This is a genomic window from Stutzerimonas tianxiuensis (genome assembly GCF_053470365.1).
Genome location: NZ_JBPVWS010000002.1, coordinates 1 through 113,070, shown reverse-complemented (window position 1 = coordinate 113,070; position 113,070 = coordinate 1). Strand labels below are relative to the sequence as shown.

Here is a 113,070-nt window from a genome sequence, read left to right as displayed (position 1 = left end):
CGTGCTGTGCCTCACCTTCAACGGACTTTCGAAGTCCTACCGGGTCGCTGGCTTCCGCTCCGGCTGGGTCGCAATCTCTGGCCCCAAGCACAAAGCGCAGAGCTACATCGAGGGCATCGACATTCTGGCCAATATGCGCCTGTGCGCCAACGTGCCGTCCCAGCACGCCATTCAGACGGCTCTGGGCGGCTACCAGAGCATCAACGACCTGGTGCTGCCACCGGGCCGACTGCTGGAGCAACGCAACCGGACCTGGGAACTGCTCAACGACATTCCCGGCGTCAGCTGCGTCAAGCCAATGGGGGCGCTGTATGCGTTCCCGCGAATCGATCCGAAAATCTGCCCGATCCACAACGATGAGAAGTTCGTCCTCGATCTGCTGCTGTCAGAAAAACTGCTGATCGTTCAGGGAACGGCGTTCAACTGGCCATGGCCGGATCACTTCCGGGTGGTCACCCTGCCCCGCGTCGATGACCTCGAGCAAGCAATCGGCCGCATCGGCAACTTCCTCAAGACCTACAGCCAGTAGGATTCGATGGATCTCCAGATCGACGACTTCTACCGGGACGCCGCGGCCGGACTGCTGATTCTGTATCAGGCCTTTCCGCGGAAGGTTGCGCTGTACGTCGAAGACCTCATCGGTCATGAAGAACCCGATGAGTTCGGCCTGCCCAGCAAGCGTCATCAAGGCTGTCTAGGCGCTCTGATATGGCTCGCCGAGGAAGGCTATCTGCGCTTCGAGAGCACCATTCATTTCCAGGCACTGGACCAGGCGGCGCTCACCGAGAAGGCATTCATGCGACTGACACGCAGTGTTCCCAGCGCCGGCACATGGGATGAATCACTGCTGGCGAGTGTTCGTCGGGTCCAGTCCACCCTGGCGCATAAACTACGCGAGGCGTTGCGTGAGGGCGACAGCGAGCGGCTGGCACAGCTTACCCGGCAGCTGTTCGATAGCTCCCTGATTGAGCACCGCTGAGCGCGACCGCCCCGAGGGCGACATAGCTTGAAATAGTCGCTCGGTTGAATCGCATCGGCCCGCCCCTTATATAGCCTATCGTTCTTTACTGTTCCCCTTGGAGTCTGCCGCAACATGATGCGCATTTTCTTGTTCCTGGCCACCAACCTGGCTGTACTGGTGGTTGCCAGCGTCACCCTCAAGCTGCTCGGGGTCGACCGCTACACCGGTCAGAACTATGGCAGCCTGCTGGCTTTCTGCGCCGTGTTTGGTTTCGCTGGCGCGCTGATTTCGCTGTTCATCTCCAAATGGATGGCGAAAATGAGCACCCGTACCGAGATCATCAGCCAACCGCGCACGCGCCATGAGCAGTGGTTGTTGCAAACCGTCGAGCAGCTTGCCCGTGAAGCCGGAATCAAGATGCCTGAAGTGGGTATCTTCCCCGCCTACGAAGCAAACGCCTTTGCAACCGGCTGGAACAAGAACGATGCGCTGGTAGCGGTCAGCCAAGGCCTGCTCGAGCGTTTTTCCCCGGACGAAGTCAGGGCTGTACTGGCTCACGAGATCGGCCATGTCTCCAACGGCGACATGGTCACGCTGGCCCTGATCCAGGGCGTGGTGAACACCTTCGTCATGTTCTTCGCACGCATCTTCGGCAGCTTCGTTGACCGGGTAATCCTCAAGAACGAAGACGGTCATGGTATCGGCTATTTCGTGGCGACTATCTTCGCCGAGCTGGTCCTTGGCATTCTTGCCAGCATCGTCGTCATGTGGTTCTCGCGCAAACGTGAGTTCCGTGCCGACGAGGCTGGCGCACAGCTGGCCGGCACCAGCGCCATGATCGGTGCCCTGCAGCGTCTGCGCGCGGAACAGGGCGTCCCAGTCGACATGCCTGACAGCCTCAAGGCATTCAGCATCAACGGCGCCCTGCGCAACGGCTTCGCCGGCCTGCTGATGACCCACCCGTCGCTGGAAGACCGCATCGAAGCCCTGCGCCAGCGCGGCTAAGCGAGCGATCCAGAACAAGGGCGGCAAAAGCCGCCCTTTTTTTCGTCCAGAATTTGCACGTAGTGGCTGTATGCCTGTCGAAGCAAGCGCCTTCTTTGAATAGGGATATGCCTATATGCGACGCTTCCTTTTACTCGGCTTCGCCCTGCTCACCTTGGCCGGCTGCCAGAGCGCCTACTACTCGGCCATGGAAAAAGTCGGATTGCATAAGCGAGACATTCTGGTTGACCGCGTCGAGGATGCGCGCGACTCCCAGCAGGACGCCAAGGAGCAATTCAAGGACGCCTTGGAGCGCTACCGCAGCGTAGTGCAGGTCGACGGCGGCGAACTCGAGGAGCGCTACGAAGCTCTGAACAGTGAATTCGAGGCCAGCGAGAACAGCGCTCGCGAAGTACGGGACCGGATCGATGCCGTCGAAGATGTCGCCGAGGCGCTCTTCAAGGAATGGAAACAGGAGCTCGACGAGTACAGCAACGCCAGCCTGAGGGCGACCAGTCAGCGAAACCTGGAGCGCACCCAGAAAGACTATCGTGTCCTGTTGCAACGGATGAAAGCAGCGGAAAAACGCATCGACCCGGTGCTTGATGTGTTACGCGACCAGGTGTTATTTCTTAAGCACAACCTCAATGCCCGCGCCATTGGCGCCCTCAAGGGCGAATACCGCATGCTCGAGGGGAATGTGGATCAGCTCCTGACGGAGATGCAGCGGGCCATAGACGAAGCCGACGTCTTTATTCGTCAACTCCAGCGCAATCAATGACCACGCTACCCAGCAGGGCCGCCGGCATGCGCATCGCGTAGGTCCGCAACGGGCGCGCTGCTGAGCGCCCGCTGGGTGCCTGGCTAGACGACACGGCTTCGAGGGGTGCTAGGAGAGGTCATCGAGTCGATAGCAGCGTTCATCAAGGCGCGTGAGTCCACGCTGGAGGAATTTCCAGTTGCTTTCGTTCAATACATCTGCAAGCTCGAGCAATTTGATTTTCCAACGCGTGTTCAAAAGATCTCGAACCTCAGCATCGCCTACCGCGAACGGCGGGCCGGACATCTGCTCCTGCTGATAATCCAACGTAATCAGCAACCCCTGGCAGCCTGGAGCGAGGATGCTGGCGAGATGGTTGACGTAACGCTGACGCATATCGGAAGGCAATGCGATAAGGGCAGCCCGGTCGTAAAGCGCTCGGCAGTCAGCCACATCATCTGGCGTCATGGCAAAAAAATCGCCGCAGCGGATTTCTACGTTACCCGCTCGGTAAACCTTGAACTCCCCCTGAACGCTGACATCTGGAACTAGCCCGTGCTCGGCAAAGAAATCCTCGGCCGCGCGCTCGCTCAGCTCCACTCCTAAGACGGCTAAACCCTGATCAGCGAGCCAGGCCATGTCCAGGCTTTTGCCACACAATGGCACGAGGACGCGCCCCCCCGGGGCCAAGTCCAGGCTGGGCCAATGGCGGCGTAAATAAGGGTTAACCTCGTTTAGATGAAAGCCGATTTCGTTACGTGCCCAGCGACGCTGCCAGAACGCTTCATCCATGTTGAGACCCTCTTGAACGATGTTGGTCTAGGAGCTTATCAGAGCCGCCTTCGCCCGAAACACCGCTTCAGCCAGAGCGCAGCGCCGCCTCCGGGTCCATACCGGCGTCGCGCATCTGAGCGAGCTTGTAACGCAAGGTACGTGCACTGATGCCTAGACTGTCAGCCGTCTCCTTACGGCGCCCGCGCTCGGCACGCAGGGTATCGAGGATGAGCTCGAATTCGCGACGCCGCAGGTCTTCGCCCAACGCCCCGGTGATTTCGGCCGGCACAGGCGCAACGGACGGAGTTAGAACGGTTTCACTCGTGTGGGTTCGCGCCAGTGAAGCAAAACCGGCAGCAGCGGTCAGACAAAGATCGTCCGGCCGGATCATTCCGCCCTGCTGCAGGATCAACGCGCGCTGGATCGCGTTGTCCAGTTCGCGCACATTACCCGGCCAGGTATGCCCGAGCAGACACAGGCGCGCCTCGGATGTCAGTCTTGCCACCGGCTGGCGCATTTTCGCCGCATGATTGGCCAGCAACCGCTCGGCAAGCGGCACGATATCCGCAGGCCGGTGACGCAATGCAGGCCAGGCGAGCGGAAAGACTGAGAGGCGATAGAACAGGTCCTCACGGAAACGCCCGCTGCGAACCTCTTCAGCCAGATCACGATTGGTCGTGGCGACGATACGAATGTCGAGCGGTATCGGCTTCCGCCCACCAACTCTCTCGACCTCACGCTCCTGCAGCACTCGCAGCAACTTGGCTTGTAATGCCAGCGGCATCTCGGATATCTCGTCGAGCAACAGCGTGCCTCGATCGGCCAGCTCGAACTTGCCTGGCTGCATTGCGATCGCGCCGGTGAAGGCGCCTTTCTCATGACCAAAAAGCGTCGCCTCCAGCATATTGTCTGGAATCGCAGCGCAGTTGATCGCTACAAACGGCTTGTCCGCTCGCGTTGAGTGCTGATGAATAAAACGAGCCAACACTTCCTTGCCGGTGCCCGACTCCCCTGAGACGAGCACTGTAGAGTCGCTCTGAGCCACCCGAGCCGCCAATGCCAGCAGTTGCTGACTCGCTGGTTCGACCGCCACAGGACCCTGCATGTCGCTAACCCCAAGCTGGCCGCACGCATGGCGGCCAACCAGGTCGAGCAACACTTTCGGCTCGAACGGCTTGACCAGGTAGTCCACAGCCCCTTGGCGCATGGCCTCCACGGCGCGCTCGACCGCACCATAAGCTGTCATGAGCAGGATCGGAGTCTGCGGATACCGTTCGCGCACAAGCGCCTGCAAGGCGTGACCGTCCATGCCAGGCATGTTCACATCGCTGACAAGCAGGCTGAAGCTTTCCTGACTCAGCGCGCGCAAAGCGGCCTCAGCGCAATCAACAGCGCAATAGGAATAGCCACCCAGTTCAAGGGTATCGCCTAGCGCTTCGCGCAATGCGCGGTCGTCTTCAACGAGTAAAACCTTTACGCCCATGGTGCTTACTCCGTAAAAGCCCGCGAAGACGCCGGGAGGAGCGGCAACTGCAAGGTGGCGCAGGTTCCTCTGCCCGGACGGGAGCGCAACGCAAGCGCGCCTGAATGGGCTCGCGCGACCGAGTTGACGACGGCCAGTCCGAGGCCGGTTCCGGTCGCCCGTGTAGTGAAAAACGGCTCGGCGACCCGGGCCAGGGTCGCGGCATCAATTCCGGCGCCGTTGTCGCTGATGCTGAGGCGCAGCACAGCACCGCGTGAAAAGAGGTGAATCTTCAGTCTGGTATCGCCGGTCGCTGCCTGGAGCGCATTTTCGATAAGGTTGAGGAGTGCACCAACCAAGGTGTCGCGATTGCACAACAGAGCGCCGGCGTGGGCGTCGCATTGCCAGCGAACAGCAATGCCTTCCAACTGGGTCTCGGCCGCTACACGAAGTGCCGCAAGCAATTCGGCGGGTGTCAGCCGGTCCTCAAGCGGCAGATCACCGCGGGCGAAAACCAGCATGTCACGAACCTGATGTTCCAACTCGTTCAGCCGGTCCTTCAGACGACCGGCAAACCGCTGCTGGTGCTCGGCCGACAGACCGCCCTGCTCCAGATGGCTTGCATACAGCAGGGCTGAGGATAACGGTGTACGGATTTGATGAGCCAACGAGGCGACCATCCGGCCAATCGCAGACAAACGTTCATGACGCGCCAGCTGCTCCTGTAGCCGTCGCGTCTCCGTCAGATCGGTCAACAGCACCAGCTGCCCAGGCTCAATGTTCAAGGAACGTGTAGCGATGGAAACACGACGCCCGTCCTTCAAGGAAATTTCGTGGCCGTCATCGCTGCGCGGCGAGAAACTTCGTGCAATCACCTCACGCCAGAGCGCTCCTTCGAGCGGTGCGCCTAGCAGGTCAAGCGCTACGGGATTGGCTTCGCGGACCCTGCCCTGGCCATCGATGACGATCACACCGCCGGGCAACAGGTCGAGCAGGCTTTGCAGGCGATTCGCCAAGCGCTCCTTCTCATCGAGCCCCTGCAGGCGCTGCGCAGCGCTCTCTGCCAGCTGATCCTGCAACTCGGCTACTCGCGCCTGCAACATACCCTCGGACTCGCCCAACTGGCCGGATATGTCACGGACCAACGCAAGCGACTGTTCGAGCTCATCGCTTGCGTCAGCGGTAACCAGACATTGCCCTGGGAAGGGAGAGTAGATCGCTGAAGTCACGGGCACACGTATCCGTCAAAAGATGGTCGGTAACCTGTGGTTCAGCAAGGATCATGCCCGTGACAGCAGATCGAGGAAGGCCACGCCGCAAGCAAGGGCGGCGCGGCCAATGAGTCACTCGTCAAGCTCGTCTTCTCGACGGTTCATTCCGTATTTACGCATTTTTTCCACAAGCGTGGTACGCCGCACCCGCAAGCGCTCCGCAGCGCGCGCCACAACGCCGCCCGCATCTTCGAGCGCCTGCTGAATAAGCCCTTGCTCGAGATTGCCCAGGTAATCTTTCAGATCGAGGCCTTCCACGGGAAGCATGGCGTGCGCATCCGCCGCAATGATTGGGGCGTTTATCGCAGCACGTTCTTCCATTTCGTCGTGCATGCTGGTCGCGTACTGCTCATCGTCGTCATCGACATGACGGAATTTCTTCGGCAACTCCATCACACCGATCACGCCGTACGGGTGCATGATGGCCATACGCTCGACGAGATTGGCCAGCTCCCTTACGTTACCCGGCCAATCGTGCCGACACAGGGACATGATCGCGGCCGAGTTGAAGCGGATTGAGCCACGCTTCTCGTGCTCCATGCGCGAGATAAGCTCGTTCATCAGCAGCGGAATATCTTCGATACGCTCGCGCAGCGGGGCCATTTCGATCGGGAACACGTTTAACCGGTAATAGAGATCCTCGCGGAAACTGCCATCCACGATCATCTTTTCCAGGTCTTTATGCGTCGCTGCGATGATGCGTACGTCGGCGTTCTGCGTTCGATTGCTACCCACTCGCTCGAAAGTGCGCTCCTGCAGGACGCGCAGCAACTTGACCTGCATAGGAAGCGGCATGTCGCCGATCTCGTCGAGGAACAGCGTCCCGCCTTCGGCCAGCTCAAAACGCCCGGCACGCGAGGTGATTGCGCCGGTAAACGCGCCCTTTTCATGACCGAACAGTTCGCTTTCCAGCAGCTCCGCTGGAATCGCTCCGCAGTTGACCGGAACGAACGGTCCATTACGGCGCTTGGAATGGTAGTGCAGGTTGCGTGCAACAACTTCTTTGCCGGTTCCGGACTCACCAAGAATCAACACGCTCGCTTCGGTGTCGGCAACCTGTTGCATCATCTGACGCACATGCTGGACTGCACGACTGGTGCCCACCAGGCTGCGAAACAGGTTGGGCTCGCGCTGCCGGCCACGTGCCTTCGCCTTATCGTTCATGTCCCGATAGATCTGGGCGCGGTGAAGCGAGTCGAGCAGCTTGTTGTAGCTCGGAGGCATTTCCAGGCTGGTCAGCACGCGCTGACGCAATTCATCTGGCCATTCAGCCGGCGTCGGCTCGCCAATCAATAGCAACGGCAGGTTCTCGTCCCACTTGCTGATTTGCTTGAGCAACTCTACGGCGCCGCCCCTGGCTGCAACGTCACCAAGCATTACGCCGAGTATGCTGCGGCTTGATTCCAGTGAATCGACTGCAGCCTGCCATTCGCTGCTGGCGCATGACAAATGATCTTCGCTGAGAAAGTTCAGAATGACCGTCAGATCCCGGCGACGATCCTGATCGTCGTCTATCAACAAAATTTTGGTTTCACGCCACATCTTGTTTATAGCTCTAGAGGCTGAAAGAAAGCCCGCGCTCGTCCCCGGCAGAACGGCAACGTCATCGGCAGATAGCCGGTAGTTAATTAAAAAAATCGGCCTGAGTCAAATTTATGACGTGATTCAACGACAAAATAGCAAGGAATGCATTTTGGTATTGACTTAGAGCAACTCGTAAGCAACGAGTCGGGAGATATCTAGCGGGACTTGGCTCGTCTGCGCAAGCCTGGGAGATCGGGGCAAAATCGTCAGATTTCGGGCGAATAAGCTCACTGTAGGCGAAAAACGATGGTACTGAGGCAAGGACTCTTTATAGCTTCTGACGGGTTCGTCCTCTCGTAAACACCGCCTGAGCATGTCCACTACAAGCGCGACCAATGGTCGCGCCTGTATAACGGAACCCTCAACCAAATAACTTGTAGACGTTAGCGCCTTGCTGAGATTGGTTAAGCTGAATCAGCTCCCCTGCCACTCGCTGTTTCTCGCTCTGGCAGGAGGTAACCAGCTCACGGTAAAGACTTACCAGTTCCTGTAAGCGCTGGCGGATGGCTGACTCGTCCTCACGCGGCTCCACCATTGCAGCCTCAACGACCTGACGGCATTGCAGATCCAGCACGCTGATCGCTGTCCAATCCTGCTGCGCCATGGCGTCACGCAAGGCGTTGCCGGTTTCCTCAAGACGTTTGGCTGCTGCACTCATGGATCTGCTCCGAATGAACTGGTGGCAAAGGTCGAACTGGCACCGCTTGAGCCAATGGTTCGCGGCACCTGACAGGTTATCGGCCGCTTTCGCCTCGCCTTTAGTCGCACCTGCGGGAAATTGCAGTGAGTCAGTGCAGACTGCGCAGCCCCGTCGGAACGCTGGGTGGCGCAACCGGCTCCCAGGGACCGCCAGGCCGACCGGCGCAATACCAGTCGCCGTCCCAGCGGTAATACAGACGTTCGCGATAGAACAAGTCCTGCCCTTCCACAACATAGACGCCCAGACGATTGTCCCAGTGCGCCGCCGCATGAGGCGGTGGCGCATAGCGTGGATGGCTCTTCTGGGTCGCAGGAGGACGCGGTGCCGGCGGAGTACGCACCGGAGGAGGCGTCGCAACCGGTTCGCGGGGCGGTGCCGATACGGGCGGCGCCGGGCCGCGAGTCGGCTCTGAAGCTTGATAAGGATTACCCGCACAAGCCCCCAGCAGCAGCGCCAGTGTCACCACGGCGCCGCCTCTGGTCAGCCGTTGAACGCTTGTTGAAACCCGCTCTTCCAACGTCATCAGTCGTCTCTTGAGCCCCTGCGATCAGGGTGCAACCGGTTGATCAATGGTCAGCTTGATCGCGTCCGCATTCCCTGGAGACAAAGGCTCGCTACTGCCTTGCCATTCGCCGCGAGTAGCGTTGCCATCTTTGGATACGCGGGCGAACAATCTGACCTGCTCGAAGTTGGACAATCGAAGCTGTGGAGTCATTGCATCAGCATCACTCAAATTCACCTTTGCAGGCAGATCGGCAACAGTCAGGCGCTTCACTGCCAACGGCATGGGCGGGCCGGACAGCGCGCGTGCGAAGACGAATACGGCGTCGGTAGGGCTAACCTTGTCGGCCATCTCGACAGCCAGTTGTACTTCAACCGTTAGTTCTGCTCCGTTTCTGGTAATCATCTCGCCAGCTGGCTTTGTCACTTCCGCCGAAGCCGGTTCGCCGAGCTGTTCACGCGCACGAGCGATGCCGCCCTGAATGGCTTCACGCGATGGATCCTCAGCAGGCAGCGTTGAAACCAACCGCTCCCAGAAGCCGATCGCCTCCGCAAACCGCTCCTCCTCATAAGCCGCGATGCCCAACAGGCCGAGGCTAGTAACTTCATGGGGATCCCCACGTAACGCCTCATCGGTCAGCTGTTGCAATTGCTCCGACCATTGGCGGTCGCCTGCAAAATAGAGCGCTTGCGCCCATTGCCCCAGCAGTTCCGGTTGGCGCCCTGCCAGCTTGACCACCTGCTCGTAAGCGGCGGCAGCATCCACGGGGCGTTCCCGATTCATATAGGTCTTCGCGAGGAAGTACCACGCCTCGGCAGACTCGGGTTGAGCCTTTACTGCGCGCTCCAGCCGTTCGACCATCTCTTCCATCGTGGCGGGCTGCTCGGTGAACTCCCGCGCCAGCTGCAGCTTGTCACTGGCCCCCCAGTGCAGGTAGAGACCAGCGCCCAGAAACGGAACAAGGATCGCCGCGATCAGCGGTACAGCACGCCCCAAATGGTTGCTACGGCGCGTGGTACCTCCCTCGGTGTCGTCCAGCAACTCCCGCGCCGCATCGGCGCGTCCGGCCTCGAACTGCTCCGGGTCAAGGGTACCAGCCGCCTGTTGCGCAGCCAGCTCGCCGAGCCGCTCCTGGTAAAGCGCTACATTCAGCGCCGTCCGATCCTCTTCCGCCTGTACACCACGCCCCCGCAACAACGGCAGCAATAGGAACGCCAGGGCGGCCAGCAATAAGAGGCCCGCACCTATCCAAAAATCGATCATGGTTCTCTTCTATCCAGCAACGTGGCAAGGCGCGCGCGCTCCGCCTCGGAAAGTGTGTTCGATGCCGGTCCAGTGGCTGAACGGCGACGGCGCACCAGGATGAACGCCAACACGCCGAATCCAATCACCAGCAAGGCGGCTGGCCCATACCAGAGGACCAGTGTTTTGGTGTTGACCGGGGGCTTATAGAGCACGAAGTCGCCGTAGCGGGCGACCAGATAATCGATAATCTGCTCATTGCTCTGCCCCTCTTCCAGCATGCGGTAGATTTCCCGCCGCAGGTCCATGGCGATTGGCGCATTGGAGTCGGCAATGTTCTGGTTCTGGCACTTTGGGCAGCGCAACTCTTCGACCAAGGTGCGATAACGCGCGCGCTCGGCCTCGTCCTTGAACTCGTAGGCATCAATCGCTGCAGACGCGGTGCCCAGCAGACACAGCGTCAGCACAAGTCCGTGAATCAGCTGTCTCATTCGTCCACCAATTGCTGATAAAGCGCCGCAAGCTGTTCACGCCACACGCGCTCATCTATGACGCCGACATACTTGTGGCGGATGATGCCCTGCTTGTCGACAAGAAAGGTTTCGGGCGCACCATATACTCCGAGGTCCAGCCCCAGCGTGCCCTGCTCGTCGCGAACATTGAGCTGGTAGGGATCGTGGAAGTCGCGCAGCCATTTCTGAGCTGCGGCATTGTCATCCTTGTAATTGACGCCATGGATGACCACGCCTTGTTCTGCAAGCTTGTTCAGTACGGGATGCTCAACTTTGCAGGCAACGCACCAGGTCGCCCAGACGTTAACCAACGCTGGTTTTCCCTTGATGTCCTCGGCGGTTACTGCTCGCTGCGGGTCCTCGACCGAGGGCAGAGAGAACGAAGGCAGCGGCTTGCCGATCAACGCCGAGGGTAATTCGGTGGGGTCCAGAAACAGACCTCTATAAAGAAACACGGCGACCAGCAGGAAGATTGCCAGCGGCAGCAACATCAATAATCTTTTCATATCAGGCTCCTTGCTGGGCCAAACCGAGGGCCTCGCGAACACGGGTCCTGACTTTCACCCGATACCGTTTGTCACTCACCGAAAGCACGCCGCCCAGGGACATCATCAGAGCACCCAGCCAAATCCAGCGAACGAACGGTTTGATATGCACGCGGACGGCCCAGGCGCCGTTTTCCAGCGGCTCGCCCAACGCCACGTAGAGATCACGGGTGAAACCTGCGTCGATCCCCGCCTCGGTCATTGGCATTTGCTGCACGGTGTACAGACGCTTCTCCGGGTGCAGCGTCGCGACCTGCTTGTCGCCCTCAAAGACGCGAATGGTGCCTTTGTCAGAGGTGAAGTTTGGTCCTTCGAAATGTTTGGCACCGTCGAATACGAAGCTGTAACCGCCCAACTGCAGCGACTCCCCCGGAGCCAGGCGCAGGTCACGCTCGTCGCTTTGCTGACTCGTCAACACCACACCCAGCGCGCAAACCACCAGACCGAAGTGCGCCAGCTGCATGCCCCAATAACTCGGCGCCAGGCTCCGCAATCCTTTCAGCAGGCCTTTGTGGCGAGTCTTGTCGAGGATGTCACGCACCCCAGCGCTCACGACCCAACCAGCGAGCAGACAGACCGCCAGAACCGCCCAGTGGAAATCACCAAACAGCATCGAGCCCAGTCCGCCCAGAACGGCACTGGTAATCAGCACGGGCGTCAGCATGCCGATCAGCCATTTAACCGGTGTGTTCTTCCAGCGCACCAGCACGCCCACGCCGAGCGCGAGCATCAATGCGCCAATCAGCGGCAGGAACATCGCGTTGAAATACGGCGGGCCGACCGAAAGTTTGGTGTCGGACAGCGCATCGAGCAGCAAGGGGTACAACGTGCCCAGCAGGATCATGGAGGTCGCAACGACCAACAGCAGGTTGTTGACCAGCAGCAGCGTTTCACGTGACCACAGACCAAAGCCGATCTGACTCTTCACCACCGGCGCACGCAGGGCGAACAGCGTGAGCGAACCACCAATCACCACGAGCAAGAAGGCGAGGATAAAGACACCGCGCTCAGGATCGGTGGCAAAAGCGTGTACCGAGGTGAGTACCCCGGAACGAACCAGGAAAGTCCCCAGCAAGCTGAGCGAGAAGGCAGCAATCGCCAGCAGTACGGTCCAGCTCTTGAATACACCACGCTTTTCCGTCACGGCCAGTGAGTGGATCAAAGCGGTGCCCACCAGCCATGGCATGAACGAAGCGTTTTCCACCGGATCCCAGAACCACCAGCCGCCCCAACCCAGCTCGTAATACGCCCACCAGGAACCGAGCGCGATACCTGTACCCAGAAAGGCCCAGGCAATCAGCGTCCAGGGACGTGACCAGCGTGCCCAGGCCGCGTCCAGACGGCCGCCCAGCAAGGCGGCAATCGCGAATGCAAAGGCAACTGAAAAACCGACATAACCCATATAAAGCATGGGTGGATGCACTACCAGACCGAAGTCCTGAAGCAACGGATTGAGATCGCGCCCATCCATCGGTGCTTGTGGCAGCAGCCGCTCGAAGGGATTGGACGTGACAATCAGGAACAGCAGGAAACCAATGCTGATCAGCCCCATCACGCCCAGCACCCGCGCCAGCATGTCCTCGGGCAACTGCCGCGAGAATATCGACACGGCGAAGGTCCAGCCTGCCAGGATGAACGCCCACAGCAGCAGCGAGCCTTCGTGTGCACCCCATACGGCGCTGAACTTGTAGTACCAGGGCAAAGCGCTGTTGGAATTCTGCGCGACATAGGCCACGGAGAAATCATCCACCATGAAGGCATAGGTGAGGCAGGCAAAGGAAAACGCCAAGAAGGAGAACTGACCCCAGGCGGCAGGTTGCGCCAGCCCCATCCATTGACTGTCGCCGCGCCAGGCCCCGATCAGCGGGAGCGTGCCCTGCACCACGGCCAGACACAGCGCCAGAATCATTGCGAGATGACCAAGCTCAGGAATCATTTGGCACCCTCCTGCGTGCTGCTGTAGGGCTTGCTTTTGCCGCTTTTCTCCAGCGCTGCGGTGACCTCTGGCGGCATGTAATTTTCGTCATGCTTGGCCAGCACTTCATCAGCAACCAGGACGCCATCAGCGTTTACGCGCCCCAAGGCAACGATGCCCTGCCCTTCACGAAACAGATCGGGCAGGATTCCTTGATACTGGATAGTGACCGCTTCGGCATAGTCAGTGACCTGAAAGCTTACCGTCAGGGAATCGGTACTGCGCTGTACCGAACCCTCTTCGACCATGCCGCCAGCACGAATCCGCGTGCCTTCAGGCGCTTCGCCTGCCGCGATCTGCGTCGGTGTGTAGAAGAGGTTGATGTTCTCTTGCAGGGCGGATAATGCCAGCGTAACCGCAACACCAACGCCGGCCAGAATGGCCAGAATGATGAACAGACGCTTCTTGCGCACAGGATTCACTTCATTTCCTCCCGGCGCAAACGACGCGCCTCGTCTTGCAGATAACGCCTGCGCGCCATCATTGGCAGCGCCACGTTGAGAACCAGGACCGCCAGGCTAATGCCGTAGGACGTCCAGACGTACAGACCATGGTTTCCCATGGCGATGAATTCCGAAAATGACGAGAAGTTCATGATGCTTTACCCACCAGTTCTTTCACTTCCGCTTTAACCCAACTGCTTCTCGACTCGCGGCGTAGCACCTCGAGACGCATGCGCATGAGCAGCACCACCGCAAAGAAACAGTAGAAGCCCAGCACCATGACCAAGAGGGGCAGCCACATTTCCACGGGCATGGCCGGCTTTTCCGTCACGGTGAAGGTGGCCGGCTGGTGAAGGGTGTTCCACCACTCGACCGAATATTTGATGATCGGGATGTTCACCACCCCGACGATTGAAAGCACGGCGCAAGCCTTGGCCGCGCTGTCCCGATTACTGATGGCCTGCCCCAAGGCAATGATGCCGAAATACAGAAACAGCAGAATCAGCATCGAAGTCAGGCGCGCATCCCAAACCCACCAAGCGCCCCACGTAGGCTTGCCCCACACTGCTCCCGTAACCAGCGCAATGAAGGTCATCCAGGCACCAATGGGCGCAGCCTGCTGCAGGGCGACATCGGCCAGCTTCATTTTCCATACCAACCCGACCAGCCCCGCCACCGCCAGCATTACATAGATGGACTGCGCCAGAAACGCGGCCGGAACGTGGATATAGATGATTCGGAAACTGTTGCCCTGTTGGTAATCTTGAGGAGCAAATGCCAAACCCCAGACCAACCCGATGCCAACCAGCAGCAAAGCGGCCCAGGCCAACCAAGGCAGCCAGCGACCGCTGATGCCATAAAACCATTTAGGCGAACCCAGCTTGTGGAACCATGTCCAGTTCATAGAGCCTGCCTCACGCCTGCTTCGTATGCCGTTACTGCGCCATAACCGGTCAACCGCCGCTTGTTTGCGATCATCAAATCCATCGTGGCGATAACCGCTCGTCTCGCATCGGCCAACTGCGTTCCGCTATTGGATAGAAACATTCTGCCAATCCGTCATTCGCCGACGCTGATTCTCAGGCCGGCCGCTATTGCAAAGGGTGTCAGAGTAACTGCCAGGGCAGTCAGGCTGGAAAGCCATAATAGGTAACCGAGTGCAGGCAGCCCCTGCAGCGCTGCCTGCAGTGCGCCACTGCCCAGAATCAGCACCGGGATGTACAGCGGGAGAATAAGCAGTGCCAACAACAGCCCGCCTCGCTTGAGCCCGACTGTCAAGGCGGCACCGACCGCGCCCAACAGGCTCAGAACTGGCGTACCCAGTAGCAGCGACATCAGCAGTACCGGCAATGCGCTTACCGGCATACCCAGCATGAGCCCCAGCAGCGGTGCCAGCAGCACCAACGCCAGGCCGGAAAACATCCAGTGTGCCAGCACCTTGGCGAGAACCAGAAGCGCCAACGGGTGCGGCGAAACGACCCACTGCTCCAGTGAGCCATCCTCAAAATCACTGCGGAACAATCCGTCCAGAGAAAGCAACACAGCCAATAACGCAGCGACCCAGATCAGGCCGGGCGAAATGGTCTGCAGCAGCTGCGTCTCGGGGCCGACCGCCAGGGGAAACAGTGCGATGACAATGGCAAAGAACACCAATGGATTGGCCAGCTCTGCCGGCCGGCGGAACAACAGCCGGCTTTCGCGAGCCAGCAACAGCGTAAAGACGTTGCTCATGCGGCTCGCTGTCCCAGATCGATTTCGCGAAAGCCCGCCGGCATTTCAACAAGCGAATGATGGGTGGTCAGCACGACCATGCCGCCTTGCTCGCAGTGAGTCGCCAGGTGACGCTCTAGCTGCGCCACGCCGGTTTTATCGAGCGCCGTGAAAGGTTCATCGAGAATCCACAAGGGCGGCGGCGACAGATACAGCCGGGCCAGCCCAACCCGGCGCTGCTGACCGGCGGAGAGCGTATGGCAGGGCACATCCTCGAAACCGCGCAGCCCTACGGCATCAAGCGCCCGCCAGATCGCATCACGCGACGCGGGCTGATGCAAGGCGCACAGCCAGGTGAGATTTTCCTCGGCGCTCAGCAATCCTTTGATTCCGGCAGCATGACCGATCCACAACAGATTGCGGGCCAGTTCGCCGCGCTGGCTTTCCAGCGTTTCTCCCTTCAGCAGTACCTCTCCGGAGGTTGGTTGCATCAAGCCGGACAGCAACCGCAGCAGGCTTGTCTTGCCACTGCCGTTGGGGCCGGCGATCTGCAACATTTCCCCTTTGACGATCTGCAGGTCTAACCTCTCGAAAAGCAGGCGCCAGTCTCGCTCACAGGAAAGCGCCACAGTTTCTAGAAAGGGGCTGGACACGCTAGGGCTACCTCAAGATGAAAGGAGCCCGGCCGCTACAAGATCGGGCGGGCGGCGGAATTATACATGCCGAACCCGGACGCCAAAGACCACAACGTAGAAAGGTTGTAAGAGCATTTAAGTAAGATGACCGAGATCAAAAGCACTCAGGCAATTCCCGCCGCCGGTCCTTCTCGCCCAACAGTGGCGCCGGCCGACCTTGCGTTGAAATTGCTGCAGCCAATGCAGGGATTGCTGGCGGCAGGCGAGAGTGCCGAGGCGGAAGTCATCAGCATCAAGGAGGCACTGCAAAATTTCCAGATGACGTTGCGCCTGACTCTGAGCAGCGGGCGACAGGCAACGGTCGAAACCACGAGCCCAAAAGCAGCCTCGCCTGGGGCTGCCCTGCTCATCACCGCCGTCTCCGATTCGCGTCTGATGGCTACGCTGCAGCCCAACACTCGCCAGCCGCAGAGCAGCATCGATCTTGCGCAGTTGCCAACGGGCAGCGTAGTGCAGGGCAAGGTGACGGCCAGCCAGCAAACTCAGCAGGACGGCAAGCTTCTGTTCAAGGTCGTAATCTCCCTGCTCAATTCGCCGCTCGCTGGGCAGAAGCTCAACGTCGAATCCGCCATGCCGCTCGCGCCAGGCAGTCTGATAACTGCGCGCGTCCAGGGCGACCAGTCGTTGGTCTTCATGCCATTGAGCGGTCGCTTAGACCAATTGATGCTGGGCCAACAACTGACCGCACAACACAGTCGCCAAGGCTCGATAGAAGGGCTGCTCACCGCGCTCGCACCCAGCGCGGCACTGCCCGAGCAATTGCGTGGGGCAGCCGAACGCCTGCTAGGCCTGGTGCCGGACATGCAACAGCTTGGCGATGCCAAGGCCTTGGCACAGGCGCTGGCGCGCAGTGGGGTTTTTCTAGAAGGCAACCTCCTGCGCGGCGAAGCAAGCGATCTGCCGTCCGACATGAAGGCGACCCTGCTCCGCCTGATCGCGCAACTGCCGGGCCTGCCAGGTGGGGGCGCGCTAGCAGCCGCGCAGGCAGGTGCCAGCCTCGGCCAGGCTCTGCCAGCCTTCGCCCGCAACGCGCTCGGTGCGCTTGGCCAGCCAAACCCACGCCAGCTGGCGCAAAATTTCCCCTTGTCGAGCCGTTTACTGCCGAATGCCGACGAAGAGCCCGACCTTGAGCTGATGCTGAAACTAGCGGCGGCGGCAGTGTCGCGCCTACAGACGCATCAACTGTCCAGCCTTGCCCAGACCCAGACCAGTCCGGACGGCACCCAGGTCACGACCTGGCAGCTCGAGGTGCCAATGCGCGACCAGCGCGATATCGTCCCGCTGCAAGTAAAGTTTCAACGTGAAGACGAACCCCAACAAAACCGCAAGGAAAAACCTGAAACGCTGTGGAAGGTCGAACTCGCGTTCGATGTCGCGCCACTCGGTCCGTTGCAAGTCCAGGCACAACTGCTGCAGGGCAGTCTTTCGAGTCAGATCTGGGCCGAACGCAGCGGTACTGCCGAGCTGATCTCGGCAGAGCTTGAGCACTTGCGTCAGCGACTGGTCACAGCAGGATTAAATGTTGGTGAGCTGGCCTGTCGACAGGGAACGCCGCCGCAGGGACCTCGCACTTCACTGGATCAACGCTTCGTGGATGAAACCGCATGACCCACCAGACACCGCGCCAGGCCATCGCACTGACCTATGACGGCGCCACCGCACCGACCCTGTCAGCAAAGGGCGACGATGAACTGGCCGAAGCGATTCTGGCAATCGCTCGCGAACACGACGTGCCAATTTACGAAAATGCCGAATTGGTAAAGTTGTTGGCGCGCCTGGAGTTGGGCGATGCGATCCCCGAAGCGCTTTACCGCACCATCGCGGAGATCATCGCTTTTGCCTGGTATCTAAAAGGCAAATGCCCGCCAGGCTTTAGCACCCATAAAGACCCATCGACGCTTCCGCTGCTCAATGGGCCTGAGCGTTGAGCGTCGTGACGTCATCTATGTGGCCCTTCTCCTGCGGCAGATCAGCCAGCATCCAGGCGAAGTAGCCTTCACGGAAATAAAAAACCTGCTGATAGCCCCACGCGACCGCCAGGCGCACCGCCTCGGCACTCGCCGGGCAAACGTCGCTGTTGCAATAGATCACCAGAGGCACGCTTCTTGGCCACTCGGTCCGCGACAGCCCAAAGAACTCATGTGCCAGACTCATGTGCACCGCGCCTTCGACATGCCCCCAGACCCACTCGCGCCTGGGTCGCACATCGATGAACACCGCGCCAAGCGCATGAAGTTGCCGAGCCTGATACACGTTGACGGTCATCGCACCGTTCACATGTGATGGCGCTTCCGCTGCGCTGAGCCAAGCGGGGCTCGCCAGCAGGCACAGCATCAGAATGCGCAGCATCACATCCTCCTTGCCCTCGGGCACAGGCCTTCACCAGACATGGTGAAACCTTGTCCAGATTGGAGGAAGCAACAGTCATATCGTTCAATGCCACGGTCGGCGGCCGACGTTTTAACGCCCGACGCAGCGGGGGAATCTGCGCGCTAATCGGACTCGCGCCGCGCCTGATGCAATTTGCGCATCAATTCGGCTTCAGATTGGGACAAGCCGCAAGACTGCGTCAGATCATCGACACTGGCGCCCATACCAACCAGTTTGGCCGCCTGAGAAAAAGAGAAATTGTTTGGATCGCGCTGCTCGAGCTGGCCCAGCTTTTCCGGCAACGGGGCAACGATACGCGACAGATCATGCAGGTCCTTGCCCATTCGCACGTTGCTTTCCAGATAGTTGTCCAGACGGGCGCTGAGCGCTTTGATGCGTTTGTCGCGGATAGCGTCTTCGCGTGCTTGCGTCTCAACCTGCTGGCGCTGGCGGCGAAACAGCCAGATGCAGCAGCCGAGCAATGCGAGGCAGCACAAGGCAAGCGCAACGACCGCCGCTACCAGCGACGCAATCATGTTTCAGATGCTCTCAAGTTCCGCCCATTCTTCTTCACTCATCATCTTGTCCAGTTCGACCAGAATCAGCAGCTCATTGTTCTTGTTGCACACGCCCTGGATGAACTTCGCAGATTCATCGTTACCGACGTTAGGCGCAGTCTCGATTTCCGATTGGCGCAGGTAGACCACCTCAGCCACGCTGTCGACGAGGATGCCGACGACCTGGCGGTCAGCCTCGATGATGACGATACGGGTGTTGTCCGATACCGGCGCCGTGTCGAGACCAAAGCGCTGGCGCGTATCGATCACCGTAACGACGTTGCCACGCAGGTTGATGATGCCCAGCACATAGCTGGGAGCACCCGGCACCGGGGCAATTTCGGTGTAACGCAGCACTTCCTGGACCTGCATCACGTTGATGCCATAGGTCTCGTTATCCAGTCGGAAGGTTACCCATTGCAGGACCGGATCATCGGAACCCTGTGCGGAAGTCATCTTCATAGCCCCACCTCTTCATGTACCGCACTGGCGGTTGATTCTATCGGTTACTCGGGGCGCTTGTGTGCCCCTGTGTTTGTTCAATTCGTTTACGACGGGACGCCCTTAAGATGTCGGGTCGCACCGCTGGCGATCAGCTCGGCGAGCGCGGTCACGTCCACCAGCGCACACATGTGGTCGATCACCGTACCGGCCAGCCAGGGCCGCTGAGTGCGCTGAGTGCGCCACTTCACTTCTTTCGGGTCCAGACGAATCGAGCGACTGACCTGATGCACTGCCAGCCCCCACTCATATCCCTGCACAGAAATCACGTACTGAAGTCCGTCGCGGAAATCGTCGCGATACCGTTCAGCCATGACCCAGCGTGCTGTGTCCAGAACCTTCAGATTGCCGGCCTGGCTCGGCAAGATACCGAGGAACCAGGCGGGCTGACCGAAAAGAGGCGTGAGCTCCTGTCCGGCAAGCGGATAGATCGAGCCGAGACTCACCAGCGGCACCGCCAGCGTCAGCCCGGCCACATCAAACAACAAGCACTCGAACGGCTCTTCACCCCACTCCGGCTGACCACTGGGGATCGCGGGAGGACCAACCGGAGCCTGCCCCTGCGACTCGAAAATGGCAATCGGCTCGACCGGTGCAAGCGGTGCTTCCACGGGTAATTCGGGCGGCAATTCCAGTAACGCCTGAGCCTCGACTATCACCGGAGCGGCCACAGTTTCAGGTTGAGGCAGAGTAACCGGACGCAGCGCAACCACTCGCTGTGTGTCGCGTTGCTGCTCCTCGAGCACGGCAGCCTGGAACTCGTCTGGACTGACCGATTCGGTCAATCCAATGATGGCGTCCTGCAACAGGGCGTCGAGATACGACTGTAGCGTCTGTTGTGATCGGCTTTCTTTAAGAACAGTACGACTCATGGAACCAACTCGTGCGAACCCACTGAATAGGCTATCGGCCGCACCCAGGGCGAACTTGAACTGCGAACGCGGCCGTACGTCGTCATTCAGGCCACCTCTGGCGACGCTTGCGCCGCCAGCAGTGTTTTGAGCAGTGCGCGATAGGCAAGCACGCCTCGGCTACTGGGGTCATGCTGCGATGGCGTAAGGCCGGCGCGACTGGCATCACGCAACCGTGTGTCAATCGGAATGAAGGCTTGCCAGAGGTGCTCCTGGTAGCCGTTACGCAAGACCTTAAGTGTGTTCATCGAGGCCTGGGTGCGACGATCGAACATGGTCGGCACGATGGTGTAAGGCAAGGCCTGCCGGCGTGAGCGGTTGATCATACTCAGCGTGCTGACCATGCGCTCCAGTCCTTTCATGGCCAGGAATTCGGTCTGCACCGGGATGATCAGCTGCTGGCTGGCGGCCAGCGCGTTCACCATCAGCACGCCAAGCAGCGGCGGGCTGTCGATTATGGCGTAATCGAAATCCTGCCAGAGCTGCGAAAGACTCTTGGCGATGACCAGGCCGAGACCGTTCTGGCCCGGCGACTGGCGCTCCAGCGTCGCCAGCACTGTACTGGACGGCAGCAAGGAGAGACGCTCATGGCTGGTTGGCAGCAGCAGCTGCCAGGGCAGCCCCTCGGGAACGGTTCCCTGATGCTGGAACAGGTCGAAAACACTGTGGTCGAGGTTATCCGGATCGTGGCCGAAATAGCTCGTCATCGAGCCGTGGGGATCGAGATCCAGCGCTACGACCCGCTTGCCGGAATCGGCCAGCAAACCGGCAAGTGCAATGGAGGTAGTGGTTTTACCCACTCCGCCTTTTTGGTTGGCTACTGCCCAGACTCTCATAACTCTTTTTCCATCCGGATCGAACCAGACCGGGACCGGCCGTCTCGGCTTTGGCCAACGACGGAGAATTGACGACGCCGCGAGCGGCACCTAACGATCAGAGGGAGCAGCACGTTGTGTGCCAGTTTGGGCGCTGCCCACGACCGGTCGGGCATTTGCGCTTCCTACCCCACTGACGCTGCGACGCACATCGAGATTTCGGGAGATGACCAGAATCACGCGACGATTACGCGCCCTGCCCTCGGCGGTGGCGTTGTCTGCGATAGGCTGGAACTCGCCGTACCCTACCGCCGCCATGCGCGCCGGGTCGACACCGTCAGCAGCCAGCATCCGCACCACACTGCCAGCCCGCGCTGCGGACAGCTCCCAGTTAGTCGGGTACTTCGCCGTGTTGATGGGCAGGTTATCGGTGAAGCCTTCGACGTGAATCGGATTATCGAACGGTGCCAGAATCCCGGCGACCTTTTCCAGGAGATCGAACGCGTGGTCGTTGGGCAGCGCATCGCCACTGGGGAACAGCAAGCTCGAATTCAGCTCGATTTCCACCCACAGCTCATTACCGCGAATGGTCAGCTGATTGGAACCGATAAGATCGGCGAAAGCCGCCTGCATGCTCTTCATGATGCTCTGCAGCGGATCGATTGGCTGCTGCGATGATTGCGGCTCATCGATCTGGGATACATCTGGCTGCGTAGTCCGCGGCCGCTCTTCACCAATCGGAATCGGTTTGACGGCGCGGTCGACCTGATTGAAAACGCCTACCAACGAGTCGGACAAGATTTTGTATTTGCCCTCGTTGAGCGAGGAGATCGAATACATCACCACGAAAAAGGCAAACAGCAGTGTGATGAAGTCCGCGTAGGAGACCAACCAACGCTCGTGATTCTCGGGCTCTTCGTGACTGCGGCGACGAGCCATGATCAGATCACCACACGCCAGGCGCAACAAATGAACAGGCTCACCTTAGCGGCACTTGGGTAGAACGTCTTGGTTGCAGTCTTTGCCATGTTCAGTCCCAGATCCGCAGCGCCGAGCTTACGCAGCGTTGCCCTTGTGTCATTAATCGATGAAACCCTGGAGTTTCATTTCGATGGAGCGAGGGTTTTCTCCTTCGGCGATCGATAGAACGCCTTCGAGCAACATTTCGCGGTAAGCGGTCTGCTTCTGCACCACACTCTTGAGCTTGTTGCCCATCGGCAACACCAGCAAGTTGGCAAAGGCCACGCCATAGATGGTGGCAACGAATGCAACCGCGATACCGCTGCCCAGCTGGCTGGGATCGGCGAGGTTGCCCATGACATGTATCAGCCCCATCACCGCACCGATAATGCCTACCGTGGGCGAGTAGCCGCCCATGCTCTCGAATACTTTCGCCGCCCTGAGATCGCGGGTTTCCTGGGTGTACAGATCAACTTCGAGAATGCTGCGAATCACTTCCGGCTCAGCACCATCGACCAGCAGCTGCAGGCCTTTGCGAGCGTAAGGATCCGGCTCGGTTTCGGCGATCGGCTCGAGGCCAAGCAGCCCCTCCTTGCGCGCCGTGGCACTCCATCCCGTGACCAGACTGATTCCACGAACCATGTCGATGCGCGGCGGGAAAAAAATCCAGCCCATCACCGACATCGCACGCATGAACACCGGCATGGGCGTCTGCAACAACACTGCCCCGAGCGTACCGCCGAGAACGATAAGCGCAGCCGGCCCGTTGAGCAGCGCCGAAACATGCCCACCCTCTAGGAAATTACCCCCAACAATGGCGACGAATGCGAGCACCAGCCCAATCAGGCTGAGTACATCCATTAGATGCACGCCTCGCTCAAGTGGCGACCAATGTCATCGAGCCCGTAAACGGCGTCGCTGAGGTTGGCCTTGACCACCGCCATCGGCATGCCATAGATCACACAGCTGGCCTCGTCCTGAGCCCACACCTGGCTACCGCTCTGCTTGAGCATCCTCGCCCCTTCGCGGCCGTCAGCACCCATCCCGGTCAGCACTACGGCCAGCACTTTGTCTCCGTAGGCCTTGGCGGCTGAACCAAAGGTAACGTCAACGCAAGGCCTGTAATTGAGGCGCTCATCGCCCGGCAGAATGCGTACCGTGCCGCGCCCGTCGACCATCATCTGTTTACCGCCCGGCGCCAGAAGTGCCAAGCCAGGGCGAAGTACATCGCCATCTTCTGCTTCTTTGACGCTGATCTTGCAGAGCTTGTCCAGACGTTCAGCGAAGGCTTTGGTAAACGCAGCCGGCATGTGCTGGATCAGCACGATAGGCGCCGGAAAATTGCCGGGCAGTTGCGTCAGTACGCGCTGAAGCGCAACCGGCCCACCGGTCGAGGTGCCAATGGCAACCAGTCGGTACGACTTGCGACGAGGCGCCGAAGCTGGAGCTTGAGCTGTATGGACCGGCGCCGAAGACCTCGCATGAGAGGTGATACCCGAAGGGCTGCCGCCGACCGGGCGCGCTGCGTGGGTCGTGGCTGCCGGAGCGGTGACAGTACTGCTAAAACGGCGATTGCTGCGCGAGATGCTATGAACCTTCTCGCAGAGCAGCTGCTTTACCTTGTCCGGATTTCGCGAGATGTCCTCGAAATTCTTGGGCAGAAAATCAACGGCCCCCGCATCCAGCGCATCGAGCGTGACCCGCGCGCCTTCATGGGTAAGCGAGGAGAACATCAACACTGGCGTTGGGCAGCGTTGCATGATCTGCCGGACGGCGGTGATACCGTCCATCATTGGCATCTCGTAATCCATGGTGATGACGTCCGGTTTCAGCGCCAGCGCCTGGTCGATAGCCTCGCGCCCGTTGGTCGCGGTTCCGATCACCTGGATATTCGAGTCTGAAGAAAGGATCTCCGATACACGGCGGCGGAAGAAACCGGAATCGTCCACCACCAGGACCTTGACTGCCATAAAACAACTCCTAGCGACAGCGGTCCGAGAAGAAACCGCTGCCTACTGATCAGATCCGGCGCGCGTAACGCTTGAGCATGCTCGGGACGTCCAGGATCAAGGCGATACGACCATCGCCGGTGATAGTCGCGCCGGACATCCCCGGAGTGCCCTGCAGCATCTTGCCCAACGGCTTGATCACCACCTCCTCCTGCCCCACCAGCTGATCGACGACGAAGCCGATACTTTGATTGCCGACGTTGAGGATCACTACGTGCCCTTCACGCTGCTCTTCGAGCTCGGCTCCGTGCACCAGCCAGCGCTTGAGATAGAACAACGGCAGCGCCTTGTCCCGGACTATCACGACCTCCTGACCGTCAACCACATTGGTACGGGATAGGTCGAGGTGGAAAATTTCATTGACGCTGACCAGCGGGAAGGCGAACGCCTGGTTGGCGAGCATCACCATCAGGGTCGGCATGATCGCCAGCGTCAGCGGCACCTTGATCACAACGCGCGAGCCCTGGCCCTTGTTGGAAAAGACGTTGACCGTGCCGTTGAGCTGCGAAATCTTGGTCTTGACAACATCCATACCGACGCCGCGGCCGGACACGTCGGAGATTTCGGTCTTGGTCGAGAAGCCCGGCGCAAAAATCAGGTTGTAAGATTCCAGATCGCTCAGTCGGTCGGCGGCGTCTTTATCGAGCAAACCTTTCTCAACTGCCTTCGCACGCAAGACGTCCGCATCCATGCCTTTACCGTCATCGGTGATCAGCAACAGGATATGGTCGCCTTCCTGTTCAGCGGAAAGCACGACCTTGCCGGTGCGCGGCTTGCCTGCGGCTTCGCGCTCTTCCGGAGTTTCGATGCCGTGGTCCACCGCGTTGCGCACCAAGTGCACCAGTGGATCGGCCAGCGCCTCGACAAGGTTCTTGTCCAGATCGGTTTCTTCACCGACCAGCTCTAGATTGATCTCTTTCTTGAGGCTGCGAGCCAGATCGCGAACCAGACGCGGGAAGCGGCCAAAAACCTTCTTAATCGGCTGCATGCGCGTTTTCATCACGGCACTTTGCAGATCAGCGGTCACCACATCGAGGTTGGACACGGCCTTGGCCATGGCTTCATCGGCACTGTTGGAGCCCAGGCGCACCAGGCGATTACGCACCAGCACCAGCTCACCAACCATGTTCATGATTTCATCAAGTCGGGCGGTATCGACTCGAACGGTTGTCTCCGCCTCGCTCGCGGGCTTCTCCGGTGCGGCGGCAGGCTTGGATGCAGGCTCTGCTTTAGCCGGAACAGCGGCTTTGCTCGCAACGGTGCTTACAGCTGGCTTCGCAGGCGCAGCCTTCTTTTCCGCAGGCGCGGTAACCGCTGCGGGCTTAGCAACAGGCACAACTGCAGCCGCAACTGGTGCAGCCGCGTCGGGCTCAAACTTTCCTTTTCCATGCAGCTGGTCCAGCAGCGCTTCGAACTCGTCGTCGCTAATGTCGTCACCACCAGCAGCTACAGGCTTGGCCGCCGCTTCAGCGGGTGCGGCTGCCACCGGCTCGGCGAACTGGCCTTTGCCATGCAGCTGGTCGAGCAGCGCCTCGAACTCATCATCAGTGATCTCGTCGCTGGCAGACGGTTGCACAACAGCCGCCGCCGATGCTGCCGGCTTTGCGTCCTGCTCAGCCGCGAACTGGCCTTTTCCGTGGAGTTGATCAAGCAACGATTCGAACTCCTCGTCGGTGATCTCGTCAGCGGCACTGGAGGCTGGGGTCTCGACAGACTCTTCCAGCGCGCCAAGAAACTGCTCGAACTCGCTATCGGCAGTAACCGCAGGCTCGGGTTCAGCCTCGACAGGGGCTTCGACCACAGGTTCCTGCGCACCGGCCGGCTCAGCCAAGCGGGCCAGCGCTGCCAGTAGCTCAGGGGTCGCCGGGGTTACCTCGGTACGCTCGCGCACCTGGCTAAACATTTCATTGACGGAGTCCAGAGCCTGGAGAACGACATCCATCAATTCCGAGTCGACGCGACGTTCACCCTTGCGCAGGATGTCGAAGACGTTTTCGGCGATGTGGCAGCATTCCACCAGCTCATGTAGCTGGAGAAACCCGGCACCGCCTTTTACCGTATGGAAACCGCGAAAAATCGCATTGAGCAAGGCTGTGTCATCGGGGCTGCTTTCCAGCTCCACCAGCTGCTCTGACAATAGTTCGAGAATCTCGCCGGCCTCTACCAGGAAATCCTGGAGGATTTCTTCATCGGCGTCGAAGCTCATATTTAACTTCCCCTAAAAGCCCAGGCTCGAAAGCAGATCATCGACATCGTCCTGCCCGGAAACGACGTCTTCACGTATATCGGCATGCATCTGCGGACCTTCACCATTGGAAGGCTGTTTTTCTTGTTTTTTTAGTTCCTGCTCGGCGCGCATCGCTTCGCGGTCATGCTGGATGCCCGCCACGCGGTCAACCTGGCCTGCCATCAGCACCAGATTAAGCAGGTTACTTTCGAGTTCGGTAATGAGCCGGGTCACCCTTTTGATCACCTGACCGGTAAGGTCCTGGAAATCCTGGGCCAGCATGATTTCGCTAAGGTTCTGCGACAGCTGACTGCCATCGTTCATGCTGCGCTGGAGAAACTGATCGATGCGTTTGACCAGGTCGCGGAACTGTTCAGCGTTCATATCGCGACGCATGAAGCGCTGCCAATCGGCAGTCAGGCTCTGGGCTTCGTAGCTGACGTAGTTCACCAGCGGCGCCGATTCCTCAACCAGGTCCATGGTGCGGTTGGCCGCTTTTTCGGTCATCTCCACCACGTAGGACAATCGGTCCGTGGCGTCGGTGATTGGCGACGGATCACCCCCCGTCGCACAGGTGTCCATTTCGAGCTTGACGATGGCGTTGTGCAGCTCACGCGTGAGCTTGCCGACTTCCTGGTACAGCCCCAGGTTGCGCGCCTGATTGAGCTCGTTAAACATCTGCGTCGCTTCTTCGAAGCGGCCTTGCTGCAGACTTTCAATCAATTGGGGTGCATGAGCCCTCAGAGTCGCTTCGAACTCTGCCAGGCCTTGGTCTGCTTGCGTCATAGTGCCCTCGCGGCGTTACTGCTTCAGCCGTTGACGCGCTCGAAGATCTTTTCGATCTTTTCTTTGAGCACTTGAGCCGTGAATGGCTTGACCACGTATCCGTTAACGCCAGCCTGCGCGGCCTCGATGATCTGATCGCGCTTCGCCTCGGCGGTCACCATCAACACCGGCAGGTGCTTGAGGCGCTCGTCGGCGCGCACAGCGCGCAGCAGGTCGATGCCGCTCATGCCGGGCATGTTCCAGTCGGTGACGAGAAAATCGAAACTTCCGCTCTTCAGCATTGGCAAAGCAGTAGTGCCGTCGTCCGCTTCGGCGGTATTGGTAAAGCCCAGATCGCGCAAGAGGTTCTTGATGATCCGTCTCATGGTCGAAAAATCGTCGACGATGAGGATTTTCATGTTCTTGTCCAAGTACACCTCCGTAAACCCGAATCCGAGACCTGCTCACGGTCTGTTTGCGGGCCTCATGAATGAAGCTCGTAAGCGGTCTCTAATGCTTTGTTGCAAACCGGTCGTTAACGCGCGCGCCACTCGCCAAGACGAGCCCGCAGACGTGCCGCGCACTGACTGTGCAATTGGCTCACCCGCGATTCACTGACGCCCAGTACCTGACCGATTTCCTTCAAGTTCAACTCTTCGTCGTAATACAGCGAAAGCACCAACTTTTCACGTTCGGGCAGGTTGCCGATGGCTTCAGCCAACGCCTGTTGAAAACGCTCGTCTTCGAGATCGCGGGACGGTTCCGGATGGGTGCTGGCAGCATCCTCCTCGAACTCCCCATGCTCACCTTCCTGAAGCAGATCATCGAAGCTGAACAGGCGGCTGCCCAAGGTGTCGCCCAGAATGCCGTAGTACTCATCGAGACTCAATTTAAGTTCGGCCGCAACTTCCTGATCTTTAGCGTCGCGTCCTGTTCTGGCCTCAATTGCCCGAATCGCCTCACTGACCATGCGCGAATTCCGGTGTACCGAACGCGGCGCCCAATCACCCTTGCGCACCTCGTCGAGCATCGCACCGCGTATGCGAATACCCGCGTAAGTCTCGAAACTCGCACCCTTGCCGGCGTCATATTTCTTTGACGCTTCCAGCAAGCCGATCATCCCAGCCTGCATCAGGTCGTCGACCTGCACGCTCGCCGGCAAACGCGCCAGGAGGTGGTAAGCAATGCGTTTGACCAGCGGCGCGTATTGATCGATGAGTTGGTACTGCGAGTCTTTAGCCTGAGCTTTGCTGTAATACATACCGAATCCAGCCGCTATTGTTCGTTAGGCTCTGCGGCGGGCCTTACCAGGCGCTCCACAAAGAACTCCAGATGACCGCGTGGCGTTGCCGGCAACGGCCAGGTGTCAACTTTCTGCGCGATGGCCTTGAACGCCAGCGAACACTTTGCACGGGGGTAAGCTTCATAAACGGCGCGCTGCTTCTGCACGGCCTTGCGCACAGACTCATCGTAAGGAATCGCGCCTACATACTGCAGCGCCACGTCCAGGAAGCGCTCAGTCACCTTGGTCAACTTGGCGAATAGATTGCGGCCTTCCTGCGGCGCATGGGCCATGTTGGCCAGTACCCGGAAGCGGCTGATGCCGTAGTCGCGATTGAGCAGTTTGATCAGCGCGTAGGCATCGGTGATCGACGTGGGTTCGTCGGTCACCACCAGCAGCACTTCCTGTGCGGCGCGCACAAAGCTCACTACCCCGTCACCAATGCCGGCGGCGGTGTCGATGATCAGCACATCGATGTCATCGCCGATATCGCTGAACGCTTGGATCAGGCCGGAGTGCTGCAGCGTCGATAGCTGCACCATGCTCTGCGTGCCGGATGCGGCCGGCACGATGCGGATGCCGCCCGGCCCCTGGATCAGCACGTCACGCAGATCGCATTCACCGGCAATGACATCAGCCAGGGTGCGTTTGGTTGTCAGGCCGAGCAACACATCGACGTTGGCCAGACCAAGGTCGGCGTCGAGCAATACGACCCGACGCCCGAGATCGGCCAGCGCCAAGGACAGATTGACCGATACGTTGGTCTTGCCGACGCCACCTTTGCCGCCGGTCACTGCAATAACCTGTACGGGATGCATACCCATTTTCACACGCCTATCTCTTGCTGGAGCCCTAGGGCCATCGATGCGTTCAGCCCGAACGCGTCTTCTTTGTGTGTCACACGTAGCAAAGCGTTCATCCGACCTTCCGAGAACCGTTGTAAAGATCGGAGAACATGTCAGCCATGGTTTCCTCGCTCGGATTCTCTTCCGATTGCAAGCTCACCGCACGACTGACCAACTGGTGACTGCGAGGCAGATGCAGGTCGTCCGGAATACGCGGCCCATCGGCGAGGTAAGCGATAGGCAGATGCTGACTGATGATAAGCCCCAACACATCGCCCAGGCTGCCGGCCTCATCCAGTTTAGTCAGGATGCAGCCAGCCAGCCCGCAACGGCGGTAATTGTGCCAGGTCGCCTTGAGCACCTGGCTCTGGCTGGTCGCTGGCAGAACCAGATAATTTTTCGCCTTGATGCCACGGTCCGCCAACGCTTCGAGCTGCACCTTCATCATCGAGTCACCCGCGGGTAGACCAGCGGTATCGACAAGAATCAGGCGCTTACGAGCCAGCGGCGCTAGTGTTTTGCTCAAGGGCTGACTCGGGTCCAGCTGAATAACCGGTACGTCGAGAATACGCCCCAGTGTTTTCAGCTGTTCCTGAGCCCCAATCCGATAGTTGTCCATGCTCGCCAGAGCGATGCTCTGCGGGCCGTGCTTGAGCACGTAGCGTGCAGCGAGCTTGGCCAGGGTGGTCGTCTTGCCGGCACCGGCTGGGCCGACCAGAGCGATCACCCCGCCCTCTTCCAGCGGCTCGACCTTGGTCACCTTGATCGATTGCGCCAGATGAGCCAATAACATCCGCCAGGCCTGGCGTGGCTCCGATACGGTGGAGACTTTTTCAAGCAAGGCGCGAGACAGTTCGGCCGGCAAACCGATGCGCTGCAGGCGGCGCCAGAGGCCAGCCTGTTGCGGACGGCGGCTCTGCTCCTGCCCCCAGGCAATCGAACCGAGCTGCACTTCGATCAGTTCACGCAGACCCTGCAACTCCGACTGCATCGCCTCGACCGCACGCGATTCGAACGACGGGCTCGCGGCGCCGGGGGTTACCTGGGGCGCAGCTGCGGGCTTCTCGTCAAGCAGCTGACGATCCTGACCAGCCGAACCGCGCGCTGGCGCGCTGATTTCGGCGTGGGCACTGGCAAGTCGCGCCTGAGTCTTGCGCAGCTCGGCTTCGAGAGCCGGATTAGGCTGCTTCGCCACAGCCGATTCCATCGGATAATCAAGCACAGCGGTCAGCTCGACGCCGCCAGCGACCCGACGGTTTCCCGTGATCACGGCGTCAGCGCCCAGCTCGTCACGAATCATCTTCATGGCGATACGCATGTCGGCTGCGAAGAAACGTTTGACCTGCATGGCCTGTAGCCCTCAGTTAATTCTGACCCACCGTTGAAACGATGGTGACCTGCTTGTTATCCGGTATTTCCTGATAGGCCAGGACATGAATGTTCGGTACGGCGAGGCGGGCAAACCGCGACAGCATCGCGCGGACTGGACCTGCCACCAGCAGAATCGCCGGCTTACCTAACATTTCTTGACGCTGTGCCGCTTCTACCAGAGAACGTTGCAACTTTTCGGCCATTCCCGGCTCGAGGAGAATGCCATCTTCCGAGCCTTGCCCAGCCTTCTGAAGACTATTGAGCAATATCTGTTCCAACCTGGGTTCAAGGGTGATCACAGGCAGCTGCGGCTCAAGCCCGACAACGTTTTGCACGATTGCACGAGACAGCGCGACACGTACTGCCGCTACCATTGCGGCGGGATCTTGACTCTTGGCAGCGACGTTGGCGATGGCCTCGGCTATCGTACGGATGTCACGCACCGGCACCTGCTCCTGCAGCAGCGCCTGCAGCACCTTGAGCAACGTGGACAAGGAAATCATCCCTGGCACCAGCTCCTCGGCGAGCTTGGGCGAGCTCTTGGCCAGCAATTGCAGTAGCTGCTGAACTTCCTCATGCCCGAGCAATTCATGGGCATGCTTGTGCAGTATCTGGTTGAGGTGCGTCGCCACCACAGTACTGGCATCGACCACCGTGTAGCCGAGCGATTGCGCCTGATCGCGCTGGCTGGCTTCAATCCATACCGCCTCCAGCCCGAAAGCCGGGTCCTTGGCGGCGATGCCGTTGAGCGGGCCGAATACCTGCCCCGGATTGATTGCCAGCTCGCGATCCGGATACACCTCGGCTTCCGCCAGGCTCACACCCATCAGCGTCAAGCGGTAGGCGTTGGGCAGCAGGTCGAGATTGTCGCGAATGTGCACCGACGGCATCAAAAAGCCGAGATCCTGGGACAGCTTTTTGCGCACGCCCTTGATCCGGGCCAGCAACTGTCCACCCTGATTGCGGTCGACGAGGGGGATCAGCCGGTAACCGACCTCCAGGCCGACCATATCCACCGCCGTCACATCATCCCAGCCCAGTTCCTTGGTCTCGGCGGCCCGCTGGGCAGGGAGCATTTCCTGCTGCTTCTGCACCTCCTGCTCGGCCTGTTGCGTGACCTGCTTCTGACGGTGCCAGATCCAGTAGGCGCCACCTGCAGCTACCGCACCAAGGCCGAGAAACGACATGTGCGGCATGCCCGGCACCAGGCCCATGGCAATCATGATGCCCGCCGATACCGCCAGCGCCTTGGGCGAGGCGAACATCTGCCGGTTGACCTGCTGCCCCATGTCCTCGGAACTGGTAACGCGGGTCACCATGATGGCGGCGGCCGTCGACAGCAGGAGCGAAGGGATCTGCGCAACGAGGCCGTCACCGATGGTCAGCAAGGCATAAACCTGCCCCGCCTCGCTGAAGCTCATGCCGTGCTGCGCCATGCCGATGCCGACGCCGCCGATGAGGTTGATGAACAGAATCAGCAGGCCGGCGATGGCGTCGCCGCGAACGAACTTGCTCGCACCGTCCATCGAACCGTAAAAGTCCGCCTCGGAGGCGACCTCGACCCGGCGCACTTTTGCCTCGGATTGATCGATCAACCCGGCGTTGAGGTCAGCGTCGATGGCCATCTGCTTGCCCGGCATGGCGTCGAGGGTGAAGCGCGCGCTGACTTCGGAGATCCGCCCGGCACCTTTGGTAACTACGACGAAGTTGATGATCATCAGAATCGCGAAGACGACGATACCGACGACGTAGTTGCCGCCGATCACCACGTTGCCGAACGCCTCGATCACGTGGCCAGCCGCTGAGCCGCCCTCATGGCCATTGATCAGCACTACCCGTGTCGATGCCACGTTGAGCGCGAGCCGCATCAGCGTGGCGACCAGTAGGATCGTCGGGAATACGGCAAAGTCCAGTGGCCGCAGGGCGTAGACGCTGACCAACAGCACGACGATCGACAAGGCAATGTTGAAGGTAAACAGCAGGTCCAGAAGGAACGGCGGCACCGACAACATCATCATGCCCATCATGACTAGCAACAGCAGCGGCACCCCGAGGTTACCCCGCCCTGCGCCCGCTAGGCCGTTGCCGAAATTGATGAGTTGCGTGCGATCCACGTAGACCCCGCCAGACAAGAACAAAGAATTGACGCAAAACGCGTCCTGTCCGGGCTATAGCAAGAAGAGGTCCAGTTTTGGTCGAGCCTCTGTACGGCCATGCGAGGCCATGGCAGGCCAATCGAACGCGTCTGGGCCGAGGTAGTCAGACAGTCGACGGGTGGCGTAACGCTGCCCCACTTCAGTCAGAACAGGAGCGTGCTATGAAACAGTGGTTAATCGCTGCAATGGCCGGCTGCGCCGCAATGGGCGTGCAGGCCGAAACCCTTACGGTCGAGATGAACAAGGTCAACGACCAGGGCATCGCCAGCGCCGTCGGCACCGTGAAGATCGAAACCACCGATCAGGGCCTGGTATTTCGTCCCGACCTGTCTGGCCTGAATGCCGGCGCGCACGGCTTTCATGTCCACGCCAATGGCAGCTGCCAGCCCGCAGAGAAAGACGGCAAACCGGCAGCAGCGGTTGCGGCTGGCGGTCACTGGGATCCCAAGAACGCCGGCAAGCATGGCGAACCCTGGGGTGATGGCCACATGGGTGATCTGCCGGTCCTGGTGGTTGACGCTGAGGGCAAGGCCAATCAACCGGTACTGGCACCACGCCTGAAAAGCCTCGGCGATCTCAAAGGCCACGCTTTGATGGTTCATGAAGGCGGCGACAACTATTCCGACGAGCCCAAACCGCTCGGCGGTGGCGGCGCACGAGTAGCCTGTGGGGTAATCGAGTAACGCCACTTGCGGCTTAAGCCATAAGGCAGGCTGGCCTTACCGGCCAGCTTCAGGCCCGCAAGGGTTGGCTGAAGCCCACCCTACGGGGTCCTGCGCGCGGTTTGACGGATGCGTAGGTGGGCTTCTGCCAAAGAGGAAGAAAGAACCTGTCCTGGCAGGCCAATCAATATCCCTCTCGCATGCGCATCCCTACTTTTGCTCCCTCAGCAAGGCGCCAGGTTCGCGCTTCACGCCAAGCGTATTCCCATTCGATCATTCATCGCGGCGCAAGTCCGGCGGAATCGGCAAGCTGCTCAACGGATCCGGCCGTTTGCCCTTGCCGGAGCGGTACTGGCGTAACTGGTAGACGTAGGCCAGGACCTGGGCTACCGCAAGATACAGGCCTGCCGGAATCTCCCGGTCGAGCTCAGTCGAGTAGTAAACCGCTCGCGCCAGAGCCGGTGATTCGAGCACCGTCACCTGATGTTCGTTGGCGATTTCGCGAATCTTCAGGGCGACGAAATCCCCACCCTTGGCTACCAGCATTGGTGCCCCACCCTTGCTGCCGTCGTATTTGAGCGCCACGGCAAAGTGCGTCGGGTTGGTGATGACGACGTCCGCCTCCGGCACCGCCTGCATCATCCGCCGCTGAGCCGCGTCGCGCTGCAACTGGCGAATCCGCGATTTGACTTCAGGTTTGCCCTCGCTGTCCTTGTACTCGTCGCGCACCTCCTGCTTGGTCATCATCAGCTTCTGTTTGTTGTCCCAGAGCTGAAAAGGCACGTCCACTGCAGCGATCAGGATCAACCCGCAGGCCATCCAGAGTGCAGACCAGCCAACCACCTCCACGCTATGCATGATCGCCAAGTCCAGCGGCTGTTTGGCGATGGACAGCAGATCGTCCTGGTAGGCGCTGAGGACCGCCAGCGCCACCAGCAGCACCGCGAGAAACTTGCCCAGCGCTTTCAGCAGCTCGACCAGCGCCTTGGTCGAGAACATCCGTTTAAGGCCGGGGCCGGGGTTCATACGGCTGAATTTAGGCGCCATCGCCTTGGCTGAGAACAGCCAGCCGCCCAGCGAGATCGGCCCGATGATAGAGACGAGCAGCAGCACAATCAGCAGCGGCATGATGGCTTCCAACGCAATCATGCCGCTGCCCATCAAAAGCCTCACCATAGAGCCTTCGTCTAACAGCGTTTCGCGGCTCAATTCGAAGCTGCCCTGCATGATGGCCATCAGGCTGCCGGCCAGGCTGCCGCCGGACGCCAATAAACCGCCAATACCACCCAGTGTCACCGCCACCGTATTCAGTTCGCGGGAACGGGCCAGCTGGCCTTTTTCGCGCGACTCACGGATGCGTTTCTCCGTGGGTTCCTCGCTTTTATCGGCGCCGCTTTCGCTCTCAGCCATATTCGGCCTCCGGCAGCGTTAAGGAACAAATGAGCATCAGCGCAGGCCGATCAGTTCGCGCAGCATCGCCAGCGCTTCACTGACGAAGGTCTGATACTGCGCAAGAATGTCGGCCATGCCGATCCAGACGATGATCAAACCCAGCACCAGCGTCAGCGGGAAACCGATCGAGAAGATATTCAACTGCGGCGCAGCGCGCGTCATCAGGCCGAAGGCGAGGTTGACCACAAGCAGCGCGGTGATCGCCGGCAGTACCAACAGCAGACCGGCACCCAGAACCCAACCAAGCTTGCCGGCCACCTCCCAGAAGTGGTTGGTGCCAACCAGCCAGCCGCCGACAGGCAAGGTCGTGAAGCTTTCGGTGAGAATTTCCAGCACCACCAGGTGCCCGTTCATGGCGAAGAACAGCAGAATCACCAGCATGTTGAAGAACTGGCCAATCACCGGCACCGAGACGCCGTTGGCCGGGTCGACCATCGACGCGAACCCAAGGCCCATCTGCATGGCAAGCAGCTGACCGGAGACTATGAACACCTGGAAGAACAGCTGTAGCACGAAGCCCAGCATGACCCCGATCAGGATTTGTTCCGCAATCAGCACCAGTGCCTGCCCGCTCAACGCCTCCACCACTGGCACCGCCGGCAACCCCGGGACGAGGACCACTGCAATCGCGACCGCCAGGTAAAGCCGAATCCGCATTGGCACCAGCTGGGTGCCGATGATCGGCATGCTCATCAGCAACGCCGCAATCCGAAACAACGGCAGCAGAAATTGCCCGACCCAGGCCCCGATCTGAGCATCGCTGAGCTCAAGCACTGGCGCACCGCTTGCGAGAAACTTCGATCATCATGGCTAGCCGATGATCAGCGGAATGTTCTGAACCAGACCCTGGGTGTACTCCATCAGCTCACGAACCAACCAGGGCCCGGCCCAGATCAATGTCAGCAGCATGACCAACAGGCGCGGCAGAAAGCTCAAGGTTTGTTCGTTGATCTGAGTAGCGGCCTGGAACATCGCCACCACCAGGCCAACCAGCAGGCTGGGCACGACCAGCACACCGACAATCATGGCGGTCATCCAGAGCGCTTCGCGAAACAGGTCAACCGCGACTTCGGGTGTCATGAGTGTCTCCGTCTAGGCCCTAGAGCGTGCCGAAACTGCTGGCGAGCGTACCGATGATGAGACCCCAGCCGTCGACCAGCACGAACAGCATGATCTTGAATGGCAACGAAATGATCAGCGGTGAGAGCATCATCATGCCCATCGCCATCAGCACGCTGGCGACCACCATGTCGATGATCAGGAACGGAATGAAGATCATGAAGCCGATCTGGAAAGCGGTTTTAAGCTCGGACGTCACGAAGGCAGGAACCAGGATGGTCAGTGGCGCCGCATCCGGAGTCTGAATATCGGTCCGCCGCGACAGTCGCACGAACAGCTCCAGATCACTCTCGCGGGTTTGGGCGAGCATGAAGTTTTTCAACGGCACCTCGGCGCGTGAAATAGCTTCTGGCGCCGACAGCTGCTGATTCAAGTAAGGCTGTACCGCCTCGTTGTTAATCCGCTCGAACACCGGCGCCATGATGAACAGCGTCAGAAAGATGGTCAGGCCGACAAGGATCTGGTTCGACGGTGTCTGCTGCAGGCCCAGCGCCTGACGCAAGATGGAAAAAACGATGATGATCCGGGTGAAACTGGTCATCAGCATGACAAACGCCGGGATAAAGCTCAGCGCGGTCATGATCAGCAGAATCTGCAGGCTGACCGAATATTCCTGCTGTCCCTGCGCGTCAGTACTCAGGGTAATGGCCGGTATCGACAAGGGGTTATCACCCTGGCTGATCAGCCCTCCTGCATCCTGGCCCACGGCAAACGGGGCGGCCAGGATCAGCAGGGCCGCCAACAACAATCGAAGCATCAGGGCTTGTCCTTATTGTCCCGCCCGAGCAGCTCCATCAGGCGCTGGGCAAACTCCGGGTTGGCAGGCTCGGCATCCGGCAGGTGTACCGGCTCCTCGAGCACATGCAATGGGGTGATTCGTCCGGCGCTCAGACCAAGCAGAACCTGTTCACTGCCGACCTGCACCAACACCAGCCGCTCGCGAGGGCCAAGCGCATGACTGGAAATCAGCTTGATCGCCTGATTGCTGCGCGGGTTCAGTTGCTGCATCCGGCGCAACAGCCAAGCGAGCAGGAAGATCAGCCCGATGACCAGCAGCAGGCCAAGCAGCAACTTGGTCATCTGCGTGCCCATGCCGCTGCTGCTCATGCTTGCTGCGGGCTCAGCGGCCACCGCTGGCAAAGCCAGTAACAGCGAGGGGAGCGCCAGGAAGCGCATGTCAGCGCAACTTCTTGATGCGTTCGCTCGGACTGATCACGTCAGTCAGACGAATGCCGAATTTTTCGTTCACGACCACCACTTCGCCGTGCGCGATCAGCGTGCCGTTGACCAGTACATCCAGCGGCTCGCCGGCCAGGCGGTCCAGCTCGACCACCGAACCCTGATTGAGCTGCAACAAGTTGCGAATGCTGATTTCGGTACTGCCGACCTCCATGGAGATCGATACCGGGATATCCAGGATAACGTCCAGGTTAGGGCCTTCCAGACCAGCGGGCACCGCGGCCGCCTTGGGACTGCTACCAAATTCCTCCAGCGGCGCACGAGGCGGCGCTGGCGCTGCCGCCGGCCCCTGATTCAGCAAGGCATCGATGTCATCCTGATTGGCGTCACCGGCCTCAGCCAGCGCCGAAGCCCATTCATCCGCCAGTGCCTGCTCGTCGGCGGAAGTGTTTTCGTGTTCGTCTGCCATCGCTAATCCTCGACCGGCGGGTAATTGAATAAAGACTGAATCAACGTGGTCGCAATACGGATTCGAGCACTTGCAGGGCCAGGTTGCCCTTATGCGCACCCAGCTTGACCTTGAAAGCCGGCATGCCATTGGCGCGCATGATCATGTCTTCGGGCATTTCCACCGGGATCACGTCGCCCGGCTGCATGTTGAGAATCTCGCGCAGCTTGAGCTGACGCCGCACCACCGTCGCACTGAGCGGCACATTCACATCGAGCACGTCCTCGCGCAGCGCGTTGACCCAGCGCTCGTCCTGATCGCTGACATCGGACTGAAAACCTGCATCGAGCATCTCGCGGATCGGCTCGATCATCGAGTACGGCATGGTGACGTGGAAATCGCCGCCGCCGCTTTCAAGCTCGATATGAAACGTCGACACCACCACCACTTCGCTGGGGCTGACGATGTTGGCCAGCGCCGGATTCACTTCCGAATGCACGTACTCGAAGTTCACGTCGAGCACTGCGTGCCAGGCTTCCTTGAGGTCGACAAAGGCCTGATCCAGCACCATTCGCACCACCCGCAATTCGGTGGGGGTGAATTCCCGGCCCTCGATCTTGGCGTGCCTACCGTCACCACCGAAGAAATTATCCACCAGCTTGAACACCAGCTTGGCGTCGAGGATGAACAGAGACGTACCGCGCAGAGGCTTGATCTTCACCAGGTTGAGGCTGGTCGGTACATACAGCGAGTGTATGTACTCACCAAACTTCATCACCTGCACGCCGCCGACCGAAACATCTGCCGAACGGCGCAGCAGGTTGAACATGCTGATGCGTGTGTAACGGGCAAAACGTTCGTTGATCATCTCCAGGGTGGGCATGCGTCCGCGAACGATGCGGTCCTGGCTGGTCAGGTCGTAACTCTTGATGCTGCCCGGTTCGGAATCGCTTTCGGTATCGACAAGACCGTCGTCAACTCCGTGCAGGAGCGCGTCGATCTCGTCTTGCGAGAGCAGGTCTTGAACAGCCATCTGGAACGACCCCTATTGCAATACGAAGTTGGTGAACAGCACTTGCTCGACCGCGAGCTTGCCAATTTCCTTCTGCGCCAGCTCCTGAACGCTGGCGGTCGCCTGCTGACGCAGCATTTCCTGACCCACCGGCGTCGCCAGGCTGGCAAAGTCCTGGCTGGAGAACAACATGACCAGTTGATTGCGTAACAGGGGCATGTGTTCCTTCAATCCGTCGAGCGCTGCCTGATCGCGCGACATCAGCGCAACACTGACTTGCATGTAGCGTTGACGCCCACCGGCATTGGTGAAATTGACAATGAAAGCCGGCGCCAGCACCTCGTAGATTGCCGCCTGGCGCTGGGGCGCGGCATCTTCGCTTGCAGCCTCGTCCGCCGGCTTGTCTGCCTCACCTTTAGACATGAAGTACAAGGTAGCGCCGACCGACACCCCGACAGCCAGCAGCAATCCGAGGACGATCATGATGATCAGTTTGAGCTTGCCCTTCCCTTCGGTCGCAGCCGCAGGACTCGGGACGTCCGGAGGTCCTTGTTTCTTTGCCATGCCAAATATCCGTCATCACAAGTGTTTTCACTCGCCTCATCACGATGCGAGCAACTGCTGTGCCAAAGTATCGACTAGCGAACAGGCAGCGTAAACGATTGCCATGCTGCGTCCTCTTTTTGCAGACGAATAGTCGGAACCGCAATGAGCGCGGGCAAAAAAAACCGGGCTAGAAGCCCGGTTCCGGTCAGCCTGCGGTGGTCACGCGTAGTAATCCACCAAGCCGCGGTCGCCACCGGCACGTGCGGAGCTGATTTCCATGCTGCCTTGCACGACCTCATCTTCCCCTGCAGCCGATACACCGGCGATGCCTCGGTCTCGCGACTCGCCGCCGCTGCCGTCACCGCGCCACCCTCGGGACTGGTCAGAGACGTTTACGTCCATTGTCATCCCCTGCTGGGTGAACATATCGCGCAATCGCTGCATCTGCCCTTCCAGCGCATCGCGAACGCCAGCGTGCGGACTGAGGAAGGTTACCTGGGTCTGATCCTTGGTCATGTCGATACGGACCTCCATGCGGCCCAGCTCGGCGGGATCAAGCTGGATCTCGGCAGATTTGAGATTCTGGCTCGACAACCACATCACCCGATCCACCACCGCTTCACTCCAGCCAGACTGCTGCATCTGTACCGGTTGGCCCGGCACCATTGGCGGCTTGAGTATCTGCTGCATCTGGTTTTGCTGCGCGATCGCCTGGGTCAGGGGGTTCAGACGATTGATCGCGGCTTCGCTGGCGTTTGCGCGGCTTTCTTTGGGCGCTTCCAGTTGCTCGAGTAGCTCGGCGAAGCCTTCTTCCGGTGAGCTTTCGTCAGCCTCGTCGACCAGCTTTTCACCCAACAGGCTCGTCGAGACTGCCTCCTGGGCGTCCAACGTGGGCTCTTCGGCCGGAGCGAGGCTCGCCACTACAGGGCTCTTCTGAGCGGTGGATTGAATGTCCAGCGTCCGCTGCCCAGCCAGCACCATTTCGCCATCTGCCGGAACATCCTCTGCAACCGCTTGTGGCTGCGCCAGACCAACCAAAAACTCACTGCCCGTCAACGGCGGCTCTTCGACCACCGCTTCCGTGCTGACCTCACCCTGCCCGCCCATGCCGAACAGCAGCAACGGATCAAGCTCGGCTTCGGCGGTCGGAACGCTGTCATCGACCGTCTCGAGATTGGCCGGCAAATCGTTGCCGGTCTCGTTCGCGGCCGGCTTTTCGACGCCACTGGCCTTGTCGGTTTCCTGACTCGGCTTGTCGTCGGCGGCCTTGTTTCGGACTGGCTTCGCCGACGCACCTTGCGCCTCGGCAGGCTTGCCCTGACGCTCTTTTGCGTACACGTTAGCGAAGCTGGAGGCCTCGTCCCGACTGGATTGTGGAGCAGGCTTGGGGGATGTGCCCGCCGACTTGGCGGCGGCAGTCGGGGCCTTGATATTGAGCAACAGATCGGGGGAAACGGCCATGGATCTTTCCGCTGGGAGTGGGGACGTGTAGATGCCTAAGCAAACTCCGGGCCAGCCGGCAGGAGGTGATGAGTCAAAGGCAACTTAGCGACCCCACAGCGGATCTGCCGGTACAGGCGTTGATCAGGCAGGTCCGCTCCAACGCTGGCGTTCGGCCCGATAGAGAATGCGCACAATGGCAAATTCGCGCTCGATGCGCTCGATCAGCGCTGGCGCCTCGTCGAGCTGATCGCGCCTGGCGGTTTCTTCCATCTCGCGACAAAGTTCTGCCAGCAGCGCGGCGCCCATATTGCTGCAGCTCCCTTTGAAACTGTGCGCAGCCTGGCGCAGGCTCTCTGCTTGGCCGCTCCGGCAGGCCGCCTGTAACAGACGCAGTCGCTCTTCCGAATCGACGAGAAAAGTATCCAGCAGTACCGGGTACTCCGCTTCCATCACTTCTTGAAGGGTTCCCAGCACGCTGCTGTCGAGATGTTCGGCCACGGAGATGCTCCTGGCTGTAAACGGCGGATTATGCATGACCGACCCAGTGAAACTCCACGTTGAGCACCTTGCCATCGGGCTGCCAATAAAAGCGCTCGCTTAACTGGCGGATCATACGCAGGCCTCGCCCACCCAGCTGCTCGCTGCAGTACTGCTGATTCAGCGCACGCTGCACATCGAAGCCCGGACCACTGTCGCGGACAGTAATGCGCAGATATCCGCTGCCCCCTTCAGACTTGACGGTCAACTCAATGGACACGAACCCTTCGTCAAGCGCTTCCAGGCGTCGCTGACGCTCCCGGTAATAGCTGGCGAAGCCTTCCGCGTCGCTCTTGATCGACGAATCGAGCAACAGCACCCCATGCTCCATGGCATTGGAATAAAGCTCGCTCAACACTGTGAAAATTGTTCCTACCCGATAGCGCAAGGGTGAAATCTGCAGCAGCAGCTGCATCGTCATAGGCAAAGGGTCGGCCGTGCGCAGGCTGTCAGGCCGCAGCTCGAAGCAGGTCGTCCAGTCCCGCGGACGCAACTCCCGACTTCCTAACGGATAGACATGGGAAAGGTGGGCTGCAGTCTCCTCCGACTCGGCCAACATGCTCACTTCGACGAGGCTCAGGTCGTCAAGTATTTGACCATGAAACGCCTGCAGCGCCTCCTGAATGTCGTCAAACAGTGTCGCCGGGTTGCGGTTGGCCTCAATCACTGCAAGCAACCGCTGTTCGCCAAACAGCTGATCGTCAGCGTTGCGGCTCTCCAGCAACCCGTCTGACAACAGCAACAAGCGATCACCCATCGCCAAGGGGAGTGTCTCGAAGCTGTCATCGAATGACGACGCTTCACGCACGCCCAAGGGCAGATGCCTGGACCGCAAAGGCAACCAATCGCCGTCCGCCTTGAGCAGATAACCGTCGGGCAAACCACCGTTCCACACACGCAGGATCCCCTGCTCGAGGTTGATGTCGAGAAAGGTCGCGCAGCAAAACATTTCCACCGGCAGGATCAGTTTCAACTTGGCGTTGATATCGCGAAGGATCTGGTTGCTCGAATAGCCCTTGGCGGTCATCCCGTAAAAGGTTTCTGCCAACGGCATGGCGCCTACCGCGGCCGGCAGACCATGGCCGGTGAAGTCGCCGAGCAGCACGAACATCCGGCCGGCAGGCGCTTGAGCAGCCAGTAAAAGATCGCCATTGAACAGTGCTCGAGGAGACTGCCGGTAACGAATGTTAGGAGCGTTCAGGCAGCCGGCGTGGGCGACCTTGTCGAAAATCGCCTTGGCCGCTCGTTGCTCGTCGAGCAATTGCTGGTTGCGGCGCCCGATGAGATCGCGCTGCTCCAGGACAGTCGCCTGCAATCGCCGCAAGCGGTGCATGGCCTGGATCTTCGCTTCCAGAATGATCGGGTTGTACGGCTTGGCGATAAAGTCATCGCCGCCCGCCTCAAGACAGCGAACCAGCGCTTCGTTCTCGGTCAGCGAAGTGAGAAAGATGATCGGGACCAGTTCATTGCCAGCCAGCCGCTTGATCTGTTGTGCCGCTTCGAAGCCGTCCATCACTGGCATCAACGCATCCATCAACACCAGCTGCGGACGTTCGCGCTCGAACAGGCTGATCGCCTCGGCGCCATTGGCCGCGGTGGTCACTCGATGGCCCTGGCGGCGAACGATGGCCGCCAACAGCATGCGGTCAGCCGCACCATCCTCGGCAATGAGTATGGAGAGCCGACCAGGCATCAGGCTATTGCGAACAATTGTTCGAAGTTGGAAACCGCAAGAACTTTGCGCACATCAGGGTTGCAGTTGACCAGACGAATATCGGCTTTTTCGCTGCCGCCGTGATCACGCAGCAAGAGCAACATGCCCAGAGCAGAGCTGTCGAGATAGGTCGCGCCGTCGAGGTCGACCACATAGCGTCGGGGCGAGCTCCCGGCATTCTGATAGGCGTCCCGAAAGGCCTGGTGGGTGTTGAAATCGAAGCGCCCCTGAATCGTAATGGTCAGCTCCTGTCCATCTGCCGATAGCTGTGAACTGATGGTCATCTAGCACTCCTGTTTCGAACGAGGTCGTGACCTTTCGCCACGGCTGTCGTTATTGCTGGGTTGGTGCCGGCCCGCCGATTGGCGCCTCGTCCAACGACTGCAGCTTCAGTTCCAGCCGCACTGTTGTAAAGAAGCTGATGAAGATTTAGCACCCAAAGTCCGGCACAGCAAGCTTCAATCGGGTTTGGGCCGGCTGGACAGTCGCTGGGAAAACTCGTCCAGCAGCTTTTGCTCTCGCTTGTCCGCTGCGGTCCTCGCCTCCTGCAGGTAGCGTTCGACCAGTTTACGCAGACCGTCGAGTCGCGCTCGCCGCTGCTGCCATTGCTCGCGCAGCTTGTCGAGGTTGTTGCGGTGCCAATCCAGGCTGCGCTGCTGTTGTCCGATAGCCGACTCGAGCTGAGAGAGAAAGCGCTGGTAGTTCATCAGCCATTGGCCGGACACGCCTTGGCTGCCTTGGGCCATCCACTGCTGCTGGTAATCGGCAAAGTATTGCCGTAACTCGCCCAGTTTGGCTTCGGCCTGTGCGACTTGCGTCTGGCCTTGTCCAAACAGCTTCGCAGCCTCTCGCTCGGCACGCTCGGCCATATCGATCACCGGCGCCAGGCGCGCCGCTCGGCTGGCCGGCAAGGTTTAGCCTGCTGCCTTGGGATTGAATACGCTGGCCAGCAGCGCTTCGCTCTGGACCAGATGTTCGGCCTCGCTCAGGCCCTGCCGGAGGTAGCGAACCATCTCCGCCTGCCGGGCGATGGCGAGATCGGTTTCCGGATCACCACCAGGCACATAGGCGCCGACGCTGATCAGATCGCGGCTTTGCTGAAACCGCGACCAGAGTTGCTTGAAGCGCTGGGCATTGCGCATATGCTCGGCGCTGACTACCTGCGGCATGACCCGACTGATCGAGGCCTCGATGTCGATGGCGGGGTAATGCCCCTCCTCAGCCAAGCGGCGAGAAAGCACAAAATGGCCGTCGAGCACACCGCGCGCCGCATCGGCGATCGGGTCCTGCTGGTCGTCACCCTCGGACAAGACGGTATAGAACGCCGTGATCGAGCCACCGCCCTCTTCCGCGTTGCCGGCGCGCTCCACCAGGCTTGGCAGCTTGGCAAACACCGACGGCGGGTAACCCTTGGTCGCGGGCGGCTCGCCGATGGCCAGGGCGATCTCGCGCTGGGCCTGGGCGAAGCGGGTCAGCGAGTCCATCAACAACAGCACGTTTTTGCCTTTGTCGCGGAAGTACTCGGCGATGCGCGTGCAGTACATGGCGGCGCGCAGGCGCATCAAGGGTGCATCGTCCGCCGGCGAAGCCACCACCACCGAACGCTTGATGCTTTCTTCGGTGAGGATGTTCTCGATGAATTCCTTCACTTCCCGACCACGCTCGCCGATGAGCCCGACAACGATGATGTCGGCCTCGGTAAAGCGCGTCATCATGCCCAGCAGGACCGATTTACCAACGCCGGTGCCGGCAAAAAGGCCAAGACGCTGGCCACGGCCCACGGTGAGCAGGCCGTTGATGCTGCGGATCCCCACGTCCAGCGGGTCGCTGATGGGGTGACGTTTGAGCGGGTTGATCACCGGGCCATCCATCGGCACCCAGTCTTCGGCCTTCATCCCGCCCTTGCCGTCCAATGCACGCCCGGCTCCGTCCAGCACGCGGCCCAGCATCGAGGTTCCCATCGGCAGGCGTCCGGTGTTGGCCAGCGGCACGACGCGGGCCCCCGGTGCAATGCCAGCGAGGCTGCCCACCGGCATCAGGTAGAGTTTGCCGCCGGAAAAGCCCATGACCTCAGCCTCGACCTGGGTCGGATGGTAGCTGTCCTCGTTGATCACCAGGCAGCGGCTGCCAACAGCCGCGCGCAAACCTTCGGCTTCCAGTGTCAGCCCGACCATACGCAACAACCGACCCTCGAGGATCGGTTGGCTGGGAAGCTTGATCGCCTCGCCGTAGGTTTCGAAGCGCTTGGCGAAGCTGGTGCGCTCAAGACGCATCGGGATTGTCCAGGCCTGGATCCAGATTCAGGTGCAAGTCAGCTTCGGGTGGACTGGTGGCGTTCTCGCGCTGCTGTTCGAACAACTGCTTGATAGCCTGCCCCAGGCGGGTCTCGACGCTGGCGTCGATGCGGCTTTGCTCGGTTTCGATGCGGCAGCCGCCGGGCAGCAGATCACTGTCTTCTACGATTTTCCAGGTCTCTTCGTGGCGCTCGCGCAGCGCTTTCACCAGATCGAAATCTTGCGGGTTGATGTAGATGCGCACGTTGCTGGCGCCCATCGGCAGCAACTTGAGTGCTTCGCGCAACACTTGCCGGATCTGGCTGGAATCGATCAGCAGGTCGCGTTGAATCACTTCGCGGGCCAGCTGACTGACCAGCGTGACCATGGCGTGTTCAAGGTTTCGATCCTGGTCGGCGATGGGTTCGAGCAGCTGAGTCATCAGCTTTTCCAAACTATCCAGCTTGGGCGTAAGCGCCGCCTCGGCCTCCTGCTTGGCTTTGAGCTGACCGGCGTGAAACCCGTCCTTCTCGCCGGTGCTGAAACCTTCGTTGTACGCCTCCTGACGGATTGCCTCGAGCTCGTCGAGCGTCAGCGGTTTGACTTCCTCGACCGGCACGTCTTCGCTGCGTGACAAGTTCTCGTCGTCGATCGGCTCCTCGTCAACCTCTGGGTCTTCCGGCTCGGCACCCAGAGGGTCGAAGCTCGGCAAGGCCCAGCGATCAAACACGTTGACGTCTTTCGCACGGATTACGTCGCTGGGGTTTTCCTTGGACATACGGCTCGCTTAGACCTAGAGCATTTCTTCGCCGCCCTTGCCACCGAGCACGATTTCTCCGGCTTCGGCCATGCGACGGGCAATGGTGAGGATTTCTTTCTGGGCGCCTTCGACTTCGCTGACACGCACCGGCCCTTTGGCTTCCAGGTCGTCACGCAGCAGTTCGCCGGCACGTTTGGACATGTTCTTGAAGATCTTTTCCTTGATGGCGTCATCGGCGCCCTTGAGCGCCAGCACCAGCACGTCCGAGGATACTTCACGCAACAGCACCTGGATGCCCCGGTCGTCGACATCAGCGAGGTTGTCGAAGACGAACATCAGGTCCTCGATCTGCGACGAGAGGTCCTCGTCCACATCGCGAATGGCGTCCATCAGCTGGCCTTCGACCGAGCTGTCGAGGTAGTTCATGATGTCTGCCGCGCGCTTGACGCCGCCCAGCGTCGCCCGCGTGGTATTGGCGTTGCCGGAGAACTGTTTCTCCAGGATCAGGTTCAGCTCCTTCAGCGCGGCCGGCTGCACGGTGTTGAGCGACGATACGCGCAGTACGATGTCGAGCCGTACCTTGTGGTCGAAGTGCGAAAGCACCTCACCCGCCTGATCGGGGTCTAGGTAGGCGACGACGATTGCCTGGATCTGTGGGTGCTCGTAGCGGATCACGTCAGCGACCGCCCGTGGCTCCATCCACTTGAGGCTGTCCAGGCCGCTGGTGTTGCCGCCGAGCAGAATGCGGTCGATCAAGCCGCCGGCTTTGTCCTCGCCCAGCGCCTGGGTGAGCATCTTGCGGATATAGCCATCCGAACCGACCCCGAGGCTGGTCTGGTCGCCAACAATCTCGACGAACTCGCCCATCACCTGTTCAATCTGGTTTTTTTGCACGTTGCGCAATTGCGCCATCGCCGTGCCGACCTTCTGCACTTCCTTCGGCCCGAGGTGACGCAGTACCTGTGCGGCATCGGCCTCGCCCAGCGAGAGCAGCAGGACCGCAGCCTTGTCGACCTTGTTCAGCTTGACGGGATTTCGAGCATCACTCATCTGCGTTGATCCACTCTTTGACAACCTGAGCCACCCGGCCCGGGTCCTCTGCTACCAGATTCTTGATGGCATTCAATTGCGCATCGTATCCCTCGGTCGGGCTCGGCAGCATGATGCTCTGCGGGCCGCTCAGGCTGACGCGGTCGCTCGAAAGCGCACCGTCTATGCCTTCCATGTCACCAAGTTCGGCATCGCCACCCACCGTTTGCAATTCCTTGCTCTTGCCGGCGTTGGTCAGGTTGTTCAGTACGGGCCTTAGCACGCCGAACACCAACACCAGGATGAACAGGACGCCGAGCACTTGCTTGACGATGTCCCAGAACCACGGCTGCGAGTAGAACGGAATGTCGATGAACGTCTCGTCGAGCGAATCAGCAGCGAACGGGGCATTGATCACGCTGACGCTGTCACCACGGCTCGCATCGAAACCAACAGCATCCTGTACCAGCCGGGTGAAGCGCGCCAGTTCTTCGGCGGTCCGCGGTACCCGAGTCGTGCTTCCGTCAGCTGCAACCGTCGTCTGGTCGTCGAGCACCACGGCAACCGACAGGCGACGCAGGCGCCCCTGCTGCTGCTTGGTGTAACTGATCGAACGGTCCAGCTCGTAGTTGCGGGTCGCCTGCTCGCGCTTGTCTGCCGGATACGGCGCCAACATCGGTTGGCCTGTTGCCGGGTCCATGACCTGCTGGCCGTTGGCGTCCAGCAGCGGCTGGCCCGGAGCAATGGCGCCCGCCGCGCCGGCCTGCCCGGCAACAGCATTCTCGGGCGCAGCAGCGGGTCCCGGTGGCTGATTGCTGAGAGCACCAGGCACACCTTGCGGACCGAGGCTGCTCTGACGCTGCTCGCTAACGCTCTGCTCACTGCGCAGTGCCGGTTGATCCGGGTTGAATGTCTCGGAGGTGGACTCTACCGCGCTGAAATCTACATCGGCAGACACTTCGGCCTTGTAGCGACCGCTGCCCAGCACCGGCTGCAGGATATTGTGCACGCGCTGGGTGTAGAGGCTCTCCATGCGGCGGCTGTAGTCGAACTGCTTGCCGGCCATACTCAGCTCGGTGAGTTCCTGCTGATCGGACAGCAGGTTGCCCTTCTGATCGACCACGGTAATTTGTGATTTGGTGAGTTCCGGCACGCTGGTCGCGACCAGGTTGATGATCGCCATCACCTGACTTGGCTCGAGATTGCGCCCCGGATAAAGCTCAACCAGAACCGATGCGCTCGGCTTGCGCTCGTCGCGGACGAAAACTGAACTTTTTGGAATGGCCAAGTGGACGCGCGCGCCCTTGACGTTGTTCAAGCTGGAAATGGTACGACCCAGCTCGCCTTCGAGACCACGGCGATAGCGGGTGGCTTCCATGAACTGACTGGTGCCGAGGCCTTGTTCTTTATCGAGAATCTCGAAGCCGATATTGCTGTCGGTCTGGGCGATGCCGGCGCTGGCCAGCTTCAGCCGCGCACGGGCAAGGTCGTCGGCCTTGACCAACAGAGCGCCGGAGTTGGGCTCCACCGTGTAGGAAATGTCTGCAGCTGCCAGGGTTTCCATCACCTGGTTAGCGTCCATTCCGGCAAGGCTGCCCAGCAGTGGGCGATAATCCGGTTGCTGTGACCAAAGCACCACAGCAAAGCCGATGGCGACGCTCGCTGCCAGACCGACCAGCAGGCCGATCTGCCGCAGCATCGACATTTCGGAAAGGTTTTCCAGAAAGGACAGGCCCAGCAGAGGCTTCTTCGGGCCTTCCGAAGCAACCGGCACTGGAACTTTGCTAAGCGCGTCAGCCATTGTTCAAATCCTGCCTTAAACCGGCATCTGCATGATGTCTTGGTACGCCTGAACCAGCTTGTTGCGCACCTGGGTCATCGCTTGAAAAGAAACGCTGGCCTTCTGGGAGGCGATCATGACTCCAGTCAGGTCGATGCCGCCCTGGCCCATCTCGAAGGCAGTAGCCAACTGGCTGGAGGCCTGCTGGGTTTCGTTCACTTTATTGACGGCCTGCCCGAGCATGTCTGAAAAGCTCGAAGCACCCACCTCCGGGGCCGCCGTCACGGGCTTGGAGCGCGCCATTGCATCGGTCTGCATGGCCCGCATTTCCAGCATCAAGCGATTGAATTCGATACCCTGACTCATCATTCCTCCAACAGCTGCGGTTTTTTTGACGCCTCGCAGCAGGCACAGGAGTAATAGCAACATCGGTGCCAGTGTCAGCACGGCCATCACCGTGCCTCTCGGCATGGGAGACGAACGGCGCTGAGGGGTGCGGGTGACTGTTACGCTGATCGCGCCGTTGGCTGTACCGCGACGCGAAGCGCGTGACGCCCTAGCCTGTCGTCATACCGCCTGCAGACGCCTGTTGAGGCAGAACACCAGTTCACTCGTGAGCCTTCTGCAATTCCTGTGTATCCATTTCCGAACCGGACCCGAAGCCGACGATGACCGCCACCGCCGCTCAACCTTACCGTCTATTCAAGGACAGCTCGGCCTCTACCGTCGTGGCTGGCTTCATCGCCATGCTCACCGGCTATACCAGCTCGCTGGTGCTGATGTTCCAGGCCGGCCAGGCTGCCGGGCTCAGCGGCGCCCAGATCTCCTCCTGGATCTGGGCGCTGTCGACCGGTATGGCGATCTGCAGCATCGGATTGTCGTTGCGCTACCGAACGCCGGTCGTGATCGCCTGGTCGACCCCGGGCGCCGCGTTGCTGATCAGCAGCCTGCCCGGCGTTCCGTACAGCGAAGCGATCGGCGCCTTTATCTTTGCTTCAGCGCTGATCGCCCTGTGCGGGCTCACCCGCAGCTTCGAGCGGTTGATGCGCAAGGTGCCCGCATCGCTGGCAGCCGCGTTGCTGGCGGGCGTCCTGTTCAACATTGGCAGCGAGATTTTCCGCGCGGTTGAAGTCCAGCCGACACTGGTTCTGGCGATGTTCTTCAGCTATCTGCTGTTCAAGCGCGTGCAGCCCCGCTATGCGGTGCTGTCGGCACTTCTGGTCGGCTGTGCATTGTCGGCCGGGCTCGGCCTGCTGGACTTCCGCCAGCTGAGTCTGGAAGTGGCGGTGCCGGTCTGGACCACGCCCAGTTTGTCGCTTGCGGCCATCTTCAGCATCGGCATACCGCTGTTCGTGATCGCCATGGCCTCGCAAAACATGCCAGGGCTGGCGGTGCTTCGCGCTGAGGGCTATCAGGTGCCGGCCTCACCACTGATCTCGGTGACGGGCATCGCCTCGGTATTGCTGTCACCCTTCGGCTCCCACGGTATTCATCTGGCAGCGATCACCATGGCTATCTGCAGCGGGCCGGAAGCGCATCCAGACCCGGCGAGACGCTACACCGCAGCCGTCTGGTGCGGCGTTTTCTACGGCATCGCCGGGATTTTCGGCGCTACGCTGGCGGCCCTGTTCGCATCCTTTCCGGCAGCGTTGGTGTTGTCCATCGCAGCCCTCGCCCTGCTCGGTTCGATCGGCAGTGGCCTGACTCAGGCCATGCAAACGCCGCGCGAGCGCGAAGCGGCGCTGATTACCTTCATGGTGACGGCTTCGGGGCTGACGCTTTTCGGCATCGGCTCCGCGCTGTGGGGATTGGTCGCGGGTGTGCTGACGCTGTTGATCGTCAGCGCACCCAAGCGATCAGCCTGATCACCCTCTCTGATCAGATCGCCGTGGCTCCGCCATCGACCGCCAGTGCGTGACCGGTGGTAAAGGCCGCGGCATCGCTGCAGAGGTAGAGCACGGCAGCAGCAATTTCCTCGACCTTGCCTACGCGACCGACCGGGTGCATGGCCGCGGCAAACTCCGCCTTGCGTGGGTCTGCCTCATAGGCACGACGAAACATGTCGGTATCGATCACCGCAGGACAGACGGCGTTGACCCTGATTTTCTTCTTGGCGTACTCGATGGCCGCCGACTTGGTCAGGCCGATGACCGCATGCTTGGACGCCGAATAGATGCTCATTTTCGGGGCCGCCCCCAGGCCCGCCACCGAGGCGGTGTTGACGATGGCGCCGCCACCCTGGGCGAGCATCAAAGGCAACTGGTGTTTCATGCACAGCCAGACCCCTTTGACGTTGACTCCCATGATGGCGTCGAACTCGGCTTCACTGCCTTCGGCCAGGCGGCCCTGTTCGATTTCAATCCCGGCGTTGTTGAACGCATAGTCGATGCGCCCATAGGTCGCCACCGCCTGCTCGACCATCGCCTTGACCTCTGCGTCGCGGGTGACGTCGCAGCGCACGAACTCCGCCTCGCCACCGGCCTGACGAATCGCATCAGCGCATGCTGCTCCACCGGCCTCGTCCACATCGGCCACCACCACCTTCAGCCCCTGTTCGGCAAACGCCAACGCCGTCGCACGGCCAATGCCCGCTGCACCACCCGTAACCAATGCAACCTGACCGGAAAAACACATGCTCATGCTAGATACCCTGATCGATTGAAGAAAGGCGCCAGTCCTAATGTGACTGCAAGCCATATGCTGGTCATGGTTATACCGCCATCCCGAGATCCGCTTAAGCAGTAGCTGGCGATATCACTCACGCGGATGCCATTGCATTCCAGCGTGACCGCCTTACTTGCGGTGCTGCCTCAGGGAGGCTAAACCAACGGTTTGCACACACAAGAGGCTCCCATGGACAAGACCAATCGCCAGTTCCTGCTGGCCAAGCGCCCCGTCGGCGCACCTGACCGCGCGACATTCGAGTTCGCTGAAAAGCCACTGGGCGAACCCGGCCCGAACCAGATACTGGTGAAGAACGAATACCTGTCTCTTGACCCAGCCATGCGCGGCTGGATGAACGATGCCAAGTCGTACATTCCCCCGGTCGGCATCGGCGAGGTGATGCGTGCGCTAGGCGTAGGCAAGGTCATTGCCTCCCAACACCCAGGGTTCGCCGAAGGCGATTACGTCAATGGCGCACTGGGCGTGCAGGACTATTTCCTCGGCGAGCCGAAAGGCTTCTACAAAGTCGATCCGAACCAGGCCCCGCTGCCTCGCTACCTGTCTGCGCTGGGCATGACTGGCATGACGGCCTATTTCGGTCTGCTGTCGGTTGGCGAGCCAAAAGCCGGTGAAACTGTGGTGATCTCCGGCGCAGCAGGCGCAGTTGGCAGCGTCGCGGGCCAGATCGCCAAGATTAAAGGCTGTCGAGTAGTCGGGATCGCCGGCGGTGCGGACAAGTGCCGCTTCCTCACCGAGGAGCTCGGTTTCGATGCGGCTATCGACTACAAGAGCGAAGACGTTGCCGCCGGCCTGAAGCGCGAATGCCCGAAAGGCGTTGATGTGTACTTCGACAACGTGGGCGGTGACATCCTCGACGCGGTGCTGACGCGCATTGCTGTGGGCGCGCGCATCGTCATCTGCGGCGCCATCAGCCAGTACAACAACAAGGAAGCGGTCAAGGGACCGGCCAACTACCTGTCGCTGCTGGTCAACCGCGGCAGAATGCAGGGCATGGTGGTGATGGACTACGTTTCACGCTATCCAGAAGCCATGAAAGACATGGCGGGCTGGATGCAAAGCGGCGAGCTGAAGAGTAAGGAAGACATCGTCGAAGGGCTGGAAACCTTCCCAGAGACGCTGATGAAACTGTTCACCGGCGGCAACTTCGGCAAGCTGGTACTGAAGGTCAGCTAAGCGGATGGTGAATGAGCCGGCCGTGGCCATCGCGGCCGGCTTTTTAGTTCACGCCAGTTCTGCGACGACCGCCGCCAGCGCTTGAGCCGGGTCCGCGGCCTGAGCGATTGGGCGGCCGATCACCAGGTAATCAGAACCTGCCTGAATTGCCTGCGCAGGCGTGAGAATGCGCCGCTGATCATCCGCTGCGCTGCCGGCGGGACGAATGCCCGGCGTCACCAGCTGCAGTCCGGCGAATTGCGCTTTCAGTGATTGCGCCTCCTGAGCCGAGCAGACCAGCCCATCCAGCCCAGCCTTTTCCGCCAGCCCCGCAAGCCGCAATACCTGCTGCTGCGGTTGCAGATCCAACCCGATATCAGCTAGGTCCGCCTGCTCCATGCTGGTCAACACTGTTACGCCGATGAGCAGAGGCTTTGGCCCACTCAGCTTGTCCAGTGTGTCCCGGCAGGCGGCCATCATCCGCAAACCACCCGAGCAATGTACGTTCACCATCCACACGCCCAGCTCTGCCGCCGCCTTGACGGCCATCGCCGTGGTATTGGGAATGTCGTGAAATTTCAGGTCTAGAAACACCTCGAACCCCTTGGCCTGCAACGCTTCCACCACCGGCGGACCGCAGCGGGTGAAAAGTTCCTTGCCCACCTTGACTCGACATAGCGCCGGATCCAATTGCCCGGCCAAAGCCAAAGCAGCATCACGGGAGGGAAAATCGAGCGCAACAATGATCGGCGTCTGGCAGGGCATGGCAAGTCCTCGGCAAAATTCGGCGCGCATTGTCGCAGAAAAACAACGTTTGAGCGGAGCCGCTCAAGCCACGCCATGTTGCACCGGTATGGCTTCACAATGCAGCCCGGCGTAAGGTGGTATGCATACAGATCAAGCTACTGGAGAAGTCCATGCCCTGGTACATCTGGCTTTTACTGGTTCTCGTCATTGGCACGATCATCGGCGGCCTGCTGATGTTGCGTGCCGGGGCGCGCAAGATTCCGCTGACCGAAGAGCAAAAACAGCGCATTGCTCAGCGCAACGCCGAAGCAGACGCCCAGGACGCTCGGGACCGATAAGCCCTTACAACCTTGGTTTGGTGTCGCACCCTCACGGCTCGACGCCCGACGACCGCGCGTCCAGAAACCTATGCAACCGGCGGCAACAGATGGCATTTAGCCATGAACCAAGCGATCATTCGATCCTCTCTACAGGATGATTGAATGCCAGCTTCTCACCCCCTCACCGATCACATCGATCCCAACGCTAAAAGCACCTTCGCTCGCCGCATTTTGCCGGGCATCGCGTGCCTGTTGGCGGTCGCGCTGCTGGCGGCTGCCGTTGCGGTAATCCAGATCGCCAGGACCATCGACAGTGATGCGCTTGTGCGGGAGCATTTTCTGACGGGCAAGGCGTTTGAAGCGCACCGGCGCGGCATGAGCCGCCACGTGGCGGACAACGCCTTCTGGGGAGATGCATACGCCAATCTGAGCACGCGGGTAAATCTGGACTGGGCATACGAACAGGCAAACCTGGGACCCTCGCTGTACGAAGACTTTGGCTACGACGCCGTTTTCGTTATCGACGCGGACGGCAAAACCACCTACTCAGTCATCCGCGGTGAGCTCGTTCAGGTCGATGCTCGGCAATGGCTCGAAAACGGGCTGCAGACTCTGCTAGCCGATGCTCGGCTCGCCGTTGAGGATGATGAGACGTCCTCTGGCGTACTCACAGCCGGAGGACAGCCTGCGCTGGCAAGTGCAGCCGTCATGACAACCGGCGGCAGCGACATCGAAGAACAACCCGGCCCCGCCTCGACTTTGGTCTTTGTCGACCTGATGGACCGCGACTGGCTCCTTGAGGTAGGAGAAGCGTACGCCGTTAAAGGCCTTCGTATAGACGATGGCAACGAGCGCATCGACGGTGCGCTGACCGAACTGATCAGGCTTGATGGCTCGCCGGTGCGTTTTACCTGGAGCGTGTCGCAGCCCGGCGAGTATCTGTTGTGGATGACACTGCCGGTCCTCGGCGCCGTCACCCTCGGGCTTGGCCTGCTGGCTTGGCTGCTCTTGTGCCAGGCACTCAAGACCGTACGCATCATGGAAGCCAGCTACAAGCGCCTGGCGATAAGCCGCACCGCGTTGGCGTCCAGCGAGGAGCGTTTTCGTGACGTAGCGGAAGCCGCTTCCGACTGGATATGGGAAACGGACCAGAATGCCCAGCTCACCTATCTATCGGCCCGCTTCGAGGAGATTACCGGCCATGCGCCCGCGGCCTGGATTGGCCGCCCGTTGATCGACCTGCTGCTCACGGATCACGCAGCACTGCAGGACTGGCTCACAGGTAAACACAGCGTACCGCTGCGTTGCAGCTATCACGCCGCTGATGGGTGCGTGCGCCATTGCCGTTTGTCTGCCCGGGAAATCCGCAGCGGCGGCCAGCTGGTGGGATATCGCGGCACTGCCAGCGATGTCACCGAGGAGACCAAGGCTCAGGCGCGGGTCCAGTATCTGTCTCAGCATGATGCGTTGACTGGCTTACCCAACCGCAACCGGTTACGCGATTATCTCGAAAGCAAGCTCAACTCTCTGAATAAAGCGTCGCGGCTGACCGTGCTCTATATCGACCTGGATCGCTTCAAACCGGTGAACGATACCCTCGGTCATGGCGCTGGCGACGAAGTCCTCATCGGCGTCGCAAACCGCCTGAAGCAGTGCATCAGAGGTGACGATCTGGTCGCCCGACTGGGCGGCGATGAGTTCGTCATGGTGGTGAGCCGTCTGCAACACAATGAAGACATCGAAATGCTCTGCGCCCGTGTTGTGGGAGTTGTCAGCGAGCCGTTCAGCTATGAGGACAAGCAGATCCACATCGGCGCCAGCGTTGGGATTGCCGTGGCGCCGACCGATGCCAGCCAGGCCAACGAACTGCTGCGGTGCGCCGATATTGCCCTTTATCAGGCCAAGGCTGATGGGCGTGGAACCTGGTGCTTCTACGGCAGCGAGATGGACAAACGACTGCATGAAAGGCGCTGTCAGGAGGACGAGCTGCGCCGGGCAATCACCGAAGGTCAGTTCGAAGCCTATTATCAGCCCCGCTATCTGAGCAAAGGCATGTGCATCAACGGTGCAGAAGCGTTGCTGCGCTGGCACCACCCCAAGCGGGGTTTACTGCTACCGGAACAGTTCATTCCCCTCGCAGAGGAAACCGGGCTAATCGTGCCGCTGGGCGAGTGGGTGCTGCGTAAGGCCTGCCTCGAGGCGTCGAACTGGTCAGATGAGCTGGTCGTTTCGGTCAATATTTCACCCCTGCAACTGCGCGTTGGCGACCTATACCAGATGATCATCAGCGCGCTCAAGGACAGTGGTCTGCCTGCGAGCCGCCTTGAGCTGGAGATTACCGAGACCGCTTTGCTGCAGGAAAACGAGAGCACGTTGGATGTGCTCAATCGGTTGAAGTCGCTCGGCTTGCGGCTTGCAATGGATGACTTCGGTACCGGCTACTCGTCACTGAGCAATCTACGGAACTACCCGTTCGACATGATCAAGATTGACGGCAGTTTCGTTGCGGGCATGTCCCATTCGGTTGAAAACCACTCCATTGTCAAAGCCTTGATCGACCTTGGTCATGGTTTGAGCATGCGCGTTACTGCGGAAGGTGTGGAAACGCTGGAACAACTGAATCTGCTACTGGCTGACGGTTGTAGCGAACTGCAAGGATTTCACATGAGCCATCCGCTGCCCGCCAACGAGCTCCACGCTCTACTTAGCACCGCGCGCCTGAGTGACGAGGTGAAACAATAACCCAACGTCAGCGGTTCAGCGTTTGAGTTCGAAATTGATCTGCGCACCATCGATGAGAGCTTCGTCCTCGGCCGTTCCCGGCAGCAACTCGCCGCTCATTTGCAGCGAGCGAGACTCCTGGCTGGACTCGAATAGCGGTGGCAGCAGGCTCAAGGACGCTGGCTTCTCAGCAGGGTCAAGGCTTTCCGCCCAGTCATCAGGAAGGCTAAGGTCGAGGTCTGGCTCTGGCAGTTCCACTTTTTCCAGCTTGGTCTTAGGCACGGTGGCAGAAGGCTTGGCCTTTGGCGCAGGCGTGGGCGCACTGGGTTCGGTCGGGGGCTGTTCCGGGTTCGCTGCTAGAGTTGGCTCCTTTTCAGACTCGATACTCACCGGTCCTACCTGCGTATCCAGCTCGGGCTCGGCAACTAGCGGCGCAGCTGTGTCAGGTGGCGAAACAGCGACCTTGGGCGGCGTGGGAGGCCTAGGCTGATCCGGAACCTCGTCACAGCCAGCCAGTAGCGACAGCCCAATCAACGTCAGCCATCTCATTTTCCGCCCTCCCCGTCATTCAGTTCGATTGCCGGCAAAGCTCCCCAGCAAGCTCACCTAAAGTTTTCAATGCTCGCTCCGCTTCGGCCGTCCAGGGCAGCGCGCAGTTGAGCCGGATACAGTGATTGAACTGTTCAGTGTTGCTGAAAATTAGCCCTGGCGCGATGCTGATGCCTCGCTTCAACGCCTGAACGTGCAGCTCCTTGGTATTCACCCGAGCCGGCAAGCTGACCCAGAGAATGAACCCCCCCGTAGGACGAGTCATCTGCGTGCCCTCTGGGAAATAGCGCTGCACGGCAAGCTGGAAAGCGCTGAGATTCTTCCGGTACTCATGGCGAATGTAACGCAGATGGCGATCGTACCCCCCGTTTTCAAGATAAGCCGCCACGCCCATCTGCGTGACGCTGCAGGCCGAATGCGTACTAAAGGTCTGCAGGCGTTTTATTTCTTCGCGGTAACGACCAGGCAATATCCAGCCAATACGCACGCCAGGCGAAATGGTCTTCGAGAAGCTCGAGCAATAAATCACCCGCCCCTCGGTGTCATTCGACTTGAGCGCCCTAATCGACCCTACGTCGAACAATAACTCGCCGTAGATATCGTCTTCGACAATCTGTATGTCGAAATTCGCCGCCATTTTTAACAACTGTTTCTGCCGTCCGTCCGGGACGCTGCCACCCAGGGGATTACTCAGCCGCGCGGTCAACACCAGCGCCTTGATTGGCCACTGACTGGCTGCAAGCTGCAACGCCTCGAGGCTGAGCCCGGTATCCGGATCACACGGGATCTCGATCACCTTGAGCCCTAGCAAATCGGCCAGTTGAAGCAAACCGTAGTAACTGGGCGATTCCGCTGCGATCAAATCACCGGGCTTGGTCAGCACCCGCAAGGACATCTGTAGCGCATCGACACAGCCATGTGTGATCACGACCTCGTCAGGCCCGACAACCACGCCGGCGTCGCGCATGCGGATAGCCACCTGCCGGCGCAGCGGCTCATAGCCGGGACTGAACATATAGCTGAAGGCCTGCTGGCTTTGGAAGCGAGTGACCTTGGCAAGCTGCTGGTGCAACGCACGGGCAGGCAGATAGTCCACGTGCGGTACGGCGGCACCCAGCGGTATGAGCCCGTCACGGCGTGACTCGCTAAGCACCTGATTGATAATGCTGCTGCGCGTGACCAGCGTCGGCCGCTCGACCTGCGCAATATCCGGCGTAGGGGCTGTCAGTGCCGGGGTGTGATGCACATAAAACCCCGACTGCGGGCGAGCACGGATCATTCCCTGGTCTTCGAGATTGGCATAGGCCTGCAGGACCGTCGCATGACTCACGTTCAGCTGCATGCTCATCTTGCGTACCGACGGCACACGCTCGCCCGGGCGATAAACACCTCGCCGAATGTCATCGGCAAGCTGGTGTGCAATGCGCTGATAAAGCAACAGATTGGTCATCTCGTCCGTCTCCGCCAACTGGACCATAACAGTAGTACACCACCGTTATATTCAACCAATACAGTTGCTTGCTAACTCGCCAACACAGTCATCGCTCTTTATCTAGAATTGAGATCAACGTGGACTGCTCAAACGTCCTTGCTCGTCGGAAAACAAAATCTCTACCCGGCGATTCTGTGCACGTCCGCGTGCTGAAGCGTTCTCTGCGACACGATATTGCTCGCCGTAGCCGACAACCTCGATACGCCCGGCATCGACTCCGAGGCTTTGCATAAAGTCACCCACCGCCTGTGCGCGCGCCCTCGATAAAGCAAGGTTTTCGGCGGCATCACCGCGGTTGTCTGTATAGCCTTCGATCCGCACCCGCCGCTTGGGATTGAGCTGCATAAAATGAACGACCTTTAGCAGTGTGCGGTTGGCTGACGATCCCAGCTCGGCACTGGCCGCCCTGAACAACACATCTCCAAGCGTCATGACCAGGCCGCGATCGGTCTCGGCGGCCGCGAGGCTCACCATCTGATCCTCCAACCAACGCCCCTGGTGCTGCAGGTCAAGCATTCGGGCTTCCTGAACAGCCTGACGCAAACGCTCATGCTCCATGCTCAGTTGGGTCGCGCGTCGCTGATTCTGCAGCTGCTCACTGTGCTGGCGGGCTATCTCGCTATAGCGCTTGCTGAGGTAAGCATAGTGAGTAACGTCCTCTGCGTTGCCCAGGTAATCGGCGAAGCGCTTGGCTCGGTCAAGCGACTCGCTCGCGCGCATCACATCCTTGGGCGCATCCAGAAGGATCTGTGGTTCCTCACTGACGCTTTGAAGATCCATTGATGCGTTTTGCAGCTGCTGTTGCGACTCGTGCGTTGCACAACCTTGAAGCGCACCAAGCGCTACCAGCAGTGCGGGTATCAGGTAGACCGGTTTCACTGGAACGCTCCCAGCTGTTCACGCAAGCGCGCGATGCGGCGGTGCAATTCCGCCAGTTCCTGCTGACTCTTCTCGTTAAGGACCCGAGCCTCTGCCAGCCGTGCGTCAAGCTCGGCTTGCTCAGCCTGCAGGCGTGCCTCTCGATAATGCTCATCCTTCATCGCTGCGACCGCAGCCGCAAACTTGTGCTCCGCCTGCATCAATTCCGGCGTCTGTTCCGCAGCACCCACCGAGCGCGCCTGGCTCAACGCCTGCTCGGTAAGCCGCAGCTGTTCAATGGGAGCAGGATCGCTGGCGCAGCCAACCATCGCCAGCAGCACGAGCGTGCCGCAAGATTGTTTGATCAATTGAAAATCCTAGCGTTGCGAATTGCGGGTCGGCGCTGGCTGCTGTTTCCAGCGTTCAAGGTTCTCTACCAGCAGTTGCTGCGGTACCCCCGCAGCGCGCAATTCTGTCATTTTTATTGCGAGCTGTCCGCGCAGCCACGGACCGTTACACGCCGAGTCGTGAGCGACCGCGAAATGCAAACCGCGACTGAACACCGCTGGTTCCAAACGCTGTATATCGGCGAGCAGCCCTTGTCGGGCGGCATATGCAATGAAACTGTAACGCTCATGCAGGACATAATCCGCTTTGCCTGTCGACAGCCTATTGAGAGCCTCAGCCAGGCTGGGAGCAGCATGTAAACGAAGGTTTTCCTTGGCATAGTGCTCGAACGCGCTGCCAGAGATTCCCTTCTTCACATAGGCGCCCGTCCGACCTGCCAGATCCTGCCGGTCTGAATAGAGGAAGCCAGGCTCCTGACCTACCCAGGCGGACATCTGCAAGGCCGTAATCGATGGATGGATGAAATCCAGATATGCCAGTTCCTTTGGTGCCAGGACCGCATCGGCCAGCACATCGACCCGCCCACTGCGCACTTGCTCCAGCGCTGCGCCCGCATCGCCGGTGTAGAGCACTTCGAGCTTCAGGTCGAGCGAGTCGGTGATCTTTTTTAGCAGATCAGCGTTCGCTCCCACCAGCCGCTTGGGGTTCTGCGGATCGCGCCAGAGAAAAGGAGGGTTGTCTGCGCCGCCAGTCGCGATCAGCCGATCACACTTCGCAGCCGCCGCGTGTGCCGCGACGGGGGTTGCCAACAACACGGCGAGCAAAGCGGACTTCAGCGAAACGGCACAGCGCATGGAAAACCTCATGGGTAGAATCGGACAGGCTTCTTGTCGGGACTGCTGGAATCTTACCATTGGCCAGTGCAGCCGAGCGCTCATAAAAAAACCCGCTACGAGAGCGGGTTTTTTCAAGCGGCTCAGTTACACGAGCTGCTCCAGTTCCGGCAGGATTTCGAACAAGTCACCCACCAAGCCGTAATCGGCGACCTGGAAGATTGGCGCTTCTTCGTCCTTGTTGATCGCAACGATCACTTTGGAGTCCTTCATGCCCGCCAGGTGCTGGATGGCTCCGGAGATGCCCACCGCGATATACAGCTGCGGCGCAACGATTTTGCCGGTCTGACCAACCTGCATGTCGTTCGGCACGAAGCCAGCATCGACCGCCGCGCGAGAAGCGCCAACGGCGGCGCCAAGCTTGTCGGCCAGCGAATAGAGGTGCTTGAAGTTGTCACCGTTCTGCATGCCACGACCACCGGAAACGACGATCTTAGCAGCCGTCAGTTCAGGACGATCGGACTTGGCCAGTTCTTCACCTACGAACGCGGAAACGCCCGCATCGCCAGTACCGGAAACCTGCTCGACAGCAGCCGATCCGCCTTCAGCACTGACCGGATCAAAACCAGTGGCGCGCACGGTAATAACCTTGATCGCCGCGCTGGATTGCACGGTGGCAATTGCGTTACCGGCATAGATCGGACGCTTGAAGGTGTCTGCGCTTTCGACAGCGATGATTTCAGAGATCTGATCAACGTCCAGCTTGGCGGCTACGCGCGGCAGGAAGTTCTTGCCGTTGGTAGTGGCCGCAGCCAGCACGTGGCTGTAATCCTTCGCCAGATCGGCAATCAGCGGCGCAACGTTTTCCGGCAGCTGATTGGCGTAAGCAGCGTCGTCAGCGACCAGCACCTTGGAAACGCCTTCGATCTTCGCAGCCGCCTCACCGATAGCAGCGCAACCAGCGCCAGCAACCAGCACATGAATGTCGCCGCCGATCGCCTTGGCTGCAGCCACGGTGTTCAGAGTGGCCGCAGCCAGAACGGCATTGTTGTGTTCAGCGATAACCAGGATAGTCATTTAGATTACCTTCGCCTCGTTCTTCAGTTTCTCGACCAGTTCAGCCACGGACTTGACCTTGATACCCGCGCTACGTGCCGCAGGCGCTTCGACTTTCAAGGTCTTCACGGTGGAAGTAGTGGTTACGCCCAGCGCGTCCGGCGTCAGCACTTCCAGCGGCTTCTTCTTGGCCTTCATGATGTTCGGCAACGACGCGTAGCGCGGCTCGTTCAGGCGCAGGTCGGTGGTCACGATAGCCGGCAGATTCAACGCAACGGTTTGCGCGCCGCCGTCGATTTCGCGCTCGACGTTTACCTTGTCGCCCGACACTTCGACTTTCGAAGCGAAAGTGCCCTGAGCGAACCCGGTCAGTGCACCCAGCATCTGTCCGGTCTGGTTGTTGTCGCTGTCGATGGCCTGCTTGCCAAGGATCACCAGCTGCGGCTGCTCCTTGTCGACCACAGCCTTCAGAAGCTTGGCGACGGCGAGGGAGTTGAGTTCTTCGCTGGACTCGACCAGCACGGCACGATCAGCACCCAGCGCCAGCGCGGTGCGCAGCTGCTCTTGGGCAGCGGTCGGACCGATGGATACCACGACGATCTCGCTCGCGACGCCTTTTTCCTTCAGGCGTACGGCTTCTTCCACAGCGATTTCGCAGAAGGGATTCATCGACATTTTGACGTTGGCGAGGTCGACGCCGGAGTTGTCCGCCTTGACGCGAACCTTGACGTTGTAATCGACCACTCGTTTGACAGCTACAAGAATCTTCATGGATTCCTCGTTACTCTCCGGTGAATAGAATTTCGCCGAGGCGAACCGAGCCATGCTCAAGGACCGGGCCGCCATTAGCCTTCCGGACCTGTTCGGCGAGCACAAAACTGCCCGTATCTTGAATGCAGGCAACAGCTGGGGTCAACAACGCAAATGACCCGTCATAAGCCGCTGTTGCCGGATTCTATCAGGCTTGAGAGAAATTCAAACAAACGTTTGTATTGGACCCTTTCGGGCGTCTATATATAATGCGGCAGCTCGGCCTGGTCAGGGACACGATCCAGCCCTCCACTATCTATAAAACAATCAAGCCTTGAGTAGGAGATAGCCAATGGAACGCGAATACATGGAATTCGACGTAGTCATCGTCGGCGCCGGCCCCGCGGGCCTGTCCGCTGCCTGCCGACTGAAGCAGCGAGCCGCCGATGCCGGAAAGGAAATCAGCGTCTGCGTCGTTGAGAAGGGTTCCGAAGTTGGCGCCCACATCCTATCTGGTGCCGTGTTCGAGCCGCGCGCGCTGAACGAGCTCTTTCCCAACTGGAAAGAACTCGAAGCCCCTCTAAATACCTCGGTCAAGCGCGACGACATCTATCTGCTCAAGAGCGCCGACGCTGCGCGCAAGCTGCCCAATGCGCTGGTTCCCAAGACCATGCACAACGAAGGCAACTACATCATTTCGCTGGGCAACTTCTGTCGCTGGCTCGCTCAGCAAGCCGAGAATCTCGGCGTCGAAATCTACCCAGGCTTTGCGGCTCAGGAAGCACTGATCGATGAACAGGGTGTGGTTCGCGGCATTCTTACCGGTGATCTCGGCGTGGACCGCGAGGGCAATCCGAAAGAAGGCATGTACACCCCTGGCATGGAGCTGCGTGCGAAGTACACCCTGTTCGCCGAAGGCTGCCGTGGCCATATCGGCAAGCAGCTGATCAATCGATTCCAGCTCAATGCCAACGTCGATCCGCAGCACTACGGGATCGGTATCAAGGAGCTCTGGGACATCGATCCGGCCAAGCACGAGCAAGGGCTGGTCGTTCACACTGCAGGCTGGCCGCTGAACGATGACAACACAGGTGGCTCCTTCCTTTATCACCTGGAAAACAACCAGGTCGTGGTCGGCCTGATCGTTGATCTGTCCTACAGCAACCCGTACCTTTCCCCGTTCGACGAGTTCCAGCGCTACAAGCATCATCCGGTGATCAAGCAGTATCTGGAGGGTGGCAAGCGCGTTTCCTACGGCGCGCGAGCGATCGCCAAGGGCGGCATCAATTCGCTGCCGAAGATGGTGTTCAATGGTGGCGCACTGATCGGTTGCGACGCTGGCACCCTGAACTTCGCCAAGATCAAGGGCAGCCACACCGCAATGAAATCCGGCATGCTGGCTGCAGAAGCGGTTGCGGATGCCTTGTTTGCCGGCCGTGAGGGTGGCGATGAGCTGACTGGCTATGAAGAAGGCTTCAAAGCCAGCTGGCTGTACCAGGAGCTGTACGCTAGCCGTAACTTCGGCGCGGCGATTCACAAATGGGGAGCGATCAAAGGCGGCGCGTTCAACTTCATAGACCAGAACATATTCAGCGGCAAGATTCCGTTCACGTTGCACGACACCAAGCCCGATTACGCGTGCCTGAAGACCGCCGCAGAGTCGAAGAAGATCGATTATCCCAAGCCGGACGGCAAGCTCAGTTTCGACAAGCTGAGCTCGGTGTTCCTCTCCAACACCAACCATGAAGAAGAGCAGCCGGTTCACCTCAAACTGATCGATCCGAGCATTCCGATCGAGAAGAACCTGCCCATGTACGACGAACCTGCCCAGCGTTACTGCCCGGCCGGCGTCTACGAGGTGGTGGACAGTGATGAAGGCGGCAAACGCTTCCAGATCAACGCGCAAAACTGCGTGCACTGCAAGACTTGTGACATCAAGGACCCGGCGCAGAACATTGTCTGGGTCGCGCCGGAAGGCACCGGCGGGCCGAACTACCCCAACATGTGACAAAGGCTGCCCTGCAGCGTAGCCAACCCCGCCTCGGCGGGGTTTTGCTTTTTCAAGACCCACCACTTCGGCGACTGCGAACGAAACATCTGCCATCTAGAACGTCACCAGAGCATAGCCACTTAGCAAAAAGCCCTGAAAACGAAAAGCCCCGGCCTTGGCCAGGGCTCTGTCACAGTTCCGCTAACAGCCGAAGGGCAGTTGAGCGAATAGCCGGCGGTTACAACCCAGCCACATCCTCCGCCTGCAGGCCCTTCTGTCCCTGGGTGACCGAAAACTCGACCTGTTGCCCCTCGGCTAGAGAGCGGTGGCCTTCGCCACGAATCGCCTGGTAATGCACAAACACATCTGCACCACTGCCACGCTGAATGAATCCATAACCCTTGGCATCGTTGAACCACTTAACGGTTCCGGTTTCGCGCTCAGCCATCCTACTTCTCCAACTCGTTCTTATTATTCCCGCTCGGGGATCAACGGACAGGCGTGATCTTCTTGGAATCAACGCCAGCGCCAAATATAGCGCAGCGGCCATGACAAGTACGTTTCTGGCGTTCGCCGGCGCATCAGAGTGAGCCCGATTGGGGCTCGGGGCGCGAGGCACACAACACAAGCAAACCGCCGGGCCGGCCAGCTCACCGTATTTTTACTGATCGACGCCTGCGCCAGAGCCACAGCAACAACATGCCGAGCGTGAGCAGCAGCGGCACTAAGCCGATATTGAAGAATTTGAGCGTCCGCCCAAGCGCCTCAATATCCGCGTTGAGCTGGTAGCGCACCTCACGCAACTCTTTGCGGATGAGCAGCTTCTCTTGCATGAAATTCTGCAGCGCGGTCTGTTGTTCCGCAGTCAGCTGCACAACCCCTTCCGCGTCCGGCCCCTGTAACTCGGCAAGTTGTGCCTCAGTCTCAGCCAGACGTTGCTGCAACACTTCTTCCTTCTCGCGGAAGCGGTTCTCCGCCTGACGTTGCAAGTCTTCGACAACCGTAAACGGTCGAGCAAACCGACCACGTGAGCGGACGCTGATCAGCGCATCGGTGCCCGATAGATTGTCCAGCGCGTTAATCACGAAGGTGCCATTGTTGGCCCAGGGCTGGGGCATGCGCTGACCGAAGAAGTTATCGACCTGCACCCACATGCGGTCTGCAAGCAAGTCGGTGTCCGCCACAGCCAGTACATTGATGCTCGAGCTGTCTTTCAGACCGTCCGTATGCCCCTCGATACCATTGGGATAGGCCGACTTAGCGGGGCCCTGGATACGCGCCGCAAGCGTGTAGCGCTCGCCTGTGGGCTCCAGCTCCCGCAACAGCAACTCGGGATTTTCTAATGTCGCGAAGCGCTCCGACTCGATCGGCAAGGCATAGCTGGAGCTCTGGATCAGTGGCACGAAACGAGTCGTTGCATCCTTTAACGGTTCGAGGAAGCCCGCGGTCGCCACGTTCAAGCTCTCCAGCGAAGCGGTTACAACGTCCTCGCTGTCCATCATGCGCTGCGGCAAGCTCAACCAGGCCGGATGCCTGACCGGGCGGCGCTCCTCGCCTACACCGACGGACATCGCATAGGACGCGTCCAACACCACCTGATTGGGCACCATGCGCACGCCCCAGGCATTGAACAGAGGCTCCAGATCCGACGCCTTGCCCTCGCCGAACTCACCTGGCCCGATGCCCACGCCAGGGTCCGCCTCGCTGTAGGGGTCGAGTAATACCAGCAGCTTGCCGCCGCGCATGACGAACTGGTCGATGGCATACAGGGTCTGCTCCGGCAGCTCCTTCGGATGGATCAGCATGAGCACCGACACGTCCGATGGAATCATGTCCACGTCGCGCTTGAGGCTCTCGATATGGAACAACTGACGGATGTTCTCCAGCAGCATCCAAGGAGGCGTTGCCTGCTGGGTACGCGCGTCAAAACCGCCCGTGATGGGCAGCCCTGAAAGCACACCGACCACCGGCATTTGTGGCGTAGTCAGCGTCTGCACCAGGCGACTGATTTCGTACTCGAGAAACTCCTCTTGGTCCAGCGGGAAGAACGGAATGCTCTGCGTCTGCCCCGCCGCGTTGATACCAGCCAAGCCGAAGTAGACCTTGTCACCGCCCTGATCCAGCGGCACGGCCTGCAGGCCGAGCTCGGCGGCCCGATCCTCCTCCTCGGAGAACGGTTCAGGATCGATCACCCGCAGCGTGATCTTGCCATCAGCCTCACGCTGATAGGCATGCAGCAGCTCCTCAACGCGCCGTGCATAGTTGCGTAGCGCAACCAGTTCGCCCGTCGCCTCGTCCGAGTAGAACAGCTGCAATTCAATCGGCTCCTCGATTCCTGCCAGGATGGTCTCGGTGCCTTTCGATAAGGTGAAGAGCTTCTGCTCGGTTAGATCCAGCCGCGCATCGGTAAAGATCAGGCTGGAAACAGCACTGAATGCCAGGAAAGCCAGTGCGATCAGCAGCAGCCCGGCACCTGAATACATCAGTCGTTTCATGCGGGCTCCCTTATGCCGCTTTCTTCATATCGACGACGATGGCAGTAGCCATCAGCCAGGCGATGATCAGGGTGACGAAATACAGCAGGTCTCGCAGATCGATGACCCCTTTGCTGAGCGAATCGAAGCGAATCAGGATGCTCAGCGAAGCCACTGCGTCCACCAGCCATTGCGGCGCCCAGGCGAAGGCGTCGAGCACCATCGGCAAACCGCTGACGATGAACAGGAAACACACGCTGACCGCCAGGATGAAGGCAATCACCTGATTCTTGGCCAACGCCGACATGCAGGACCCGATCGCAAGGAAAGCGCCAGCCAGCAGCCAGCTACCGAAATAGCCGGTGATGATCGCGCCGTTGTCTGGCTGGCCCAGGTAGTTGACGGTGATGACCATCGGAAACGTCAGCAGCAAGGCAAGCCCGGCAAATACCCAGGCCGCGAGGAATTTGCCAGTGACCGCTTCGAAACGGGTAATGGGCAAGGTCATCAACAGCTCGATCGAACCCGATTTGCGCTCCTCGGCCCACAGCCGCATGGCGATCGCTGGAATCAGAAACAGATAGAGCCATGTATGAAAGCTGAAAAAAGGAACCAGATCCGCCTGCCCCCGCTCGTAAAAGCCGCCCAGATAAAAGCTGAATACGCCCGACAGCACCAGAAAGATCAGGGTGAAGACGTAAGCGAGCGGCGTCGCGAAATAGCTGCCCAGCTCGCGCTTGAAGATCACCGGCAACTGACTCATAACGCCTCCCCACGCGTTAATGTCTGAAATACTTCGTCCAATCGGCCGCGTTCCACATCCAGCTCCCGCACGGCCCAGCCCTGCTGGGTGATCAAGGCATTGATCTGCGGAAAGATCACCTGACCCGGTTTGGCCAGCACCGTAAGGCTGTGCTCCAACTGATTCACCTCAACTCCGGCCACGCCCGGCAAAGCCGCCAGGGCAACGTCATCCAGCGGCCCTTCGCCGACCAGCGTCACGGCCTGGTGATACCTGGAGCGACTTTGCAGCTCCAGTGGCGTGCCGTCGGCCACCAGCTGGCCGCGAGCGATGACGATCGCGCGCGTGCAGACCGCCGTGACCTCTTCGAGGATATGCGTGGAGATGATGACGATCTTGTCCCGGGCCAAGCCTTTGATCAGTTCGCGAACCTGGTGCTTCTGGTTCGGGTCCAGGCCATCGGTAGGCTCATCGAGGATCAGCACGCGCGGATCATGCAGAATCGCCTGCGCCAGTCCAACTCGACGCTTGAATCCCTTCGACAGCGTGTCGATGCTCTGGCCAAGCACCGATTCCAGCTCGACCTGGCCCACGGCCGTGTCGACCCGCACGCGTTTGTCCGCACCGCGATAACCCCGCACCTCGGCGATGAACTCGAGAAAGCCCCGCACCGTCATGTCGCCATAGCAGGGCGCCCCCTCGGGCAGATAGCCCATCTGGCGCTGCGCCTGAAGCGCCTGGGTCTGAATATCGCAGCCAAAGATGCTTGCGCTGCCTGACGTCGGCGTGAGGAAGCCGGTCAACATCTTCATCGTCGTGGACTTTCCGGCCCCGTTCGGGCCTAGAAAACCCAACACTTCGCCCGGCTCGACGGAAAAGGACAAGGCATCAACTGCCGTGTGCTGAGCGAATCGTTTGGTCAGATTGTTCAGTTCGATCATCAACTTTCATCCGTGCTGACGGGCCTGCGGCCACGTTTGGCATACCAGCCTAATGCGCGCCGGACTATAAGGAGAGCCACAATGCTATTGCAACCGGACCAGGTGGCTATTCGACAGCAACGCCGCATGGCTTCGACTTGCACTAGCCTCAAGCGAGAGCCATAGGCGACCGGGATGTTAAAACATGATCGAACGAATCTTTCGCAGCAGCCGTTTCCTGGTGCTGGTTGCCGTTGCAACGACGGCAATCTCCGCCGTGCTGTTGTACGGCGTCAGTCTGAACACCATGGTTCACCTGCTGCTGGAGCTGATCCATCAGTTCCCCCACACCGCAAACGACAGCAAGAGTCTCGCCGTCAAGCTACTGAAGCTGCTAGACCTGCTGTTGATCGCCATTACCTTTCAGCTGATAGCTATCAGCCTGTATCGACTGTTCATCAAGCCGGTGCCAGCCGAACAAAGCGCCTCGCTCGGGCCGCTGGATATCAGGTCGTTCCATGACCTGAAGAAAACCCTGATACAGGTTTCGGTGGTCATCATCGTCATATTGTTTCTCGAGCATGCGGTCGAGGTGGGCGCTCAGCTGGAGACTCTGTATTTCGGAGCAGCCGTAAGCCTGGTCGTGTTCTCGGCCGTCTACGCATGGAAAAACATGAGGTAAACCAGGGCGAACGCACAGGGCGACTCAAATAGCCGATCGCCGTCTGCAAACCGAACAGTTGCCCTCGCCCGCTTCGAACGCACATCACCGGTTGAGCCGGCACGCCAACCAGTGCACTTCCTTCACCAGACTTTTGCCCGCCAACACCGCATGCGGCACACTTGCGCGCTTCAAGGGCATTAACCCTTCCACAGTCGAATCTGCCGTATGACCCGCTCTCCGTTTCGCCGTCTCGTTTTCTCCCTCGTGCGTCGCCTGCTGTATGTCTGGGTGCGCTCGGAGACGATCAACCAGTCCGCCTTCACCCTCAAGCTAGACCGCAGCAAGCCAGCGTTCTACGTGCTGCAACGCGCCTCACTGAGCGATCTCGCGGTGCTCGATCACGAGTGCAGCAAGGCCGGTCTGCCGCGCCCGGTGGCGGACGTGGCGGTGGGCAATCATGTCGAGCCGGCGGCGTTCATCTTTCTCAACCCGCCCGCGAGCTGGTTCGGCACCCGGACCCGCGCTGTTACGCCAGCGCCGCTGGTGCGCTTGGTCGGTGCCTTGGAACAGAACGCCGTAGACAATGCCCAGATCATTCCGGTCAGCGTGTTCTGGGGTCGCTCGCCGGATCGCGAAACCAGTGCCTGGAAACTGCTGTTCGCCGACAGCTGGGCCGTCACCGGAAGGCTGCGCAAGCTGCTCAGTATCGTCATGCTCGGGCGCGAAACCCGCGTGCAGTTCTCCACGCCGATCCAGCTCAATGAGTTGGTGGCGCAGAATAAAGGCCACGAACGCACCCTGCGCATGGTTCATCGCATGCTGCGGGTGCATTTCCGCAATCAGAAAACGGCGGTGATCGGCCCCGACCTGTCGCACCGTCGCAACCTGGTCAAAGGCTTGGTACACGGCCCGCAGGTGCGTCAGGCAATCAGGGACGAGGCCGAGCGCGAAAGCATTTCGCTGGAAAAGGCCGAAGCGCGGGCGCTGCGCTACGGCAACGAGATCGCCTCGGACTACGCCTACACGGCCGTGCGCTTTCTCGAGGTGGTGCTGTCCTGGTTCTGGAACAAGATCTACGACGGCATCCGCGTCAATCACTTGGAGCCGCTGCAGGAGGCGGTGCAGGGCTACGAAGTCATCTACGTGCCGTGCCACCGCAGTCATATCGACTACCTGCTGCTCTCCTATCTGCTGTTTCGCAACGGCCTGACACCGCCGCACATCGCCGCCGGCATCAACCTCAACATGCCGGTAATCGGCAGCCTGCTGCGTCGTGGCGGCGCCTTCTTCATGCGCCGTACGTTCAAGGGCAACCCGCTCTATACCGCGGTGTTCAACGAGTACCTGCACACCTTGTTCAGCCGTGGCTTTCCGGTGGAGTACTTTGTCGAGGGAGGTCGCTCGCGTACCGGACGCATGCTGCAACCCAAGACTGGCATGCTCGCCATCACCCTGCGCAGCTATCTGCGCTCCTCGCGCCTGCCGATCCTCTTCGTGCCGGTGTACATCGGCTACGAGCGAGTGCTCGAAGGCCGCACCTATCTGGGGGAGCTGCGCGGTGCAGCGAAGAAGAAGGAATCGATCTTCGACATCTTCAAGGTCATCGGCGCACTGAAGCAGCGCTTCGGGCAGGTCTGGGTGAATTTTGGCGAGCCGCTGAAGCTCAACGAGTTTCTCGACCAGCAACAACCGGGCTGGCGCAAGCAGGAACTGGCGCCGGACTTCCGTCCCGACTGGCTCAACGAGACCACCAACAAGCTGTCCGAACGCATCGCTCAACGGCTCAACGAAGCCGCCGCGGTCAATCCGGTCAACCTGGTCGCGCTGGCGATGCTCTCCACCAGCCGTCAGGCGCTGGATCGGCGTTCACTGGCGCGCATCCTCGACCTCTATCAGAACCTGCTGCGGGCCGTGCCCTACTCGCCTCACACCACCCTGCCGGACGGTGACGGCGAATCGCTGATCAGCTATGTGAAGGCACTCGGCCTCTTGGCTGAGCAGAAAGACGCGCTGGGCAACATCCTCTATCTGGACGAGCAAAACGCCGTTCTGATGACCTACTACCGCAACAACGTGATGCATATCTTCGCCCTCCCAGCATTGCTGGCGAGCTTCTTCCAGAGCAGCTCACGGATCAGCCGCGAACAGATCCTGCGGTTCACCGAGGCGCTTTACCCCTATCTGCGCGCCGAGCTGTTCATCCGCTGGGAACCCGAGCAACTGGGCGCAGTGATCGATCAATGGCTGGATGCCTTCGTCGAACAGGGGCTGCTCAAGCGCGACGGTGAGACCTACGTGAGGCCGGCACCCAGCTCTCGTCAGTTCGTCCTGCTGACCTTGCTGGCGCGGGCGATCATGCAGACGCTGCAACGCTTCTACATGGCCATTGCGCTATTGCTCAACAGTGGTCAGAACACCCTCGATGCCGAAGAGCTGGAAAACCTCTGCACGATCATGGCCCAGCGTCTTTCGATCCTGCATGGCCTGAACGCGCCGGAGTTTTTCGACAAAAGTCTGTTCCGCCACTTCATCAAGAGCCTGCTGGATCAGAACGTGCTGCAGCAGGACGCCGCCGGCAAGCTTGGCTACCACGCCAAGCTTGGCGAACTGGCTGAGGGTGTCGCCAAGCGCGTGCTGCCTGCCGAAATCCGTCTCTCGATTCGCCAGGTCGCGTTGGAGCGGCACGACGAGGAACAGCTCTCGGACTGACGCCGCTGGATGCTCAAGCATGGGCGCTGGCAGCCAGGTCCTCAGTGGCAACCACGCTAAGGACGCCCAGGCTTAATGCCGAAAAGTTCGATTGATGCGGTATGCGCCACCCATACTCAGCAGGTCATCCACCGAACACTTCGGCGGCCTGCCGAGAGGGGACCGTATGACGCACAGCCGTGTGATCGCCTTGTCGCTCGTCTTGGGGATGGGCGGTTGCGCAACGCCCAGTCTGACCAACCTAACGCCCTCCTCCGTTGCCCGCTCGCCGGTGCCGCTCTACCCGTTGCGAGCGCAAGTGGATGGGCGTGGCAACCGCATCGCACAGGTCAACGCGGTGATCCATGGCACGCCCTGGGCCATGATGCCGTTGCCGAGTGATCAATACGCGGTCGGTTATTTCGCCGACACCTGCGAAACCAACATTCCCTATCACTTCAATGTCGGTTATCAACGCCGCAACTGGTTCGGCTCCGGCTATTCGAGCACCGTCCATGAGAAACGCTTTCCGGAAGCTTCCGGTTACGTCATGAACGTCACTGGCGACCCGCTGCCCGGCGATTGCGCCGCCTCCATTGGCCTGACCCTGCGTGTGAACAGTACGGCCGATGAGGTGGATACCGAGCCGGGCGACGGCAACTGCCAATCCATTTCCAATCGCTGCACGCTGAGAGCAGCGGTTATGGAGAGCAACGCGCACCAGGGCCACGATTTGATAGAGGTTCCGTCAGGTCATTACGTGCTCTCATTGACCGGCACAGAGACTGCAGACGTGCCAAACGATGCGGTTGGCGATCTGGACATCACGGATGGACTGACGCTGTCAGGCCTCGGGCGAGCCGCGAAAAATGATGACCTGCAAGTCATCATCGACGGCGGGGCCATCGACCGGATTTTCGATATCTATGCCTCCGCGCCGAGCGCGGTGACGCTCAGCTATCTGCGGCTGGAAAACGGCAGGCCCATGGGCAGCGGCGGCGGCGCAATCTGGAATCGCGGCAACCTGCGCATGGACCGGATGCTGTTACGTGGCAACACCATCGACCATGAACTGGAAACCTCCTGCGCGGCCTTTCCCAGTCGACGCCTGTGCAACCGTGGCGCGGGGTTGTTCAACGAGGGGCAGGCACTGGTTGCGCGCTCGACCATCGAACAGAATTCGACCGGGTACCAGTCCGGCCATGGCGGTGGCATATCCAATATGGGCGCGGCGGCGCAGCTGTATCTGCGCAACAGCCTGATAACCGCCAATGACGCTCGCTTTTGGGGTGGGCTACTGAACTATCAGGGCACCGTCGACATTTTGAACAGTACCTTTGTCGACAATCGCAGTACCACCGGTGGTGTCCGAGCCGCAGAAATCGGCAACATCGACGGGAAAGTCTCGGTCCGCAACGCGACCTTCAGCAATCACTCGCAGCTGTTCAGTCAGTCGGGGACTGGCGAGTTCCGCCTGGCCAACAGCCTGGTCGAAGTCCGCACATTCGGCGACATGCCGTTCTGCAGTGGCGCGCTGACCAGTGGCAGCTTCAATGCCATCGGTGGCTCCGGAGGAGGACTTTTCGACTTCCTGAGTGGCTGCGGCTTCACGCCCACTACCGCGGATGAAGCCGGAGTACGCATGGTTCTCGGATCACTGCAGGACAGCGGAGGTCCGACCCGCACCGTCGCGCTGCGTGAGCCGTTCGAAGACAGCCCCTATTTCGATCCCATCGACATGGGCGGTGTACTTTGCCCGGACACCGACCAGCGCGGCAACCCGCGTGACGATCGGCAGTGCGACCCAGGCGCTTTCGAGTTCTGACCCGCGTGGCCGCCAGTCAGCTGCCGAGGACCTCCAGCTTGGCGCGGATGAAGTCCGTATGTGCCACGTACAGCAGGTCGGCGATACGACGGATCAGGTGGTCTTCGTATCGGTGAATGTCGCCATCGGCAGCGGCGACGCGCCATAGCGCCTTGATCAAAACGAATTTTTCATCCATCGAATATTGCGCGTTGATCAGCGTGGTGAATTCATACAGTGAAGTCGACCGCTCGGCGGTTTCCTGCGCGGAGGCGATCAGCGATGCAAGCTCGCCGTCCTCCACCCCCGAGCCGAGGCGGATGGCTTCGATAATGGCTTTTTGTTCTTCTGCATCGCTTTCGTAATCCGCACGGCCGACTTCGATCAGCAGCGCTGCTGCGGCCACTTCAACGCTGTGTGTCGTAGGCTGATCGTCCTCACTGCGGTCGAACAGCGACTTGAGTGATTTGAGCATGGTTTCATTCCTCTGCACGGGTTGGTGTTCGAACGGGTCCGCGGCGAAGGTTCAGCCGCAATCGTGTCGCTGGTCAGCGCGTAGCGGATGTTCGCTCTGGCAGATTGATAAATCCGCTCTTGATGATCTTTTGTAGCCGTGAAGCGTCTAGAAGTTGCACCAACGCGATTGTTATAGCGACACCGCGCCTGCACTAGACCGAGCGGCAAACCTGGCTGAATGCCGCCGGTCGGCCAGTAACGCCTCGGACAGGGGTCAATGAAACGGTTGAAACAAGCTGCTGCTACCGTTTGGCACGCCGCGCCTGGCCTATTAAGCTCGCTGCATCACTCAGAGGATTTATCCATGCTGCGCACCACTGCTTTGCTCACCGGTTTGATGCTCTCCGCCAGCGCTTGGGCGCTTTCGCTGTCCGACCTGAGCCAGGGCGACGCCAACAAGGCGCTGAAGGACGCGCTGAGCCAGGGGACGAAAGTTGCCGTGCAGCAGCTGGGCCGTCCCGGGGGCTTCAGTAATGATCCGGATGTGCGCATCGAACTGCCGGGCAACATCGGCAAGGCCTCGCGCATGTTGAAGATGATGGGCATGGGCGCTCAGGTCGAAGAGCTGGAAACCGGCATGAACAAGGCCGCCGAAGCCGCTGTACCGCAAGCGCAGGCGTTGCTGCTGGAGGCGGTGAAGAAGATGACCGTCGCCGACGCCAAGGCGATCCTGTCCGGCGGCAATGACTCGGCGACTCAGTATCTGAACAAGACCAGCCGTGACGAAATCCGCGCCCGGTTCCTGCCGATCATCAAGCAGGCCACCGACCAGGTCGGCGTTGCCCAACAGTACAACGCGCTGGCTGGCAAAGTCTCCGGCCTGGGTGCGGTCGATCCCCGATACGGCACGGTCGAGGGTTACGTGGCTGAGCAAGCGCTCGATGGCTTGTTCACTGTTATCGCCGAACAGGAAGCCAGCATTCGTCAGAATCCGGCGCAGGCAGCCACCAGCGTGGCAAAAAAGGTTTTCGGCCTGTTGATGGGTAACTGATCGAACACCTTCAAGGCTGCACAACGATGTATCACGGAGAGAAGTTCAACGCCTGGACGCACCTGACAGGCGGTGTGCTGGCGCTGATCGGGACAGTCTGGCTGCTGATCCTTGCGGCCATGGACGGCGATCTGATGAAGATCGTCAGCGTCGCCATCTACGGGTTCACCCTGGTGCTGCTGTACAGCACCTCGACGCTCTATCACAGCGTCCGTGGCCGCGCCAAAGCGGTGATGCAAAAGCTCGATCACCTGTCGATCTATCTGCTGATTGCCGGAAGCTACACACCGTTCTGCCTGGTCACTCTACGTGGCAGCTGGGGCTGGTGGCTGTTCGGGATTGTCTGGTCACTGGCAATCATCGGCATGCTGCAGGAGATCAAGCCAAGGTCGGAAGCGCGGGTGCTGTCGATCGTCATCTACGCCATCATGGGCTGGATTGTGCTGGTGGCGGTCAAGCCACTGCTCGCCGCCCTGGGCACCACCGGCTTCGGCTGGCTGGTTGCCGGCGGCGTGTTCTATACGGTTGGCATCATCTTCTTTGCCTACGATCAGCGCTTCCGCCACTGGCATGGCATCTGGCACCTGTTCGTCATCGCCGGCAGCCTGCTGCATTTTGTGGCCATTCTGCGCTACGTGGTCTGACGTCATCCTTCTGCGTCGGTCAGCTACAGCTCGTGCATGCGGTTGACCTGCTGCGCCAGGCGCATGGTCTCGTGCTCTTCAAGCTGCAGCATTTCGCCGAGCAGCTCACGTGCCTTGTCCAGCGATGGACGCTTTTCCAGCGAGCGGTACAGGTCGATGATACGGTTGTGAAGGGCGAAGACCTCGCGTGAAATGTCGTCGACACTCATCTGTGCATAGGCATCGCTGTCGAAATCCAGCGCAAGTATCTCGCCCTCGACCGCCTCGTGCAGTCGGGCTTGCAGCGCGCGCGGGTCCGCATGCTCCTTGATCCGCTCAATAGTGCGCGTCAGCTCTTGCTCGTGCTGCGCGAGATACGTCATCAGCATCGTGGCCAATGAGTCGCTGCGCTCATCGGCGGCCTCTGTCATGCATTCGGAAAGCCGGGCATGGGCCTGGCTGGTCCAATCGATCAGGTCTTCGCATCGTTCGATGTTCATACCACCTCCATCCGCCGCGTTTGATTTGCCGAGCAGGATAGCCAGCAGGATTGCACGTCAAGCGGTCACCCGATGCAAACACGTGCAGCCCGGATTGGCCAGTGCTGGGTGTCGGTCGCCATGGGCGTCGCAGCAATCATGCTCCGTCAGCCTGTCTCAAGCCAACGCCTTCCGGCGGTTGTCAGTCAGCTGAGCGGAACAGGATATCGAACGACGTCCAGCCGTCGCGGCTGTTGCAGTGGATCTCGCCATGGTGCGCCTCGATGATCGACCGGGTGATCGCCAAGCCCAGTCCGGCATTGCTCGGGCTGCCTTCCCGTCGCGCGGGGTCGACGCGATAGAAGCGGTCGAACAGTCGCGGCAAGTGTTGTTCAGGAATGCCCACGCCCGGGTTGCCGATGCTCAGCGACACCCCCTGCTCGCCCGCCTCGATGGCCAGCTGGATCGTGCCGCCGTCGGGCGTATAGCGCAGCGCATTGGACAGCAGGTTCGACAGCGCGCGACGCAGCATGGCGGGATCCCCGTGAATGCGCGCATCGCCCGACAGCACGAAACGAATACCGCGCTCGTCGGCGGTCAGCTGGTAGAAGTCCAGCAACGTCTCGCACAGGACATGCAGCTCGATCGACTGCCGCTCGGGAACCACCAGCCCGTTATCGGCTTTTGCCAGGAACAGCATGTCGTCAATCATCCGCGCCATGCGGCGCAGCTCGTCCAGATTGCAATACAGGTTTTCCTGGTAGTCCTCGCGGCTGCGCGCACGGGTCAGAACCACCTCGGTGTGTGTCATCAGATTGGACAGTGGCGTGCGCAGCTCGTGGGCGATGTCGGCCGAGAAGTTCGACAGCCGCACAAAGGCGTCCTCCAGCCGCGCCAGCATCGCATTGAACGCCAGCACCAGCTGCTGTAACTCCGCCGGCGTCGACTCGGACGGAATGCGCTCGGTCAGCGACTTGGCCGACACCGATGCCGCCACCAACGTCACCTCGCGCAACGGCCGCAGCCCACTACGTGCCAATAGCCAGCCGAGCCCGCCGCTGAGCAGCGCACAGAGCACCAGCGCGCCCCAGAGCCATCCCGCCAGCGTGTTCAAGAAGACTTTGTGCGTGGTGATATCGAGCGCCAACTCGATGCTCAGCGGACGACCCGCCACCTCGATGACGGCAGCCCTGCGACGCCACACCCGCGGCATGTCTGCGCTGACCGAACCATGCGCATGTGTTTCGACCGCGTAGGCGGCGCCGCTGGCGGCAAACAGCACCTGACCCTCGGCATCGACTATCCGCACCGCCAGGTCGCTATGCCCGCCTAGCAATGCCTGCAGTTGCGGCCGCAGCGCGTCGAACCCGGCTAGATCATCGAGGCCCCGCAGCAGCTGTCGGCTGGCCTGGAGCTTGTCTTCCAGCGTATGCCGATCCAGCTCGTCGAAGTGGTGCTGACTCAACTGGAAGAAAAAGAAGCCCGCCGCGCCGAGCACGCCTGTGACCGCGAGCATGAACATCAGGCTCAGCCTGGCGGTTAGCGACAACTGCTTCATCATGCTGGGTCCGGCTCGTCGATCATGTAGCCCATGCCACGCGCGGTATGGATGAGTTTGGGTTCGAAGCCATCGTCGATCTTCGCGCGAAGCCTGCGAATCGCCACCTCGATGACATTGGTGTCGCTGTCGAAATTCATGTCCCAGACCTGCGAGGCGATCAGCGACTTGGGCAGTACTTCGCCGCGGCGGCGCAGCAGCAGCTCCAGCAGGGCGAACTCCTTGGCAGTCAGGTCGATGCGCTGGCCGGCACGGACTGCGCGGCGCTTGAGCAGATCCACCTCCAAATCAGCAATGCTCAGCTGAGTCTGCAAGGCAGCGGCACTGCCCCTGCGCAACAAGGTGCGCACCCGCGCCAGCAGTTCGGAAAAGGCGAACGGCTTGATCAGGTAGTCATCCGCGCCCAACTCCAGGCCCTTCACCCGGTCTTCCACGCGATCACGTGCGGTAAGGAACAACACCGGCACCTCTTGCCCCGCTGCACGAACCATGCGCAGCACCTCCCAGCCGTCCAGACCCGGCATCATCACATCTAGGATCAGCAGGTCGTAGGGCGTGCTCAGCACGTGCTGCAAGGCGTCAGTGCCGCTGGTGACGCGGTCGACAGAGAATCCTGCCTCGCTCAGGCCCTGCTGCAGGTAGGTTCCGGTTTTCGGTTCGTCTTCAGCGACCAGAAGCTTCATTCGGCTCGTCCTCTCTATCCATCATCCAAGTCTGCCGGTAACACCTCCAACGGACTATAAGCTGACAAAAAAGTAATGTTCCGCTCAGCTTGCAGAAAGCCGATTCAGGCTATGTTGACAGCCAGACGAAGCGTCAGAGGCAACACCTTGACCTTGCCATTAGGACAAGGTTGATGATCAAGCCTCGCCGGACTGGCCGGCATCTATAGAGGGCTTCTCATGAACTCCACCCAGCTTCAGGTTCAAGGCATGACGTGCGGCGCCTGCGTTCGACACGTCACTCAGGCGTTGAGCACCATCGCCGGCGTCGAGGCTGTCGAGGTTGATTTGCAAAGCGGACGGGTTCGCATCGATGGGGATGCCGAAAACACAGCATTAATAGCCGCCCTGAACGGGGCCGGCTACCCCGCTCAGCTCACGAGCCAGACCACATCCGCCGCAGCACCGACAACAGGCTGTGGCAGCGGCTGCGGTTGCCGTTGATTTTCCATCAAGGAGTGCTGTCATGCGTTTCATAAAACCAGAGTTCGCATTCATTGCCGCCTTGTTTATGGCCGGCAGCGTCCATGCCGCTGATGTAATCGACGTGCACCGGGACGCCAACTGCGGTTGCTGCAAGGACTGGGTCAAGTACCTGCAGGCCAATGGTTTCGAGGTTCGCGACCATGTTGAAAGCAACATGTCGGCTGTCAAGGAGCGTCTGGGCGTGGCACCGCGGCTGGGCTCGTGCCATACCGGCGTGATCGACGGCAAATTCGTGGAAGGTCACGTGCCGGTTGCGCAGATCCGCGAACTGCAACAACGCCGCAACCTGCTTGGCGTGGCTGCGCCCGGTATGCCTGCCGGCTCGCCCGGGATGGATTATGGCCAGCCAGCACAGGCCTATCAGGTCATCGGGCTGACTGCCGAGGGCACCGATCTGGTGTTGGCCAACTACCCGGCAGAGTGAATCTGGCCGAAACCTCTGCGTCTGCCTGCCTCAGCGCTGGCAGACGCATTTTGCAATTTGAGCTGAGAAAACAGGATCTCCATGCGCCGTACATCATCGCGCCGTACCTTCGTTAAAAGTCTGGCCGCCGGAGGGATCGTCGCCGGGATGGGCGTCTGGCGTCAGCCTGTGTGGGCCGTTGCGCGTCCTCACCAGACCGCTGACCAGGGTGTATTGGCCGGAACGCAGTTCGACCTGACTATCGACTCGCTGGGGGTCAACTTCAGCGGTCGCGAGCGCACCGCGATGGCCATCAACGGGAGTATTCCCGGTCCTCTGCTGCGCTGGCGTGAAGGCGACACCGTGACGCTGCGAGTGCACAATCGCCTGCCGCAGGATACGTCGATCCACTGGCACGGCATCCTGCTGCCAGCCAACATGGACGGCGTACCCGGCTTCAGTTTTGCTGGCATCGCTCCGGATGGAATGTACGAGTACCGCTTCCGCGTCAAACAGAGCGGCACCTACTGGTATCACAGCCACTCGGCGTTTCAGGAACAGCTGGGTGTTTACGGGCCGCTGGTCATCGATCCGCTCGAGCCCGAACCCTTCGAGTACGAGCGTGACTACGTGGTGATGCTCACCGACTGGACCGATGAAGGCCCGGCCCGCGTACTCGACAAGCTGAAGAAGCAATCCGATTACTACAACCGCGGGCGGCGGACCCTCGGCGACTTCATCAATGATGTCGCCGACCAGGGCTGGCGCGAGACCGTTGGCAATCGCTGGGCCTGGGCAAAGATGAAGATGACGCCCACAGATCTCGCCGACATCAGCGGCGAAACCTACACCTACCTGCTCAATGGCCAGGCACCGGACGGCAACTGGACCGGTGTTTTCGAGCCGGGCGAGCGGGTGCGTCTGCGCCTGATCAACGGCTCGGCCATGACCTATTTCGACTTCCGCATTCCGGGCCTGAAGCTCACCGTGGTGGCCGTGGACGGGCAGAACGTCGAGCCGGTCGAGGTCGATGAACTGCGCCTGGCGGTCGCCGAAACGGTCGACGTGATCGTCACGCCGGATGGCGGTCAGGACGCCTATACCCTGTTCGCCCAATCAATGGACCGCAGCGGCTTCGCCCGTGGCACCCTGGCCGTTCGTCAGGGGCTGAGCGCGCCGGTACCAGAACCCGACGCCCGTCCTGAGCTGAGCATGGAGGACATGGGGCATGGCGATCACGGCGCACATGCGGCGGGCAACGATCAGCCGGCGATGCAGTACGAAGCTCCACAGCACGGCCAGATGAACCATGGCCAAATGGACCACAGCAGCATGGGCGGCATGGACCATTCGGCAATGGGCCACGGTGACGGTGCCAGCAGCCAGATGCAGACCCACCCGACCAGTGAGAAGGACAATCCGCTGGTCGACATGCAGACCATGATGCCAGTGCCAAAGCTGGATGATCCGGGTATCGGTCTGCGCGATAACGGCCGCCGCGTGCTGACCTACGCTGACTTGCGCAGCACCTTCCCCGACCCGGACGGCCGTGAGCCGTCGCGCACCATCGAGCTGCACCTGACCGGTCATATGGAGCGCTTCGCCTGGTCATTCGACGGGATCCCCTACGCGAAATCCGAGCCGATCCGGCTCAAGTACGGCGAGCGGGTGCGCTTCGTGCTGGTCAACGACACCATGATGCACCACCCCATTCACCTGCACGGGTTGTGGAGCGACCTGGAGGACGAACACGGCCGGTTCCAGGTACGCAAGCACACCATCGACATGCCTCCCGGCTCCAAACGGAGTTATCGCGTCACGGCTGATGCACTCGGGCGCTGGGCTTACCACTGCCACATGCTGATGCACATGGACCTCGGGATGTTCCGCGAAGTCCGGGTCGAAGAATAAAGGAGAACCTCATGAGCATTTTCAAGCGCAACTCACTGTTGGTGTTCGGCCTACTCGCCGCCCTGCCGCTGACCGCTCTGCAGGCACAGACCGAGCACGACGGTCACCATTCGGCTGAAACACCGCCGCAGCACACCGCCCCAGAGGCTGGTCACCCGCATAAGCCGCAAGGCGGCATGATGGACCATGACGGGATGGGCCACGGCAGCATGGATCACGACCAGATGATGCAGATGCATGAGCAGCACATGGGGTCCGGGCAGATGGACCACGGCAACATGGGCTCAGCGCCTCATCAACCCCAGGGGCATGACGATAAGAGCCCGAAGCATGACCATTAAGCTCGCGCTGCTAAGCGCGCTCTGCCTGGCTGCCGCCACCAGCCAGGCGCAGGAAGCGATGGACCACTCCAGCCATGCCGGCCACTCACCGGCCGCCCCTGTTCCCGCTGAAAGTCACTCTCATAACCATTCGCAGCCGAACCACACGCAATCGGACCGCGGCATGATGGATCATGGCGCGATGGATCATGAAGCTATGGATCATGGGACGATGGACCATTCAGGTCACGCCATGCCGCATCCACCCCCAACGGGGATCCCGCCAGGCGAGGCAGATCGCCCGCCTGTCCCGACGCTTAGTCCCGCCGACATCGAGGCGGCCTTTCCCGACCTGCCCGAACACGGCATGCATCAGGGCAGCAGCCATTTCATGTTCGTCGCCGACGAGCTGGAATGGCAGGACGCCGATGCCGGAAGCACGCTGGCCTGGGATCTGAGTGGTTGGGCTGGCGGCGATATCGACCGGCTGGCCTTTCGCTCGGAAGGCGAGCGAACCAATGGGCATACCGAAGAAGCCGAACTGCAGCTGCTCTGGAGCCACGCAATAGGTCCCTGGTGGGAAACCGTCGCGGGTGTCCGCCAAGACTTCGAACCCGGCTCGCCGCAAACCTGGGCGGCATTCGGCGTGCAGGGAATGCCACTGTATGGGCTGGAAACCGAGGCCACAGCGTTCCTTGGCGAGGGCGGTCAGTCCGCGCTCCGGTTGGAAGCCGAGTACGACCTGCTGCTGACGCAGCGTTGGGTGCTTCAGCCCACCGCCGAGCTTAATCTGTATGGACGCACGGACGAATCCCGTGGCATCGGCTCCGGGCTCAGCGACGCGAGCGTCGGGCTTCGGTTGCGCTATGAGATCAGCCGACAGTTCGCGCCTTACGTGGGCGTCAGCTGGAGCCGGGCTTACGGCAACAGCGCCGAGCTGCAGCGGGCTGAGGGGGAAGATACAAGCGAGGCTCGCCTGGTGGCGGGTATCCGATTCTGGTTCTGAGGTAATGGATGATGCTCAAAACCCTGACGACACTGCTACTGGCTGCAGTGGCATTGGTGCTGGCCGCTGCGGCCGTGGTGTACTTCGGAGTCGTCAACGTCGGAGCCGACGTGCCGCATAGCGGGCCGATCCAGGCGTTGTTGGAGACCGCCCGACAGCGCTCCGTGGCGGTCCGTGCCGAAGCTATCGAGGTGCCGGAACTGGGCGATGCCGAACTGATCCGCTCAGGCGCTGGCAACTACGAAGCCATGTGCGTCGTTTGCCATCTCGCACCGGGTGCCGGACCGACCGAGCTGAGCGAAAATCTCAGCCCGGCGCCGCCGAATCTGACTGACGCAAACCGCAAGCGCGACCCGGCCGAGGATTTCTGGACGATCAAACACGGGATTCAAGCCTCCGGTATGCCTGCATGGGGCCGGAGCATGGAAGACCGCTACATCTGGGAGCTGGTCGCCTTGCTCGAGCAACTGCCCGAGCTGACAGCCATGGAATACAAAGCGCTGGTGGCCACGAGCGGTGGTCATCATCACGGCGGTGGGGAAACCCACATGCCCAGCGCTGCGCCCGTGGCTAAAGACGATCACCATAGCGACATGCACTCGTCTGGAAACCACCATCAGGCAGCGGAGCCCAAGCCTGACATCCACCGTCATGCCGACGGCAGCGATCACGTTCATTGATCCACTGCTCCGCGGCGTCTGGCTCAGACGCCGCGGAGTCTCATCGGTTTAGCCCTGGGATGCTGCGACTGTTTCGCTGCTAGATGCGTCACCGAAGTCAGACGGACGATAGGCATCGCGCCACGCCTGATAGCGCTGATCTTGCCAGACCCGCGAATGCAACTGCGCCATGCCGTCCGGATCGTTCAGCAAGCGCCAGCGAGCCGCTTCGGCAGCCCCGTTTGGCCCCGCATCGAGGATCTGCTGCATACGTTGTTCACGCAGCGACTCGGCACCCGCAACCACCTTGGCATGCCGCGCCCGCGCCATCCCGCATACCAACGCGTTGTAGATCGGATCGACAGTGCCCGCGATAAAGCCGTTCGCCAGTGCGTTGGCCTGGTTCTCCCGCGTGTAGCGGTCGGTCGATGCCAGTTCCTGCGGCGGCTGGAATTCCTCGGGGATGAGGAACAATTTGCGGCGAAACGCGGCCTGCCCCAGGCCCGTGCGGCTGGTGATCACCGACACAGGCGCCGAAAGGATCAGCGAAACCACAATCGGCGCCAACCACCAGAGGAAGGCTGGGTCTAGCCAGCCCACCAGCGCCATCCAGAGTACGCCCAGCAGCATCTGCGGACCGTGCCGGCGCAAGGCTTCGCTCCAGGGTGTCGCATTATCGGCGCGCTGCGGTGAGTTCCACTGCACCGACCAGCCGAGGAACGCGGCGCTGACGAACACCGTGTGGAACAACATGCGCACCGGCGCGGCCAGCATGGAAAACAGGCTTTCCAGCAGCATCGACAGCAACAGGCGAGCACGCCCGCCGTACTCGTGAGCGCCCTGAATGCAGATCAGCAACACGCTGAGCAGCTTCGGCAGGAACAACAGCGTCAGCGTCGCCGAGAACAGCGCGATAGCCTCCTGCGGGTGCCATTGCGGCCACAGCGGATACAGCTGATTCGGCTGCAGGAAGTACTCCGGCACCATCAGCGTGTGAATCGCCAGCAGCCCGGTCGACAGCGCCAGAAAAACGAACCACAGCGGCGCCGACAGGTAGGACATCACCCCTGTCAGGAACACGAAGCGGTGCACCGTGTGCATGCCCTTGACCAGGAACAGCCGGAAATTCATCAGGTTGCCGTGGCACCAGCGACGGTCGCGCTTGAGCTCATCGAGGAGGTTCGGTGGCAACTCCTCGTAGCTGCCCGGCAGGTCATAGGCAATCCATACCCCCCACCCCGCACGACGCATCAGCGCCGCTTCGACGAAGTCATGGGACAGGATGTCGCCCGCGAACGCGCCCTTGCCAGGCAACGGCGCCAGGGCGCAGTGCTCGATGAAGGGTTTGACCCGGATGATCGCGTTGTGACCCCAGTAGTGGGACTCGCCCAATTGCCAGAAATTGAGCCCGGCCGTGAACAGCGGGCCATAGACCCGCGTGGCGAACTGCTGCATGCGCGCATACAGCGTATCCATACCGGACGCCTTCGGCGCCGTCTGGATAATGCCTGCGCCGGGGTTGGCTTCCATCAGCCGCACCAGACTGGTCAGGCAGTCGCCACTCATGACGCTGTCGGCGTCGAGCACCACCATGTAACGGTAGCTGCTGCCCCAGCGCCGGCAGAAGTCGTCGATGTTGCCGCTCTTGCGCTTCACACGGCGACGCCGCCGCCGGTAGAAGATATGGCCGAAGCCATCGACGCTCCGACAGACCTCCAGCCAGGCCTTCTGCTCGGCGACGCAGGTGTCGGGATCGTTACTGTCACTGAGCACGAAAATATCGAAGTGCTCCAGCTGTCCCGTCGCCTTGAGCGACTCGAACGTCGCGCGCAGTCCGGCGAACACCCGCGGCACGTCTTCGTTGGCAATGGGCATCACCAGCGCCGTGCGTGCCTCGCGCGGGATCGGCTCATCGCCCAGGGTCGTTGCCGAAATGTTGTATTGGTCGTGCCCCTTGAGTAGCTGAAAGAAGCCCATCAGCGCCGTCCAGAAGCCCACCGACACCCAGCAGAACAACAGCGCGAACAGCAGCAAAATGCTCGTCTGCACCACATACGGAAGGATCTGCCGTGCGGATTCCTGCAGCGGCTGCTGAAACACCTCCTGCAGATCGATCAGCGCCCAGCCCTGATACGGCAGCACCGATTTCATGTGCCAAGTCGCGATGACGGTCTGCACCAGCATCAGCACCAGCAATGTGGCGCGCCGGACGCCTGCCACCTTGCGCCAGCCAGAACGATCAACGGACTGAGCAGGCGGCAGCTCCACCGTGCGGTTCTTCTTGTGTAGCAAGCGCCACCAGCTGAGCCGCAACACGTTGGTATGCCAGGGTTCCGGCACCATGCGTGTGCGCACGATGGGTGGTGTCGACTCGATGCAGGTGCGGCCCTGATGGTCAAGCGTGAGGGCTTTGGCACGCTCCAGGGTTTCGCCCCAGCCGAGTTTCAGCCGAGCAGCAACCGAGCCCAGCAGAGCACCTCCGCCCGGCTCGGTGCTATCGGGAGTCGGCACCGCCCGACCCAACGCCCGGTGAATATCCGCCAGCCCACCGTCACCCTGCTCCAGGTTCTGGATCAGGGCTTGGCGCTGCGGGTCATCAAGCGGCAGCTGGCTGATGTAGCGCCCGGTAATCGCCGGGTCCACGGGACTATTCATTGGTCGGAATCTGGTAGCTCCAGGTTTCGGAAAGCGTCTTCTCGCCTTCCACCAGGGCTGCGCGCAGTTCCACCGGACGTTTGGGATCGCGCACCTTCAGACGCAAGGTCAGGCGCCAGCCATCAGTCACCGGGTTGTGCCGCAGGTTGTTTTCCACCAATTCGGCGTTCTCGCCGATGCTGACCCGCGTGGTGACCGGCGCATCCGCCGGCAGTTCGGCCAGATTGGGGCCCACGAAATCGACGATCAGCGCGGTGCTGCCGTCAGGCTGACGAATCAGATTGGACTGTTTGACGTCGCCTGCAGACAGGCGCGTCTGGCTGACCCAGGCGAGCTGCTGATCATGCAGCGCCGGTTCATCCAGGGTGAAGTGCAGACGGTACTCGAAGTCCAGCGGCTCGCCGGGCTCGGGTTGCTGCTCCGGCACCCAGAACGCGACGATGTTGTCATTGGTTTCGTCAGGCGTCGGAATCTCGATCAATTCCACGCGACCCTTGCCCCAATCGCCCTTGGGCTCGACCCAGCCGCTAGGGCGCAGCTCGTAGCGGTCGTCCAGATCCTCGTAGCGGTTGAAATCGCGGGTGCGCTGGAGCAGACCGAAACCGCGCGGGTTCTCGACCGCGTAACTGCTGATCGCCAGCCGCTTGGGATTGTTCAGCGGCCGCCAGATCCACTCGTCAGCGCCGGTGTGAATCGCCAGCCCTTCGGAATCATGCAGCTGCGGCCGATAGTTGAGCACGTCACTGGGCTGATTGGCGCCAAACAGGTACATGCTGGTCAGCGCACCGATGCCGAGTTTTTCCACTGGCTCGCGCAGAAAGACGCGCGCTTTGACATCGACCGTACTGTCCTTGCCCGGCGTAACCACCATCCGATAGGCACCGGTGGCGCGCGGCGAATCGAGCAGCGCATAGATCACCAGATTGCGGCGATCCGCTTCGGGGCGTTCGATCCAGAACTCACGGAAGCGCGGGAACTCTTCTCCGCTCGGCAACGCAGTATCGATAGCCAGACCACGCGCAGACAGGCCATATACCTGATCCTTACCGATCACCCGGAAATAGCTGGCACCGAGCAGCGTCATCAGCTCGTCGGCCTTATCCGCCTTGTTCAGCGGATAGAGCACCTTGAAGCCGGCAAAACCCAGGTTTTCCAGCGCAGCAGGTTCAATCTCGACCTTGCCGAATTCAAACATGTCAGGGTTATAGCGGACCTTTTCGACGCCTTTTGCGGTGATCTCATTGATCCTCACCGGCACGTTGAAGTGCATGCCCTGGTGATAGAACTGCACCTCGAAGGGCGTCGGCGCGTCGTGCCATAGCGCTTTGTCGCCACGGAAACGCAATTGCTGATAATCGGCAAAAGCCATGTTGCGAAACACCGGCGGCAGATTGCTCTGCGGCGCCGTATAGTCTTCGGCCGCCAGCTTTTCCGCCTTGGCCGCCACATCATCTAGGCTGAACGCCCAGCTACTGCTGGCAAACAGTCCCACACACAGACTCAACGTCATTCCCAGTGCCCGACTTTTGCGAGCGCCTGTTTTGAAATGATAGGTACGTGACACATTGCCTCCTGAGCAATCGCGATTACCGCTGACCGCGTAGCGGCCCGGTTTGCTGTCGTTGGTCTTCCTCAGTGGCAAATGATTCACTGGAAAGCCAAGCAAAGCGGCAAATCATCCCACGCCGCATGGGCGCCGGATAGCTGCTCCGAGAGGTCTTTTTTTCAGATTGCTCAATGCCGCTCAGCCCCCAGCCAGAGCGGGCTGAAGGCCAGGCGGCCGGCGCTCGACTGAACGCCTTACAGAAGGGTGAATTGCCCCCGTTTGACTGCAACTGAATCCAGCCCGATCTGCACCTCGAACACGCCGGGCTCGGCTACCCGATCGAGCTGCGCGTTGACGAATTTCAGGTCTTCTTCAGTGAGTTTGAAGCGGACTTCCTGCGTCTCGCCGGCTTTGAGGAACACCTTGCGAAACCCTTTGAGCTCCTTGACCGGACGAATCACCGACGCCACCTCGTCGCGAAGGTACAGCTGCACGACTGTCGCACCCTCACGCGACCCGGTGTTCTTCAGCGTCACGCTGGTTTCCAGGCCGTCGCCGCGTTTCATGGTCGGACTGGACAAGCGCACCTCGGACAGTTCGAAGTCGGTGTAGCTCAGGCCATAACCGAAGGGGTACAGCGGCCCATTGGGTTCTTCGAAATACTGCGAGGTGTAGTTGCCCGGCTTGCCCTCGACATAGGGCCGACCGACGCGCAGATGGTTGTAGTAAGTAGGGATCTGCCCGACCGAACGTGGGAAGGAGATCGGCAGCTTGCCAGCCGGGTTCTGGTCGCCAAACAGCACGTCAGCGATGGCATGCCCGCCTTCGGTACCGCTGAACCAGGTTTCAACAACAGCGTCGGCGTTGGCCTTCGCCCAGTGCAGGTCCAGCGGACGGCCGTTCATCAGCACCAGCACCAGTGGCTTGCCGGTTTTCTTGAGCGCCCTCAGAAGCGCCTGCTGGCTCTCAGGAATCTGCAGGCTGGTGCGGCTTGACGCTTCATGAGACATGCCGCGCGATTCGCCTACTGCCGCAACGATTACGTCAGCCTTTTCGGCAAGCGCGACTGCTTCGGCAATCATGGCGTCCGGCGAACGAGGGTCCTGCACCACCTCGGGTTTGTCCCAGTTGAGGAAGTTCAGGTACTCGACCATGTGTGGATCGTCGGTGATATTGGCGCCGAGGGCATGGTGCACAACGGCTTCATCACCCACCGCATCAAGCAAGCCCTGACGTACGGTGACTGACTGTTTGGCAACGCCCGCTGCGGACCAGCTGCCCATCATGTCGACCGGCGAATCGGCCAGCGGCCCCACCAGCGCGATGGTGCCGCGCTTTTGCAACGGCAAGGTCTGCTTCTTGTTTTCAAGCAGCACGATTGATTCGCGCGCTACGGCTCTGGCGGCTTCGCGATGCAGACGGCTCTCCGCGTTGACGTCTGCTGGATCGTCCTCTGCCGACCCGATGCGCCGGAACGGATCATGAAAAAGACCCATGTCGTACTTGGCGCCAAGTACCTCGCGCACAGCCGTGTCGATCTCACCGATACCGACCTCGCCCGATGCCACCAGCCCCGGCAGTTCCTCGCGATACAAGGCGTCGGCCATGCTCATGTCGATGCCTGCCTTGATCGCCAGTTTTGCTGCCTCACGACCGTCCTTTGCAACGCCATGCCGGATCAGTTCGCTGATCGCTCCGTGGTCGCTGAGGGCGACGCCATCGAAACCCCAGTCGCGCCGTAACAAATCCTGCAGCAGCCAGGTGTTGGCGCTGGCCGGCACCCCGTTGATGGAGTTCAGCGCAACCATCACCCCACCCGCTCCGGCATCGATAGCGGCTTGGTAGGGCGGCAGGTAGTCCTGATGCATGCGCATCGGGCTCATATCCACCACGTTGTAGTCACGCCCGCCTTCAACCGCACCGTAGAGGGCGAAATGCTTGACGCTCGCGGTCACGCTGTCCGCTGCAGTGGGCGACTCGCCCTGATAGGCCTGCACCATGGTTCGCGCGATTTCCGAGACCAGATAGGGGTCTTCGCCAAACCCTTCGGAGGTCCGCCCCCAACGCGGATCGCGGGAGATATCCACCATCGGCGCAAAGGTCATGTCCAGACCGTCAGCACTGGCTTCAATGGCTTGCACCCGCCCGCTGGTGGCGATGGTATCGAGATCCCAGCTCGAGGCCAGGCCCAGGCCGATAGGAAAGATCGTCCGGTGGCCATGAATGACGTCATAGGCAAAGAAGATCGGAATCTTCATCCGGCTGCGCAACGCCGCTTCCTGCATCGGCCGGTTGTCGTGCCGGGTCACCGTGTTGAAGGTGCCGCCTATGTGGCCGGCCGCCAGCTCATCGAGAATGCGCTCGCGCGGCATGTCGCCGCCGATGCTGATCAGCCGCAACTGGCCGACCTTCTCTTCCAGCGTCATCTTTTCGATCAGGCTGGCGATGAACGCCGGCTTGTCATCCAGCAACGGAGAACGGGGCTCGGCGGCGACTGATTGCAGCGAAAGACCGGCCATCAGACCGAGCAGATACAGCCTTTTCATTATTGGGAAATTCCTGAGCCTGAGAGGCTAATGAGACGAACCATCTGATTCCGGCAGCGCCGGCACAAACGTTGCCGAGTATGGGTTTTCCGATGGTTTACAACCAGTGCTATGCAACGCTGGCGCAGCCGTTGCAGCAGGCGGTTACGGGCCTCTGGAATGACTGGCGCGCAAGCCGCGCCGGGCCTGTTGCCAGCACACCATGGTGCTCAGTTGTTTGAGCCGGCGGGGATGCACTCACCTAGACGACGTCGGCGAGTGTGGTCGGGATGGGCAGCATCGCCCCACTCCATTGGCGAACCGCTTTCCCGGATTACTTTCCTGCAGGGAAACGCTTCACGGCGGCCAGCCAGGCGTCATCCAGGCGGCTCTGATCGGTGTCCATCCCGCGCGCTTCCATCAATTCTCGATGCTGATTGATTTCCCCCGTCACCTCGCTGAGCGAGGCGCTGTTGCCATCGAGCTGATGCATCTGCGTTAGCCCCAGGTGATAGAAGCGCAGCAGCTTGATCGCCTCGGGATCATCCGCCGCCACGCCCGCCGTGACATGGTGCATCACATTGGTAACACTCATCAGGCTGCGCTTGAGACGCCAACCGTAAGCCGCGCAGGACATCCACGGCTGCTTGAGATAGACAGAACGCACCAATGCTGCAGTAAGCAGCAAACCAGCCACGACCCCTGCGATGTTCCACTTCAGGTTATCGGCCCCCGTCTCGCCGAACAGCGCAACGGCCAGGGTCGCCAGCCCCATCGCCAGCACTGCGAAGGTCACGGCGACAACTAGCGTGCTGCGTCGCGTCTGTTGCCTGTAGGTTTCCGGGCTGAGCGACTTGATTTCGAATACCACCATGAGTTCGCGATCCTTGGGCTGGGCAGGTAATAGAGTGCCGACGGGCGCGGCATTATCACCCAGCCAATCATCGAGCAGCTGACGCGGGACAGCCTTTGTATCGCCTGCCGCCGACCACTATCGAGGCTTACAGCTCGGCATGCCAACGCCGTCGCAGCACAGACAGCGCAGCGAGCCCGTCAGCTTTCAAGCGCCCGTACCAGGCTCTATGATCAGCGCATCCCACCTTCGGCCGCCAAAAGGACCTCCTCATGAGCCGCTATGAAATATCGTTTTCCGGCGAACTCGCTCCGGGCGCCAAGCTGGAGCAGGTCGAGGCCAACCTGACTCGCCTGTTTCAGGCCGACGCCCAGCGCATCGCCGTGCTGTTTTCCGGTCGGCGAATCGTGATCAAGCAGGACCTGGACCACGCCAGCGTCGAGAAGTACCGCCAGGCCATGGCGCGCGCCGGCGCCATCGCCGAGGTCCGCCCGATGCCGGTTGAGGTCGAGGAAATCGAGCTCGCCCCGCCACCGTCGGAAGACCCGGCCCCTGCACCGCTGGCTTCCGCCGCTAAAGCGTCGCCTCAACCCTTGAAGGTGGCCCCACGGGACGAATACATGGCTGCGTTCGTCGACGTCGAGGCGCCGGACTTCGGCATCGCGCCGGTCGGCGTGGACCTGCAGGACGCACAACCCGAGCCCAAGGCACCGCCCGTGGACCTGTCCCAGTTCAGCCTGGCGCCGGTGGGCAGCGACATGGGTGAACGGCGCCGTGCCAGCGATGCGCCGGTGCCGGACACCTCTCACCTGAAGCTGGTGGACTGATCCCCGCCCTGCTGGATGACTTTCCCTTAACCCACCTGAACAGAGGCGCCCCCCCGGCCCTGTAGGGTGGGTTCAAGATCACAGACGCGACCTTGCAGGCGAACTCCAAACGCCGACCCGGGCTCCAACCTTACAAGCCCGCAAAGTGCCGCTCACTCATGGATCTTGTCGTTGCCCGCCCCGAAGGCCTCTACTGCCCACCCGGTGATTTCTACATCGATCCCTGGCGCCCGGTCGATCGCGCCGTCATCACCCACGCCCACGGCGACCACGCACGCTGGGGCATGGGCCACTATCTGGCCTCTCGCGACAGCGAAGGCATACTCCGTTCGCGGATCGCCGCGGACATGCCATTGCAGACGCTGGCCTATGGCGAATCCGTCGATCATCACGGTGTAAAGCTCAGCTTCCACCCTGCCGGTCACGTGCTCGGCTCGGCCCAGGTGCGACTGGAATACAAGGGCGAAGTCTGGGTCGCCTCGGGTGATTACAAAGTCGAGCCGGATGGCACCTGTGCGCCCTTCGAACCGGTGCGCTGCCACACCTTCATCACTGAATCGACCTTCGGTCTGCCGATCTACAAGTGGCCGTCACAGGCTCAGGTGTTTCGTGAGATCAACGACTGGTGGCGCGCCAACGCCGCCGCCGGGCGCGCCAGCGTGCTGTTCTGCTACGCCTTCGGCAAGGCGCAGCGCATCCTGCACGGCCTGGACGAAAGCATCGGCACCATCGTGGTCCACGGCGCGGTGGAGCCGCTGAACAAGGTCTACCGCGAAGGCGGTGTTTACCTGCCGCCAACCGTTTATGCCGGCGACCTGAAAAAAGGCGACCCGCGCCTGAAGCACGCCATCATCCTCGCCCCTCCCTCGGCGGGTGGCAGCACCTGGATGCGTCGCTTCGGTGACTATGCCGACGCCTTTGCCAGTGGCTGGATGATGCTGCGCGGCACCCGTCGTCGGCGCGGGGTCGATCGCGGCTTCGTGCTCTCCGATCACGCCGACTGGCCCGGCCTGCTCTGGGCCATCGAGCAGACCGGCGCCGAGCGGGTAATGGTGACCCACGGGTCCGTGCCGATTCTGGTCCGTTACCTGCGCGAAATGCGCGGTCTCGACGCCCAGGCCTTCGAGACCGAGTACGGCGAAGAGGACGACGCCACAACTCAGGAGGCCGAATGATCCTCAGCCTGGCCCTACACTACATGCCGAAAGATACCGTTGCGGAACCACCACACTTTCCTTGCAGGTGCGAGATTGCTCGCGAACCGGATCCCTCGCGTCGCCACGGTTCGCCAGCAAGCTGGCTCCTACAGAAGAGCACCCGCGTAGCAGCACGACGCCAGACCTGTAGGAGCGAGCTTGCTCGCGAACAGCTGGTCTCAGCGAATGCCGGAGGCCGGAAATGAAAGCCTTCGCCACCCTCTACAGCCGCCTCGACGCGACCACCTCGAGCAACGCCAAGCTCGCCGCGATGCGGGACTACTTTCGCGAAGCCGATCCGGCTGATGCTGCCTGGGCGGTGTATTTCCTGGCCGGCGGCCGACCGCGTCAGCTGGTGCCGACCCGCGTGCTGCGCGAGACCGCAATGAAGGCCTCGGCGCTGCCGGAATGGTTGTTCGAGGAAAGTTACCAGGCGGTTGGCGACATGGCTGAAACCATCTCGCTGCTGATGCCCGAGGCCGAACACAGCTCCGACGACGGGCTGGCCGTGTGGATGCAGGACAAGCTGCTGCCATTGCGCGGCCTGCCGCCGGAAGAACTGGCCGAGCGATTACCCGCGCTATGGACACAGCTGGATCGCCTGAGCCTGATGGTCTGCATCAAGCTGATCACCGGCGCCTTTCGCGTCGGCGTGTCGAAGCTGCTGGTGACCCGCGCACTGGCCTCGCTGGCCGATCTCGATCCCAAGCGCGTGGCGCAGCGGCTGGTGGGTTACACCGATCTGTCGCACCGCCCCAGCGCCGAGGGATACCGCGCGCTGATCGCCGACGAATCCGAGCACGAACACGCCCAGCGTGGCGGCCAGCCTTACCCATTCTTTCTTGCCCACCCGCTGCAGGCACCTGTCGAGGAATTCGACACCCTGCTCGGCGCACCGGAGAACTGGTTCATCGAATGGAAGTGGGACGGCATTCGCGCCCAGCTGGTCAAGCGCGACGGGCAGATCTGGGTCTGGTCCCGTGGCGAAGAGCTGGTCAGTGAGCGCTTTCCGGAACTGTGCGAACTGGCCAGCTGCCTGCCGGACGGCACCGTGATCGACGGCGAAATCCTGGTCTGGAGGCATGCGCCCGGTGAGCCCGCGACTGAACTCTTCGAGCAACCGGAAGGCGGTGACACCGAAGCAACCGAGCGCTTCGGCGTGCAGCCCTTCGCGCTGTTGCAGCAGCGTATCGGGCGCAAGAACCTGACCGCCAAGGTCCTGCAGGACGCCCCGGTCGCAGTGCTCGCGTATGACCTACTCGAATGGCAGGGCGATGACTGGCGGCAACGCGAACATCGTGAGCGCCGGCAACAGCTTGAAACGGTGGTCGGCCACTGCCCCACCCCCCGGCTGATGCTTTCGCCGCTGGTCACTGGCAGCAATTGGGCTGCCCTGGCACGCCAGCGCGAGGCGTCACGCGCGCTTGGCGTCGAGGGCATGATGATTAAGGCACGAGCCGCACAGTACGGCGTCGGCCGGACCAAAGACGTCGGCGTCTGGTGGAAGTGGAAAATGGATCCCTACTCGGTCGACGCTGTGTTGATCTACGCCCAGCGTGGCCATGGTCGCCGCGCCAGCCTCTACACCGACTACACCTTTGCAGTGTGGGACGGCGAACCGGGCGACCCGGAGCGCAAGCTGGTGCCCTTCGCCAAGGCCTATTCCGGGCTGACCGACGAGGAGATGCGCAAGGTCGACGCCATCGTGCGCAAGACCACCGTGGAGAAATTCGGCCCCGTTCGTAGCGTGACGCCAACCCTGGTGTTCGAACTTGGCTTCGAGGGAATCGCCGCCAGCAGTCGGCACAAGAGCGGCATCGCCGTGCGCTTCCCGCGCATGCTGCGCTGGCGTCTCGACAAGCCGGTGGACGAAGCCGATACGCTGGAGACGTTGAAGGAATTGCTGGGATGATCCAACGCACGGGAGAAGCCAGGCTGCCCTGCGCAGGTGCCGGCTTGCCGGCGAACCTCACCACCCGCGAATCGCCAATTCGCGAGCAAGCTCGCTCCTACATAAAGCCGAAGCTAGGCCTTTGCATGAATCGAGCGGAGAGCGAGGCATGAGGGCGCCGCCCGCCTCCCTTGCCGAACACTGGTTCGCCACGCGCAATTGGCAGCCGTTCCCTTTTCAACAACAGGTCTGGCAAGCGATTGATGAGGGCGAGTCCGGCCTGCTCCATGCCACCACCGGCTCCGGCAAAACCTACGCCGTCTGGCTTGGCGCGCTCAATCGTTTCGCTTCGCCAGGCGCAGATACGCCCGCAGAGAAACCGCAGGCGCGCGCCAGTTCGTCGGACAAACCCGCCCCGCTCACTGTCCTCTGGATCACCCCCATGCGTGCCCTGGCCGCCGACACGGCCCGTGCCCTGCAAGCACCGCTGGATGAGTTAGGTATCAACTGGAGCATCGGTCTGCGCACCGGCGATACCAGCAGCGCCGAGCGGGCGCGCCAGGGTCGGAGATTGCCCAGCGCGCTGGTCACCACGCCGGAAAGCCTCACCCTACTACTGACGCGGGCCGACGCGCGCCAGGCTTTCGCCGGCTTGCGCATGCTGGTGGTGGATGAGTGGCACGAACTGCTGGGCAATAAGCGTGGCGTCCAGCTGCAACTGGCATTGGCCCGGCTGCGTCAGTGGATGCCGGACCTGATCATCTGGGGCCTGTCGGCGACACTGGGCAACCAGCCACACGCGCTGGAAGTGCTGCTGCATCCGGGCAGCGGCAAACTTGTGCAGGGCAAGGTCGACAAGGATCTGCGCGTCGACACGTTGCTACCGCCGAGCATCGAGCGCTTTCCCTGGGCCGGTCATCTCGGGCTGCGCATGCTGCCGCAGGTGGTCGAGCAGATCGATTCGGCTGCCACCACCCTGGTATTTACCAACACCCGTTCGCAGTCGGAAATCTGGTATCAGGCGATTCTCGACGCCCGCCCTGACTGGGCCGGACTAATCGCCCTGCATCACGGCTCACTGGCACGTGAGGTACGCGACTGGGTGGAACTGGGCCTCAAGCAAGGCGCGCTGAAGGCGGTCGTCTGTACCTCGAGCCTCGACCTCGGCGTCGACTTCCTGCCTGTCGAGCGGGTGCTGCAGATCGGCTCGCCGAAGGGCGTGGCGCGCTTGATGCAACGCGCCGGTCGCTCCGGTCACGCACCCGGCCGGACGTCGCGGGTCACGCTGGTGCCGACGCACAGTTTCGAAGTAGTGGAAGCCGCAGCAGCGCAGGTGGCCATCGCCGAACGCCGCATTGAAGCCCGGAGCGCCCCGCATCGTCCCCTCGATGTGCTCGTGCAACACCTCGTCAGCATGGCCCTCGGCGGGGGATTCCGGCCCGACGAATTGTTCGCCGAAGTACGCCAAGCCTGGTCCTATCGCGAACTTACAGAAGACCACTGGCAATGGGCGCTGGCCTTCGTGCGTCATGGCGGGCATTCGTTGACGGCCTACCCGGACTATCAGCGCGTCGAGCCGGACGAGACCGGACTTTGGAAAGTCCCCAGCCGCCGCGTCGCGCTTCGCCATCGCATGAGCATCGGCACAATCGTCAGCGACGCCAGCCTGACGGTGAAGTTCTGGGCCAAGGGTGGCAGCGGCCGGTCACTGGGCACCATCGAGGAAGGTTTCATTGCCCGACTGCGCCCGGGCGACAACTTCCTCTTCGGCGGCCGTCTGCTGGAGCTGGTGCGAGTCGAGAACATGACCGCCTACGTCAGCCGCGCCACCGGCAAGAAAGCCGCTGTTCCGCGCTGGAACGGCGGGCGCATGCCGCTCTCCAGCGAACTGGCCGATGCCGTGGTCGAGCAGCTCGGCGCCGCCTCGCGCGGCCAGTTCGACAGTGCCGAGATGCGCCTGGTAGAACCCCTGCTGCGCGTGCAGCTGGACTGGTCGGCGCTGCCCACCGAAAGCACGCTATTGGCCGAGGTGATGAAGTCCCGCGAGGGCTGGCACCTGTTTCTCTATCCCTTCGCCGGTCGACACGTTCATCTCGGGCTGGCCAGCCTGCTCGCCTGGCGGATGGCCCAGCGCCAGCCGCTGACCTTTTCCATCGCCGTGAACGACTACGGCTTCGAGCTGCTCTCGGCAACCGAAGTGGACTGGCTGCAGTGGCTGACGCCCGCGCTGTTCAGCCAGGACGAATTGCTGCACGACGTGCTCGCCAGCCTCAACGCTGGTGAGCTGGCGCGCCGGCGCTTTCGCGAAATCGCGCGCATCGCGGGGCTGGTGTTTTCCGGCTATCCCGGCGCGCAGAAAAGCGCGCGCCAGCTGCAGGCCTCCAGTGGGTTGTTCTTCGACGTCTTCCGTCAGTACGACCCGGCCAATCTGCTGCTGACCCAGGCCGAGGAAGAGGTGCTGCGCCAGGAACTGGAGGTCGAGCGGCTGGAGCAGACCCTGAACCGCTTGCAGCAGCGCGAGCTGGACGTGCATGTCGTGAAACGCACCACGCCCCTCGCCTTCCCCTTGATGGTTGAACGTTTCCGCGAAAGCCTGACCTCGGAAAAGCTCGCCGACCGCATTCGCCGGATGGTCGCCGAACTGGACAAGGCGGCTGGCCCTGGCGGCTATCAGCCGGAAGCAGGCGCCAGCATTGCCGTTGAGCGGGAGACCAGCGCGAAGCGCAAACCGCGCGCGACCAAGGACGGCACACCGAGGGTGAAAAAAGCAAAGTCATCCCGCTTGTGAACCCTGCCACCTCCCGTTCAACAGCCTCTTGCCTGCATCAACCCGCCGACCTTCACCAGCAGGTTCGACACAACAGAGGTGCGTTGCAGGGACAGAGCTTGAGCTTCGCGAGCAAGCTCGCTCCTACTGAAGAGCTCTCAACTGACAATAGGGTCTTCGCAGTGTTACCGGATGAGATGGCAGTACCTGCAGCCACACGAACGCGCTCGAGATTCAGCGCCTCAGTGGGATCGACTCCGAACGCACGATAGACTCCGCGCATGACCTCGCACCTCTCCATCGAACTCGAACAGACCGAACTCTGGTTGCTGGCCGACAAGGCGATCTACTGGCCGCAACAGCAGGCGTTGCTGATTGCCGATATTCACATCGGCAAAGCCGCCGCCTACCGACGTCTGGGCCAGCCGGTGCCCCACGGCACCACCCAGTCCAACCTGCAACGACTCGACGCGCTGCTGGCGCGTTACCGCTGCAAACAGCTGATCTTTTTGGGCGACTTCCTCCATGCACCGGAATCGCAAACGCCTGCCACGCTGAGCCAGCTGCAGGCATGGCGCGCGACGCATCCCGGCCTGGCGATCACCTTGATTCGCGGCAACCACGACCGCCGCGCAGGCGATCCACCGGCGAGTCTGGAGATGACAGTCGTCCCCGAACCCCTGCTGCTCGGCCCGTTTGCCCTGCAGCACGAGCCGGAGCCGCACCCCACTCACCACGTCCTCGCCGGCCATCTGCACCCTGCATTTCGCCTGCACGGGCGCGGCCGGCAGTCGTTGCGCCTGCCTTGCTTCTGCATCGGCGCACGCCTCAGCCTGCTGCCGGCGTTCGGCAGTTTCACCGGAATGATGGAGGTGGGCGCCGACCCGGGTCGGCGCCTGTTCGTGGCTGGGGATGATGGTGTGTGGCAGGTGGCCTGAGCCGATCAGGCCTGGGATATACCGGTTACGGTGATGCCGAAGCGCTGAGCCAGGCGGGTGGCGGGTGTCTGTTCGACGTCCGGGTCCACCTCGTAGGCATCCTCCTCACCGGCATAATCCTGCTCGGCCTTTCGGGTTACCAGCTCAACTGCCTCATCTATATCCGGCTGGCGATCGGATTCGGTCCGCAAAATGGAGGTATTGCCGTCTTTGCTGTAAGCGATGATCCAGGTCGTCATAGGTGCCCCTCGTGTCTTAGCGCCTTCAGCGGAAACTCGCTCGCCGAGATTGGCGTCGCTTTGTTTAGAGACTAGTCCCTCGCATTCAGTTCTGCCGCTTGTGCTTGTTGAATCAGCCGCCGGACGGTCTGAACGGGGCTATACAGCGTAGGTCATCCTAAAAAGGCGAACAGGAGACGAGGCCATGAATCAATCGCGCCCACGACCTAAAGAAACGACCGAGGAGCAGCTGGTCGAGCTGTTGCGCCGCAGCGCAACCGTATTGCCCGGCATTGATGACCCAGCGTTTGCCGATGCCTTCGACCAGTTTGCTGATGCGCGGGTGGTGTTGATCGGCGAAGCCAGCCACGGCACTTCGGAGTTCTACCGGGCCCGAGCAGCCATCACCCGCCGATTGATCGAGCGCCACGGCTTTACCATCGTCGCGGCCGAAGCCGACTGGCCGGATGCGGCGAAGATCGACCGCTACGTTCGCCAGCAGCAGCCTCCGGCCTGGGTCGAGGAAGGCCTCAAGCGCTTTCCGACCTGGATGTGGCGCAACCAGGAAGTCGCCGACTTCGCCCGCTGGCTACGCAACCACAACGATGCCCAGCCTGCCGAGCGTCGAGTCGAGTTTCGCGGGCTGGACGTCTACAGCCTGGGCGCTTCGATCCAGGAGGTGCTCGGCTATCTCGACCGGGTCGACCCGGACGCTGCCGCGACCGCGCGGCGTCGATATGGCTGCCTCAGTCCATGGCACGACGAACCGGCGGTCTACGGACACAACGTGATGCGCGGCGAACCGTCCTGCGAGGCCGCGGTAGTCGAACAGTTGCGCGCGTTGCTCGACCAGCGGCTCGAGTACATGAAAAAAGACGGCTGCAGCTTTTTCAATGCCGAGCAGAATGCGCGCGTCGTGCTCGCTGCGGAGCAGTACTACCGCGCCATGTATCAAGGCTCTGCTGAGTCCTGGAACCTGCGCGACCGGCACATGTTCGACACGCTGCAGGCCCTGCTGAAGCATCGCGGCGATGACGCCAAGGCGGTGGTCTGGGCGCACAACTCGCACATCGGCAATGCCGCTTCGACCTCCATGGGCTGGGGCGGCGAATTCAATATCGGCGAACTCTGCCGAACCGCATTCGGGCGCGATGCGGTGCTGCTGGGCATGGGCACCGATCGCGGCCTGGTGGCCGCCGCCGACAACTGGGACGAACCCATGCAGATTCAGCAGGTTCGCCCGTCGCGCCCGGACAGCTGGGAGCAATTGTTTCTGCGCGCCGGGTTGCCTGCCTCGCTGACCAGCTGGCGCGATGACACACCACTGCGCGAGGCGCTGGCGCGTCCCCGTCTGGAGCGCGCAATCGGCGTGATCTACCGTCCGGCCACTGAGCGTCAGAGTCACTATTTTCAGGCCATACTTTCAGAACAGTTCGACGCACTGCTCTGGTTCGAACAGACCAACGCGGTCCAGCCGATCGGCCCGCAGCAGATCGACGACCAGAGTGTTCCGGATACCTACCCATTCGGAGAGTGAGCCATGCGCGCCTACATGCCCGAATCCCAACTGTTTCGCGATCGTACCCATGCCGGCCAGGAGCTGGCCGAAGCCCTGCATCACCTGGCAGAAGCGCAGCCGCTGGTGCTTGCCCTGCCGCGCGGCGGGGTTCCGGTGGCCTTCGAAGTGGCGCAGCGTCTGGGCGCGCCACTGGATCTGGTGCTGGTACGCAAGATTGGCGCGCCCGGCAACGAGGAACTGGCGCTGGGCGCGGTGATCGACGGGGCCGAACCGAAGTGGGTGATCAATCAGGAACTGTTCAACCAGATTGCGCCGCCTCCGAACTGGTTCGAAGAGGAGATGCAGCGCCAGCTGACCGAACTGGAACGCCGTCGCCATCGCTATTGTGGCGAACGACCCGCCCCGGTAATCGCTGATCGTTGCGTCATCGTCATCGACGATGGCATCGCCACTGGCGCCACGGTTCGGGCGGCGCTGAAGGGATTGAAGCAGTCGAAACCCAGCCGCGTGGTACTGGCTGTGCCGGTGGGTCCACGGGATGTAATCGAGATGCTCAGAGCGGACGTGGACGAGCTGATCTGCCTGGCAATGCCCGAGCCGTTCATTGGCGTCGGCTGCCATTACCGCAACTTCGAGCAGACCAGCGACGAGCAGGTCGTCGACCTGCTCGCACGGGCGTCTGGCCAGCCCGGGTTGTAGCGGCTGTCAGGCTACCGGATCTGGCGGCGGCTGATCCGGGATCGTCGGTTCGCCGGGCTCACTGGGCAAATCCGGCACGCCAGGCTCTTCGGGGTCGCCTGGCACCCCCTGGGCTTGCCAGCTGAGCGTATCGATCTCGTCCGAATAACGTGTGGTTTCCATTTGAGTCCTCCTGCTGTGACCGAAAGCCCGGTTGGGCTATAGCAGTAGAGGCTGCCCGACGGGCATAAATCCGTCCTTCCGTCGGAGGGGCTCGGGACCGCCTCTAACTGCTACATCCGCAAGCGCAGTCGCCAAAAGCGCTAGCTCGTGGCGATCACACGCATTCGTCAGAGAGCTGGCTCCTACAGAGGCGGCTATGCAGTGGTCGCAGAACGCACCAACCACAGATAGTGCCTCTCACGGCAGCGCACAACAGGTCGCCCGCCTCCACATTACGCCTTAGGCCACACCGAGGATCGATGGGCTCTTACCACATCAGATCATCAGGAATCTGGTAGGCGGCGTAGGGATCATCGGCGTCCGGCGCTTCGGTCTGGACGTTGAGCTGCACGATGCGGCGCGGGTCACGCTCCTGGATCTTCAGTGCCGCCTCACGCGGGATCACTTCGTAACCACCGCCATGGCGGACAATGGCCAGCGAACCACTGGAGAGCTTGTCGCGCATCAGCTTGTTCACTGACAGCCGCTTGACCTTCTTGTCATCGACGAAGTTGTAGTAATCCTCGGTGGTCAGCTTGGGCAGCCGGCTGCCTTCGATCAGCTGCTTGACTTGCGCCGTGCGCGCCTTCTGCTCGGCTTTTTCCTGCTGCTGACGGTTCAGCTCCTGGTCGCGGGCCAGCTTTTCGGCATGAGCCTTCAGCGCCGCATCACGCTGCGAGGTGTCCTGTTCGGCCTGGCCTTTCTTCACCAGGCGCTGCTGTTTCTGCTGTTGCTTGCCGGCCTGTTTGGCCTGCTTTTCATTGACCAGCCCGGCTTTGAGCAGCTGGTCGCGAAGGGAAAGACTCATGTGTCGGGTCGTCTCGTCGTGAGTTCAAATTAGACGTAAGGGTGGATCAACCGTGATTCACCGAGCAGGTTCGTGGCACGGACAACTTCCACGATCAGGCTCCGGCTATCAACCGCAGGTCGGTATCTTTTCGGCTTTTTTGGCTTCGCCCCATAGCGCGTCGAGCGTCTCCAGGTCGCAATCTTCGATGGGCCGACCGCTTTCCCGCAAGGCTTGTTCGATAAAGCGGAAGCGACGCTCGAATTTTTGGTTGGCCGCACGCAAGGCGTTTTCCGGATCGACCTTCAGGTGCCGCGCCAGATTCACCGTGACGAACAACAGATCGCCGAGCTCCTCGGCAATGGCATCGGGGTCGTTTTCGCTCATGGCTTCGAGCACTTCGTCGAGCTCCTCACGCACCTTGTCCACCACGGGCAGAGCATCCGGCCAGTCGAAACCAACCTGAGCGGTTCGCTTCTGCAACTTGGCCGCGCGGCTCAGTGCGGGCAATGCGCTGGGCACATCGTCGAGCAGCGACAATTGCTCCGGCGCAGCCGCCTTCTCGGCGCGCTCCTCGGCCTTGATTTCCTCCCAACGCACCTTGATGGCTGCCTCATCGAGGCGCGGCAGCTCGGGCGAGCCGTACAGATCGCCGTCGGGAAACACATGCGGATGCCGGCGCAACAGCTTGCGAGTGATACCGTCGACCACGGCGTCAAACTCGAAGCGGCCCTCCTCCTTCGCCAGCTGGCTGTAATAGACCACCTGGAACAGCAGGTCACCCAGCTCACCGGGCAGATGTTCGAAGTCGCCGCTCTCGATGGCATCCGCCACCTCGTAGGCCTCTTCCAGGGTATGCGGCACGATGCTGGCGTAGTCCTGCTGCAGATCCCACGGGCAACCGTGCTGCGGATCACGCAGCCGTACCATCAGGTGCAGCAGGTCATTGAGTTGGTACATGACATTCCTCGGTGAAAGCCTGAGATTGAAGCTGAGCCCATTGTAGGGTGGATGACGCTCCACCCATCCACCGCAGCGTCGTCATGGTGGATGTAAAAAGCGACATCCCCCCTACGGTGTTATCAGCTTTTCCAGCGACCCGAGCGCCGCAAGCAAAGCGCTGGCTAGGCGAAGTCTTAGCCAATGAGCATCTTTCGGTTGGGCTTCAACAACGCCAGATCGAGCGCAGCAGCTCCGTACATCATCCTGACCGTCGCGAGCGAAGGCCAGACAAGGCGCAAGCTTGCTGAAAAAGCGGAGTTGGCTTCTGCCAATGAGCATTTTTCAGCAAGCTTGCAACGCCGTATGGCCGAGCGCAGCAGGTCAGGAGGTACGCTGGCGCTTAGCCTCGATGATATTGGGCAGCTGCGATATCCGGCTGAGCAATCGCCCCAACGCATCCAGACCTGGGATCTCGATGGTCAGCGTCATCTGCGCCGTGCTGTCTTCCTTGTTTGAACGGGTATTCACCGCGAGTACGTTGATCCGCTCGTTTAGCAGGATCTGCGAGACATCGCGAAGCAGGCCGGAGCGGTCATAGGCCCGGATGCTGATGTCCGCCGGATAGGTTTTCTCGGGGATCGGTCCCCAGCTGACCTGGATGATCCGCTCCGGCTCGCGCCCGGCCAGCTGCAGCACCGAGGCGCAATCCTGGCGATGAATGCTGACGCCACGACCGAGGGTGATGTAGCCGACAATCGGATCGCCCGGCAGCGGCTGGCAGCAGCCTGCCATTTGCGTGAGCAGATTGCCGACACCCTGGATCTGCACGTCGCCGCGCTTGCCAGGCTTGGTGCTGGGGCGTCTGGGGATCAGCTCGAGCTGGTCATCATCATGGGTATCCGGCTCAACCAGCTGCTGAGCATGGTTGACCAGCTGAGCCAGACGCAGATCGCCTGCCCCCAGTGCGGCAAACATGTCTTCGGCGGTCTTCAGATTGGCTTTTTCGGCCAGTTTGTCGAAGTCCACCGGCGGCAGATCGAGGCGTCCGAGTTCGCGCTCCAGCAGCGCCTTGCCGGCCGCCACGTTCTGGTCGCGGGCCTGCAGCTTGAACCAATGAACGATCTTCGCCCGCGAGCGCGAGGTGGTGATGTAGCCCAGGTTCGGGTTCAGCCAGTCGCGGCTCGGGGAGCCCTGCTTGCTGGTGATGATCTCGACCTGCTCACCGGTCTGCAGGCTGTAGTTGAGCGGTACGATGCGCCCGTTGATCTTGGCACCGCGGCAGTTGTGACCGATTTCGGTGTGCACGCGGTAAGCGAAGTCCAGCGGCGTGGCGCCCTTGGGCAGATCGATGGCATGGCCGTCCGGGGTGAACACGTAAACGCGGTCCGGCTCGATATCCACGCGAAGCTGATCGGCCAAGCCGCCAATGTCACCCAGCTCTTCGTGCCATTCGAGCACCTGACGCAGCCAGGAGATCTTCTCCTCGTAGTGGTTCGAGGTGGCTTTGACGTCGGTGCCCTTGTACCGCCAATGCGCGCAAACACCCAGCTCGGCTTCCTCGTGCATGGCCTGGGTGCGGATCTGCACCTCCAACACCTTGCCTTCCGGCCCGAGCACGGCGGTGTGCAGCGAGCGGTAGCCGTTTTCCTTGGGGTTGGCGATGTAGTCGTCGAATTCCTTGGGGATGTGCCGCCACAGGGTGTGCACGATACCCAGCGCGGTGTAGCAGTCGCGGACCTCGGGCACCAGCACGCGCACGGCGCGAACGTCGTAGATCTGGCTGAATTGCAGGCCTTTCTTCTGCATCTTTCGCCAGATCGAATAGATGTGCTTGGCACGTCCGTCGATTTCCGGGTGTATCCCGGTGGCGGTCAGTTCGTCCTTCAGCTGCTGGACGACGTTCTGGATGTACTGCTCGCGATCCAACCGTCGCTCGTGCAGCAGCTGAGCGATTTGTTTGTACTGCTCGGGTTCGAGGTAGCGGAAGGACAGGTCCTCCAGTTCCCACTTGATGTGTCCGATGCCTAACCGATGCGCCAGCGGCGCGTATATATCGAATACTTCCCGCGCGACGCGATGACGTTTGTCGTCATCGGCATTCTTGACCGCGCGGATGGCACAGGTGCGCTCAGCCAGCTTGATCAGCGCGACGCGCACATCGTCGACCATCGCCACCAGCATCTTGCGCAGGTTTTCCACTTGGGTCTGGGTGCCCAGCACCAGCGACTCGCGCGGGTTGAGGCTGTCGCTGATCGCGGCCATGCGCAGCACGCCCTCGATCAACTTGGCCACCACCGGGCCGAAGTGCTGATGCACCTCGGCCAGCTGGATCTTGCATTCGCGCACGCCGCGGTAGATAACCGCCGCCACCAGGCTGTCCTGGTCGAGTTTGAGGTCAGCGAGAATTTCGGCGATTTCCAGCCCGGTCTGGTAACTGGAGGTGCCTTCGCTCCACAGATTCTGTGCCGCGTTGGCCTGCTGCTCCGCCGTTCGGGCGAACTCGCAAGCCTGTTTGAGAGCGTCGCGGTCGAGTGCGGGGTCCATCCCCAGCACGTGATCGAGCCAGCCATCGAGGTTGATGCTGCCGTCGGTGTTGATCGGCTGAAGCGCTCTGACCTGGACCATCTAATACCTTCCCTCTACGCATCATCTGCGTCGAATACGCCGGCTTTCTAAGAGCCGGTCGGTTGAACCACAGGCCGATCGCCTGTCAAAAGAAACTGACTTACGCTGGCCGCTCGAAAAGCGCCATGGCCTCGACGTGCGCCGTCTGCGGAAACATATCCAGCACGCCGGCCCGCTTCAGCTGATAGCCCTGGCCGATCAACTCGGCAGCATCGCGCGCCAGCGTTGCAGGATTGCACGAAACATAGACAACGCGCCGTGCGCCTAAAGTCGTCATCTGCCGCACTATTTCCAAGGCACCGTCACGCGGCGGATCGAGCAGGACTGCTGCGAAACCATCTTTGGCCCACTGCGCATCAATAAGCGGCTTCGACAGGTCCGCCTGATAAAAGTGCGCACCGTGAAGACCGTTTTGCTCCGCATTGGTGCAGGCGCGCTCGACCATCTCGCCAACGCCTTCGATTGCCACCACCTGTGCACCTTTACGCGCCAGCGGCAAACTGAAGTTACCCAACCCGCAGAACAGATCGAGCACCCGCTCGCCCTCTTCCGGTGCCAGCCAGTCCAGCGCCTGCGCCACCATTGCCTCGTTCACCGGCGCATTGACCTGAACGAAGTCGCCGGGTCGCCAGGACAACTCCAGATCCCACGCCGACAAGCGGTAGCCCAGCCGGTACGCGGGCTCCAGCGGCTGCGGCGCATCCTCGCCTTGCAGCCAGAGCTGGACGTTCTGCGACTTGGCGAACTCGGTGAGGCGTTGCAAATCCTCCGCTGCCAGCGCCGCGGTGTGGCGCACCAGCACCGCTTCGCTAGTCCCGCTGAACAACTCCAGGTGACCGACCGCCTGCGGCTTGTCCAATTCATGCAACACGGCTAACAGCGCCGGCAACAGCGTTTGCAAGGGCTGTACCAGCACGGGGCATTCGCGGATCGCGATGATGTCCTGGCTAGCGCTGGCGCGGAACCCGACATCCAGGCGTCGCGCCTTGTTGTCCCAGCGCACGGCGAGCCTTGCGCGCCTGCGATAGCCAAATTCGGGCCCGCTGAGCGGAGCCGCCCATTGCTGCGGCTCGATAGAAGCCACGCGGGACAATTGCTCGGCCAAGCTCCGTTGCTTCAATTCAAGCTGATCGGCTGCGCTCAGGTGCTGCAGATTGCAGCCTCCGCATACCCTAGCATGGGGGCAAGGCTCGGTACGCCGCTGGGCGCTGGCGACTAGCACCCGCTCGGTGCGGGCTTCGACGATCTGGCTGCGCGCATTCAGCACGCGCGCCTCGACATCTTCCCCAGGCAAAGCGCCCTCGACAAACCAGGTGCGGTTGTCGAGAAAGGCAATGCCGCGGCCATCGTTGGCGAGCCGCTGGATGCTCAGCCGCTGCTTCTTGCCGGTGGGAATCTGCGACTTCTTCTCGCCACCACTGGGCTGGAAGCGTAAACCGCCACTGCGCTTGGCCATCAGCAGGTTCCGCCTTGCAGCGTCATGTCGCGATCAGGGCTGGTCATACACGCCCGTCGACAGGTAGCGGTCGCCACGGTCACAGATGATCGCCACGATGACCGCGTTTTCAACTTCCTTGGACAGCCGCAGCGCCGCTGCCACGGAACCACCTGACGACACGCCGCAGAATATGCCTTCTTCGCGCGCCAGCTGCCGCATGACGTGCTCGGCCTCGTCTTGAGCCATGTCGACGATGCGGTCGACGCGCTCGGCCTGATAGATCTTCGGCAGGTACTCCTGCGGCCAGCGCCGGATGCCCGGAATCGCGGCGCCCTCCTTGGGTTGCAGGCCGACGATCTGGATCTCGGGGTTTTGCTGCTTGAGGTAGCGCGACACACCCATGATGGTGCCGGTGGTGCCCATCGAACTGACGAAGTGGGTGATAGTGCCCTGGGTCTGCTGCCACAGCTCCGGTCCGGTACTGGTGAAGTGGGCCTCAGGATTGTCGCCATTGGCGAACTGATCGAGCACCTTGCCGCGCCCTTCCGCGGCCATCTTGACCGCCAGATCGCGAGCGCCTTCCATGCCCTCTTCCTTGCTCACCAGAATCAACTCTGCGCCGTAGGCGGTCATGGCGGCCTTGCGTTCGGCGCTCGAGTTGTCCGGCATGATCAGGATGAATTTGTAGCCCTTGATCGCCGCGGCCATGGCCAGGGCGATGCCGGTATTGCCGGAAGTGGCTTCGATCAGGGTGTCGCCGGGCTTGATATCGCCGCGCGCTTCGGCCCGGGCAATCATCGACAGCGCGGGACGGTCCTTGACCGAGCCGGCGGGGTTGTTGCCTTCGAGCTTGACCAGGATGGTGTTACTGGTTTCACCGGGCAGACGCTGCAGGCGAACCAGAGGGGTGTTGCCGACGCAATCGGCGATGGTCGGGTACTGAATTGTCATGGCTTCGATGGACCGGACAGCCTTTGAGAGGCGCACATGATACCGGCAACCATCGGCCACGGGCAGACCGCAATACCCTTGCTTCGGTCAGGCGGGCATCGCGAAACGGCTGCCGATGCGCCCGTTGCCCTACCCATTCGGCGAAGCAGGCAGACGAACGGCTCAGCACATTGGACGTACGAAGATTTTGCCAACCGCAGCGATCAAGCTTGGCGGACAGGGGTCAGTGATCAAGCAGGTTGATTAAAAACTACCTGCGTTGGCAATACATCGTTAAAAGCAGCCTCAGAATACTTATTTAGTACAACTAAACTCCGCATCTTCGGCTCCTTTTGCCTCGTCTTGCCTGCCTCGCCGACGTTTTTTAACAGCCTGCCAGGTCTGTAATCAGTTACATATTTTCCTTCCGCCCCAGACAAGGAACATCCCATGCACGCCGGACGAGCCGCCCTGGTTCCCTCGATACTGTCATTGAGCCTAACCGCCTGTACTCAACCGGACCGCCCGTCCAGCGAAATCCCGCCCGCGCCAGAGGCGTCCAGCGGCTACTCGGCCAAACCCGGCTGGGCCTTTCAGCGTTTCGCCGTGGCCGCAGCCAACCCGCTGGCAACCGCAGCCGGCTACGAGATTCTCAAAGCTGGCGGCAGCGCGATGGATGCAGCCGTGGCGGTTCAGATGGTGCTGAGTCTGGTCGAGCCGCAATCCAGCGGGCTGGGCGGCGGTGCCTTTCTGTTGCACTGGGATGGCGAACATATCGCGGCCCTGGATGGGCGCGAAACCGCGCCGGCAGCGGTGGACGAGCGACTCTTCCTGACGGCCGACGGCAAGCCGATGGCATTTCTCGACGCCGTGGTGGGCGGCCGGTCGGTGGGTGTGCCCGGTGTGGTCAGGATGCTCGAACGCGCTCACGACCAGTACGGCAAGTTGCCCTGGAGCGCCTTGTTCAAGCCGGCTATCGAACTCGCCGAAGACGGTTTCGAGATCAGCCCACGCCTGCATGGCCTGCTAGCCAGCGACCCGGCCTTGCGCAACGACCCGCGTGCGGCAGCGTTCTACTACCAGAACGATGGCGAGCCTCTGCCGGTCGGCCATCGCTTGCGCAATCCGGCCCTCGCGGCGTTGCTCAAGGACATCGCCGAGCGCGGCAGCAAGGCGTTCTATACAGGGGCCAATGCCCGCTCTCTGGTCCTGCAGGTAAACACTCATCCGACCAACCCAGGCCGCATCAGTCTGAACGACCTGGAAGGCTATCAACCGCGCCAGCGCGACGCCATTTGCACCCTCTGGCAGAAGCGCTATCAGGTTTGCGGCTTCCCGCCACCGTCATCGGGCCACATCACCCAGATGCAGATCCTCGGCATGCTGGAACAGCTGCCGCCGGTTCAGCCTCTCGATCAGGGGGTGCCTTCTGTCGAATTCCTGCACCGCTACACCGAGGCCGCACGCCTGGCCTATGCAGACCGCGCTAAATACCTGGCCGACCCTGATTTCGTGCCGGTACCCGGCCGCACCTGGAACAGCATGCTTGCACCGAGCTACCTCAAACAGCGCGCCGCGCTGATTGGTCCGCGCAGCATGGGCACCGCCGAAGCGGGAGAACCCGGCGAGATGCCTGTCTCGTTCTCCCCTCAGGCGGCACAGCCGGAATACGGCACCAGCCACATCAGCATCGTCGACGCCGAGGGCAATGCACTGGCGATGACCACCACCATCGAGCAGGCCTTCGGTTCGCGCCTGCTCAACGATGGCGGCACCGGCCTCCCCGGTGGTTACTTGCTGAATAACGAACTGACAGACTTTGCCTTCGAACCCTACGACGCGATGGGTCGGCAAGTGGCCAATCGAGTCGAACCGAACAAGCGTCCCCGTTCAAGCATGAGTCCGACGCTGGTGTTTGACGTCACGGGTGAACAGTTCCTGGCGAGCCTCGGCTCCCCGGGCGGCGCGGCGATCATCCACTTCACGGCGAAGACCCTGCTGGGCATGTACCACTGGGGGCTCGATGCCCAACGCGCCATCGACCTGCCCAACTTCGGCAGCTTCAACGGCCCCACAGTGCTTGAAGCAGGACGCTTCCCGGCCGGCACCGTACAGGGGCTGAAAGCGCGTGGTCACGAGGTCAACGAGACGGAAATGACCAGCGGGCTGCAGGCCATTCAGCGTAGCGACAGCGGTTGGTTCGGCGGCGCTGATCCGCGCCGCGAAGGTGCAGTCATGGGCGAGTGACGCCGCACCGGCCACCGGAACTCCAGGCAGCCCTGCGACTTGCGTCGTCGCAGGGCGCCCGCCGCGCCCAGAGCAAGTGCCGGATGTTTCCGGTACAGGCCCGACGTCAACACGAATACGTTGACGTCGGCCGGGTATTCGCTAGACGACTCGCGCTTCGTTCTCCAGGCGTTCGATGGCGCTGTCCAGCTCATCCAGCGCCTGGGCGGCGCTTGGATGGTTCTGTTTGAGCAAGGTTTCACTGCGCTCGCAGGCCGCCCGCAGCTGCGGAACGCCGCAATAGCGGGTCGCGCCGTGCAACCGGTGCACGCGGTCGATCATTGCCTGGCGATCATTTATCGACCGCGCCTCGCGGATCACCTGACGGTCATCCTCCAGTGAGGCCAACAGCATGCTCAGCATGTCCGCTGCGAGATCGGCTTTACCGGCGGCCAGGCGCAACCCCTCTTCCGCATCGAGCACCTTGAGGTTGTTTTCCGGCGTCGCCGTCTCAGGCGGTGCTGCAACAAAGCTGCGCGCCAGCGGCAGGCCGGTCCACTTCAGGATCACCTGGGCCAGCTGGCGCTCGCTGATCGGCTTGGTCAGGTAATCGTCGAGCCCACTCTGCAATAGCGAGCGCTTTTCGTTGGACAGCGCGTGAGCCGTAAGCGCAACGATCGGCATCGGTGGCTGCGCACTGTCATCTTCCCAGCGACGAATCGCCTCGGTGGTCTGGCGCCCGTCCATGCCCGGCATCTGCACGTCCATGAACACCAGATCGAAGGACTTGTGCTTGACTGCTTCCAGCGCCTCGGCGCCGCTGCTCACCGCCTCGACTTCACCGCCCATGTCGGTCAGCAGGGTTTCCAGCAGCAGCAGATTGGCCGGGTTGTCATCGACGCACAGTACCCGTGGCGGTCGGGTTTCCGACACGGCGATGCTCTCGATCATCGCCTGTGGCGGCCGCAACAGATCGAGCAGCACCCGCTGCAGCTTGCGCGTACAGGCCGGTTTGCTCTGCAGCTGGGCATGGGTGTGCGATTCGGGCAGCGCCTCGTGGTATTGCGCCTGTTCGCTGGTCGGGCAAAGCACGATGCATTTGCAGCCCAGCCCTTCGAACTCCCAGAGCCGCAGGCATAGCTGTTGCGGTGCGATTTCTCGATGGGTCACACCGAGCACGGCCACCTCGATCGGTGTGTCGCTGGTATGGGCTTCGAACACCGCCGCCTGCAACTGATCCAGGCTGTCGAACGGCAGCACTTCCATGCCGCAACTTTCCAGCTGGTGCTGCAACGCCTGGCGTGTCAAAGGATGCTGCTCGAGCAAGCCGACCTTGCGTCCGAGCAGCGCCGCCCGCGGCAGGTCCTCGATGTCGTCACGCGCCTTGGGCAGGCTCAGACTGATCCAGAATTCAGAGCCCTCCTCCGGAATGCTGTCGACCCCGATTTCCCCGCCCATCTGCTCGATCAGTCGCTTGGAGATCACCAGCCCGAGCCCCGTACCGCCCGGTTGGCGCGAGAGCGAATTGTCGGCCTGACTGAACGCCTGGAACAGCGCACGCAGGTCCTGATCAGTCAGACCGATGCCGGTGTCCTGCACGCTGATGCGCAGCTGAGCGCGGTCGGAGCGCTCGTCTTCGACCATCGCCCGGACGATGACGGTGCCTTCATTGGTGAACTTGATGGCATTGCTGACCAGATTGGTCAGCACCTGTTTGAGTCGCAGCGGGTCGCCGACCAGTGATAGCGGCGTGTCGCGGTAGACCAGGCTGACCAGCTCCAGATGCTTCTGGTGCGCCGCCGGGCCGAGAATCGTCAGGGTGTCCTCGATGAGATCGCGCAAATTGAACGGGATGTTGTCGAGGACCAGCTTGCCGGCCTCGATCTTCGAGAAGTCGAGGATCTCGTTGATGATCCCGAGCAGACTGTCAGCGGATTTTTCGATGGTCGACAAGTAGTCCTGCTGGCGTGGCGTCAGGTCGCTTTTCTGCAGCAGGTGGGTAAAGCCGAGAATGCCGTTGAGCGGCGTGCGGATCTCGTGGCTCATGTTGGCCAGGAATTCGGACTTGATCCGACTGGCCTCCAGCGCTTCCTTACGTGCCAGGTCCAGCTCGATGTTCTGGATCTCGATGGTCTCGAGGTTCTGCTGCACGTCTTCGGTGGCCTGATCGATGCTCTGCTGCAATTCTTCACGAGCGGCCAGCAAGGCTTCAGCCATACGGTTGATGCCCGCTGCCACTTCGTCCATTTCATGGCTGCCGAGCGCTGGCAAACGAGTCTCCAGGTGACCGTCCTTGAGCTGCGCCACAGCCACCTTGACCCTGTGCAGCGGCTTGCTGATTGAGGTACTCATGCGCAGCGCCAGCAGCGCAGTGATGATCAGCCCGGCGCCAATCAGCAACAGGCTGGCAAACAGACTGCGGTAACCGCGCAGCAGCGTGCCCTGGTGCGACAGCTCCAACTCCAGCCAGCCAATCAGGCGGAGATCGTTGTCGGGATTGTCTTCGGCGAGATTCAGATGCTTGCCTAGCACCGGCAGGAGGATGCGCGTGGTGTCGACGCTGCTGACCTGAGTCAGCGCTTCGGGATCGGTTGGCGGCGACGGGGTGATCATGTTCGGCCCGGCATGGGCCTGCAGATTGCGCTCGGCATCGAGGATGGAGACCGCACGCACATCAGGCTGATCCAGCACCTGATTGAGAATGCGCTGGAGCCGCTTGCCGTACCCCTGCGCCATGGCCGGAGCCGCCAGCGGCGCGAGCTGCTGGGCGATCAACTGGCCGCGCGCATCGAGCTGATGGCGCATCTCCGACAGCTGCATCCAGGTGAAATAGATGCCAAGCGCTACGGCTAGCACCGTGCTGGGCAACAAGATCAACACCAGCACCCGACTCTTTATTCCTAGCAGCCTGTCGGACTTTTCCCCTCGCCGGTAGAATTGCGCATCGCTCCTGGAACCTGACTGTATGAGCCGCTTT

General features: G+C 60.9%; 108 protein-coding genes (1 of these 108 only partly in view). 31 read left to right on the top strand and 77 right to left on the bottom strand.

Annotated features, from left to right (window positions below; genetic code table 11):
• The 4 genes from ACSSNI_RS03175 to ACSSNI_RS03160 all read left to right on the top strand — a co-directional run.
• Positions 1–529, top strand: partial view of a pyridoxal phosphate-dependent aminotransferase gene (locus tag ACSSNI_RS03175; protein WP_102836097.1) — the 3' end only. It extends 683 nt beyond the left edge of the window; only the last 529 of its 1,212 coding nucleotides appear in the window; its start codon lies beyond the left edge, outside the window; its stop codon occupies positions 527–529.
• A 6-nt stretch (positions 530–535) separates the two neighbouring features.
• Positions 536–979: a hypothetical protein gene (locus tag ACSSNI_RS03170; RefSeq protein WP_200639288.1), complete on the top strand. Its 444-nt coding sequence runs from the start codon at positions 536–538 to the stop codon at positions 977–979.
• A 114-nt stretch (positions 980–1,093) separates the two neighbouring features.
• Entirely contained in the window at positions 1,094–1,966 is an 873-nt protein-coding gene (htpX, locus tag ACSSNI_RS03165) for a protease HtpX (RefSeq protein ID WP_102836095.1), read from the top strand.
• A 115-nt stretch (positions 1,967–2,081) separates the two neighbouring features.
• Positions 2,082–2,726: a DUF2959 domain-containing protein gene (locus ACSSNI_RS03160; RefSeq protein WP_200639286.1), complete on the top strand. Its 645-nt coding sequence runs from the start codon at positions 2,082–2,084 to the stop codon at positions 2,724–2,726.
• 108 nt (positions 2,727–2,834) lie between these two features.
• Here ACSSNI_RS03160 and ACSSNI_RS03155 read toward each other — a convergent pair whose 3' ends face one another.
• The 15 genes from ACSSNI_RS03155 to ccmA all read right to left on the bottom strand — a co-directional run bounded on the left by ACSSNI_RS03155 (position 2,835) and on the right by ccmA (position 16,078).
• The gene (locus ACSSNI_RS03155) at positions 2,835–3,497 is read right to left on the bottom strand and encodes a thiopurine S-methyltransferase (protein WP_200639285.1); all 663 of its coding nucleotides are present in this window, start codon (positions 3,495–3,497) and stop codon (positions 2,835–2,837) included.
• Positions 3,498–3,564: 67 nt separating this feature from the next.
• Positions 3,565–4,962, bottom strand: coding sequence for a sigma-54-dependent transcriptional regulator (locus ACSSNI_RS03150; RefSeq protein ID WP_200639284.1), 1,398 nt, complete (start codon positions 4,960–4,962; stop codon positions 3,565–3,567).
• A gap of 5 nt (positions 4,963–4,967) precedes the next feature.
• The gene (locus ACSSNI_RS03145) at positions 4,968–6,044 is read right to left on the bottom strand and encodes a sensor histidine kinase (protein ID WP_234484638.1); all 1,077 of its coding nucleotides are present in this window, start codon (positions 6,042–6,044) and stop codon (positions 4,968–4,970) included.
• Between the two features lie 240 nt (positions 6,045–6,284).
• On the bottom strand, positions 6,285–7,754 hold the full coding sequence (locus ACSSNI_RS03140) for a sigma-54 dependent transcriptional regulator (protein ID WP_200639283.1): 1,470 nt from the start codon (positions 7,752–7,754) through the stop codon (positions 6,285–6,287).
• Between the two features lie 403 nt (positions 7,755–8,157).
• Positions 8,158–8,454, bottom strand: a complete 297-nt coding sequence (gene fliT, locus ACSSNI_RS03135; RefSeq protein ID WP_200639282.1) for a flagellar protein FliT — start codon at positions 8,452–8,454, stop codon at positions 8,158–8,160.
• Between the two features lie 130 nt (positions 8,455–8,584).
• Positions 8,585–9,019 (bottom strand): hypothetical protein, encoded by a 435-nt coding sequence (locus ACSSNI_RS03130; protein WP_200639281.1) that lies wholly within the window; start codon positions 9,017–9,019, stop codon positions 8,585–8,587.
• A gap of 24 nt (positions 9,020–9,043) precedes the next feature.
• Positions 9,044–10,261, bottom strand: coding sequence for a c-type cytochrome biogenesis protein CcmI (gene ccmI, locus ACSSNI_RS03125; RefSeq protein WP_200639280.1), 1,218 nt, complete (start codon positions 10,259–10,261; stop codon positions 9,044–9,046).
• On the bottom strand, positions 10,258–10,731 hold the full coding sequence (locus ACSSNI_RS03120; protein ID WP_200639279.1) for a cytochrome c-type biogenesis protein: 474 nt from the start codon (positions 10,729–10,731) through the stop codon (positions 10,258–10,260). The genes ccmI and ACSSNI_RS03120 overlap by 4 nt, the downstream gene beginning before the upstream one ends.
• A complete protein-coding gene (locus tag ACSSNI_RS03115; RefSeq protein ID WP_159968269.1) occupies positions 10,728–11,258 on the bottom strand; it encodes a DsbE family thiol:disulfide interchange protein in 531 nt (176 codons plus the stop codon). The genes ACSSNI_RS03120 and ACSSNI_RS03115 overlap by 4 nt, the downstream gene beginning before the upstream one ends.
• A 1-nt stretch (position 11,259) precedes the next feature.
• On the bottom strand, positions 11,260–13,233 hold the full coding sequence (locus ACSSNI_RS03110) for a heme lyase CcmF/NrfE family subunit (protein ID WP_159968270.1): 1,974 nt from the start codon (positions 13,231–13,233) through the stop codon (positions 11,260–11,262).
• The gene (ccmE, locus tag ACSSNI_RS03105) at positions 13,230–13,694 is read right to left on the bottom strand and encodes a cytochrome c maturation protein CcmE (RefSeq protein WP_200639278.1); all 465 of its coding nucleotides are present in this window, start codon (positions 13,692–13,694) and stop codon (positions 13,230–13,232) included. The genes ACSSNI_RS03110 and ccmE overlap by 4 nt, the downstream gene beginning before the upstream one ends.
• On the bottom strand, positions 13,691–13,867 hold the full coding sequence (gene ccmD, locus ACSSNI_RS03100) for a heme exporter protein CcmD (RefSeq protein WP_102836083.1): 177 nt from the start codon (positions 13,865–13,867) through the stop codon (positions 13,691–13,693). The genes ccmE and ccmD overlap by 4 nt, the downstream gene beginning before the upstream one ends.
• A complete protein-coding gene (locus tag ACSSNI_RS03095; RefSeq protein ID WP_200639277.1) occupies positions 13,864–14,619 on the bottom strand; it encodes a heme ABC transporter permease in 756 nt (251 codons plus the stop codon). The genes ccmD and ACSSNI_RS03095 overlap by 4 nt, the downstream gene beginning before the upstream one ends.
• A 155-nt stretch (positions 14,620–14,774) precedes the next feature.
• The gene (gene ccmB, locus ACSSNI_RS03090; protein ID WP_073301541.1) at positions 14,775–15,446 is read right to left on the bottom strand and encodes a heme exporter protein CcmB; all 672 of its coding nucleotides are present in this window, start codon (positions 15,444–15,446) and stop codon (positions 14,775–14,777) included.
• A complete protein-coding gene (gene ccmA / locus ACSSNI_RS03085) occupies positions 15,443–16,078 on the bottom strand; it encodes a cytochrome c biogenesis heme-transporting ATPase CcmA (RefSeq protein WP_200639276.1) in 636 nt (211 codons plus the stop codon). Before ccmA ends, ccmB begins: the two co-directional genes overlap by 4 nt.
• Before the next feature lie 126 nt (positions 16,079–16,204).
• Between ccmA and fliK the strand changes: the two genes are divergently transcribed.
• Complete coding sequence (fliK, locus tag ACSSNI_RS03080) at positions 16,205–17,728, top strand: flagellar hook-length control protein FliK (protein WP_200639275.1); 1,524 nt, start codon at positions 16,205–16,207, stop codon at positions 17,726–17,728.
• Complete coding sequence (locus ACSSNI_RS03075; protein WP_102836078.1) at positions 17,725–18,048, top strand: EscU/YscU/HrcU family type III secretion system export apparatus switch protein; 324 nt, start codon at positions 17,725–17,727, stop codon at positions 18,046–18,048. Before fliK ends, ACSSNI_RS03075 begins: the two co-directional genes overlap by 4 nt.
• Here ACSSNI_RS03075 and ACSSNI_RS03070 read toward each other — a convergent pair.
• The 15 genes from ACSSNI_RS03070 to flhA form a co-directional block, all read right to left on the bottom strand.
• Positions 18,029–18,469: a rhodanese-like domain-containing protein gene (locus ACSSNI_RS03070; protein WP_200639274.1), complete on the bottom strand. Its 441-nt coding sequence runs from the start codon at positions 18,467–18,469 to the stop codon at positions 18,029–18,031. The two genes, ACSSNI_RS03075 and ACSSNI_RS03070, sit on opposite strands and share 20 nt — an antisense overlap.
• 143 nt (positions 18,470–18,612) lie before the next feature.
• The gene (locus ACSSNI_RS03065) at positions 18,613–19,026 is read right to left on the bottom strand and encodes a DUF2802 domain-containing protein (RefSeq protein WP_200639273.1); all 414 of its coding nucleotides are present in this window, start codon (positions 19,024–19,026) and stop codon (positions 18,613–18,615) included.
• A 3-nt stretch (positions 19,027–19,029) separates the two neighbouring features.
• A complete protein-coding gene (locus ACSSNI_RS03060; RefSeq protein ID WP_019340623.1) occupies positions 19,030–19,509 on the bottom strand; it encodes a chemotaxis protein CheW in 480 nt (159 codons plus the stop codon).
• 86 nt (positions 19,510–19,595) lie between these two features.
• Positions 19,596–20,420, bottom strand: coding sequence for a CheW domain-containing protein (locus ACSSNI_RS03055; RefSeq protein ID WP_200639272.1), 825 nt, complete (start codon positions 20,418–20,420; stop codon positions 19,596–19,598).
• 86 nt (positions 20,421–20,506) lie between these two features.
• The gene (locus ACSSNI_RS03050) at positions 20,507–21,295 is read right to left on the bottom strand and encodes a ParA family protein (RefSeq protein ID WP_073301535.1); all 789 of its coding nucleotides are present in this window, start codon (positions 21,293–21,295) and stop codon (positions 20,507–20,509) included.
• Positions 21,296–21,385: 90 nt separating this feature from the next.
• Positions 21,386–22,213, bottom strand: coding sequence for a flagellar motor protein MotD (motD, locus tag ACSSNI_RS03045; protein WP_102836404.1), 828 nt, complete (start codon positions 22,211–22,213; stop codon positions 21,386–21,388).
• Between the two features lie 141 nt (positions 22,214–22,354).
• Positions 22,355–23,095, bottom strand: a complete 741-nt coding sequence (locus ACSSNI_RS03040; RefSeq protein WP_102836073.1) for a flagellar motor protein — start codon at positions 23,093–23,095, stop codon at positions 22,355–22,357.
• A complete protein-coding gene (locus ACSSNI_RS03035) occupies positions 23,095–24,204 on the bottom strand; it encodes a protein-glutamate methylesterase/protein-glutamine glutaminase (protein WP_200639270.1) in 1,110 nt (369 codons plus the stop codon). The genes ACSSNI_RS03040 and ACSSNI_RS03035 overlap by 1 nt, the downstream gene beginning before the upstream one ends.
• A 49-nt stretch (positions 24,205–24,253) precedes the next feature.
• Positions 24,254–26,449 carry a chemotaxis protein CheA gene (locus ACSSNI_RS03030; RefSeq protein ID WP_200639268.1) on the bottom strand — a complete coding sequence of 732 codons (2,196 nt, stop codon included), beginning with the start codon at positions 26,447–26,449 and terminating at the stop codon, positions 24,254–24,256.
• A 12-nt stretch (positions 26,450–26,461) separates the two neighbouring features.
• Entirely contained in the window at positions 26,462–27,256 is a 795-nt protein-coding gene (locus ACSSNI_RS03025) for a protein phosphatase CheZ (protein WP_102836070.1), read from the bottom strand.
• A 23-nt stretch (positions 27,257–27,279) separates the two neighbouring features.
• Positions 27,280–27,654, bottom strand: coding sequence for a chemotaxis response regulator CheY (locus ACSSNI_RS03020; RefSeq protein WP_172830728.1), 375 nt, complete (start codon positions 27,652–27,654; stop codon positions 27,280–27,282).
• 116 nt (positions 27,655–27,770) lie between these two features.
• The gene (gene fliA, locus ACSSNI_RS03015) at positions 27,771–28,496 is read right to left on the bottom strand and encodes an RNA polymerase sigma factor FliA (protein WP_102836069.1); all 726 of its coding nucleotides are present in this window, start codon (positions 28,494–28,496) and stop codon (positions 27,771–27,773) included.
• Positions 28,497–28,510: 14 nt separating this feature from the next.
• The gene (gene fleN / locus ACSSNI_RS03010) at positions 28,511–29,341 is read right to left on the bottom strand and encodes a flagellar synthesis regulator FleN (protein ID WP_102836068.1); all 831 of its coding nucleotides are present in this window, start codon (positions 29,339–29,341) and stop codon (positions 28,511–28,513) included.
• 91 nt (positions 29,342–29,432) lie between these two features.
• Positions 29,433–30,710, bottom strand: coding sequence for a flagellar biosynthesis protein FlhF (flhF, locus tag ACSSNI_RS03005; RefSeq protein WP_200639266.1), 1,278 nt, complete (start codon positions 30,708–30,710; stop codon positions 29,433–29,435).
• Between the two features lie 16 nt (positions 30,711–30,726).
• The gene (gene flhA / locus ACSSNI_RS03000; RefSeq protein WP_200639264.1) at positions 30,727–32,847 is read right to left on the bottom strand and encodes a flagellar biosynthesis protein FlhA; all 2,121 of its coding nucleotides are present in this window, start codon (positions 32,845–32,847) and stop codon (positions 30,727–30,729) included.
• Between the two features lie 203 nt (positions 32,848–33,050).
• On the opposite strand from flhA, the gene sodC reads away from it, so the two are divergent.
• Complete coding sequence (gene sodC, locus ACSSNI_RS02995; protein ID WP_200639262.1) at positions 33,051–33,572, top strand: superoxide dismutase family protein; 522 nt, start codon at positions 33,051–33,053, stop codon at positions 33,570–33,572.
• Between the two features lie 252 nt (positions 33,573–33,824).
• Here sodC and flhB read toward each other — a convergent pair whose 3' ends face one another.
• The 18 genes from flhB to fliE all read right to left on the bottom strand — a co-directional run bounded on the left by flhB (position 33,825) and on the right by fliE (position 49,209).
• The gene (gene flhB / locus ACSSNI_RS02990; protein WP_200639261.1) at positions 33,825–34,961 is read right to left on the bottom strand and encodes a flagellar biosynthesis protein FlhB; all 1,137 of its coding nucleotides are present in this window, start codon (positions 34,959–34,961) and stop codon (positions 33,825–33,827) included.
• Between the two features lie 36 nt (positions 34,962–34,997).
• A complete protein-coding gene (gene fliR, locus ACSSNI_RS02985; protein WP_200639259.1) occupies positions 34,998–35,777 on the bottom strand; it encodes a flagellar biosynthetic protein FliR in 780 nt (259 codons plus the stop codon).
• Positions 35,778–35,813: 36 nt separating this feature from the next.
• Positions 35,814–36,083 carry a flagellar biosynthesis protein FliQ gene (fliQ, locus tag ACSSNI_RS02980; protein ID WP_045425749.1) on the bottom strand — a complete coding sequence of 90 codons (270 nt, stop codon included), beginning with the start codon at positions 36,081–36,083 and terminating at the stop codon, positions 35,814–35,816.
• Between the two features lie 19 nt (positions 36,084–36,102).
• Complete coding sequence (fliP, locus tag ACSSNI_RS02975) at positions 36,103–36,879, bottom strand: flagellar type III secretion system pore protein FliP (protein ID WP_102836061.1); 777 nt, start codon at positions 36,877–36,879, stop codon at positions 36,103–36,105.
• A complete protein-coding gene (fliO, locus tag ACSSNI_RS02970; protein ID WP_148926336.1) occupies positions 36,879–37,298 on the bottom strand; it encodes a flagellar biosynthetic protein FliO in 420 nt (139 codons plus the stop codon). Before fliO ends, fliP begins: the two co-directional genes overlap by 1 nt.
• A gap of 1 nt (position 37,299) precedes the next feature.
• The gene (gene fliN / locus ACSSNI_RS02965) at positions 37,300–37,770 is read right to left on the bottom strand and encodes a flagellar motor switch protein FliN (protein ID WP_102836059.1); all 471 of its coding nucleotides are present in this window, start codon (positions 37,768–37,770) and stop codon (positions 37,300–37,302) included.
• Positions 37,771–37,810: 40 nt separating this feature from the next.
• Complete coding sequence (gene fliM / locus ACSSNI_RS02960; protein ID WP_102836058.1) at positions 37,811–38,782, bottom strand: flagellar motor switch protein FliM; 972 nt, start codon at positions 38,780–38,782, stop codon at positions 37,811–37,813.
• A gap of 12 nt (positions 38,783–38,794) precedes the next feature.
• Positions 38,795–39,325: a flagellar basal body-associated protein FliL gene (gene fliL / locus ACSSNI_RS02955; protein WP_102836057.1), complete on the bottom strand. Its 531-nt coding sequence runs from the start codon at positions 39,323–39,325 to the stop codon at positions 38,795–38,797.
• 201 nt (positions 39,326–39,526) lie between these two features.
• Positions 39,527–40,768, bottom strand: coding sequence for a flagellar hook-length control protein FliK (locus tag ACSSNI_RS02950; RefSeq protein ID WP_200639257.1), 1,242 nt, complete (start codon positions 40,766–40,768; stop codon positions 39,527–39,529).
• Between the two features lie 123 nt (positions 40,769–40,891).
• Entirely contained in the window at positions 40,892–41,200 is a 309-nt protein-coding gene (locus tag ACSSNI_RS02945; RefSeq protein WP_418952678.1) for an Hpt domain-containing protein, read from the bottom strand.
• Positions 41,201–41,276: 76 nt separating this feature from the next.
• On the bottom strand, positions 41,277–42,980 hold the full coding sequence (locus ACSSNI_RS02940; protein WP_102836054.1) for a fused response regulator/phosphatase: 1,704 nt from the start codon (positions 42,978–42,980) through the stop codon (positions 41,277–41,279).
• Positions 42,980–43,285 carry an STAS domain-containing protein gene (locus ACSSNI_RS02935; protein WP_102836053.1) on the bottom strand — a complete coding sequence of 102 codons (306 nt, stop codon included), beginning with the start codon at positions 43,283–43,285 and terminating at the stop codon, positions 42,980–42,982. Before ACSSNI_RS02935 ends, ACSSNI_RS02940 begins: the two co-directional genes overlap by 1 nt.
• A gap of 174 nt (positions 43,286–43,459) precedes the next feature.
• On the bottom strand, positions 43,460–43,912 hold the full coding sequence (gene fliJ, locus ACSSNI_RS02930; protein ID WP_102836052.1) for a flagellar export protein FliJ: 453 nt from the start codon (positions 43,910–43,912) through the stop codon (positions 43,460–43,462).
• Positions 43,913–43,915: 3 nt separating this feature from the next.
• The gene (gene fliI, locus ACSSNI_RS02925) at positions 43,916–45,274 is read right to left on the bottom strand and encodes a flagellar protein export ATPase FliI (RefSeq protein ID WP_200639253.1); all 1,359 of its coding nucleotides are present in this window, start codon (positions 45,272–45,274) and stop codon (positions 43,916–43,918) included.
• On the bottom strand, positions 45,264–46,052 hold the full coding sequence (fliH, locus tag ACSSNI_RS02920; protein WP_200639252.1) for a flagellar assembly protein FliH: 789 nt from the start codon (positions 46,050–46,052) through the stop codon (positions 45,264–45,266). Before fliH ends, fliI begins: the two co-directional genes overlap by 11 nt.
• A 15-nt stretch (positions 46,053–46,067) precedes the next feature.
• The gene (gene fliG / locus ACSSNI_RS02915) at positions 46,068–47,084 is read right to left on the bottom strand and encodes a flagellar motor switch protein FliG (protein WP_102836049.1); all 1,017 of its coding nucleotides are present in this window, start codon (positions 47,082–47,084) and stop codon (positions 46,068–46,070) included.
• Entirely contained in the window at positions 47,077–48,864 is a 1,788-nt protein-coding gene (gene fliF, locus ACSSNI_RS02910; RefSeq protein WP_102836048.1) for a flagellar basal-body MS-ring/collar protein FliF, read from the bottom strand. Before fliF ends, fliG begins: the two co-directional genes overlap by 8 nt.
• Before the next feature lie 15 nt (positions 48,865–48,879).
• Positions 48,880–49,209, bottom strand: a complete 330-nt coding sequence (gene fliE / locus ACSSNI_RS02905; protein ID WP_448258981.1) for a flagellar hook-basal body complex protein FliE — start codon at positions 49,207–49,209, stop codon at positions 48,880–48,882.
• Between the two features lie 302 nt (positions 49,210–49,511).
• Here fliE and ACSSNI_RS02900 point away from each other — a divergent pair, with 302 nt between their 5' ends.
• Positions 49,512–50,708 carry a benzoate/H(+) symporter BenE family transporter gene (locus ACSSNI_RS02900; protein WP_200639251.1) on the top strand — a complete coding sequence of 399 codons (1,197 nt, stop codon included), beginning with the start codon at positions 49,512–49,514 and terminating at the stop codon, positions 50,706–50,708.
• A gap of 13 nt (positions 50,709–50,721) precedes the next feature.
• Here the strand turns inward: ACSSNI_RS02900 and ACSSNI_RS02895 are convergent, their stop codons facing one another.
• Positions 50,722–51,483: an SDR family oxidoreductase gene (locus ACSSNI_RS02895; RefSeq protein WP_102836046.1), complete on the bottom strand. Its 762-nt coding sequence runs from the start codon at positions 51,481–51,483 to the stop codon at positions 50,722–50,724.
• Between the two features lie 213 nt (positions 51,484–51,696).
• On the opposite strand from ACSSNI_RS02895, the gene ACSSNI_RS02890 reads away from it, so the two are divergent.
• Positions 51,697–52,701, top strand: a complete 1,005-nt coding sequence (locus ACSSNI_RS02890; RefSeq protein ID WP_102836045.1) for an NADP-dependent oxidoreductase — start codon at positions 51,697–51,699, stop codon at positions 52,699–52,701.
• A 48-nt stretch (positions 52,702–52,749) separates the two neighbouring features.
• Here the strand turns inward: ACSSNI_RS02890 and pyrF are convergent, their stop codons facing one another.
• Positions 52,750–53,445: an orotidine-5'-phosphate decarboxylase gene (pyrF, locus tag ACSSNI_RS02885; protein ID WP_200639250.1), complete on the bottom strand. Its 696-nt coding sequence runs from the start codon at positions 53,443–53,445 to the stop codon at positions 52,750–52,752.
• A 152-nt stretch (positions 53,446–53,597) separates the two neighbouring features.
• Between pyrF and ACSSNI_RS02880 the strand changes: the two genes are divergently transcribed.
• The gene (locus tag ACSSNI_RS02880; protein ID WP_102836043.1) at positions 53,598–53,765 is read left to right on the top strand and encodes a DUF2897 family protein; all 168 of its coding nucleotides are present in this window, start codon (positions 53,598–53,600) and stop codon (positions 53,763–53,765) included.
• Between the two features lie 144 nt (positions 53,766–53,909).
• Positions 53,910–56,489 (top strand): bifunctional diguanylate cyclase/phosphodiesterase, encoded by a 2,580-nt coding sequence (locus ACSSNI_RS02875; RefSeq protein ID WP_200639249.1) that lies wholly within the window; start codon positions 53,910–53,912, stop codon positions 56,487–56,489.
• A 15-nt stretch (positions 56,490–56,504) separates the two neighbouring features.
• Here the strand turns inward: ACSSNI_RS02875 and ACSSNI_RS02870 are convergent, their stop codons facing one another.
• The 7 genes from ACSSNI_RS02870 to ACSSNI_RS02840 all read right to left on the bottom strand — a co-directional run bounded on the left by ACSSNI_RS02870 (position 56,505) and on the right by ACSSNI_RS02840 (position 62,375).
• Positions 56,505–56,858, bottom strand: coding sequence for a hypothetical protein (locus ACSSNI_RS02870; protein ID WP_448258963.1), 354 nt, complete (start codon positions 56,856–56,858; stop codon positions 56,505–56,507).
• 178 nt (positions 56,859–57,036) lie between these two features.
• Positions 57,037–58,467 (bottom strand): aminotransferase-like domain-containing protein, encoded by a 1,431-nt coding sequence (locus tag ACSSNI_RS02865; RefSeq protein ID WP_102836402.1) that lies wholly within the window; start codon positions 58,465–58,467, stop codon positions 57,037–57,039.
• A 114-nt stretch (positions 58,468–58,581) separates the two neighbouring features.
• A complete protein-coding gene (locus ACSSNI_RS02860) occupies positions 58,582–59,388 on the bottom strand; it encodes an OmpA family protein (RefSeq protein ID WP_102836040.1) in 807 nt (268 codons plus the stop codon).
• The gene (locus ACSSNI_RS02855; RefSeq protein ID WP_102836401.1) at positions 59,385–59,696 is read right to left on the bottom strand and encodes a DUF4398 domain-containing protein; all 312 of its coding nucleotides are present in this window, start codon (positions 59,694–59,696) and stop codon (positions 59,385–59,387) included. The genes ACSSNI_RS02860 and ACSSNI_RS02855 overlap by 4 nt, the downstream gene beginning before the upstream one ends.
• Before the next feature lie 48 nt (positions 59,697–59,744).
• Complete coding sequence (locus tag ACSSNI_RS02850; protein WP_200639247.1) at positions 59,745–60,569, bottom strand: substrate-binding periplasmic protein; 825 nt, start codon at positions 60,567–60,569, stop codon at positions 59,745–59,747.
• Between the two features lie 126 nt (positions 60,570–60,695).
• The gene (locus ACSSNI_RS02845; RefSeq protein ID WP_102836038.1) at positions 60,696–61,625 is read right to left on the bottom strand and encodes an electron transfer flavoprotein subunit alpha/FixB family protein; all 930 of its coding nucleotides are present in this window, start codon (positions 61,623–61,625) and stop codon (positions 60,696–60,698) included.
• A complete protein-coding gene (locus ACSSNI_RS02840; RefSeq protein WP_045425680.1) occupies positions 61,626–62,375 on the bottom strand; it encodes an electron transfer flavoprotein subunit beta/FixA family protein in 750 nt (249 codons plus the stop codon).
• Positions 62,376–62,706: 331 nt separating this feature from the next.
• Here ACSSNI_RS02840 and ACSSNI_RS02835 point away from each other — a divergent pair, with 331 nt between their 5' ends.
• Complete coding sequence (locus ACSSNI_RS02835; protein ID WP_200639245.1) at positions 62,707–64,362, top strand: electron transfer flavoprotein-ubiquinone oxidoreductase; 1,656 nt, start codon at positions 62,707–62,709, stop codon at positions 64,360–64,362.
• A 220-nt stretch (positions 64,363–64,582) separates the two neighbouring features.
• Here the strand turns inward: ACSSNI_RS02835 and ACSSNI_RS02830 are convergent, their stop codons facing one another.
• The 4 genes from ACSSNI_RS02830 to ACSSNI_RS02815 all read right to left on the bottom strand — a co-directional run bounded on the left by ACSSNI_RS02830 (position 64,583) and on the right by ACSSNI_RS02815 (position 68,501).
• A complete protein-coding gene (locus ACSSNI_RS02830; RefSeq protein ID WP_014852307.1) occupies positions 64,583–64,792 on the bottom strand; it encodes a cold-shock protein in 210 nt (69 codons plus the stop codon).
• Positions 64,793–64,994: 202 nt separating this feature from the next.
• On the bottom strand, positions 64,995–66,839 hold the full coding sequence (locus tag ACSSNI_RS02825; protein WP_200639243.1) for a GldG family protein: 1,845 nt from the start codon (positions 66,837–66,839) through the stop codon (positions 64,995–64,997).
• A 10-nt stretch (positions 66,840–66,849) separates the two neighbouring features.
• The gene (locus tag ACSSNI_RS02820) at positions 66,850–67,581 is read right to left on the bottom strand and encodes an ABC transporter permease subunit (RefSeq protein ID WP_200639241.1); all 732 of its coding nucleotides are present in this window, start codon (positions 67,579–67,581) and stop codon (positions 66,850–66,852) included.
• The gene (locus ACSSNI_RS02815) at positions 67,578–68,501 is read right to left on the bottom strand and encodes an ABC transporter ATP-binding protein (RefSeq protein WP_200639239.1); all 924 of its coding nucleotides are present in this window, start codon (positions 68,499–68,501) and stop codon (positions 67,578–67,580) included. Before ACSSNI_RS02815 ends, ACSSNI_RS02820 begins: the two co-directional genes overlap by 4 nt.
• A gap of 184 nt (positions 68,502–68,685) precedes the next feature.
• On the opposite strand from ACSSNI_RS02815, the gene ACSSNI_RS02810 reads away from it, so the two are divergent.
• From ACSSNI_RS02810 to ACSSNI_RS02800, 3 genes are all read left to right on the top strand, one after another.
• Positions 68,686–69,162, top strand: coding sequence for a YqhA family protein (locus ACSSNI_RS02810; RefSeq protein ID WP_102836032.1), 477 nt, complete (start codon positions 68,686–68,688; stop codon positions 69,160–69,162).
• A gap of 207 nt (positions 69,163–69,369) precedes the next feature.
• Positions 69,370–71,853, top strand: a complete 2,484-nt coding sequence (plsB, locus tag ACSSNI_RS02805; protein ID WP_200639236.1) for a glycerol-3-phosphate 1-O-acyltransferase PlsB — start codon at positions 69,370–69,372, stop codon at positions 71,851–71,853.
• Between the two features lie 166 nt (positions 71,854–72,019).
• Positions 72,020–73,657 (top strand): choice-of-anchor Q domain-containing protein, encoded by a 1,638-nt coding sequence (locus tag ACSSNI_RS02800; protein WP_200639228.1) that lies wholly within the window; start codon positions 72,020–72,022, stop codon positions 73,655–73,657.
• A 16-nt stretch (positions 73,658–73,673) separates the two neighbouring features.
• Here the strand turns inward: ACSSNI_RS02800 and ACSSNI_RS02795 are convergent, their stop codons facing one another.
• Positions 73,674–74,111 (bottom strand): tellurite resistance TerB family protein, encoded by a 438-nt coding sequence (locus ACSSNI_RS02795; RefSeq protein WP_200639226.1) that lies wholly within the window; start codon positions 74,109–74,111, stop codon positions 73,674–73,676.
• Positions 74,112–74,456: 345 nt separating this feature from the next.
• Here ACSSNI_RS02795 and ACSSNI_RS02790 point away from each other — a divergent pair, with 345 nt between their 5' ends.
• Both ACSSNI_RS02790 and trhA read left to right on the top strand, forming a co-directional pair.
• The gene (locus ACSSNI_RS02790; protein ID WP_148926361.1) at positions 74,457–75,143 is read left to right on the top strand and encodes a DUF4197 domain-containing protein; all 687 of its coding nucleotides are present in this window, start codon (positions 74,457–74,459) and stop codon (positions 75,141–75,143) included.
• Positions 75,144–75,169: 26 nt separating this feature from the next.
• Positions 75,170–75,787 (top strand): PAQR family membrane homeostasis protein TrhA, encoded by a 618-nt coding sequence (gene trhA / locus ACSSNI_RS02785; protein ID WP_102836027.1) that lies wholly within the window; start codon positions 75,170–75,172, stop codon positions 75,785–75,787.
• Positions 75,788–75,810: 23 nt separating this feature from the next.
• Here the strand turns inward: trhA and ACSSNI_RS02780 are convergent, their stop codons facing one another.
• From ACSSNI_RS02780 to ACSSNI_RS02770, 3 genes are all read right to left on the bottom strand, one after another.
• Positions 75,811–76,266, bottom strand: coding sequence for an ATPase (locus ACSSNI_RS02780; RefSeq protein ID WP_200639224.1), 456 nt, complete (start codon positions 76,264–76,266; stop codon positions 75,811–75,813).
• A 181-nt stretch (positions 76,267–76,447) separates the two neighbouring features.
• On the bottom strand, positions 76,448–77,803 hold the full coding sequence (locus ACSSNI_RS02775) for a heavy metal sensor histidine kinase (RefSeq protein WP_200639771.1): 1,356 nt from the start codon (positions 77,801–77,803) through the stop codon (positions 76,448–76,450).
• On the bottom strand, positions 77,803–78,486 hold the full coding sequence (locus ACSSNI_RS02770; protein ID WP_148926363.1) for a heavy metal response regulator transcription factor: 684 nt from the start codon (positions 78,484–78,486) through the stop codon (positions 77,803–77,805). Before ACSSNI_RS02770 ends, ACSSNI_RS02775 begins: the two co-directional genes overlap by 1 nt.
• Before the next feature lie 219 nt (positions 78,487–78,705).
• Here ACSSNI_RS02770 and ACSSNI_RS02765 point away from each other — a divergent pair, with 219 nt between their 5' ends.
• The 6 genes from ACSSNI_RS02765 (at position 78,706) to ACSSNI_RS02740 (ending at position 83,331) form a co-directional block, all read left to right on the top strand.
• On the top strand, positions 78,706–78,969 hold the full coding sequence (locus ACSSNI_RS02765) for a heavy-metal-associated domain-containing protein (protein ID WP_200639222.1): 264 nt from the start codon (positions 78,706–78,708) through the stop codon (positions 78,967–78,969).
• A 22-nt stretch (positions 78,970–78,991) separates the two neighbouring features.
• Complete coding sequence (locus ACSSNI_RS02760; protein WP_200639220.1) at positions 78,992–79,435, top strand: DUF411 domain-containing protein; 444 nt, start codon at positions 78,992–78,994, stop codon at positions 79,433–79,435.
• 81 nt (positions 79,436–79,516) lie between these two features.
• Positions 79,517–81,325: a copper resistance system multicopper oxidase gene (locus ACSSNI_RS02755; RefSeq protein WP_200639218.1), complete on the top strand. Its 1,809-nt coding sequence runs from the start codon at positions 79,517–79,519 to the stop codon at positions 81,323–81,325.
• Positions 81,326–81,336: 11 nt separating this feature from the next.
• Complete coding sequence (locus ACSSNI_RS02750) at positions 81,337–81,666, top strand: hypothetical protein (protein WP_200639216.1); 330 nt, start codon at positions 81,337–81,339, stop codon at positions 81,664–81,666.
• Positions 81,656–82,651, top strand: coding sequence for a copper resistance protein B (locus tag ACSSNI_RS02745; RefSeq protein ID WP_200639214.1), 996 nt, complete (start codon positions 81,656–81,658; stop codon positions 82,649–82,651). Before ACSSNI_RS02750 ends, ACSSNI_RS02745 begins: the two co-directional genes overlap by 11 nt.
• Positions 82,652–82,662: 11 nt before the next feature.
• Entirely contained in the window at positions 82,663–83,331 is a 669-nt protein-coding gene (locus ACSSNI_RS02740) for a c-type cytochrome (protein ID WP_200639770.1), read from the top strand.
• Between the two features lie 48 nt (positions 83,332–83,379).
• On the opposite strand, the gene mdoH is transcribed toward ACSSNI_RS02740, so the two are convergent.
• The 4 genes from mdoH to ACSSNI_RS02720 all read right to left on the bottom strand — a co-directional run bounded on the left by mdoH (position 83,380) and on the right by ACSSNI_RS02720 (position 90,910).
• Positions 83,380–85,965: a glucans biosynthesis glucosyltransferase MdoH gene (gene mdoH, locus ACSSNI_RS02735; RefSeq protein ID WP_200639212.1), complete on the bottom strand. Its 2,586-nt coding sequence runs from the start codon at positions 85,963–85,965 to the stop codon at positions 83,380–83,382.
• Positions 85,958–87,475, bottom strand: coding sequence for a glucan biosynthesis protein G (locus ACSSNI_RS02730; protein WP_200639769.1), 1,518 nt, complete (start codon positions 87,473–87,475; stop codon positions 85,958–85,960). The genes mdoH and ACSSNI_RS02730 overlap by 8 nt, the downstream gene beginning before the upstream one ends.
• A 290-nt stretch (positions 87,476–87,765) precedes the next feature.
• Positions 87,766–90,057 carry a beta-glucosidase BglX gene (gene bglX / locus ACSSNI_RS02725; protein WP_200639210.1) on the bottom strand — a complete coding sequence of 764 codons (2,292 nt, stop codon included), beginning with the start codon at positions 90,055–90,057 and terminating at the stop codon, positions 87,766–87,768.
• A 313-nt stretch (positions 90,058–90,370) separates the two neighbouring features.
• Positions 90,371–90,910 (bottom strand): DUF3087 domain-containing protein, encoded by a 540-nt coding sequence (locus ACSSNI_RS02720; RefSeq protein WP_200639208.1) that lies wholly within the window; start codon positions 90,908–90,910, stop codon positions 90,371–90,373.
• A 251-nt stretch (positions 90,911–91,161) separates the two neighbouring features.
• Between ACSSNI_RS02720 and ACSSNI_RS02715 the strand changes: the two genes are divergently transcribed.
• The 5 genes from ACSSNI_RS02715 to pdeM all read left to right on the top strand — a co-directional run bounded on the left by ACSSNI_RS02715 (position 91,162) and on the right by pdeM (position 98,508).
• A complete protein-coding gene (locus ACSSNI_RS02715; RefSeq protein ID WP_200639206.1) occupies positions 91,162–91,716 on the top strand; it encodes a hypothetical protein in 555 nt (184 codons plus the stop codon).
• Between the two features lie 158 nt (positions 91,717–91,874).
• A complete protein-coding gene (locus ACSSNI_RS02710) occupies positions 91,875–92,891 on the top strand; it encodes a ligase-associated DNA damage response exonuclease (RefSeq protein WP_200639204.1) in 1,017 nt (338 codons plus the stop codon).
• Between the two features lie 223 nt (positions 92,892–93,114).
• Positions 93,115–94,824, top strand: a complete 1,710-nt coding sequence (locus ACSSNI_RS02705; RefSeq protein WP_200639202.1) for an ATP-dependent DNA ligase — start codon at positions 93,115–93,117, stop codon at positions 94,822–94,824.
• A 148-nt stretch (positions 94,825–94,972) separates the two neighbouring features.
• Positions 94,973–97,591: a ligase-associated DNA damage response DEXH box helicase gene (locus tag ACSSNI_RS02700; protein WP_200639200.1), complete on the top strand. Its 2,619-nt coding sequence runs from the start codon at positions 94,973–94,975 to the stop codon at positions 97,589–97,591.
• 260 nt (positions 97,592–97,851) lie between these two features.
• Complete coding sequence (gene pdeM, locus ACSSNI_RS02695) at positions 97,852–98,508, top strand: ligase-associated DNA damage response endonuclease PdeM (protein ID WP_200639198.1); 657 nt, start codon at positions 97,852–97,854, stop codon at positions 98,506–98,508.
• 5 nt (positions 98,509–98,513) lie between these two features.
• On the opposite strand, the gene ACSSNI_RS02690 is transcribed toward pdeM, so the two are convergent.
• Positions 98,514–98,747: a hypothetical protein gene (locus ACSSNI_RS02690; RefSeq protein WP_102836010.1), complete on the bottom strand. Its 234-nt coding sequence runs from the start codon at positions 98,745–98,747 to the stop codon at positions 98,514–98,516.
• Positions 98,748–98,931: 184 nt separating this feature from the next.
• Between ACSSNI_RS02690 and ACSSNI_RS02685 the strand changes: the two genes are divergently transcribed.
• The gene (locus ACSSNI_RS02685; protein WP_200639196.1) at positions 98,932–100,263 is read left to right on the top strand and encodes an erythromycin esterase family protein; all 1,332 of its coding nucleotides are present in this window, start codon (positions 98,932–98,934) and stop codon (positions 100,261–100,263) included.
• Between the two features lie 3 nt (positions 100,264–100,266).
• Positions 100,267–100,944, top strand: coding sequence for a phosphoribosyltransferase (locus ACSSNI_RS02680; protein WP_102836008.1), 678 nt, complete (start codon positions 100,267–100,269; stop codon positions 100,942–100,944).
• Between the two features lie 6 nt (positions 100,945–100,950).
• Here ACSSNI_RS02680 and ACSSNI_RS02675 read toward each other — a convergent pair whose 3' ends face one another.
• The 6 genes from ACSSNI_RS02675 to cysM form a co-directional block, all read right to left on the bottom strand.
• On the bottom strand, positions 100,951–101,106 hold the full coding sequence (locus tag ACSSNI_RS02675; RefSeq protein WP_167369788.1) for a hypothetical protein: 156 nt from the start codon (positions 101,104–101,106) through the stop codon (positions 100,951–100,953).
• 307 nt (positions 101,107–101,413) lie between these two features.
• The gene (locus tag ACSSNI_RS02670) at positions 101,414–101,953 is read right to left on the bottom strand and encodes a DUF2058 domain-containing protein (protein ID WP_102836007.1); all 540 of its coding nucleotides are present in this window, start codon (positions 101,951–101,953) and stop codon (positions 101,414–101,416) included.
• Positions 101,954–102,061: 108 nt separating this feature from the next.
• Complete coding sequence (mazG, locus tag ACSSNI_RS02665; protein WP_200639194.1) at positions 102,062–102,892, bottom strand: nucleoside triphosphate pyrophosphohydrolase; 831 nt, start codon at positions 102,890–102,892, stop codon at positions 102,062–102,064.
• 363 nt (positions 102,893–103,255) lie between these two features.
• On the bottom strand, positions 103,256–105,499 hold the full coding sequence (gene relA / locus ACSSNI_RS02660) for a GTP diphosphokinase (RefSeq protein ID WP_159967595.1): 2,244 nt from the start codon (positions 105,497–105,499) through the stop codon (positions 103,256–103,258).
• Positions 105,500–105,599: 100 nt separating this feature from the next.
• Positions 105,600–106,955 (bottom strand): 23S rRNA (uracil(1939)-C(5))-methyltransferase RlmD, encoded by a 1,356-nt coding sequence (gene rlmD / locus ACSSNI_RS02655; protein WP_200639192.1) that lies wholly within the window; start codon positions 106,953–106,955, stop codon positions 105,600–105,602.
• Positions 106,956–106,988: 33 nt separating this feature from the next.
• Positions 106,989–107,888, bottom strand: coding sequence for a cysteine synthase CysM (gene cysM / locus ACSSNI_RS02650; RefSeq protein ID WP_200639184.1), 900 nt, complete (start codon positions 107,886–107,888; stop codon positions 106,989–106,991).
• A gap of 429 nt (positions 107,889–108,317) precedes the next feature.
• Here cysM and ACSSNI_RS02645 point away from each other — a divergent pair, with 429 nt between their 5' ends.
• A complete protein-coding gene (locus ACSSNI_RS02645) occupies positions 108,318–110,114 on the top strand; it encodes a gamma-glutamyltransferase family protein (RefSeq protein WP_200639182.1) in 1,797 nt (598 codons plus the stop codon).
• A gap of 141 nt (positions 110,115–110,255) precedes the next feature.
• Here the strand turns inward: ACSSNI_RS02645 and ACSSNI_RS02640 are convergent, their stop codons facing one another.
• On the bottom strand, positions 110,256–113,000 hold the full coding sequence (locus ACSSNI_RS02640) for a response regulator (RefSeq protein ID WP_448258980.1): 2,745 nt from the start codon (positions 112,998–113,000) through the stop codon (positions 110,256–110,258).
• Positions 113,001–113,070: the final 70 nt, after the last annotated feature.

What these genes read in the sequence shown, in the direction of transcription:
- ACSSNI_RS03170 (WP_200639288.1), top strand. Translation starts at nt 536, where the DNA reads ATGGATCTCCAGATCGACGACTTCTACCGGGACGCCGCGGCCGGACTG.
- htpX (WP_102836095.1), top strand. Translation starts at nt 1,094, where the DNA reads ATGATGCGCATTTTCTTGTTCCTGGCCACCAACCTGGCTGTACTGGTG.
- ACSSNI_RS03160 (WP_200639286.1), top strand. Translation starts at nt 2,082, where the DNA reads ATGCGACGCTTCCTTTTACTCGGCTTCGCCCTGCTCACCTTGGCCGGC.
- ACSSNI_RS03155 (WP_200639285.1), bottom strand. Translation starts at nt 3,497, where the DNA reads ATGGATGAAGCGTTCTGGCAGCGTCGCTGGGCACGTAACGAAATCGGC.
- ACSSNI_RS03150 (WP_200639284.1), bottom strand. Translation starts at nt 4,962, where the DNA reads ATGGGCGTAAAGGTTTTACTCGTTGAAGACGACCGCGCATTGCGCGAA.
- ACSSNI_RS03145 (WP_234484638.1), bottom strand. Translation starts at nt 6,044, where the DNA reads ATGTTGCAGGCGCGAGTAGCCGAGTTGCAGGATCAGCTGGCAGAGAGC.
- ACSSNI_RS03140 (WP_200639283.1), bottom strand. Translation starts at nt 7,754, where the DNA reads ATGTGGCGTGAAACCAAAATTTTGTTGATAGACGACGATCAGGATCGT.
- fliT (WP_200639282.1), bottom strand. Translation starts at nt 8,454, where the DNA reads ATGAGTGCAGCAGCCAAACGTCTTGAGGAAACCGGCAACGCCTTGCGT.
- ACSSNI_RS03130 (WP_200639281.1), bottom strand. Translation starts at nt 9,019, where the DNA reads ATGACGTTGGAAGAGCGGGTTTCAACAAGCGTTCAACGGCTGACCAGA.
- ccmI (WP_200639280.1), bottom strand. Translation starts at nt 10,261, where the DNA reads ATGATCGATTTTTGGATAGGTGCGGGCCTCTTATTGCTGGCCGCCCTG.
- ACSSNI_RS03120 (WP_200639279.1), bottom strand. Translation starts at nt 10,731, where the DNA reads ATGAGACAGCTGATTCACGGACTTGTGCTGACGCTGTGTCTGCTGGGC.
- ACSSNI_RS03115 (WP_159968269.1), bottom strand. Translation starts at nt 11,258, where the DNA reads ATGAAAAGATTATTGATGTTGCTGCCGCTGGCAATCTTCCTGCTGGTC.
- ACSSNI_RS03110 (WP_159968270.1), bottom strand. Translation starts at nt 13,233, where the DNA reads ATGATTCCTGAGCTTGGTCATCTCGCAATGATTCTGGCGCTGTGTCTG.
- ccmD (WP_102836083.1), bottom strand. Translation starts at nt 13,867, where the DNA reads ATGAACTTCTCGTCATTTTCGGAATTCATCGCCATGGGAAACCATGGT.
- ACSSNI_RS03095 (WP_200639277.1), bottom strand. Translation starts at nt 14,619, where the DNA reads ATGAACTGGACATGGTTCCACAAGCTGGGTTCGCCTAAATGGTTTTAT.
- ccmB (WP_073301541.1), bottom strand. Translation starts at nt 15,446, where the DNA reads ATGAGCAACGTCTTTACGCTGTTGCTGGCTCGCGAAAGCCGGCTGTTG.
- fliK (WP_200639275.1), top strand. Translation starts at nt 16,205, where the DNA reads ATGACCGAGATCAAAAGCACTCAGGCAATTCCCGCCGCCGGTCCTTCT.
- ACSSNI_RS03075 (WP_102836078.1), top strand. Translation starts at nt 17,725, where the DNA reads ATGACCCACCAGACACCGCGCCAGGCCATCGCACTGACCTATGACGGC.
- ACSSNI_RS03070 (WP_200639274.1), bottom strand. Translation starts at nt 18,469, where the DNA reads ATGCTGCGCATTCTGATGCTGTGCCTGCTGGCGAGCCCCGCTTGGCTC.
- ACSSNI_RS03065 (WP_200639273.1), bottom strand. Translation starts at nt 19,026, where the DNA reads ATGATTGCGTCGCTGGTAGCGGCGGTCGTTGCGCTTGCCTTGTGCTGC.
- ACSSNI_RS03060 (WP_019340623.1), bottom strand. Translation starts at nt 19,509, where the DNA reads ATGAAGATGACTTCCGCACAGGGTTCCGATGATCCGGTCCTGCAATGG.
- ACSSNI_RS03055 (WP_200639272.1), bottom strand. Translation starts at nt 20,420, where the DNA reads ATGAGTCGTACTGTTCTTAAAGAAAGCCGATCACAACAGACGCTACAG.
- ACSSNI_RS03050 (WP_073301535.1), bottom strand. Translation starts at nt 21,295, where the DNA reads ATGAGAGTCTGGGCAGTAGCCAACCAAAAAGGCGGAGTGGGTAAAACC.
- motD (WP_102836404.1), bottom strand. Translation starts at nt 22,213, where the DNA reads ATGGCTCGTCGCCGCAGTCACGAAGAGCCCGAGAATCACGAGCGTTGG.
- ACSSNI_RS03040 (WP_102836073.1), bottom strand. Translation starts at nt 23,095, where the DNA reads ATGGATGTACTCAGCCTGATTGGGCTGGTGCTCGCATTCGTCGCCATT.
- ACSSNI_RS03035 (WP_200639270.1), bottom strand. Translation starts at nt 24,204, where the DNA reads ATGGCAGTCAAGGTCCTGGTGGTGGACGATTCCGGTTTCTTCCGCCGC.
- ACSSNI_RS03030 (WP_200639268.1), bottom strand. Translation starts at nt 26,449, where the DNA reads ATGAGCTTCGACGCCGATGAAGAAATCCTCCAGGATTTCCTGGTAGAG.
- ACSSNI_RS03025 (WP_102836070.1), bottom strand. Translation starts at nt 27,256, where the DNA reads ATGACGCAAGCAGACCAAGGCCTGGCAGAGTTCGAAGCGACTCTGAGG.
- ACSSNI_RS03020 (WP_172830728.1), bottom strand. Translation starts at nt 27,654, where the DNA reads ATGAAAATCCTCATCGTCGACGATTTTTCGACCATGAGACGGATCATC.
- fliA (WP_102836069.1), bottom strand. Translation starts at nt 28,496, where the DNA reads ATGTATTACAGCAAAGCTCAGGCTAAAGACTCGCAGTACCAACTCATC.
- fleN (WP_102836068.1), bottom strand. Translation starts at nt 29,341, where the DNA reads ATGGGTATGCATCCCGTACAGGTTATTGCAGTGACCGGCGGCAAAGGT.
- flhF (WP_200639266.1), bottom strand. Translation starts at nt 30,710, where the DNA reads ATGCAGGTCAAACGTTTCTTCGCAGCCGACATGCGTATCGCCATGAAG.
- sodC (WP_200639262.1), top strand. Translation starts at nt 33,051, where the DNA reads ATGAAACAGTGGTTAATCGCTGCAATGGCCGGCTGCGCCGCAATGGGC.
- flhB (WP_200639261.1), bottom strand. Translation starts at nt 34,961, where the DNA reads ATGGCTGAGAGCGAAAGCGGCGCCGATAAAAGCGAGGAACCCACGGAG.
- fliQ (WP_045425749.1), bottom strand. Translation starts at nt 36,083, where the DNA reads ATGACACCCGAAGTCGCGGTTGACCTGTTTCGCGAAGCGCTCTGGATG.
- fliP (WP_102836061.1), bottom strand. Translation starts at nt 36,879, where the DNA reads ATGCTTCGATTGTTGTTGGCGGCCCTGCTGATCCTGGCCGCCCCGTTT.
- fliO (WP_148926336.1), bottom strand. Translation starts at nt 37,298, where the DNA reads ATGCGCTTCCTGGCGCTCCCCTCGCTGTTACTGGCTTTGCCAGCGGTG.
- fliN (WP_102836059.1), bottom strand. Translation starts at nt 37,770, where the DNA reads ATGGCAGACGAACACGAAAACACTTCCGCCGACGAGCAGGCACTGGCG.
- fliM (WP_102836058.1), bottom strand. Translation starts at nt 38,782, where the DNA reads ATGGCTGTTCAAGACCTGCTCTCGCAAGACGAGATCGACGCGCTCCTG.
- fliL (WP_102836057.1), bottom strand. Translation starts at nt 39,325, where the DNA reads ATGGCAAAGAAACAAGGACCTCCGGACGTCCCGAGTCCTGCGGCTGCG.
- ACSSNI_RS02950 (WP_200639257.1), bottom strand. Translation starts at nt 40,768, where the DNA reads ATGGCCGTTTCCCCCGATCTGTTGCTCAATATCAAGGCCCCGACTGCC.
- ACSSNI_RS02945 (WP_418952678.1), bottom strand. Translation starts at nt 41,200, where the DNA reads ATGGAAGCGGAGTACCCGGTACTGCTGGATACTTTTCTCGTCGATTCG.
- ACSSNI_RS02940 (WP_102836054.1), bottom strand. Translation starts at nt 42,980, where the DNA reads ATGCCTGGTCGGCTCTCCATACTCATTGCCGAGGATGGTGCGGCTGAC.
- ACSSNI_RS02935 (WP_102836053.1), bottom strand. Translation starts at nt 43,285, where the DNA reads ATGACCATCAGTTCACAGCTATCGGCAGATGGACAGGAGCTGACCATT.
- fliI (WP_200639253.1), bottom strand. Translation starts at nt 45,274, where the DNA reads ATGCGTCTTGAGCGCACCAGCTTCGCCAAGCGCTTCGAAACCTACGGC.
- fliH (WP_200639252.1), bottom strand. Translation starts at nt 46,052, where the DNA reads ATGTCCAAGGAAAACCCCAGCGACGTAATCCGTGCGAAAGACGTCAAC.
- fliG (WP_102836049.1), bottom strand. Translation starts at nt 47,084, where the DNA reads ATGAGTGATGCTCGAAATCCCGTCAAGCTGAACAAGGTCGACAAGGCT.
- fliF (WP_102836048.1), bottom strand. Translation starts at nt 48,864, where the DNA reads ATGGCTGACGCGCTTAGCAAAGTTCCAGTGCCGGTTGCTTCGGAAGGC.
- fliE (WP_448258981.1), bottom strand. Translation starts at nt 49,209, where the DNA reads ATGAGTCAGGGTATCGAATTCAATCGCTTGATGCTGGAAATGCGGGCC.
- ACSSNI_RS02900 (WP_200639251.1), top strand. Translation starts at nt 49,512, where the DNA reads ATGACCGCCACCGCCGCTCAACCTTACCGTCTATTCAAGGACAGCTCG.
- ACSSNI_RS02895 (WP_102836046.1), bottom strand. Translation starts at nt 51,483, where the DNA reads ATGAGCATGTGTTTTTCCGGTCAGGTTGCATTGGTTACGGGTGGTGCA.
- ACSSNI_RS02890 (WP_102836045.1), top strand. Translation starts at nt 51,697, where the DNA reads ATGGACAAGACCAATCGCCAGTTCCTGCTGGCCAAGCGCCCCGTCGGC.
- pyrF (WP_200639250.1), bottom strand. Translation starts at nt 53,445, where the DNA reads ATGCCCTGCCAGACGCCGATCATTGTTGCGCTCGATTTTCCCTCCCGT.
- ACSSNI_RS02880 (WP_102836043.1), top strand. Translation starts at nt 53,598, where the DNA reads ATGCCCTGGTACATCTGGCTTTTACTGGTTCTCGTCATTGGCACGATC.
- ACSSNI_RS02875 (WP_200639249.1), top strand. Translation starts at nt 53,910, where the DNA reads ATGCCAGCTTCTCACCCCCTCACCGATCACATCGATCCCAACGCTAAA.
- ACSSNI_RS02865 (WP_102836402.1), bottom strand. Translation starts at nt 58,467, where the DNA reads ATGACCAATCTGTTGCTTTATCAGCGCATTGCACACCAGCTTGCCGAT.
- ACSSNI_RS02855 (WP_102836401.1), bottom strand. Translation starts at nt 59,696, where the DNA reads ATGGTTGGCTGCGCCAGCGATCCTGCTCCCATTGAACAGCTGCGGCTT.
- ACSSNI_RS02850 (WP_200639247.1), bottom strand. Translation starts at nt 60,569, where the DNA reads ATGCGCTGTGCCGTTTCGCTGAAGTCCGCTTTGCTCGCCGTGTTGTTG.
- ACSSNI_RS02845 (WP_102836038.1), bottom strand. Translation starts at nt 61,625, where the DNA reads ATGACTATCCTGGTTATCGCTGAACACAACAATGCCGTTCTGGCTGCG.
- ACSSNI_RS02840 (WP_045425680.1), bottom strand. Translation starts at nt 62,375, where the DNA reads ATGAAGATTCTTGTAGCTGTCAAACGAGTGGTCGATTACAACGTCAAG.
- ACSSNI_RS02835 (WP_200639245.1), top strand. Translation starts at nt 62,707, where the DNA reads ATGGAACGCGAATACATGGAATTCGACGTAGTCATCGTCGGCGCCGGC.
- ACSSNI_RS02830 (WP_014852307.1), bottom strand. Translation starts at nt 64,792, where the DNA reads ATGGCTGAGCGCGAAACCGGAACCGTTAAGTGGTTCAACGATGCCAAG.
- ACSSNI_RS02825 (WP_200639243.1), bottom strand. Translation starts at nt 66,839, where the DNA reads ATGAAACGACTGATGTATTCAGGTGCCGGGCTGCTGCTGATCGCACTG.
- ACSSNI_RS02820 (WP_200639241.1), bottom strand. Translation starts at nt 67,581, where the DNA reads ATGAGTCAGTTGCCGGTGATCTTCAAGCGCGAGCTGGGCAGCTATTTC.
- ACSSNI_RS02815 (WP_200639239.1), bottom strand. Translation starts at nt 68,501, where the DNA reads ATGATCGAACTGAACAATCTGACCAAACGATTCGCTCAGCACACGGCA.
- ACSSNI_RS02810 (WP_102836032.1), top strand. Translation starts at nt 68,686, where the DNA reads ATGATCGAACGAATCTTTCGCAGCAGCCGTTTCCTGGTGCTGGTTGCC.
- plsB (WP_200639236.1), top strand. Translation starts at nt 69,370, where the DNA reads ATGACCCGCTCTCCGTTTCGCCGTCTCGTTTTCTCCCTCGTGCGTCGC.
- ACSSNI_RS02800 (WP_200639228.1), top strand. Translation starts at nt 72,020, where the DNA reads ATGACGCACAGCCGTGTGATCGCCTTGTCGCTCGTCTTGGGGATGGGC.
- ACSSNI_RS02795 (WP_200639226.1), bottom strand. Translation starts at nt 74,111, where the DNA reads ATGCTCAAATCACTCAAGTCGCTGTTCGACCGCAGTGAGGACGATCAG.
- ACSSNI_RS02790 (WP_148926361.1), top strand. Translation starts at nt 74,457, where the DNA reads ATGCTGCGCACCACTGCTTTGCTCACCGGTTTGATGCTCTCCGCCAGC.
- trhA (WP_102836027.1), top strand. Translation starts at nt 75,170, where the DNA reads ATGTATCACGGAGAGAAGTTCAACGCCTGGACGCACCTGACAGGCGGT.
- ACSSNI_RS02780 (WP_200639224.1), bottom strand. Translation starts at nt 76,266, where the DNA reads ATGAACATCGAACGATGCGAAGACCTGATCGATTGGACCAGCCAGGCC.
- ACSSNI_RS02775 (WP_200639771.1), bottom strand. Translation starts at nt 77,803, where the DNA reads ATGAAGCAGTTGTCGCTAACCGCCAGGCTGAGCCTGATGTTCATGCTC.
- ACSSNI_RS02770 (WP_148926363.1), bottom strand. Translation starts at nt 78,486, where the DNA reads ATGAAGCTTCTGGTCGCTGAAGACGAACCGAAAACCGGAACCTACCTG.
- ACSSNI_RS02765 (WP_200639222.1), top strand. Translation starts at nt 78,706, where the DNA reads ATGAACTCCACCCAGCTTCAGGTTCAAGGCATGACGTGCGGCGCCTGC.
- ACSSNI_RS02760 (WP_200639220.1), top strand. Translation starts at nt 78,992, where the DNA reads ATGCGTTTCATAAAACCAGAGTTCGCATTCATTGCCGCCTTGTTTATG.
- ACSSNI_RS02755 (WP_200639218.1), top strand. Translation starts at nt 79,517, where the DNA reads ATGCGCCGTACATCATCGCGCCGTACCTTCGTTAAAAGTCTGGCCGCC.
- ACSSNI_RS02750 (WP_200639216.1), top strand. Translation starts at nt 81,337, where the DNA reads ATGAGCATTTTCAAGCGCAACTCACTGTTGGTGTTCGGCCTACTCGCC.
- ACSSNI_RS02745 (WP_200639214.1), top strand. Translation starts at nt 81,656, where the DNA reads ATGACCATTAAGCTCGCGCTGCTAAGCGCGCTCTGCCTGGCTGCCGCC.
- ACSSNI_RS02740 (WP_200639770.1), top strand. Translation starts at nt 82,663, where the DNA reads ATGCTCAAAACCCTGACGACACTGCTACTGGCTGCAGTGGCATTGGTG.
- mdoH (WP_200639212.1), bottom strand. Translation starts at nt 85,965, where the DNA reads ATGAATAGTCCCGTGGACCCGGCGATTACCGGGCGCTACATCAGCCAG.
- ACSSNI_RS02730 (WP_200639769.1), bottom strand. Translation starts at nt 87,475, where the DNA reads ATGACGTTGAGTCTGTGTGTGGGACTGTTTGCCAGCAGTAGCTGGGCG.
- bglX (WP_200639210.1), bottom strand. Translation starts at nt 90,057, where the DNA reads ATGAAAAGGCTGTATCTGCTCGGTCTGATGGCCGGTCTTTCGCTGCAA.
- ACSSNI_RS02720 (WP_200639208.1), bottom strand. Translation starts at nt 90,910, where the DNA reads ATGGTGGTATTCGAAATCAAGTCGCTCAGCCCGGAAACCTACAGGCAA.
- ACSSNI_RS02715 (WP_200639206.1), top strand. Translation starts at nt 91,162, where the DNA reads ATGAGCCGCTATGAAATATCGTTTTCCGGCGAACTCGCTCCGGGCGCC.
- ACSSNI_RS02710 (WP_200639204.1), top strand. Translation starts at nt 91,875, where the DNA reads ATGGATCTTGTCGTTGCCCGCCCCGAAGGCCTCTACTGCCCACCCGGT.
- ACSSNI_RS02705 (WP_200639202.1), top strand. Translation starts at nt 93,115, where the DNA reads ATGAAAGCCTTCGCCACCCTCTACAGCCGCCTCGACGCGACCACCTCG.
- ACSSNI_RS02700 (WP_200639200.1), top strand. Translation starts at nt 94,973, where the DNA reads ATGAGGGCGCCGCCCGCCTCCCTTGCCGAACACTGGTTCGCCACGCGC.
- pdeM (WP_200639198.1), top strand. Translation starts at nt 97,852, where the DNA reads ATGACCTCGCACCTCTCCATCGAACTCGAACAGACCGAACTCTGGTTG.
- ACSSNI_RS02690 (WP_102836010.1), bottom strand. Translation starts at nt 98,747, where the DNA reads ATGACGACCTGGATCATCGCTTACAGCAAAGACGGCAATACCTCCATT.
- ACSSNI_RS02685 (WP_200639196.1), top strand. Translation starts at nt 98,932, where the DNA reads ATGAATCAATCGCGCCCACGACCTAAAGAAACGACCGAGGAGCAGCTG.
- ACSSNI_RS02680 (WP_102836008.1), top strand. Translation starts at nt 100,267, where the DNA reads ATGCGCGCCTACATGCCCGAATCCCAACTGTTTCGCGATCGTACCCAT.
- ACSSNI_RS02675 (WP_167369788.1), bottom strand. Translation starts at nt 101,106, where the DNA reads ATGGAAACCACACGTTATTCGGACGAGATCGATACGCTCAGCTGGCAA.
- ACSSNI_RS02670 (WP_102836007.1), bottom strand. Translation starts at nt 101,953, where the DNA reads ATGAGTCTTTCCCTTCGCGACCAGCTGCTCAAAGCCGGGCTGGTCAAT.
- mazG (WP_200639194.1), bottom strand. Translation starts at nt 102,892, where the DNA reads ATGTACCAACTCAATGACCTGCTGCACCTGATGGTACGGCTGCGTGAT.
- relA (WP_159967595.1), bottom strand. Translation starts at nt 105,499, where the DNA reads ATGGTCCAGGTCAGAGCGCTTCAGCCGATCAACACCGACGGCAGCATC.
- rlmD (WP_200639192.1), bottom strand. Translation starts at nt 106,955, where the DNA reads ATGGCCAAGCGCAGTGGCGGTTTACGCTTCCAGCCCAGTGGTGGCGAG.
- cysM (WP_200639184.1), bottom strand. Translation starts at nt 107,888, where the DNA reads ATGACAATTCAGTACCCGACCATCGCCGATTGCGTCGGCAACACCCCT.
- ACSSNI_RS02645 (WP_200639182.1), top strand. Translation starts at nt 108,318, where the DNA reads ATGCACGCCGGACGAGCCGCCCTGGTTCCCTCGATACTGTCATTGAGC.